The sequence below is a fragment of the Curtobacterium sp. L3-7 genome (assembly GCF_048756585.1).
Taxonomy (GTDB): Bacteria; Actinomycetota; Actinomycetes; order Actinomycetales; family Microbacteriaceae; genus Curtobacterium.
This window is the reverse complement of sequence record NZ_CP151474.1, coordinates 671,407-780,881: the sequence shown is the minus strand read 5'-3', so window position 1 is coordinate 780,881 and position 109,475 is coordinate 671,407. Positions and strand designations below refer to the sequence as shown.

Annotated in this window: 124 protein-coding genes and 3 tRNA genes (2 of these 127 only partly in view); 65 read left to right on the top strand and 62 right to left on the bottom strand. The window is 70.9% G+C overall.

The window, feature by feature from the left end; genetic code table 11:
• Positions 1-564 carry the 3' end of a DNA repair protein RadA gene (gene radA / locus AAEP80_RS04015; RefSeq protein ID WP_281266472.1) on the top strand. The gene continues 798 nt to the left of window position 1, outside the view, so 564 of the gene's 1,362 nt are visible here — the last part of the coding sequence; the start codon falls outside the window, past its left edge; it ends in the stop codon at positions 562-564.
• 157 nt (positions 565-721) lie between these two features.
• Here radA and AAEP80_RS04010 read toward each other — a convergent pair whose 3' ends face one another.
• Positions 722-1,105: an SseB family protein gene (locus AAEP80_RS04010; protein WP_281266471.1), complete on the bottom strand. Its 384-nt coding sequence runs from the start codon at positions 1,103-1,105 to the stop codon at positions 722-724.
• Between the two features lie 282 nt (positions 1,106-1,387).
• Between AAEP80_RS04010 and AAEP80_RS04005 the strand changes: the two genes are divergently transcribed.
• Both AAEP80_RS04005 and AAEP80_RS04000 read left to right on the top strand, forming a co-directional pair.
• Complete coding sequence (locus AAEP80_RS04005) at positions 1,388-1,594, top strand: cold-shock protein (protein ID WP_056126521.1); 207 nt, start codon at positions 1,388-1,390, stop codon at positions 1,592-1,594.
• Between the two features lie 116 nt (positions 1,595-1,710).
• A complete protein-coding gene (locus AAEP80_RS04000) occupies positions 1,711-2,139 on the top strand; it encodes a hypothetical protein (protein WP_420366033.1) in 429 nt (142 codons plus the stop codon).
• An 18-nt stretch (positions 2,140-2,157) separates the two neighbouring features.
• Here the strand turns inward: AAEP80_RS04000 and AAEP80_RS03995 are convergent, their stop codons facing one another.
• Positions 2,158-2,835 carry a hypothetical protein gene (locus AAEP80_RS03995; RefSeq protein ID WP_420366032.1) on the bottom strand — a complete coding sequence of 226 codons (678 nt, stop codon included), beginning with the start codon at positions 2,833-2,835 and terminating at the stop codon, positions 2,158-2,160.
• Positions 2,836-2,899: 64 nt separating this feature from the next.
• The gene (locus tag AAEP80_RS03990) at positions 2,900-3,442 is read right to left on the bottom strand and encodes an amino-acid N-acetyltransferase (protein WP_281266468.1); all 543 of its coding nucleotides are present in this window, start codon (positions 3,440-3,442) and stop codon (positions 2,900-2,902) included.
• Positions 3,443-3,516: 74 nt separating this feature from the next.
• Between AAEP80_RS03990 and AAEP80_RS03985 the strand changes: the two genes are divergently transcribed.
• Positions 3,517-3,969, top strand: a complete 453-nt coding sequence (locus AAEP80_RS03985; RefSeq protein ID WP_413600325.1) for an SRPBCC family protein — start codon at positions 3,517-3,519, stop codon at positions 3,967-3,969.
• A 68-nt stretch (positions 3,970-4,037) separates the two neighbouring features.
• The gene (locus AAEP80_RS03980; protein ID WP_402727705.1) at positions 4,038-4,220 is read left to right on the top strand and encodes a hypothetical protein; all 183 of its coding nucleotides are present in this window, start codon (positions 4,038-4,040) and stop codon (positions 4,218-4,220) included.
• A gap of 74 nt (positions 4,221-4,294) precedes the next feature.
• Here the strand turns inward: AAEP80_RS03980 and AAEP80_RS03975 are convergent, their stop codons facing one another.
• Together AAEP80_RS03975 and AAEP80_RS03970 are read right to left on the bottom strand one after the other, a co-directional pair.
• Entirely contained in the window at positions 4,295-6,817 is a 2,523-nt protein-coding gene (locus tag AAEP80_RS03975; RefSeq protein ID WP_402727704.1) for an ATP-dependent Clp protease ATP-binding subunit, read from the bottom strand.
• 165 nt (positions 6,818-6,982) lie between these two features.
• Positions 6,983-7,462: a Clp protease N-terminal domain-containing protein gene (locus tag AAEP80_RS03970; RefSeq protein ID WP_420366031.1), complete on the bottom strand. Its 480-nt coding sequence runs from the start codon at positions 7,460-7,462 to the stop codon at positions 6,983-6,985.
• A gap of 71 nt (positions 7,463-7,533) precedes the next feature.
• Between AAEP80_RS03970 and AAEP80_RS03965 the strand changes: the two genes are divergently transcribed.
• Entirely contained in the window at positions 7,534-8,466 is a 933-nt protein-coding gene (locus AAEP80_RS03965; RefSeq protein WP_281266464.1) for an NAD(+)/NADH kinase, read from the top strand.
• A 142-nt stretch (positions 8,467-8,608) separates the two neighbouring features.
• Here AAEP80_RS03965 and AAEP80_RS03960 read toward each other — a convergent pair whose 3' ends face one another.
• The 15 genes from AAEP80_RS03960 to tilS all read right to left on the bottom strand — a co-directional run bounded on the left by AAEP80_RS03960 (position 8,609) and on the right by tilS (position 21,620).
• A complete protein-coding gene (locus tag AAEP80_RS03960) occupies positions 8,609-9,670 on the bottom strand; it encodes a sigma-70 family RNA polymerase sigma factor (RefSeq protein ID WP_420366030.1) in 1,062 nt (353 codons plus the stop codon).
• Between the two features lie 340 nt (positions 9,671-10,010).
• Complete coding sequence (locus AAEP80_RS03955; protein WP_281266462.1) at positions 10,011-10,142, bottom strand: hypothetical protein; 132 nt, start codon at positions 10,140-10,142, stop codon at positions 10,011-10,013.
• A gap of 79 nt (positions 10,143-10,221) precedes the next feature.
• Complete coding sequence (locus tag AAEP80_RS03950) at positions 10,222-10,425, bottom strand: hypothetical protein (protein ID WP_281266461.1); 204 nt, start codon at positions 10,423-10,425, stop codon at positions 10,222-10,224.
• Positions 10,426-10,465: 40 nt separating this feature from the next.
• The gene (gene lysS / locus AAEP80_RS03945; protein ID WP_420366029.1) at positions 10,466-12,016 is read right to left on the bottom strand and encodes a lysine--tRNA ligase; all 1,551 of its coding nucleotides are present in this window, start codon (positions 12,014-12,016) and stop codon (positions 10,466-10,468) included.
• 40 nt (positions 12,017-12,056) lie between these two features.
• Positions 12,057-12,521: a hypothetical protein gene (locus AAEP80_RS03940; RefSeq protein ID WP_420366028.1), complete on the bottom strand. Its 465-nt coding sequence runs from the start codon at positions 12,519-12,521 to the stop codon at positions 12,057-12,059.
• Between the two features lie 2 nt (positions 12,522-12,523).
• Positions 12,524-13,216 carry a Rossmann-like and DUF2520 domain-containing protein gene (locus AAEP80_RS03935; RefSeq protein WP_420366027.1) on the bottom strand — a complete coding sequence of 231 codons (693 nt, stop codon included), beginning with the start codon at positions 13,214-13,216 and terminating at the stop codon, positions 12,524-12,526.
• The gene (locus AAEP80_RS03930) at positions 13,213-14,967 is read right to left on the bottom strand and encodes a PH domain-containing protein (RefSeq protein ID WP_420366026.1); all 1,755 of its coding nucleotides are present in this window, start codon (positions 14,965-14,967) and stop codon (positions 13,213-13,215) included. The genes AAEP80_RS03935 and AAEP80_RS03930 overlap by 4 nt, the downstream gene beginning before the upstream one ends.
• Before the next feature lie 8 nt (positions 14,968-14,975).
• Positions 14,976-15,497 (bottom strand): PH domain-containing protein, encoded by a 522-nt coding sequence (locus AAEP80_RS03925; protein ID WP_281266456.1) that lies wholly within the window; start codon positions 15,495-15,497, stop codon positions 14,976-14,978.
• A gap of 19 nt (positions 15,498-15,516) precedes the next feature.
• The gene (locus tag AAEP80_RS03920) at positions 15,517-15,993 is read right to left on the bottom strand and encodes a DUF3180 domain-containing protein (RefSeq protein WP_413600332.1); all 477 of its coding nucleotides are present in this window, start codon (positions 15,991-15,993) and stop codon (positions 15,517-15,519) included.
• Positions 15,990-16,598, bottom strand: a complete 609-nt coding sequence (gene folK, locus AAEP80_RS03915) for a 2-amino-4-hydroxy-6-hydroxymethyldihydropteridine diphosphokinase (protein WP_420366025.1) — start codon at positions 16,596-16,598, stop codon at positions 15,990-15,992. The genes AAEP80_RS03920 and folK overlap by 4 nt, the downstream gene beginning before the upstream one ends.
• Positions 16,595-17,002 carry a dihydroneopterin aldolase gene (folB, locus tag AAEP80_RS03910; protein ID WP_420366024.1) on the bottom strand — a complete coding sequence of 136 codons (408 nt, stop codon included), beginning with the start codon at positions 17,000-17,002 and terminating at the stop codon, positions 16,595-16,597. Before folB ends, folK begins: the two co-directional genes overlap by 4 nt.
• The gene (folP, locus tag AAEP80_RS03905; protein WP_281266452.1) at positions 16,999-17,922 is read right to left on the bottom strand and encodes a dihydropteroate synthase; all 924 of its coding nucleotides are present in this window, start codon (positions 17,920-17,922) and stop codon (positions 16,999-17,001) included. Before folP ends, folB begins: the two co-directional genes overlap by 4 nt.
• Positions 17,923-17,927: 5 nt before the next feature.
• On the bottom strand, positions 17,928-19,913 hold the full coding sequence (ftsH, locus tag AAEP80_RS03900; protein ID WP_420366023.1) for an ATP-dependent zinc metalloprotease FtsH: 1,986 nt from the start codon (positions 19,911-19,913) through the stop codon (positions 17,928-17,930).
• A 126-nt stretch (positions 19,914-20,039) separates the two neighbouring features.
• Positions 20,040-20,591 carry a hypoxanthine phosphoribosyltransferase gene (hpt, locus tag AAEP80_RS03895; RefSeq protein WP_144765016.1) on the bottom strand — a complete coding sequence of 184 codons (552 nt, stop codon included), beginning with the start codon at positions 20,589-20,591 and terminating at the stop codon, positions 20,040-20,042.
• A gap of 9 nt (positions 20,592-20,600) precedes the next feature.
• Positions 20,601-21,620 carry a tRNA lysidine(34) synthetase TilS gene (gene tilS / locus AAEP80_RS03890; protein WP_420366022.1) on the bottom strand — a complete coding sequence of 340 codons (1,020 nt, stop codon included), beginning with the start codon at positions 21,618-21,620 and terminating at the stop codon, positions 20,601-20,603.
• Positions 21,621-21,684: 64 nt separating this feature from the next.
• On the opposite strand from tilS, the gene AAEP80_RS03885 reads away from it, so the two are divergent.
• Positions 21,685-22,176, top strand: a complete 492-nt coding sequence (locus tag AAEP80_RS03885; RefSeq protein ID WP_133519645.1) for an inorganic diphosphatase — start codon at positions 21,685-21,687, stop codon at positions 22,174-22,176.
• Between the two features lie 109 nt (positions 22,177-22,285).
• Here the strand turns inward: AAEP80_RS03885 and AAEP80_RS03880 are convergent, their stop codons facing one another.
• Positions 22,286-23,689 carry an NlpC/P60 family protein gene (locus AAEP80_RS03880; RefSeq protein ID WP_420366021.1) on the bottom strand — a complete coding sequence of 468 codons (1,404 nt, stop codon included), beginning with the start codon at positions 23,687-23,689 and terminating at the stop codon, positions 22,286-22,288.
• Positions 23,690-23,721: 32 nt separating this feature from the next.
• Positions 23,722-25,008 (bottom strand): M23 family metallopeptidase, encoded by a 1,287-nt coding sequence (locus AAEP80_RS03875; RefSeq protein WP_413600338.1) that lies wholly within the window; start codon positions 25,006-25,008, stop codon positions 23,722-23,724.
• A 323-nt stretch (positions 25,009-25,331) separates the two neighbouring features.
• On the opposite strand from AAEP80_RS03875, the gene AAEP80_RS03870 reads away from it, so the two are divergent.
• The 3 genes from AAEP80_RS03870 to AAEP80_RS03860 all read left to right on the top strand — a co-directional run bounded on the left by AAEP80_RS03870 (position 25,332) and on the right by AAEP80_RS03860 (position 25,623).
• Positions 25,332-25,404 (top strand) — tRNA-Glu (locus AAEP80_RS03870).
• A 68-nt stretch (positions 25,405-25,472) separates the two neighbouring features.
• Positions 25,473-25,549, top strand: a tRNA-Asp gene (locus AAEP80_RS03865).
• Between the two features lies 1 nt (position 25,550).
• Positions 25,551-25,623: transfer RNA gene (locus tag AAEP80_RS03860), tRNA-Phe, on the top strand.
• 59 nt (positions 25,624-25,682) lie between these two features.
• On the opposite strand, the gene AAEP80_RS03855 is transcribed toward AAEP80_RS03860, so the two are convergent.
• Complete coding sequence (locus AAEP80_RS03855; RefSeq protein ID WP_413603054.1) at positions 25,683-26,693, bottom strand: aldo/keto reductase family protein; 1,011 nt, start codon at positions 26,691-26,693, stop codon at positions 25,683-25,685.
• A gap of 265 nt (positions 26,694-26,958) precedes the next feature.
• Here AAEP80_RS03855 and AAEP80_RS03850 point away from each other — a divergent pair, with 265 nt between their 5' ends.
• Positions 26,959-27,957, top strand: a complete 999-nt coding sequence (locus AAEP80_RS03850) for an SDR family oxidoreductase (RefSeq protein WP_420366020.1) — start codon at positions 26,959-26,961, stop codon at positions 27,955-27,957.
• Between the two features lie 45 nt (positions 27,958-28,002).
• Here AAEP80_RS03850 and rocD read toward each other — a convergent pair whose 3' ends face one another.
• Together rocD and ddaH are read right to left on the bottom strand one after the other, a co-directional pair.
• Positions 28,003-29,235: an ornithine--oxo-acid transaminase gene (gene rocD / locus AAEP80_RS03845; protein WP_420366019.1), complete on the bottom strand. Its 1,233-nt coding sequence runs from the start codon at positions 29,233-29,235 to the stop codon at positions 28,003-28,005.
• Complete coding sequence (ddaH, locus tag AAEP80_RS03840) at positions 29,235-30,128, bottom strand: dimethylargininase (RefSeq protein ID WP_348639036.1); 894 nt, start codon at positions 30,126-30,128, stop codon at positions 29,235-29,237. The genes rocD and ddaH overlap by 1 nt, the downstream gene beginning before the upstream one ends.
• Positions 30,129-30,346: 218 nt before the next feature.
• On the opposite strand from ddaH, the gene AAEP80_RS03835 reads away from it, so the two are divergent.
• From AAEP80_RS03835 to AAEP80_RS03820, 4 genes are all read left to right on the top strand, one after another.
• Positions 30,347-30,784: an Lrp/AsnC family transcriptional regulator gene (locus AAEP80_RS03835; protein WP_420366018.1), complete on the top strand. Its 438-nt coding sequence runs from the start codon at positions 30,347-30,349 to the stop codon at positions 30,782-30,784.
• Between the two features lie 81 nt (positions 30,785-30,865).
• Positions 30,866-31,255 carry a hypothetical protein gene (locus AAEP80_RS03830; protein WP_420366017.1) on the top strand — a complete coding sequence of 130 codons (390 nt, stop codon included), beginning with the start codon at positions 30,866-30,868 and terminating at the stop codon, positions 31,253-31,255.
• The gene (locus AAEP80_RS03825) at positions 31,252-32,103 is read left to right on the top strand and encodes a nitroreductase family protein (protein WP_420366016.1); all 852 of its coding nucleotides are present in this window, start codon (positions 31,252-31,254) and stop codon (positions 32,101-32,103) included. Before AAEP80_RS03830 ends, AAEP80_RS03825 begins: the two co-directional genes overlap by 4 nt.
• Positions 32,100-32,864, top strand: a complete 765-nt coding sequence (locus AAEP80_RS03820; RefSeq protein WP_420366015.1) for a YqjF family protein — start codon at positions 32,100-32,102, stop codon at positions 32,862-32,864. Before AAEP80_RS03825 ends, AAEP80_RS03820 begins: the two co-directional genes overlap by 4 nt.
• A gap of 110 nt (positions 32,865-32,974) precedes the next feature.
• Here the strand turns inward: AAEP80_RS03820 and AAEP80_RS03815 are convergent, their stop codons facing one another.
• A complete protein-coding gene (locus AAEP80_RS03815) occupies positions 32,975-33,781 on the bottom strand; it encodes an alpha/beta hydrolase (RefSeq protein WP_420366014.1) in 807 nt (268 codons plus the stop codon).
• Between the two features lie 28 nt (positions 33,782-33,809).
• Here AAEP80_RS03815 and AAEP80_RS03810 point away from each other — a divergent pair, with 28 nt between their 5' ends.
• From AAEP80_RS03810 to AAEP80_RS03795, 4 genes are all read left to right on the top strand, one after another.
• Positions 33,810-34,121, top strand: coding sequence for a hypothetical protein (locus AAEP80_RS03810; RefSeq protein ID WP_420366013.1), 312 nt, complete (start codon positions 33,810-33,812; stop codon positions 34,119-34,121).
• 86 nt (positions 34,122-34,207) lie between these two features.
• A complete protein-coding gene (locus AAEP80_RS03805; RefSeq protein ID WP_402727678.1) occupies positions 34,208-35,203 on the top strand; it encodes an SDR family oxidoreductase in 996 nt (331 codons plus the stop codon).
• A complete protein-coding gene (locus AAEP80_RS03800; protein WP_420366012.1) occupies positions 35,200-35,547 on the top strand; it encodes a hypothetical protein in 348 nt (115 codons plus the stop codon). Before AAEP80_RS03805 ends, AAEP80_RS03800 begins: the two co-directional genes overlap by 4 nt.
• Before the next feature lie 218 nt (positions 35,548-35,765).
• Positions 35,766-35,963, top strand: coding sequence for a hypothetical protein (locus tag AAEP80_RS03795; RefSeq protein WP_420366011.1), 198 nt, complete (start codon positions 35,766-35,768; stop codon positions 35,961-35,963).
• Between the two features lie 3 nt (positions 35,964-35,966).
• Here AAEP80_RS03795 and AAEP80_RS03790 read toward each other — a convergent pair whose 3' ends face one another.
• Positions 35,967-36,788 carry an ornithine carbamoyltransferase gene (locus AAEP80_RS03790; protein ID WP_420366010.1) on the bottom strand — a complete coding sequence of 274 codons (822 nt, stop codon included), beginning with the start codon at positions 36,786-36,788 and terminating at the stop codon, positions 35,967-35,969.
• Positions 36,789-36,833: 45 nt separating this feature from the next.
• Complete coding sequence (locus AAEP80_RS03785) at positions 36,834-37,562, bottom strand: tyrosine-protein phosphatase (protein ID WP_420366009.1); 729 nt, start codon at positions 37,560-37,562, stop codon at positions 36,834-36,836.
• A 30-nt stretch (positions 37,563-37,592) separates the two neighbouring features.
• Between AAEP80_RS03785 and AAEP80_RS03780 the strand changes: the two genes are divergently transcribed.
• Positions 37,593-38,225, top strand: a complete 633-nt coding sequence (locus AAEP80_RS03780) for a nucleotidyltransferase domain-containing protein (protein WP_420366008.1) — start codon at positions 37,593-37,595, stop codon at positions 38,223-38,225.
• A 3-nt stretch (positions 38,226-38,228) separates the two neighbouring features.
• Here AAEP80_RS03780 and AAEP80_RS03775 read toward each other — a convergent pair whose 3' ends face one another.
• A complete protein-coding gene (locus AAEP80_RS03775) occupies positions 38,229-41,786 on the bottom strand; it encodes a bifunctional proline dehydrogenase/L-glutamate gamma-semialdehyde dehydrogenase (RefSeq protein WP_420366007.1) in 3,558 nt (1,185 codons plus the stop codon).
• A gap of 94 nt (positions 41,787-41,880) precedes the next feature.
• On the opposite strand from AAEP80_RS03775, the gene AAEP80_RS03770 reads away from it, so the two are divergent.
• The gene (locus tag AAEP80_RS03770; RefSeq protein WP_402727672.1) at positions 41,881-42,348 is read left to right on the top strand and encodes a MarR family winged helix-turn-helix transcriptional regulator; all 468 of its coding nucleotides are present in this window, start codon (positions 41,881-41,883) and stop codon (positions 42,346-42,348) included.
• Positions 42,349-42,360: 12 nt separating this feature from the next.
• Here AAEP80_RS03770 and AAEP80_RS03765 read toward each other — a convergent pair whose 3' ends face one another.
• Genes AAEP80_RS03765 through AAEP80_RS03755 form a run of 3 tightly spaced genes read right to left on the bottom strand, consistent with a single transcriptional unit; the run spans position 42,361 to position 44,251 of the window.
• Positions 42,361-43,059 (bottom strand): anti-sigma factor family protein, encoded by a 699-nt coding sequence (locus AAEP80_RS03765; RefSeq protein ID WP_420366006.1) that lies wholly within the window; start codon positions 43,057-43,059, stop codon positions 42,361-42,363.
• Positions 43,056-43,571 (bottom strand): sigma-70 family RNA polymerase sigma factor, encoded by a 516-nt coding sequence (locus AAEP80_RS03760; RefSeq protein WP_420366005.1) that lies wholly within the window; start codon positions 43,569-43,571, stop codon positions 43,056-43,058. Before AAEP80_RS03760 ends, AAEP80_RS03765 begins: the two co-directional genes overlap by 4 nt.
• Positions 43,568-44,251: a YceI family protein gene (locus AAEP80_RS03755; protein WP_420366004.1), complete on the bottom strand. Its 684-nt coding sequence runs from the start codon at positions 44,249-44,251 to the stop codon at positions 43,568-43,570. The genes AAEP80_RS03760 and AAEP80_RS03755 overlap by 4 nt, the downstream gene beginning before the upstream one ends.
• Positions 44,252-44,390: 139 nt before the next feature.
• On the opposite strand from AAEP80_RS03755, the gene AAEP80_RS03750 reads away from it, so the two are divergent.
• Positions 44,391-45,005: a hypothetical protein gene (locus AAEP80_RS03750; RefSeq protein WP_420366003.1), complete on the top strand. Its 615-nt coding sequence runs from the start codon at positions 44,391-44,393 to the stop codon at positions 45,003-45,005.
• Positions 45,006-45,065: 60 nt separating this feature from the next.
• Here AAEP80_RS03750 and AAEP80_RS03745 read toward each other — a convergent pair whose 3' ends face one another.
• Complete coding sequence (locus AAEP80_RS03745) at positions 45,066-45,251, bottom strand: hypothetical protein (RefSeq protein ID WP_413600354.1); 186 nt, start codon at positions 45,249-45,251, stop codon at positions 45,066-45,068.
• 111 nt (positions 45,252-45,362) lie between these two features.
• On the bottom strand, positions 45,363-46,316 hold the full coding sequence (locus AAEP80_RS03740) for a DNA-3-methyladenine glycosylase family protein (protein ID WP_420366002.1): 954 nt from the start codon (positions 46,314-46,316) through the stop codon (positions 45,363-45,365).
• Between the two features lie 74 nt (positions 46,317-46,390).
• Here AAEP80_RS03740 and AAEP80_RS03735 point away from each other — a divergent pair, with 74 nt between their 5' ends.
• The 5 genes from AAEP80_RS03735 to AAEP80_RS03715 all read left to right on the top strand — a co-directional run bounded on the left by AAEP80_RS03735 (position 46,391) and on the right by AAEP80_RS03715 (position 51,366).
• The gene (locus AAEP80_RS03735; RefSeq protein ID WP_402727667.1) at positions 46,391-47,419 is read left to right on the top strand and encodes a 6-phosphofructokinase; all 1,029 of its coding nucleotides are present in this window, start codon (positions 46,391-46,393) and stop codon (positions 47,417-47,419) included.
• Positions 47,420-47,482: 63 nt separating this feature from the next.
• Positions 47,483-48,460 carry an acryloyl-CoA reductase gene (locus tag AAEP80_RS03730; RefSeq protein ID WP_420366001.1) on the top strand — a complete coding sequence of 326 codons (978 nt, stop codon included), beginning with the start codon at positions 47,483-47,485 and terminating at the stop codon, positions 48,458-48,460.
• A gap of 88 nt (positions 48,461-48,548) precedes the next feature.
• Positions 48,549-49,217 carry a GntR family transcriptional regulator gene (locus AAEP80_RS03725; protein ID WP_413600357.1) on the top strand — a complete coding sequence of 223 codons (669 nt, stop codon included), beginning with the start codon at positions 48,549-48,551 and terminating at the stop codon, positions 49,215-49,217.
• 38 nt (positions 49,218-49,255) lie between these two features.
• The gene (locus tag AAEP80_RS03720; protein WP_420366000.1) at positions 49,256-50,584 is read left to right on the top strand and encodes a hypothetical protein; all 1,329 of its coding nucleotides are present in this window, start codon (positions 49,256-49,258) and stop codon (positions 50,582-50,584) included.
• Entirely contained in the window at positions 50,581-51,366 is a 786-nt protein-coding gene (locus AAEP80_RS03715) for an ABC transporter ATP-binding protein (RefSeq protein WP_281266419.1), read from the top strand. Before AAEP80_RS03720 ends, AAEP80_RS03715 begins: the two co-directional genes overlap by 4 nt.
• A 223-nt stretch (positions 51,367-51,589) precedes the next feature.
• On the opposite strand, the gene AAEP80_RS03710 is transcribed toward AAEP80_RS03715, so the two are convergent.
• From AAEP80_RS03710 to hemE, 12 genes are all read right to left on the bottom strand, one after another.
• A complete protein-coding gene (locus AAEP80_RS03710) occupies positions 51,590-52,051 on the bottom strand; it encodes a DIP1984 family protein (RefSeq protein WP_420365999.1) in 462 nt (153 codons plus the stop codon).
• Between the two features lie 19 nt (positions 52,052-52,070).
• On the bottom strand, positions 52,071-53,423 hold the full coding sequence (gene hemL, locus AAEP80_RS03705) for a glutamate-1-semialdehyde 2,1-aminomutase (RefSeq protein WP_420365998.1): 1,353 nt from the start codon (positions 53,421-53,423) through the stop codon (positions 52,071-52,073).
• On the bottom strand, positions 53,423-54,415 hold the full coding sequence (gene hemB, locus AAEP80_RS03700; protein ID WP_281267650.1) for a porphobilinogen synthase: 993 nt from the start codon (positions 54,413-54,415) through the stop codon (positions 53,423-53,425). The genes hemL and hemB overlap by 1 nt, the downstream gene beginning before the upstream one ends.
• The gene (locus tag AAEP80_RS03695; RefSeq protein WP_420366841.1) at positions 54,412-55,164 is read right to left on the bottom strand and encodes a uroporphyrinogen-III synthase; all 753 of its coding nucleotides are present in this window, start codon (positions 55,162-55,164) and stop codon (positions 54,412-54,414) included. Before AAEP80_RS03695 ends, hemB begins: the two co-directional genes overlap by 4 nt.
• Positions 55,165-55,193: 29 nt before the next feature.
• A complete protein-coding gene (hemC, locus tag AAEP80_RS03690; protein ID WP_420365997.1) occupies positions 55,194-56,153 on the bottom strand; it encodes a hydroxymethylbilane synthase in 960 nt (319 codons plus the stop codon).
• Positions 56,150-57,385: a ferrochelatase gene (locus AAEP80_RS03685; protein WP_420365996.1), complete on the bottom strand. Its 1,236-nt coding sequence runs from the start codon at positions 57,383-57,385 to the stop codon at positions 56,150-56,152. The genes hemC and AAEP80_RS03685 overlap by 4 nt, the downstream gene beginning before the upstream one ends.
• Positions 57,382-58,101, bottom strand: coding sequence for a hydrogen peroxide-dependent heme synthase (gene hemQ / locus AAEP80_RS03680; protein WP_420365995.1), 720 nt, complete (start codon positions 58,099-58,101; stop codon positions 57,382-57,384). The genes AAEP80_RS03685 and hemQ overlap by 4 nt, the downstream gene beginning before the upstream one ends.
• Positions 58,102-58,159: 58 nt before the next feature.
• Entirely contained in the window at positions 58,160-58,396 is a 237-nt protein-coding gene (locus AAEP80_RS03675; protein ID WP_281266414.1) for a DUF3618 domain-containing protein, read from the bottom strand.
• 26 nt (positions 58,397-58,422) lie between these two features.
• Positions 58,423-58,881 (bottom strand): phage holin family protein, encoded by a 459-nt coding sequence (locus AAEP80_RS03670; RefSeq protein ID WP_420365994.1) that lies wholly within the window; start codon positions 58,879-58,881, stop codon positions 58,423-58,425.
• Positions 58,878-59,132, bottom strand: coding sequence for a hypothetical protein (locus tag AAEP80_RS03665; RefSeq protein ID WP_281266412.1), 255 nt, complete (start codon positions 59,130-59,132; stop codon positions 58,878-58,880). The genes AAEP80_RS03670 and AAEP80_RS03665 overlap by 4 nt, the downstream gene beginning before the upstream one ends.
• 95 nt (positions 59,133-59,227) lie before the next feature.
• Positions 59,228-60,544: a protoporphyrinogen/coproporphyrinogen oxidase gene (locus tag AAEP80_RS03660; protein ID WP_420365993.1), complete on the bottom strand. Its 1,317-nt coding sequence runs from the start codon at positions 60,542-60,544 to the stop codon at positions 59,228-59,230.
• The gene (hemE, locus tag AAEP80_RS03655; RefSeq protein WP_420365992.1) at positions 60,541-61,662 is read right to left on the bottom strand and encodes a uroporphyrinogen decarboxylase; all 1,122 of its coding nucleotides are present in this window, start codon (positions 61,660-61,662) and stop codon (positions 60,541-60,543) included. Before hemE ends, AAEP80_RS03660 begins: the two co-directional genes overlap by 4 nt.
• Positions 61,663-61,700: 38 nt before the next feature.
• Here hemE and AAEP80_RS03650 point away from each other — a divergent pair, with 38 nt between their 5' ends.
• Together AAEP80_RS03650 and AAEP80_RS03645 are read left to right on the top strand one after the other, a co-directional pair.
• Positions 61,701-63,011 carry a glutamyl-tRNA reductase gene (locus AAEP80_RS03650; RefSeq protein WP_413600369.1) on the top strand — a complete coding sequence of 437 codons (1,311 nt, stop codon included), beginning with the start codon at positions 61,701-61,703 and terminating at the stop codon, positions 63,009-63,011.
• Positions 63,008-63,439, top strand: coding sequence for an NUDIX hydrolase (locus AAEP80_RS03645; protein ID WP_420366840.1), 432 nt, complete (start codon positions 63,008-63,010; stop codon positions 63,437-63,439). Before AAEP80_RS03650 ends, AAEP80_RS03645 begins: the two co-directional genes overlap by 4 nt.
• A gap of 48 nt (positions 63,440-63,487) precedes the next feature.
• On the opposite strand, the gene AAEP80_RS03640 is transcribed toward AAEP80_RS03645, so the two are convergent.
• On the bottom strand, positions 63,488-63,784 hold the full coding sequence (locus tag AAEP80_RS03640) for a hypothetical protein (RefSeq protein WP_420365991.1): 297 nt from the start codon (positions 63,782-63,784) through the stop codon (positions 63,488-63,490).
• Positions 63,785-63,896: 112 nt separating this feature from the next.
• On the opposite strand from AAEP80_RS03640, the gene AAEP80_RS03635 reads away from it, so the two are divergent.
• The 11 genes from AAEP80_RS03635 to AAEP80_RS03585 all read left to right on the top strand — a co-directional run bounded on the left by AAEP80_RS03635 (position 63,897) and on the right by AAEP80_RS03585 (position 69,948).
• Positions 63,897-64,568, top strand: coding sequence for a DUF4232 domain-containing protein (locus tag AAEP80_RS03635; RefSeq protein ID WP_420365990.1), 672 nt, complete (start codon positions 63,897-63,899; stop codon positions 64,566-64,568).
• A gap of 22 nt (positions 64,569-64,590) precedes the next feature.
• Positions 64,591-65,799, top strand: a complete 1,209-nt coding sequence (locus AAEP80_RS03630) for a helix-turn-helix domain-containing protein (RefSeq protein ID WP_420365989.1) — start codon at positions 64,591-64,593, stop codon at positions 65,797-65,799.
• 162 nt (positions 65,800-65,961) lie between these two features.
• Positions 65,962-66,423, top strand: a complete 462-nt coding sequence (locus AAEP80_RS03625; protein WP_413600373.1) for an Asp23/Gls24 family envelope stress response protein — start codon at positions 65,962-65,964, stop codon at positions 66,421-66,423.
• Positions 66,420-66,611: a hypothetical protein gene (locus AAEP80_RS03620; protein WP_402727650.1), complete on the top strand. Its 192-nt coding sequence runs from the start codon at positions 66,420-66,422 to the stop codon at positions 66,609-66,611. Before AAEP80_RS03625 ends, AAEP80_RS03620 begins: the two co-directional genes overlap by 4 nt.
• The gene (locus AAEP80_RS03615) at positions 66,608-66,922 is read left to right on the top strand and encodes a hypothetical protein (protein WP_281266403.1); all 315 of its coding nucleotides are present in this window, start codon (positions 66,608-66,610) and stop codon (positions 66,920-66,922) included. The genes AAEP80_RS03620 and AAEP80_RS03615 overlap by 4 nt, the downstream gene beginning before the upstream one ends.
• A gap of 9 nt (positions 66,923-66,931) precedes the next feature.
• Complete coding sequence (locus tag AAEP80_RS03610; protein WP_420365988.1) at positions 66,932-67,522, top strand: DUF6286 domain-containing protein; 591 nt, start codon at positions 66,932-66,934, stop codon at positions 67,520-67,522.
• Positions 67,519-68,085 carry a hypothetical protein gene (locus AAEP80_RS03605; protein ID WP_420365987.1) on the top strand — a complete coding sequence of 189 codons (567 nt, stop codon included), beginning with the start codon at positions 67,519-67,521 and terminating at the stop codon, positions 68,083-68,085. Before AAEP80_RS03610 ends, AAEP80_RS03605 begins: the two co-directional genes overlap by 4 nt.
• An 86-nt stretch (positions 68,086-68,171) precedes the next feature.
• Entirely contained in the window at positions 68,172-68,345 is a 174-nt protein-coding gene (locus tag AAEP80_RS03600) for a CsbD family protein (protein ID WP_281266400.1), read from the top strand.
• A 75-nt stretch (positions 68,346-68,420) separates the two neighbouring features.
• The gene (locus AAEP80_RS03595; RefSeq protein ID WP_420365986.1) at positions 68,421-69,305 is read left to right on the top strand and encodes an Asp23/Gls24 family envelope stress response protein; all 885 of its coding nucleotides are present in this window, start codon (positions 68,421-68,423) and stop codon (positions 69,303-69,305) included.
• Positions 69,302-69,724 carry an MFS transporter permease gene (locus AAEP80_RS03590; protein WP_420365985.1) on the top strand — a complete coding sequence of 141 codons (423 nt, stop codon included), beginning with the start codon at positions 69,302-69,304 and terminating at the stop codon, positions 69,722-69,724. Before AAEP80_RS03595 ends, AAEP80_RS03590 begins: the two co-directional genes overlap by 4 nt.
• A gap of 32 nt (positions 69,725-69,756) precedes the next feature.
• Entirely contained in the window at positions 69,757-69,948 is a 192-nt protein-coding gene (locus AAEP80_RS03585; protein WP_420365984.1) for a hypothetical protein, read from the top strand.
• Between the two features lie 75 nt (positions 69,949-70,023).
• On the opposite strand, the gene AAEP80_RS03580 is transcribed toward AAEP80_RS03585, so the two are convergent.
• The gene (locus AAEP80_RS03580) at positions 70,024-70,980 is read right to left on the bottom strand and encodes a serine hydrolase (RefSeq protein ID WP_420365983.1); all 957 of its coding nucleotides are present in this window, start codon (positions 70,978-70,980) and stop codon (positions 70,024-70,026) included.
• Positions 70,980-72,944, bottom strand: coding sequence for a M13 family metallopeptidase (locus AAEP80_RS03575; protein ID WP_420365982.1), 1,965 nt, complete (start codon positions 72,942-72,944; stop codon positions 70,980-70,982). Before AAEP80_RS03575 ends, AAEP80_RS03580 begins: the two co-directional genes overlap by 1 nt.
• A gap of 105 nt (positions 72,945-73,049) precedes the next feature.
• Here AAEP80_RS03575 and AAEP80_RS03570 point away from each other — a divergent pair, with 105 nt between their 5' ends.
• Positions 73,050-74,387 (top strand): uracil-xanthine permease family protein, encoded by a 1,338-nt coding sequence (locus AAEP80_RS03570; protein ID WP_420365981.1) that lies wholly within the window; start codon positions 73,050-73,052, stop codon positions 74,385-74,387.
• Positions 74,388-74,493: 106 nt separating this feature from the next.
• Positions 74,494-75,804, top strand: coding sequence for an MATE family efflux transporter (locus tag AAEP80_RS03565; protein WP_420365980.1), 1,311 nt, complete (start codon positions 74,494-74,496; stop codon positions 75,802-75,804).
• A 130-nt stretch (positions 75,805-75,934) separates the two neighbouring features.
• On the opposite strand, the gene AAEP80_RS03560 is transcribed toward AAEP80_RS03565, so the two are convergent.
• Positions 75,935-77,044 carry a substrate-binding domain-containing protein gene (locus AAEP80_RS03560; protein WP_420365979.1) on the bottom strand — a complete coding sequence of 370 codons (1,110 nt, stop codon included), beginning with the start codon at positions 77,042-77,044 and terminating at the stop codon, positions 75,935-75,937.
• Between the two features lie 55 nt (positions 77,045-77,099).
• Here AAEP80_RS03560 and AAEP80_RS03555 point away from each other — a divergent pair, with 55 nt between their 5' ends.
• The 4 genes from AAEP80_RS03555 (at position 77,100) to AAEP80_RS03540 (ending at position 81,096) form a co-directional block, all read left to right on the top strand.
• Entirely contained in the window at positions 77,100-78,353 is a 1,254-nt protein-coding gene (locus tag AAEP80_RS03555; RefSeq protein ID WP_420365978.1) for an MFS transporter, read from the top strand.
• 9 nt (positions 78,354-78,362) lie between these two features.
• A complete protein-coding gene (gene nucS, locus AAEP80_RS03550; RefSeq protein ID WP_402727637.1) occupies positions 78,363-79,058 on the top strand; it encodes an endonuclease NucS in 696 nt (231 codons plus the stop codon).
• Between the two features lie 95 nt (positions 79,059-79,153).
• On the top strand, positions 79,154-79,858 hold the full coding sequence (locus AAEP80_RS03545) for an HAD hydrolase-like protein (RefSeq protein ID WP_281266388.1): 705 nt from the start codon (positions 79,154-79,156) through the stop codon (positions 79,856-79,858).
• Entirely contained in the window at positions 79,855-81,096 is a 1,242-nt protein-coding gene (locus AAEP80_RS03540) for a CynX/NimT family MFS transporter (protein WP_413600387.1), read from the top strand. The genes AAEP80_RS03545 and AAEP80_RS03540 overlap by 4 nt, the downstream gene beginning before the upstream one ends.
• Positions 81,097-81,109: 13 nt before the next feature.
• Here the strand turns inward: AAEP80_RS03540 and AAEP80_RS03535 are convergent, their stop codons facing one another.
• Entirely contained in the window at positions 81,110-81,943 is an 834-nt protein-coding gene (locus AAEP80_RS03535) for an SDR family oxidoreductase (protein ID WP_420365977.1), read from the bottom strand.
• Between the two features lie 22 nt (positions 81,944-81,965).
• Entirely contained in the window at positions 81,966-82,604 is a 639-nt protein-coding gene (locus AAEP80_RS03530) for a nucleoside/nucleotide kinase family protein (protein ID WP_420365976.1), read from the bottom strand.
• Between the two features lie 33 nt (positions 82,605-82,637).
• Here AAEP80_RS03530 and AAEP80_RS03525 point away from each other — a divergent pair, with 33 nt between their 5' ends.
• Complete coding sequence (locus AAEP80_RS03525; RefSeq protein WP_420365975.1) at positions 82,638-83,009, top strand: VOC family protein; 372 nt, start codon at positions 82,638-82,640, stop codon at positions 83,007-83,009.
• Between the two features lie 8 nt (positions 83,010-83,017).
• On the opposite strand, the gene AAEP80_RS03520 is transcribed toward AAEP80_RS03525, so the two are convergent.
• Positions 83,018-83,458 carry an NUDIX hydrolase gene (locus AAEP80_RS03520; protein WP_402727631.1) on the bottom strand — a complete coding sequence of 147 codons (441 nt, stop codon included), beginning with the start codon at positions 83,456-83,458 and terminating at the stop codon, positions 83,018-83,020.
• Positions 83,459-83,598: 140 nt separating this feature from the next.
• Here AAEP80_RS03520 and AAEP80_RS03515 point away from each other — a divergent pair, with 140 nt between their 5' ends.
• Positions 83,599-84,216 (top strand): GNAT family N-acetyltransferase, encoded by a 618-nt coding sequence (locus AAEP80_RS03515; RefSeq protein ID WP_420365974.1) that lies wholly within the window; start codon positions 83,599-83,601, stop codon positions 84,214-84,216.
• A gap of 60 nt (positions 84,217-84,276) precedes the next feature.
• A complete protein-coding gene (locus AAEP80_RS03510; protein WP_420365973.1) occupies positions 84,277-85,791 on the top strand; it encodes a M16 family metallopeptidase in 1,515 nt (504 codons plus the stop codon).
• Here AAEP80_RS03510 and AAEP80_RS03505 read toward each other — a convergent pair.
• Positions 85,781-86,428 carry a TetR family transcriptional regulator C-terminal domain-containing protein gene (locus AAEP80_RS03505; RefSeq protein ID WP_420365972.1) on the bottom strand — a complete coding sequence of 216 codons (648 nt, stop codon included), beginning with the start codon at positions 86,426-86,428 and terminating at the stop codon, positions 85,781-85,783. The two genes, AAEP80_RS03510 and AAEP80_RS03505, sit on opposite strands and share 11 nt — an antisense overlap.
• A gap of 761 nt (positions 86,429-87,189) precedes the next feature.
• Between AAEP80_RS03505 and AAEP80_RS03500 the strand changes: the two genes are divergently transcribed.
• The 4 genes from AAEP80_RS03500 to AAEP80_RS03485 are packed head-to-tail and all read left to right on the top strand — an operon-like array spanning position 87,190 to position 90,132.
• Complete coding sequence (locus AAEP80_RS03500) at positions 87,190-88,056, top strand: conjugal transfer protein (protein WP_420365971.1); 867 nt, start codon at positions 87,190-87,192, stop codon at positions 88,054-88,056.
• Between the two features lie 26 nt (positions 88,057-88,082).
• Positions 88,083-89,120, top strand: coding sequence for an FHA domain-containing protein (locus tag AAEP80_RS03495; RefSeq protein ID WP_420365970.1), 1,038 nt, complete (start codon positions 88,083-88,085; stop codon positions 89,118-89,120).
• Entirely contained in the window at positions 89,117-89,959 is an 843-nt protein-coding gene (locus tag AAEP80_RS03490; RefSeq protein ID WP_420365969.1) for a class E sortase, read from the top strand. Before AAEP80_RS03495 ends, AAEP80_RS03490 begins: the two co-directional genes overlap by 4 nt.
• Complete coding sequence (locus AAEP80_RS03485; protein ID WP_420365968.1) at positions 89,956-90,132, top strand: hypothetical protein; 177 nt, start codon at positions 89,956-89,958, stop codon at positions 90,130-90,132. Before AAEP80_RS03490 ends, AAEP80_RS03485 begins: the two co-directional genes overlap by 4 nt.
• A gap of 4 nt (positions 90,133-90,136) precedes the next feature.
• Here AAEP80_RS03485 and AAEP80_RS03480 read toward each other — a convergent pair whose 3' ends face one another.
• From AAEP80_RS03480 to AAEP80_RS03470, 3 genes are read right to left on the bottom strand one after another with little or no spacing between them, the layout of a single operon-like run.
• Positions 90,137-91,456, bottom strand: a complete 1,320-nt coding sequence (locus AAEP80_RS03480) for a carboxylesterase family protein (RefSeq protein ID WP_420365967.1) — start codon at positions 91,454-91,456, stop codon at positions 90,137-90,139.
• The gene (locus AAEP80_RS03475) at positions 91,456-92,709 is read right to left on the bottom strand and encodes an MFS transporter (protein ID WP_420365966.1); all 1,254 of its coding nucleotides are present in this window, start codon (positions 92,707-92,709) and stop codon (positions 91,456-91,458) included. The genes AAEP80_RS03480 and AAEP80_RS03475 overlap by 1 nt, the downstream gene beginning before the upstream one ends.
• Before the next feature lie 14 nt (positions 92,710-92,723).
• Positions 92,724-94,025, bottom strand: coding sequence for an MFS transporter (locus AAEP80_RS03470; RefSeq protein WP_420365965.1), 1,302 nt, complete (start codon positions 94,023-94,025; stop codon positions 92,724-92,726).
• Between the two features lie 217 nt (positions 94,026-94,242).
• Here AAEP80_RS03470 and AAEP80_RS03465 point away from each other — a divergent pair, with 217 nt between their 5' ends.
• Together AAEP80_RS03465 and AAEP80_RS03460 are read left to right on the top strand one after the other, a co-directional pair.
• On the top strand, positions 94,243-95,058 hold the full coding sequence (locus tag AAEP80_RS03465) for a sugar phosphate isomerase/epimerase family protein (protein ID WP_420365964.1): 816 nt from the start codon (positions 94,243-94,245) through the stop codon (positions 95,056-95,058).
• Positions 95,055-96,170, top strand: coding sequence for a Gfo/Idh/MocA family protein (locus tag AAEP80_RS03460; RefSeq protein ID WP_420365963.1), 1,116 nt, complete (start codon positions 95,055-95,057; stop codon positions 96,168-96,170). Before AAEP80_RS03465 ends, AAEP80_RS03460 begins: the two co-directional genes overlap by 4 nt.
• Positions 96,171-96,231: 61 nt before the next feature.
• Here the strand turns inward: AAEP80_RS03460 and AAEP80_RS03455 are convergent, their stop codons facing one another.
• From AAEP80_RS03455 to AAEP80_RS03445, 3 genes are read right to left on the bottom strand one after another with little or no spacing between them, the layout of a single operon-like run.
• Positions 96,232-96,837 (bottom strand): TetR/AcrR family transcriptional regulator, encoded by a 606-nt coding sequence (locus AAEP80_RS03455; RefSeq protein WP_420365962.1) that lies wholly within the window; start codon positions 96,835-96,837, stop codon positions 96,232-96,234.
• Positions 96,838-96,862: 25 nt separating this feature from the next.
• Entirely contained in the window at positions 96,863-97,402 is a 540-nt protein-coding gene (locus tag AAEP80_RS03450) for a MarR family winged helix-turn-helix transcriptional regulator (RefSeq protein ID WP_420365961.1), read from the bottom strand.
• 21 nt (positions 97,403-97,423) lie between these two features.
• Positions 97,424-97,606: a hypothetical protein gene (locus AAEP80_RS03445; RefSeq protein ID WP_413600410.1), complete on the bottom strand. Its 183-nt coding sequence runs from the start codon at positions 97,604-97,606 to the stop codon at positions 97,424-97,426.
• Between the two features lie 167 nt (positions 97,607-97,773).
• On the opposite strand from AAEP80_RS03445, the gene AAEP80_RS03440 reads away from it, so the two are divergent.
• Both AAEP80_RS03440 and AAEP80_RS03435 read left to right on the top strand, forming a co-directional pair.
• Positions 97,774-98,457, top strand: coding sequence for an SDR family NAD(P)-dependent oxidoreductase (locus AAEP80_RS03440; RefSeq protein ID WP_420365960.1), 684 nt, complete (start codon positions 97,774-97,776; stop codon positions 98,455-98,457).
• Positions 98,458-98,497: 40 nt separating this feature from the next.
• Positions 98,498-99,331 carry an aldo/keto reductase gene (locus tag AAEP80_RS03435; protein WP_420365959.1) on the top strand — a complete coding sequence of 278 codons (834 nt, stop codon included), beginning with the start codon at positions 98,498-98,500 and terminating at the stop codon, positions 99,329-99,331.
• A 1-nt stretch (position 99,332) separates the two neighbouring features.
• Here the strand turns inward: AAEP80_RS03435 and AAEP80_RS03430 are convergent, their stop codons facing one another.
• Positions 99,333-101,006, bottom strand: coding sequence for a hypothetical protein (locus AAEP80_RS03430; RefSeq protein WP_420365958.1), 1,674 nt, complete (start codon positions 101,004-101,006; stop codon positions 99,333-99,335).
• A 212-nt stretch (positions 101,007-101,218) separates the two neighbouring features.
• Here AAEP80_RS03430 and AAEP80_RS03425 point away from each other — a divergent pair, with 212 nt between their 5' ends.
• From AAEP80_RS03425 to AAEP80_RS03390, 8 genes are all read left to right on the top strand, one after another.
• Positions 101,219-101,377 carry a hypothetical protein gene (locus tag AAEP80_RS03425; protein ID WP_420365957.1) on the top strand — a complete coding sequence of 53 codons (159 nt, stop codon included), beginning with the start codon at positions 101,219-101,221 and terminating at the stop codon, positions 101,375-101,377.
• 83 nt (positions 101,378-101,460) lie between these two features.
• Positions 101,461-102,432 (top strand): arginase family protein, encoded by a 972-nt coding sequence (locus AAEP80_RS03420; protein WP_420365956.1) that lies wholly within the window; start codon positions 101,461-101,463, stop codon positions 102,430-102,432.
• Complete coding sequence (locus tag AAEP80_RS03415; protein ID WP_420365955.1) at positions 102,410-103,669, top strand: hypothetical protein; 1,260 nt, start codon at positions 102,410-102,412, stop codon at positions 103,667-103,669. Before AAEP80_RS03420 ends, AAEP80_RS03415 begins: the two co-directional genes overlap by 23 nt.
• Positions 103,666-105,093: an MATE family efflux transporter gene (locus AAEP80_RS03410; RefSeq protein ID WP_420365954.1), complete on the top strand. Its 1,428-nt coding sequence runs from the start codon at positions 103,666-103,668 to the stop codon at positions 105,091-105,093. The genes AAEP80_RS03415 and AAEP80_RS03410 overlap by 4 nt, the downstream gene beginning before the upstream one ends.
• Before the next feature lie 133 nt (positions 105,094-105,226).
• Positions 105,227-106,267, top strand: a complete 1,041-nt coding sequence (locus tag AAEP80_RS03405; protein WP_420365953.1) for a PQQ-binding-like beta-propeller repeat protein — start codon at positions 105,227-105,229, stop codon at positions 106,265-106,267.
• Positions 106,268-106,866: 599 nt separating this feature from the next.
• Positions 106,867-107,829: a hypothetical protein gene (locus AAEP80_RS03400; RefSeq protein WP_420365952.1), complete on the top strand. Its 963-nt coding sequence runs from the start codon at positions 106,867-106,869 to the stop codon at positions 107,827-107,829.
• Entirely contained in the window at positions 107,826-108,476 is a 651-nt protein-coding gene (locus AAEP80_RS03395; RefSeq protein WP_420365951.1) for an O-methyltransferase, read from the top strand. The genes AAEP80_RS03400 and AAEP80_RS03395 overlap by 4 nt, the downstream gene beginning before the upstream one ends.
• On the top strand, positions 108,473-109,222 hold the full coding sequence (locus AAEP80_RS03390; RefSeq protein ID WP_420365950.1) for an SDR family NAD(P)-dependent oxidoreductase: 750 nt from the start codon (positions 108,473-108,475) through the stop codon (positions 109,220-109,222). The genes AAEP80_RS03395 and AAEP80_RS03390 overlap by 4 nt, the downstream gene beginning before the upstream one ends.
• On the opposite strand, the gene AAEP80_RS03385 is transcribed toward AAEP80_RS03390, so the two are convergent.
• Positions 109,215-109,475: the 3' portion of a triose-phosphate isomerase family protein gene (locus tag AAEP80_RS03385; protein ID WP_420365949.1), read on the bottom strand. 495 nt of this gene lie beyond the right edge of the window; only the last 261 of its 756 coding nucleotides appear in the window; the start codon falls outside the window, past its right edge; its stop codon occupies positions 109,215-109,217. The two genes, AAEP80_RS03390 and AAEP80_RS03385, sit on opposite strands and share 8 nt — an antisense overlap.

The window sequence follows — 109,475 nt, the reverse complement described above, 5'->3', positions numbered from 1 at the left end:
ATGGCGGGCGACGGCATCCACGAGGTCCCCGATCCCAGCGGACTGTTCATGTCCCGCAACGGCGCCCCCGTCTCCGGCACGTGCATCACCGTCGCGATGGAAGGCCGCCGCGCCCTCCCGGTCGAGGTCCAGGCGCTGGTCGTACCGAGTTCCGCTCCGCAGCCCAGGCGCGTCGTGAACGGCGTCGACTCCTCACGCGTGGCGATGCTGCTCGCGGTGCTCGAACGCCGTGCGGGCATCAAGCTCTCCGATGCCGACGTCTACGTCTCCACCGTCGGTGGGATGAAGCTCACCGAGCCCGGCGCCGACCTGGCGATCGTCCTCGCCCTGGCCAGTGCCGCTCGTGATCGTCCGTACCCGCACACGCTCGCGGCCATCGGCGAGATCAGCCTCGCTGGCGAGATCCGACCGGCGACCGGAGCCAAGCAGCGCGCGAACGAAGCGAAGCGTCTCGGCTTCACGACCGTCCTCGGCGCGGACGCAGAGCACCTGCGCGAAGCCCTGCGCGTCGCGTTCTCCCTGACGAAGTCGGTGCGCGAACGCGAGCTCGACGCAGCGTTCTGAACCACGGCCTTGGAGCGTCACCGCGCTGACCGGACCAGCGCACCCGGGGTGAGCCGAGCCTCCTGTGTGGAGTAGGCGCAACGCGTCTTCAGCACCCGGCCCCGCGGGGCTGTCCACTGAGCGCACTCGGTCCGGAGCAAGGACGGCCAGCGGACGGTCAGGCGCGAAGGGCATCCAACAGATCAGCGGGGTCAGCCTGCATGGTGTTCGGGCCGGCGATGTCGAAGAAGACGCCCTCGAGCGAGTCGAGGTGCGCGGCGAGGAACTCCTCCAGCCGAGCCGCGTCGTAGACCATGACCTGCCGGATCTTCTCGTCCGGCACCATCGCCGTGTACGCGTCGGCCGACGAGAACAGCAGCAGGATGCGCTTCTCCGACCCCTCACGCCCGAAGACGCGGACCTGCATGTCCTTCTTGCCCGTGACGAGCCGGGGCACGATCACGATGTCGTTCCGCAGCGCGAACGCCACCGCCGCCACGTCCTGCTTCGCGAGGGCTTCCTCGAGCTGTTCGCTCCGGAAGCGCTGTTCCTTGTCTGCCATCACCATCAAGTTCATCAGATTTCGCCCCGAGGAGGCGAACTGTCTGGTCGTGGGGCCAAAGACCCTGTAGGTTGAGGGAACCGCTTCTGCGGCGCCCAACGTCCGGGCGGGGTGGTGACACTCCCTCGACCGGACTGCACAGGGTCACTGGCTCAGGCCTGACCCCGAACCCGTCCCGCCGGCACCTGCCCGCGTGGCGCATCATCCTCGTCGACATACGACGAGGCTCCGTCTGCGTGTCATACCGCGATGGAAAGCAAGAACAGTTAAGGAAACGCCATCATGGCAACTGGAACCGTCAAGTGGTTTAACAACGAAAAGGGCTTCGGGTTCATCGCCCCGGACGACAACAGCGCGGACGTCTTCGCGCACTTCTCGGCGATCTCGGGCAGCGGCTACCGCGGTCTCGAAGAGAACCAGAAGGTGGAGTTCGAGATCACTGAGGGCCGCAAGGGCCCGCAGGCGGAGAACATCACCGTCATCGGCTGAACCCCAGGGGAACGCTGACCGTCATCCGGTCGGCTGACCCCGAACACGACCGCGGTCGGACTCGATCGAACCTTCGTCATGACGAAGTTCGATCGGCCGGCCGCGATTGTGTTTGTATGACGAAAACCCGGACAACAGCAGCCCTCTCCGCCGCCGCCCTCGTCGCGATCGCCATGACGGGGTGTGCGCAGATCCAGCGGCAGGTCGGCGATGCATGGTCCGTCACGTACGAGGTCACCGTCGACTCTCCGGACGCGACCCCGCTCCACGACGTCAGCTACGTGGGCGCCGAGCGCCGTGGGGATGCCCCCGAGACCCACACCGCCGGGTCGACGACGACCAAGGCGACCGAGGGCGAGAACACCAGCTGGACGCACGACTCGATCGTGCTCGCTGAGGACGACGCATCCGTGCGGGCCACTCCCCCGGCCGACCGGACGGCGAGCTGCCGGATCCTGCTCGACGGCAAGAAGGTCATCGCCGAGGCGCACGGCGGCGTCGGTCAGATCGTGCGCTGCAAGGCGACGACCCCGAAGTTCGACTGACGCCCGGGCCGGTCCGCCTCAGTTCAGGATGAACTGCGCCGAGTCCTTCGCCGTGATGTTCCCCACCGCGACCTGCAGGTGGTAGCTCGCTCCCCCACCGGTCACCGACGGGCGAGAGGCATCACACGTCGAGGTCGACGACCGGGTCCGGTCCCACGCGATCGCCGGCGTGGTGAGGGTCTGCCCGGCCTTGATCGTGACGTCCTGGTTCGTCCCACCGGTCTGGCAGTCCTTCGACGACCAGTACTGCTCCTCGCCGGAGCTGATCGTGAGGACCTGCTGCGACGACCCGAGGTCCATGTGGCAGGAGTTCGAACCGGTGTTCTCGATCGACATCGCGATCTTGGGGTCCTCGGTGGGCCCGTACGCGCTCTTGTCGAGGACGGGCTTGAGCGTGATCTGGTCCTTCGAGCACGTCGACCCGTCGGCGGCGGAAGCAGGCGCCGAAGCGGACGCGGACGCTGACGGCGACGACGCACTGGCAGACGACGAAGACGACGAAGACGACGACGACGCGGCAGGAGACGAAGACGGCGACGCCGACGGGGCAGCGGCGGACGACGCCCCGTTCCCGCGCCCCACGACGATGAGCACGATGACGACCACGATGAGCAGGATCACTCCGGCCACGGTCGCACGGCGGCGCCAGTAGACGCCCGGCTTCTGCGGGCCGACGGGGTGACGGAACGAGGACATGCGCACAGGGTAGACAACGCCTGGCACGGCACGACGGAACCCCGCCGAGGAGGACCCGAAAGGGTCAGAGGATCTTCAGCATGCGGGTGTTGCCGAGGGTGTTCGGCTTGACCCTGGCGAGGTCGAGGAACTCCGCCACGCCCTCGTCCGACGACCGCACGAGTTCGGCGTAGACATCCGGGGACACGACGCTCTCGCCGATCTCGAGGTACCCGTGCTTCGTGAAGAAGTCGACCTCGAACGTCAGGCAGAAGATCCGCGCGACACCGAGCTCGCGGGCGTCGTGCTCGAGTGCTTCGAGCATCCGGTGTCCGACGCGCTTGTGGATCCAGTCCGCGTCGAGGGCGAGCGTGCGCACCTCGGCGATGTCGTCCCAGAACACCGCGAGCGCTCCGCAGCCGATCGGCACACCGTCGGGACCCTCGGCGATCCGGAACTGCTGGATCGAGCCGTAGAGCGCGACGTTCTCCTTGCCGAGCAGGATGCGCCGGTCGACGTAGGGGGCGATGAGGCGCTGGATGTGCGGCACGTCCGACGCCAGCGCCGGTCGCACGAGGATGCCGTGGTCGTCCCGTTCGTGGAACGCGTGCTTCCCGTGCTCAGTCATCTCCCCAACCATAGTGCTCACGGGGTACGGGCTCCCTGGGCCGTGCACATGCGCCGCCGCCTACCGTCCAGGACATGCCCCAGATCATCGAGACCATCGACGTCAACGTCCCCGTCAGCGCTGCCTACGGGCAGTGGACCCGCTTCGAGGAGTTCCCCGAGTTCCTCAGCGAGGTGGAGAAGATCGTCCAGGTCGACGACACCACCACCGACTGGACCGTGAAGGTCGCGGGCCAGGAGCGCGAGTTCCGCGCGAAGATCACCGAGCAGCACCCCGACGAGCGGGTCGCCTGGGCGGTCAAGGACGGCGAGACCGACCACGCCGGCGTCGTCACGTTCCACAAGCTGTCCGACACCGAGACGCGCGTGACCGCGCAGATCGACTGGCAGCCCTCCGGCTTCCTGGAGAAGCTCGGCTCCGCGGTCGGCGTCGGCGGTCACGCCGTCAAGAAAGACCTCGAGAACTACAAGGAGCGCGTCGAGTCCGCGCCGACCGACGCCGGATGGCGCGGTGACGTCCAGGCCTGAGCCTGACCACGATCGACGGAGCCCCCGTGCTGGGAACGGCACGGGGGCTCCGGCGTACCGTCCGGCTCATGGACAAGGAAACCAACCCGGAACAGCACGAGGGCAACGGCTCCCTCGCGGACCTCAACGACGAGTCCATCGGGCGCCCCTTCGACCAGACCAACGGTCTGGCCGACGGGCTGGCCGGTGACTCCGACGGCACCGCCGACAGCGACGTCGCAAGCGACGCCGAACGAGGCGACCAGCTCTGACCCACCCGACACAGGACAGACGGGAGGCCCGGTGCCAGCTGGCACCGGGCCTCCCGTCTGTCTGTGGCTGGGTTCTAGGACTCGATCTCGCCCTGCGGAGCGGCTTCCGTTCCGGACTCCACTGCGGCTGCGCCGGCGAGGACCTCTTCGCGGCCCGGCTGACGCCCGGTCTCGAACTCGAACTTGCCGTCGATGAAGTCGACCTTGACGTGGTCGCCAGCGGTGAGCTCACCCTGCAGGATGTGCTCGGACAGCTGGTCCTCGACCTCGTGCTGCATCGCGCGGCGGAGCGGGCGGGCACCGAGGGCGGGGTCGAACCCGACCTTGATGAGCTGCTCCTTGGCCGGCAGCGTGAGCTCGACGGTCATGTCGCGGTCGAGCATGCGGTCGGACAGACGCTTCACGAACAGGTCCACGATCTGCAGCAGCTCGGACTGCGAGAGCTGCGGGAACACGATCGTGTCGTCGACGCGGTTGAGGAACTCGGGCTTGAAGTGCTTCTTGAGCTCCTCGTTCACCTTCGAGCGCATGCGGTCGTAGCCGACGCCCGAGTCACCCTCGACCTGGAAGCCCACCGGGCCACCGGCGATGCCCTGCGAACCGAGGTTCGTGGTCATGATGATGACGGTGTTCTTGAAGTCGACCACGCGGCCCTGACCATCGGTCAGTCGACCCTCCTCGAGGACCTGCAGCAGCGAGTTGAAGATGTCCGGGTGGGCCTTCTCGATCTCGTCGAAGAGGACCACGGAGAACGGCTTGCGGCGCACCTTCTCGGTGAGCTGGCCGCCCTCTTCGAACCCGACGAACCCGGGAGGGGCACCGAACAGGCGCGAGACGGTGTGCTTCTCGCCGAACTCCGACATGTCGAGGGAGATCAGTGCGCCCTCGTCGTCGAACAGGAACTCCGCGAGCGCCTTGGCGAGCTCGGTCTTCCCGACACCGGTGGGGCCGGCGAAGATGAACGAGCCGGAGGGGCGGTTCGGGTCCTTGAGGCCGGCGCGGGTGCGGCGGATCGTCTTGGACAGGGCCGAGATGGCCTCTTCCTGACCGATGACGCGCTGGTGCAGGGCCTTCTCCATGAAGACGAGGCGCGAGGTCTCCTCTTCGGTGAGCTTGAACACCGGGATACCGGTGGCCTGCGCCAGCACCTCGGCGATGATGCCCTCGTCGACGGTGCCGGACGCCGCGACGTCACCGGCACGCCACTGCTTCTCGAGGCGGAGCCGCTCGCCGAGGAGCTTCTTCTCCTCGTCACGCAGGCTCGCTGCCTTCTCGAAGTCCTGCTCCTCGATGGCGGCTTCCTTCGACCCGCGGACCGTCGAGATCTTCTCGTCGAACTCTCGGAGCTCCGGCGGCGCCGACAGGATCGACAGACGCAGGCGAGCGCCGGCCTCGTCGATCAGGTCGATGGCCTTGTCGGGCAGGAAGCGGTCCTGCACGTAACGGTCCGCGAGGTTCGCCGCGGCGACGATGGCGCCGTCGGTGATGGACACCTTGTGGAACGCCTCGTACTTGTCGCGGAGGCCCTTGAGGATGTTGATCGCGTGCGGGAGCGACGGCTCGTTGACCTGCACCGGCTGGAAGCGACGCTCGAGTGCTGCGTCCTTCTCGAAGTGCTTGCGGTACTCGTCGAGCGTGGTGGCACCGATGGTCTGGAGCTCACCGCGGGCGAGGAGCGGCTTGAGGATCGACGCGGCGTCGATCGCGCCCTCGGCTGCACCGGCACCGACGAGGGTGTGGATCTCGTCGATGAAGACGATGATGTCGCCGCGGGTGCGGATCTCCTTCGTGACCTTCTTGAGGCGCTCCTCGAAGTCACCGCGGTAGCGGGACCCGGCGATGAGCGAGCCGAGGTCGAGCGAGTAGAGCTGCTTGTCCTTGAGCGTCTCGGGCACGTCGCCCTTGACGATCGCCTGGGCGAGGCCCTCGACGACGGCGGTCTTGCCGACGCCGGGCTCACCGATCAGGACGGGGTTGTTCTTGGAGCGGCGGGAGAGGATCTGCATGACCCGCTCCATCTCCTTCTCGCGCCCGATGACCGGGTCGAGCTTGCCGTCGCGCGCGGCCTGGGTGAGGTTCCGACCGAACTGGTCGAGGACCTGCGAACCTTGCTGGGCGTTCTGCTGCTGCTCGCCGCCGACGGCGACCGCTTCCTTGCCCTGGTAGCCGGACAGGAGCTGGATGACCTGCTGGCGGACGCGGTTGAGGTCGGCCCCGAGCTTGACGAGCACCTGGGCTGCGACACCCTCGCCCTCGCGGATGAGACCGAGGAGGATGTGCTCGGTGCCGATGTAGTTGTGGCCGAGCTGCAGCGCCTCGCGCAGGGACAGCTCGAGCACCTTCTTGGCGCGCGGCGTGAACGGGATGTGCCCGGTCGGCTGCTGCTGGCCCTGCCCGATGATGTCCTGGACCTGCTCGCGGACGGCATCGAGCGAGATGCCGAGCGACTCCAGCGCCTTGGCGGCGACGCCCTCGCCCTCGTGAATGAGGCCGAGGAGGATGTGCTCGGTGCCGATGTAGTTGTGGTTGAGCATCTTCGCTTCTTCTTGAGCGAGGACGACAACACGACGGGCTCGGTCGGTGAATCTCTCGAACATGTGCTCTCCCTTGGCCCCTGATGACGGAGCCGACAGCTGCACCGGTCTCGTGTGAGTCCGGTCAAGTACTTCGAGAGTAACGAGCACATCGGGGCTGGTCTGCCCCTGTTCGCCGTGGGCGTGACCTTGCTGTCCTGGGTGCGCCCAGCGGCTGGGCCGGCGTCGTCAGCTGCGGCGGGCAGCGCGGCGGAGGGCACGCCGGAAGCGACGGGGGTCGACGCCGACCTGGTCGAGGACGTCGTGTGCAGCACCCATGAACGGGTCGTCGATGCCGTCGAGCACGGCGAGCAGCACGTGATGAGGACGGACGCGCTCGTGCGGGCCGGCGATCTGCGACGCATGCGCCAGGAGCCGCGCTCCGGCGGGGGTGCACGTGATGCGGTCGGTCTCGGACGGGTACGGCTCGGTCCCGGCACCGACGAACACGCGGATGGCGTCGCGGAGGACATCGGCCGTGACGCCGTGACGCCGCAGGACGTCGCTGAACCGCGGCATGCCCGAGCAGAGCACGACCGAGGCGACGAGCAGGTGCTCGGCGTCGACGAAGCCGAAGCCGGACTGGCGGGACTCGTGCTCGGCGAGCAGGACGATCTCGCGACCGTGACGGAGGTCGGCGACGGCGACGGAGAGCGCGGCGGACTGCATGTATGCAGAATATCTCATTGGGGTTGTCTTGAGAAGACCTCGAACCAGGTCCGCCCGGTACGATCCGGCACATGGAGCAGCCCGTCGTCGGCCTCGTCGTCCACCCGACCAAGAACGTGCAGGAGTCCGTCACGACCCTGCAGCGCTGGAACTCCTCCGGCGCCGGCCGCCTCGTCGCGCGGCGCATCGACGCAGCCCGCATCGGCGGCACGATCGACGTGGTGGAGGACGACGACTTCACCGCCACGGTCGACCTCGTGGTCGCACTCGGCGGGGACGGCACGATGCTCGGCGCCATGCGGCTCGTCGCGAAGCGCCCGGTGCCGGTGCTCGGCGTGAACTACGGCAACGTCGGGTTCCTCGTGGAGATCGAGCCGCCGGAGCTCGAAGCGGCGCTCGAACGGCTGTCGAACGGCGACTACCAGCTGGAGCCGCACCACGCGCTCGAGGCCCGGCTGTCGTGGAGCGGCGCTCGGACCGAGTACCTGGCGTTCAACGACCTCACCATCGTGCGGCGTCCGGGAGCCGGGCAGGTGTCCGCGGACCTCAGTGTCGGCGGGCTCGGGTACGGGTACTACCGAGCGGACGCGATCGTGGCAGCGACGCCGGCCGGGTCCACCGCCTACAACTACGCGGCCGGCGGACCCGTCCTCTCCCCAGCGCTCTCCGGCTCCGTCGTGACCCCGGTCGCGCCCATGGCGGGCATCGACCGCGCGGTGGTCCTCGCCGCGCGGGAGCGCTACCGGTTCGAGATCGCGGAGGGCACCAGGAGCGCGGCGCTCGAGGTCGACGGGCTCGTCGTCGGGGAGGTCGCCACCGGGGCGCAGATCGACATGCGCCTCCGGAAGGACGCCGGGAGCGTCGTCCGGCTCGACGCCGAGCGACACGGGCGCACCGGGCGCCTGAAGCTCAGCCTGCTCGATCTGCCCGTCCGCCCCGACCAGCTCGTCGAGCTGATCCCGAGCGACCTCCGGCAGAAGCTGCGTCGCGAGGCCGAGGACTGAGCACACCCGCTGACATGAGTGTGGCCCGTCCGAGCAGTGCTCGAACGGGCCGTCCCATCACCCCACCGGATCGCTTTCCCACAGAACGACCCGGTTTCCCCGAGCCGACGCCGTTGCGGGCGTCGGCCGAAGTGCTGCTGACCTACTCGGTCAGGTAGAGCTGCATGTCCTGCGAGACCGCCTTGGCGAACAGGCGCAGCTTGGCCCGCGACTCCACGCGGCTGACCGCCTGGCGCGTCGTGTGCACGATCTTCGAGATCTCGTCGAGCGTCATCGGCTTGTCGTCGTCCAGGCCGTAGCGCATGCGGATCACGTTCGCCTCGTCGCTCGGGAGCTCCGCGACGATCGAGCGGATGTCGCGGTGCAGGAGCGTCGTCTCGGTGAGCTCGTTCGGGGACGCGGCGTCCTCGTCCTCGATGAAGTCGCCGAGTTCGCTGTCGTCGGAGTCGCCGACGACGGTGTGGATCGAGACCGGCTCGTGCGAGCGACCCTTGAGGTCCACGAGTTCCTCGACGGACATGCTGAGCTCGGCTGCGACCTCTTCCGGCGTCGGCGCGCGGCCGAGGTCGACGGTGAGGTCACGCTCGGTGCGCGAGATCTTGTTGATCAGCTCGACGGTGTGCACCGGGATGCGGATCGTGCGGGCCTTGTCGGCGAGGCCACGCGAGATGGCCTGACGGATCCACCAGGTGGCGTACGTCGAGAACTTGTAGCCCTGCGTGAAGTCGAACTTCTCGACGGCGCGGACGAGGCCGAGGTTGCCTTCCTGGATCACGTCCATGAAGGGCAGGCCACGCTGCGAGTAGCGCTTCGCGATGCTCACGACGAGGCGGAGGTTCGAGGTGATCATGCGCTCCTTGGCGCGCTCACCGTCGCGGACCAGCCACTTGAGCTCACGCTGCAGGGACTTCGCGAGGCCCTGCTCCGTGGCGAGCTTCTCGCCGGCGAACAGACCGACCTCGATCCGGCGGGCGATCTGTGCTTCTTCCTCGGCCGTGAGGAGCGCGAGACGCCCGATGTGGCGGAGGTAGTCGCCGACCTGGTCGACCGATGCGCCGCGGACGCCAGCGAGCTGCTCGTCCGCCTCGACCTCTGCCGCGGCGGCGTCGAGCGTGGTGCTCTCGACCTTGGCCGACTCGGTCTTCGCGGTTGCCTTCTTCGTCCGGCGCGAGGTGGTGCTCGGTGCTGCCGTTGCGATCGTCATCTGACTCTCCCTGCATTCGACGGTGATGGCCTTCGTGGGGTGATCACGAGTAAAGCGGGCGGGAGGTGTACCCCACAAACCAAACGGAATGATTCCCAGGGTTCTCCGTGCTTCACCATCGGAACCGCACCCCACGGGGTACAGCGCACGACCAGTCTCGTCCCCCGACTGCCCGGATGGCAAGGGGTCGACCCCGTGGTTCCGGCGTTGCAGGGGTGTTTCTGGCGCATTGCAGAGGATGCACCTCGCCAGCGGAACTCTGCCGGGCATGCGAAAGGGGTACGTCGTCACGGATCGATGCGATCCGGACTCCGTACCCCGAAAAACGAACGGATGGGGGTCACCAGGAGGGTTCGAGCCAGCCCTCTCGGCGCTTGGAGACCTCGATGTCGGCGTCGCGGTCGTACTCGTCGTACTCGCTCTCGATGTCGCCGACCAGGCTACGAGTGCGGAACAGCTGCGTGATGGACATGCGGACGATGCTCACACCGTGCGGCAACGCCCACGTGAACGAACGGTGACGCCGGGCGTCGAAGGGGTGAACGCTGCTGCTACTCCGCGGATGCCGGCGCGGACGCGGGGACGCCGTGCTCGCGCTCGAAGCGGGCGCGCTCTTCGGCCTCGACCTTGGCGTAGGCGGCGCGCTCGGTGCGGTCGGCCCGCATGATGGCGCGCATGACGAACCAGAACACGAGGCCGACGACGACGGTCGGCGTCAGGGCGAAGATGATCCCGGTCACGACTCCATGCGGCACCCGAGCATCCTAACCCGCCCGCTCGTGAGCAACCGACGGGCTACTTGACCAGCGGGAAGAGGATCGTCTCGCGGATGCCGAGGCCTGTGATCGCCATGAGCAGGCGGTCGACGCCCATGCCCATGCCGCCCGACGGGGGCATCGCGTGCTCGAGCGCACGCAGGAACTCCTCGTCGACGCGCATCGCCTCGGGGTCGCCGCCCGCCGCGAGCTTCGCCTGCTCGACGAAGCGCTCGCGCTGCACGACCGGGTCGACCAGCTCCGAGTACGCCGTTGCGAGCTCGAACCCGCGCACGTACAGGTCCCACTTCTCGACGATGCCGGGGCGGGTGCGGTGCTCACGCGTCAGCGGTGAGGTGTCCACCGGGAAGTTCATGACGAACGTCGGGCGGTCGAGCGAGTCGATCACGAAGTGCTCCCAGAGCTCCTCGACGTACTTGCCGTGGGTGGCGTGTGCGACCTCGACGCCCTCGGCCGCGGCGAGCGCCTGCAGCTCTCCGAGCGGGGTCGACGGCGTGATCTCACGCCCGGCTGCCGACGAGAGCGAGCCGTACATGTCGATGCGCGGCCACTCGCCGCCGAGGTCGTACGTCGTCCCGTCGGGCAGCGTGACCTCGAGGGAGCCGCCGGTGACGGCGCGCGTCGCGTTCTGCACGAGCTCCTGCGTGAGGTCGGCCATCTGCTCGTAGTTGCCGTACGCCTGGTAGGCCTCGACCATCGCGAACTCGGGCGAGTGCGACGAGTCGGCGCCCTCGTTCCGGAAGTTCCGGTTGATCTCGAAGACCCGGTCGATGCCGCCGACGACGGCGCGCTTCAGGAAGAGCTCCGGTGCGATGCGCAGGAACAGCTCGGTGTCGAACGCGTTCGAGTGCGTGACGAAGGGACGGGCCGAGGCGCCACCGTGCTGGGTCTGCAGCATCGGCGTCTCGACCTCGAGGTACTCGTGGCCGGTGAAGGTCTGGCGGAGCGACGCCATCACGGCGGCACGGGCACGGACGGTCTCGCGGGCCTGGTCACGGACGATGAGGTCGAGGTACCGCTGGCGGACCCGGGTCTCCTCGTTCAGCTCGTTGTGCAGGTTCGGGAGCGGCAGGATCGCCTTGGCCGCGATCGCCCACTCGTCGACCATGATCGACAGTTCGCCACGACGGGACGAGATCACCCGACCGTGCACGAACACGTGGTCGCCCAGGTCCACGAACTCCTTCCAGCGCGCCAGCGACTCGTCGCCCACCTCGGCGAGCGACACCATCGCCTGGATGCGGGCGCCGTCGCCGGACTGCAGCGTCGCGAAGCAGAGCTTGCCGGTGTTGCGGGAGAACACGATGCGACCGGCGACACCGACGACGTCATCCGTCTCGACCCCGGTCTCCAGCTCGCCGTACTGCGCACGCACCGCGGGGATCGTCGTCGTGATCGGGAGCTCGGCTGGGTACGCCTCGATCCCGGACTCCAGCAGACGTGCCCGCTTGTCCAGCCGGACCTGTCGCTGCTCGCTCGTCTCCTGCTCGGCGAGCGCGACAGCGTCGGCGAGCGCGTCGGCGTCGGCGGGTGCAGCGGCGGTCTCGGGGGTGACGGTCTCGTCGGTCATACGGGTGCGGCTCCGGAGGTCGTGGGGGTGCAGGGGAATGCTACCCGCGGGGCGCGGCATCCCCGGAATCGACGGACCCGTGGCCCGCCCCGGGCGCGAACGCACCGACGGGCGGCCGCCCCTGCGCGCGCAACACGAGCATCGTCACCGACGACCCGACGTACGCAGCGGCCACGAGCAGCATCACCGCGGTGCCGAGGACGTCGAACGCCGCCCGTGCGAACAGCGCGTCCGCGACGAAGTACGCGGCCAGCAGGAACCCGGCGAACGGCCGACCGGTCATGCGCCACCACGCACGAGGCGGTTCGACGGGCTCGCCCTCGTTCCGGAACAACCGGACGCCGACGACGACCAGCGCCACGAGTCCGAGAGCCGACAGGAACGGCACGGCACCGTCCGGCAGCCCGATCGCCCAGAGCAGGAGCGCGAGCATCACCTCGACGATCACGGCGCCGACGACGTACCCGACCTTGGCCTGGGCGGTGGTGATGCGGATGGTCCCCATGGTCACAGTCTGGACTGCCCGTTGGCCGCGGCGAGCGCGTTGTCGACGGCGGACCGGACGAGCGCTCCGAGCACGCGCCCGGGGTGGTCGACGCCGATGCCGGACAGCGTGCCGGCCGACTGGTCCACGATCGCGGTCGAGAAGCTCACGGCGGCGCGCACGGCATCGGCGTACGCGGGCCGGTCCTGTTCGGTCACGACGAACGGCTCGGCCCCCATCTCGACGACGAGCGCCTGGGCGATGGGGAGCACCGGCGCGGGCGCCGTGACGGCACAGTACGCGTCGCGGAGTCGCGCGAGGTCCACGCTCGTACCGGTGAACGCCATGGCCGGGTGGATCGCGAGCGGGATCGCCCCGGCGGCGAGGGCTGGACCGAGGACCCCGACGCCGTGGTCGGGGCTGGTGTGCACGACGAGCTGCCCCGCCTGCCAGATACCCGCGTCGGCGAGGCCCTGCACGAGTCCGGCGAGCTGGTCGTCCGGCACCGCGAGGATCACGAGTTCGCTGCGCTCGACGAGGTCGGGCGTCTCGAGCAGCGGCACACCTGGGAGCAGTGCCTCCGCGCGGTCCACGCTCTCCGCGGACACCGCGGTGATGCCGACGATCGCGTGCTCCGCGTTCGCCAGGGCGGCGCCGAGCACCGGCCCGACACGGCCGGCGCCGACGACGCCGACTCCCAGCCGTCCCGCCCTCATCGTGCGGCTCCTGCTGGTGGGACCTCGCCCCAGCCGACGGGAGGCTCGTGGGGCCATGGTGCCGCCGCCTGCGGTTCCGCAGGGGGCGGGGCGGGCGCGTGGCGAGCCTCCAGACCGGATGGGCCGGACGTGCCGGACGCGCTGGATCGCCAGCGGTGCGACGTGTCGGTGACCGCCGCCTCGACGGCCAGCCGCGCGGTCTCGGCCCACAGGCCCTGCGCGTCCTCCGCGTCGATCGCACCGACCGTCGCGTTCACCGGACCGGACACGGTCTGCACGTGCACCGTCGCGAGCCGCAGTGCCCGCTCGAGCGGCCCCTGTGACACCTTCACGCTCTGCACCCGCGGCAGCGGGACGACGACGAGCGACCGCCACACCGCACCGAGCCGGAGCAGCACGGCCCCCTGCACGAACCGGTACCCGTTGCGGCGGGCCGAGAACGGTCGGAGCCACCGGCCGCGGCGCGGCGAGTGCGTGAACCCGCCCTGGTCGCCGGTCGTGGTGAGGCTGTCGTCGACGACGCTGACGGCTTCGGCTGACCCCTCGCGGAGCCGGTCCATCGAGGCGGCGGGACCGACGACCGCGGAGCCGACGAGTGTCGGCAGGATGATCTCGAGCACCTGCCGGACGTCGGCCGCGTCGCCGACGGGCAGCACGATCGAGGACACCTGCTGGTTGTTCGAGGCACCGTTGCCGGCGTTCGTCGCCCGGTTGATGCGGACGTCCCACCAGCCGAACGGCCGCCAGAGGAGCGGTTGCGCGACGCTCACGGCGTGGATGCGACCCGGGGGCAGGGTCTCGTTCGTCGTGGACACCAGGCCGAAGCCGATCCGGATGCCGTCCCGGGTGTCGGCGATCGTGTACTGCAGCGACCGCGAGAACTTCCGGATGTAGTACCCACCGGCACCGATCACCGCGGGGAACAGCGACACGAGCAGGAAGTACCGGCCGGTGACGGTGATGCTGACGATGATCGCGACGACGACGAGCACGAGGAACACCGTCGTGCCCGAGAGCACCATCGACGCGATGAGCCGCCCCGGCTTGACCTTGACGATGCGCGTGGCATGCACGGCGGACGGGTCGAGCTCGGGCGACAGGAACTCGTTCACGCGGTCCTGCACCACGCCGTTGCTGTGGCGCTCGCCCGACTCCGCTTCCTCTTCCTGCGCACCGGAGGCGAGCACGAGGATGCGCTGCCGGAGATCGTCCGCTGCCGTCGCCCCGAGGTACGCGAGCTGCACGTTGGCGTCGTTGCCGGCCTGCGCGATCTCGAGCTTCGCGGTCCCGAAGATCCGCGGGACGAGCGGCCGGGTGATGTTGATGCCCTGGATCCGGTCGAGCCTGGCCTTGCGGTGGTTCCGGAAGAGGACACCGGAGCGCACCTCGACGATCTCGCCGGTGACGCGGAACTCGTGCATCCGCCAGGACAGGTAGAACAGGCCGATCAGCACGACCAGGAAGCCCGCGATGCCGAGGAGCACCCAGCCGACGGCGCCGTGTTCGTAGACGTAGCGGACGGGGTCGCCCTCTTCCTGGGGCCCGTCGGCACCCGGGATGAACATGTTCACGAGGGTGTCGCGGAGGTTGTTCACCACGATGCCGAGCACCACGATGAGGAAGATCCCACCGCGCAGCAGCGGGGTCAGCGGGTGCAGGCGGTGCCACTCGCCGTCGGTCAGCGGAGCGGCCGCTGCGGCGTTCCCGCTGCGTGGCGGTGCCGGCGGGGGCGGACCTGGTCGGAACGTCACGGGTCCCCCTACAGCCCGGCGCGACGAGTCTCGGCGAGCTCCACGAGCCGGTCGCGGAGCTCGTCAGCGTCCTCGGCGGGGATCCCCGGCACGCGCACGTTGGTCGACGCTGCGGCCGTCACGAACTTCAGCTCGCTCATGCCGAGCGCGCGATCGAGTGGGCCGCGGGCGACGTCGACGAGCTGCAGCCGGCCGTACGGCACCGCCGTGAAGCGCTGCCACATCAGCCCGCGACGCAGGACGAAGTCATCCTCGCGCAGGGCGTAGCCGATCGCACGGACCCGACGAGGGGTCAGCGCCGCGGTGACCAGGGTAACGACCGCGACCACGATGCCGATCAGGATCCAGACGACGCCGGCGGTGCGTTCGAACCCGCCGCTGACGACGCCGATGATCACGCACCCGGCGGTCACGACGACGCCGGCCAGCACCGTCTGCACGAGTTCCGTCCAGAGGAGCTTCGGCGACACCCTGGTCCAGGTGATGCCGGTCAGCCCGAGTCCCGGCTCGTCGAGTCGTTCGCGCGGCATCTGGGCCCCTCCTGGTGTCTCAGTTCGCCGTGGTGCCGCCATGCTGGTCGTCACGATCGTCGTCCGGCGGGACGATGCACATGCGCTCGGCGACGAGCGCGCACACGGTGAGCACGATTCCGCCACCGACCGCCACGGCGTTCGGCAGGGTCGAGCCTAGCGAAGGTGTCACCGAACGGGTCAGGAGGTACGCGATGAGCCCGAGCGCGAACGCGCCGAGCAGGGCCCCGATGATGCTCGAGGCCTTGGCGAGCACCACCACCCTGGTCGCGTAGAGCGGGTCCACGCGGCGCTCCGCCCTGCCCTTCACGTGCCGCCGGACGGGGACGGCCATGATCACGAGGGCGATGCCGATGAACGCGAGCGTCAGCCCGAGGGGCGACAACAGGATGAGCGTGGGGGCCTGCCGGGACGCCAGTGCGGCGTCGAGGGCGAAGCCGGCGATCACCGCGACGACGGCGACGCTGATCAGGGTGGAGGCGCGGGTGGGCTTCACGGGGTCCTCTCGCTCGTGGTCGCTGGCGCGTTCGGCGCGTTCGGCGCAGTCGGCCGGGAGGCTCGGGTCGGCTCCGCGAACAGGCGCGGCTCGTCGACACGGTCGGTGTCGTCGCCGAGTGCGGCGAGCAGGTCGGCGACCGGCACGGCACCCGGCCCGATGCCGGGCAGCACGGCGTCCGGGTCCGCGTCGAGCCACGGCGCGAGCACGAACGCACGCTCGTGCGCTCGGGGGTGCGGCACCGTGAGGGTCTCGGTGTCGATGTGCTGGTGCACACCGGCGTCGTCCGTGATCGCGACGACGTCGAGGTCGAGGGTGCGATCACCCCAGCGGACCTCTCGGGTCCGGCCGTGGGTGTCCTCGACGACGTGCAGGGCGTCGAGGAGCTCATGGGACGTCAGCGTCGTGTCGACGACCACGACCGCGTTCCGGTACCGGGGCTTCGTCCGGTCGAGTCCGTCGAGCGTCAGGGCGACCGACTCGACCTCGTGGCTGGAGGACACCGGTGCGACACCGGGGATCGCCGCGATCTCGGCGGCGGCAGCGCGCAGCGTGCTCCCCCGGTCGCCGAGGTTCGCGCCGAGGGCGATGACGGCGCGGATCACGCGGCGCCCGTCCGTTCGTCTGCCGGCTCCGTGGCCGGCTCGGCGGCTCGCTCGCGGCGGATGGTGATCGAGACGTCGGTGAACGGCACCGTGATGGGCGCCTGCGGCTTGTGCACGGTGACCTCGGTCGCCAGGGCAGCCCGGTGCGTCAGCACGGCGGCGGCGATCCGCTCCGCCAGGGTCTCGATGAGGTCGACCGGGTCGCGCTCGATCTCGGCGACGACCTGCTCGGCCAGCACGCCGTAGTGCACGGTCCGGTCGAGGTCGTCGGAGCCGGCGGCAGCGCGGGCATCGACCTCCACCGCGACGTCGACGACGAAGTCCTGTCCGTCGGCGCGCTCGTGGTCGAAGACGCCGTGGTGGCCGCGGGCGCGGACCCCGACGAGGCGGATGGTGTCGTTCACGATCGAGCTGCCCTCCAGGCTTCCCAGACGTCGAGCACCGCGCGGGTCGGTGCGGGGTCGTGCACGCGGACGCCCCATGCCCCGCGTTCGGCGGAGAGGAGGCTGATGGCGGCTGTTGCGAGGTCGCGGTCCTTCGGCGGGGCGCCCGCCGGGCTGCCGACGCCGTCCAGGAAGCGCTTGCGTGACGCGGCGACGAGCACGGGGAGCCCGATCGACGCGAAGCGCTCGTACCCGGCCAGGATCTCCCAGTTCTGCACGCCCTGCTTCGCGAACCCGAGCCCCGGGTCGATGACGACCTGCTCCTGCCGGACTCCGAGCACGATGAGCTCGGCGACGCGCATCTCGACCTCGCGACGAACCTCGTCCACCGCGTGCTCGTACACGGCGTCGCGGTACATCCGGTCGCTGTGGCCACGCCAGTGCATCACCACGAAGCCCGTCCCCGTGGATGCGACGACGCGCGCCATGTCCGGGTCCGCCAGGCCGCCGGAGACGTCGTTGACGATGGCGGCACCGAGCTCCACCGAACGCTCGGCGGTGTCGGCGTTCATGGTGTCCACGCTCACCACGATCCCCTCGGCGACGAGCTGGCGGACGACGGGCAGCACGCGCTCCTGCTCGACGGCCAGTGGGACCCGGTCGGCGCCGGGGCGGGTGGACTCCCCGCCGACGTCGATGATGTCGGCCCCGGCTGCGACGAGCTCGCGCGCGTGCGCCAGGGCGGCGTCGATCCCGAGGTGCAGGCCGCCGTCGGAGAACGAGTCCGGCGTCACGTTGAGGATGCCCATGACCCGGGTGCGCTCGGGCGTCGGGGCACCGCGGTCACGGCGACGGCGCACGACGACCTCCGGCACCGGTTCCGGTGCTCGGAGGTCGATCGCAGCGAGTCGGCGCGAACGTCGCGTCGGCAGGTCGGACATCCGGCTTACGCGGGGGCGATACCCGGGTTGCCGAACGGACGGTGACGACGGGTCTTCGACGGCTCGTCGGTCGTCTCGGCCGCGGTGTTCGCCGCCTTGCCGGGGACCTCGATCGCGGGCAGGTCGCTGACCGGGCGCTTGTCGCTCGACAGCCACTGCGGGCGCTCCGGCAGCTTCCTGACGTCCTTGAAGATCTCGACGAGCTCCGGCGCGTCCAGCGTCTCCTTCTCGAGGAGCTCGCCGGCCAGACGGTCGAGGATGTCGCGGTTGTCGTTGAGCACCTGGTAGGCCTCGTCGTGCGCGGACTCGAGCAGGGCACGCGTCTCGGCGTCGACCATCTCGGCGATGTTCTCCGAGTAGTCGCGACCGGTGCCGCCGCTCATGTCACGGCCGACGAACGGCTCGCTCGACCCGGAGCCGAGCTTGACGGAACCGACGGCCTGGCTCATGCCGTACTCGGTGACCATCTTGCGTGCGGTACCGGTGGCCTTCTCGATGTCGTTCGACGCACCCGTGGTCGGGTCGTGGAACACGATCTCCTCGGCGACGCGACCACCCATGGCGTAGGTGAGCTGGTCGAGGAGCTCGTTGCGGGTGACGGAGTACTTGTCCTCGAGCGGGAGCACCATCGTGTAGCCGAGGGCGCGGCCGCGCGGCAGGATCGTGATCTTCGTGACCGGGTCCGTGTGGCGCATCGCCGCTGCCGCCAGGGCGTGGCCGCCCTCGTGGTACGCGGTGATGAGGCGTTCCTGGTCGGACATGATCCGGGTGCGGCGCTGCGGGCCGGCCATCACGCGGTCGACCGCCTCGTCGAGGGCACGGTTGTCGATGAGCTGCGCGTTCGAGCGGGCGGTGAGGAGTGCGGCCTCGTTGAGCACGTTCGCCAGGTCGGCACCGGTGAACCCGGGCGTCTTGCGGGCGAGGAGCTCGAGGTCGACGCTCGCGGCGAGCGGCTTGCCCTTCGCGTGCACCTCGAGGATCTGCTTGCGGCCCTGCAGGCTCGGCGCGTCGACGCCGATCTGGCGGTCGAAGCGGCCGGGGCGGAGGAGCGCGGGGTCGAGGACGTCCGGACGGTTGGTCGCGGCGATGAGGATGACGTTCGTCTTGCCGTCGAAGCCGTCCATCTCGACGAGGAGCTGGTTGAGCGTCTGCTCGCGCTCGTCGTTGCCACCGCCGATGCCGGCACCGCGGTGACGACCGACGGCGTCGATCTCGTCGATGAAGACGATGGCCGGCGAGTTCGCCTTGGCCTGCTCGAAGAGGTCACGGACACGGCTCGCACCGACACCGACGAACATCTCGACGAAGTCCGAACCGGAGATCGAGTAGAACGGCACACCCGCTTCGCCGGCGACGGCTCGTGCGAGCAGCGTCTTGCCGGTTCCGGGAGGGCCGTACAGCAGCACGCCCTTCGGGATCTTCGCGCCGACGGCCTGGAACTTCGCCGGCTCCTTGAGGAACTCCTTGATCTCGTGGAGTTCCTCGATCGCCTCGTCGGAGCCCGCGACGTCGGCGAACGACACCTGCGGGTTCTCCTTGTTGTTCATCTTCGCCCGGGACTTGCCGAACTGCATGACCTTCGAACCGCCGCCCTGGGCGCTCGAGAGCAGGAACCAGAACAGGGCTCCGATGAGCAGGAACGGCAGCAGCGTCAGGATGAGCGTGAAGAACCAGTTCGACTGCTGGACGGTGTCGTTGTAGCCCTTCGGCAGGTCGGCCTTGGCGACCGCCTCGACGACCTCGGTGCCGCGCGGCGTCGAGTAGTAGAACTGCTCGGTGGCGCCGCCGTCCTTGAGGACGAGGTCGACGCGCTGGTCGGTCGAGTTCACGACCGCTGAGGAGACCTTGCCGTCGGCGAGCTGTTCGAGGCCCTTCTGGGTGTCGATCTGCTGGGTGCCGGACTGGGAGATGAACGCCCAGCCGATCCAGATCCCCACGAGTGCGATGAGCACGTAGAGGTACGGCCCGCGGAGGATGCGCTTGAAGTCCATGTGATCCGGGCGCCAGGGCCCGAGCCTTTCTCTGCCGAAGTTGCGTGCTGATCAGCATACGGCCGCGATTCTGTGGCGAGAATGGGTGTCCTCTGCGGGCGAACTCCCCGTTCGCCGACGACCCGCCTAGGAGTAGACGTGCGGGGCGAGGACCCCGATGCCGCGCAGGTTGCGGTACCGCTCGTCGTAGTCCAGGCCGAACCCCACCACGAAGGCATCGGGGATGTCGAAGCCGACGTACTTGACGTCCACCTCGACCTTCGCCGCCTCTGGCTTGCGGAGGAGCGCGACGATCTCGACGCTCGCGGCTCCACGGGACGCGAGGTTCTGCTTGAGCCAGGACAGCGTCAGACCGGAGTCGATGATGTCCTCGACGATGATGACGTCGCGACCGTGCAGGTCGGTGTCGAGGTCCTTGAGGATCCGCACCACACCGGACGACTTCGTGCCGGAGCCGTAGGACGACACGGCCATCCAGTCCATCTTCGCCTGGAGCGTCAGGTGGCGGGAGAAGTCGGCCATGACCATGACCGCGCCCTTCAGCACGCCGACGAGCAGCGGGTCCTTGTCCCCGTAGTCACGGTCCACCGCCGCGGCGAGCTCGGCGATCTTGTCGTCGATCTGCTCGGGGGTGAAGAGCACTTCGGAGAGGTCGTCCTGCACGTCGGAGAGTTCCACCGGGACAGCCTAACTCGCTGCGAACAACAGACGATCCCCGCTCCGCGACACCTGGACGCCGGGGAGGTCGATCGGCCCCTGCCCGCTCCATTCGGTGACGAGTCGGCAGACCTCGAGCGTCTGCACCCTGGACAGCGTCACGCCGAACTCGCTCTCCACCGCGAGCCGGACGAGCCGCTGCCGGAGGGCGGGCGGGTTCGCGTGCAGCTGCCGCACGGACAGCGAGATGCCGGCCTCGGAGTGCTCGGCGAGGTCCTCGGCCATCTCCTCCGCGAAGTGGTCGAGCGCCGCGGAGTCCTCCCGCAACTGGTCGGCCGTGCGGGCCAGTGCCTCGTGCACGTCGGCGCCGAGTTCGCGCTCGAGCACCGGCATCAGGGTGTTCCGGACGCGCACCCTGGTGAACGCCGGGTCGTCGTTCTGCGGGTCGTGCCACGGCGCGAGCCCGGCAGCGGCGCACGCCTGCCTGGTGGTGTGCCGCCGCACCGTCAGCAGCGGCCGGCCGTAGGCCGGCCCGGCGTCGCGGACCGCCAGCGGGCGCATGCCGGACAGGCTGTCCGGCCCGCTGCCGCGCAGCAGGCCGAGCAGCACCGTCTCGGCCTGGTCGTCCAGGGTGTGGCCCAGCAGCACGAGCGGTGACCCGGTGGCGGACGCGACGTCCGCGATCGACGCGTGCCGAGCCTCCCGTGCGGCGCCCTCCGGACCACCTGCGGTGCCGACCGCGACCCTGCGGACCTCCACCGGGTCCAGGCCCAGCTCGGATGCCTGCCTGGAGGCTCGGCTCGCCACCGCCTCGGAGCCCGCCTGGAGCGCGTGGTCGACGACGACCGCGCCGGCCAGGAGTCCCTGCTTGGGTGCCTCGAACGCGGTGGCCGCGGCGAGTGCGAGCGAGTCGGGTCCGCCGCTCAGCGCGACGAGGACCAGGTCGCCGGGGTGGACGAGGTCCTGGTCGATCGCCCGCGCGAGGAGGTCGCGGACCGCGCGACGGGTGTCGGCGACTGCGGGATCCAGCCGGGGACGCGGAGAGTTCACCCGGTAACGTTAGCCGCGCTTTCGGAACCTCCGACAGACCCATCGACAAACCAGGAGTGCACACATGGCCGCGTACGACGTCGTCGTCGAGATCCCCAAGGGCAGCCGCAACAAGTACGAGGTGGACCACGAGACCGGTCGCGTGTACCTCGACCGCGTGCTGTTCACGTCGTTCGTCTACCCGACGGACTACGGCTTCTTCGAGAAGACGCTCGCGGACGACGGTGACCCCGTGGACGCGCTGCTGCTGCTCGAGTACCCGACCTTCCCCGGCGTCGGCGTGAAGGTCCGCCCGGTCGGCGTCTTCAAGATGAGCGACGAGGCCGGCAACGACGCGAAGGTCCTCGTGGTCCCCGCCAAGGACCCGCGCTGGGCGCACATCCAGGACATCTCGGACGTCGACGAGCAGACGAAGGCCGAGATCGCGCACTTCTTCGAGCGCTACAAGGACCTCGAGCCGAACAAGTGGGTCAAGGCCGAGGGCTGGGGCGACGCCGCCGAGGCCGAGGCGATCGTGACGGCCGGCCAGGCCGCGTACGTGCCCGGTTCGCACTGACGGTCCGTCCCGACTCGCGCAGCTTGCCGGTCACGGGATCGCACCCCCGTACGAACATCGCGCCCTGTCCTGACGGGGCGCGATGTTCGTACGGGGGTGCGTTGCGTTGCTACAGGGAACCGCTCGGGCGTGCGACGTACGGCAGCAGCTGGCTCGGGGTCCAGATCGCGCGCTCGACGACGCCGACACCGGGGCGCGCGGCCTCGACCATCATCCCGCCGCCGGTGTAGATCGAGTCGTGGTACCCACCGGATGCGGTGCCGTTCGACGAGTAGAAGAGGATGTCGCCCGGCTGCCGCTGCGAGAGCGGCACGAGGCGACCGATCGACGCGAAGTGGTTGTACTGCCAGACCACGTTGTGGCCGCCCGTGGTGATGCCCTGCGAGTTGTAGGCCATCATCACCAGGCCGGAGCAGTCCCATGTGTTGGGGCCGGCGCCGCCGAGGACGTACGGCTTGCCGAGCTGTCCGCGGGCGTAGGCGATCGCTCCGGCGGCCTTCGACGGCGACGGTGCTGGGTTGCTCGGGGCGGGGGTGCTGGGCGCCGGGTTGCTCGGTGCCGGGTTGCTCGGCTTCGACGGCGCGGGGTTGTTCGGCTGCGACGGCGCGGGGTTCGACGGGCGGCTCGGCGTCACGGGGTTCGAGGTGCCGGGGTTCGTCGTGCCTGGGTTCGAGCCGGTGCCGGTGTTCGAGCTCGGCTTCGTCGCGCTCTTCGACGGGGTGGTGGTGGTCGTGGTCTGCGACGCCAGCTGCGCCTCGGCCTGCTTCGCGCGCTGCTCGGTGTAGTACGCGCTCTCGGTCGCGACGGTCGTGCCCTTGAGGAACGCGAGCTGCTCGAGCACCTCGTTCTGCTGACTCTGCGCCTCGTCGAGCTTCGCGTTCGCGGACGCCGCCGTGTCGTTGGCCGCGTCGAGCGCGGACTTCGTGGCGTCGGTCGCCTTCGCGAGCGCCTTCGTCGCCTGGGACTTCTGCGCGGCGAGGGAGTCGACCGTCCGCTGGTCGGCCTTCGCCTGCGCGAGCACCGTCGCCGAGCGCTCGGACAGGTGCGACATCGTGCCGACCTGGTAGAGCAGGTCCTTCGCGTCCGATGCGTCGACGAGCATGCTCGTGGACAGGTCACCGCCGCCGGTGCGCGAGAGCTCGACCACGAGTGCTGCGACCTGCGACGCGGAGTCGTCCGCCTTCGTCTTCGCCCGCTTGGCCTGCGCGCTGAGGTCGTCGAGCGTCGACTGCGCCTCCTGCTGCTCCGACGCCGCGAGCGCGTACGTCTGGCCCGCCTGCTGCACCACGATCCCGGCCTGGTCCGCCGAGTCCTGCAGCGAGGACAGGCGCGAGGCGAGCTCGTCGACCGTCTGCTGCGTCTCGGCCTGGTCGGCCTTCGCCGCCTGCACGTCCGCCCACGACGGGGCCTTGGGTGCTGCCTCAGCTGGTCCGGCGATCGTGACCGAGAGCCCGATGCCGAGCAACGAGACGGTCGCGATCCCGCAGGCGAGGGAACGTGCAGGCTTCTTCATGTGGTGTCAGGGCCTCTCGGGCGCGCACACGGTCATACCGAGATCCCCCGCGCTGCCATGAAGGGGACCGGGTCGACGGCGGCGCCGTTCACCCGGGTCTCGAAGTGGAGGTGGCACCCGGTCGACCAGCCGGTCGAACCGACCTGGGCGATCTGCTGCCCGGCGGAGACGTGCTGGCCGCTCGCGACCATGATCCCGCCGTTGACGATGTGCCCGTAGGCGGTGGAGATGCCGCCGCCGTTGTCGAGCACGACCTCGTTGCCGTAGCCGCCGCCGTTGCCCGCGAAGGTCACGGTGCCGTCGTGGGCCGCGTAGATCGGGGAGTAGCAGGCGGGGGCCAGGTCGACGCCGGCGTGCAGCGCGTGCGCTCCGGTGTACGGGTCGATGCGGTAGCCGTACGGGCTCGTCTGGTACCCGGCGCTCGGGCGGACCCAGCCGGACGCGTTCGCTGCGCCGCCGCCGGTCCCACCGCTCGCCGCAGGCGCCTGGGCAGCCGCCTTCGCCGCGGCCTCCGCGCGAGCCTTCGCCAGTGCCGCCTGACGGGCCTTCTCGGCGGCGACGCCCTTGTTGTACTTCGCCTCGACGTCGGACGCGTTCGAGGTCAGCAGGGTGAGCTGCGCCTCGAGCCGTGCCTGGTTGCTGTTCTGTGCGTCGACGGCCTTCTCGGCCGCATCCGCTGCGGTCTGTGCGGCCTGCATCTTCTGCTGCGCGGCGTCGGCGAGGTCACCGAGCGCCTTCTTCGCGACGTCGGACTTGTCCGCGAGGGCCTGTGCGGTCCCCCGGTCCTGCGTTGCCTGCGAGTAGATGCCGTCGGCCTGCTCGCTGAGCTTCGACATGGCGCCGAGCTCGTAGAGGTAGTCCTTCGAGTCGGTCGGGTGCGTCAGGAGGTCCGTCGTGACGTCGTTCGCGCTGGCCCGGCCGAGCTGCGCCGCGAGCTGACCCGCTTGCTGCTCCGACTGGGCCGCGGTCTTCTCGGCCTCGTCCGCCTGGGTCTGCAGCTTCTGCTGCTGGAGCGTGGCCTCGTCGTACTTCGTCTGCGCCGTCTGGTACGCCGTCCCGGCAGCGTCCGCCGACTTCTGCTTCGCCGCGGCGTCCGCCTTGAGGTTCGAGATCAGGCCCTTGATCTCGGTGACCTTCTCCTGCTGTGCGGCCTGCGACGCCTTGGCCGCCTGCACGTCGTTCCAGCTCGGGTAGCTCGCCGCCGAGGCCTGCTCGACCGGGGCGATCGCGGCGATGGTCCCGGCGGTGAGCACGACGGCGACCGCTGCCGCGATGAGGCGGCGACGGTAGCTGAGGGACTGCGAAGGTGAGGTCGACATGTATCTCGATTTCGTAACAGCGCGGCAAGGCTCACGCACGTAACACTGTTAACAAACGCAACAGTAACAACAGGTGCCGGCCCGCTCCAGCCCCTCGGATGAGGGGCACGGGCCGACGACGATGGCCGCACTCGGCCATCGACGGCACAGGATCGCCAGGAGTCTCTCCCACGATCGGAGCAGTTTGCTCCACGGTGAGTGAAGCTGCGGCATGTGTACGGAGACCCGCGACACGCCGGAAGGACGCACCTCCGGGGCCCCGATTTGTCATCGGGGCGGGGCATCCGTATGCTTGTCCATCGGTAGCGCGATGCACTGCTTGCGGCCCTATCGTTTAGTGGCCTAGGACACCGCCCTTTCACGGCGGCAGCACGGGTTCGAATCCCGTTGGGGTCACTCTCCGGAGTGAGCAAGTAACGTAGTGCAGAGCAACACCAGAACGACAGCAAGACACAACACAACATGGCCCTGTAGCGCAGCTGGTTAGCGTGCCGCCCTGTCACGGCGGAGGTCGCGGGTTCAAGTCCCGTCAGGGTCGCCACGGCTGGATAGCTCAGTTGGTAGAGCGTTCGACTGAAAATCGAAAGGTCCACGGATCGATGCCGTGTCCAGCCACGGTGAAAGGCCCCTCACGCGAGTGAGGGGCCTTTCGCCGTTCAGGCCTCTCGGGTCCTTCAGGCCTCTCGGGTCTTCGGCGAGCTGTCGTTCGTCTTCGCCGGGTCCCGCTCGACGACGCCGCCCAGGACATCGTCGATCCGCGAGAGCAGCTCTGCCGGGATCGTGACCCCCGCGGCGCCGGCGTTGTCCTGCACCTGCTCCGGACGCGATGCGCCGATGATCGCCGACGCGACGTTCTCGTTCTGCAGCACCCACGCGACCGCGAGCTGCGCCATGGACAGGTCGAGCTCCTTCGCGATGGGCTCGAGCTCCTGCACGGACGACAGCACGTCGTCGCGCATGAACCGCTTGATCATGTCCGCGCCGCCCTTGTCGTCGGTGGCACGCGAGCCCTCGGGCAGCGGCTGGCCCGGCTTGTACTTGCCCGTGAGCACGCCCTGCGCGATCGGCGACCAGACGATCTGCGAGATGCCGAGTTCCTTCGAGGTCGGGACGACCTCGCCCTCGATGACCCGCCAGAGCGCCGAGTACTGCGGCTGGTTCGAGATGAGCTGGAAGCCGAGCTCCTTCGCCAGCGCCGCACCCGCGCGCAGCTGCTCGGCGGTCCACTCGGAGACACCGACGTAGAGCACCTTGCCCTGCCGGACGACGTCGGCGAAGGCCTGCATCGTCTCCTCGAGCGGGGTCTCGTAGTCGAAGCGGTGCGCCTGGTACAGGTCGACGTAGTCCGTCTGCAGGCGACCGAGCGAGCCGTCGATCGACTCGAGGATGTGCTTCCGCGACAGCCCCGTGTCGTTGTGCTGCTTGGGTCCGGTCGGCCCGAAGACCTTCGTGGCGATCTCGAGCGACTGCCGGCGTTCGCCCTTGAGTGCCTCGCCGAGGACGGTCTCGGCACCGGTGTTGGCGTACACGTCGGCGGTGTCGAACGTCGAGATGCCGACGTCGAGCGCTGCCCGGACGCAGGCGATGGCGGCGTCGTTCTCGACCTGGGACGCGTGGGTCAGCCAGTTGCCGTAGGTGATCTCGGAGACCTTGAGGCCCGAGTTGCCGAGGTAGCGGTACTCCATGTGCGTGTCACTCCTGTCGTGGCCGCGTCGGTGCGGCTCGGTCGTGACGCTAGTCCCCCGGTCTCGTGCGCTCTTGGATGCGCCGCCAAGCGACGAGTGACAAGACGAAACCCCGGCGATGTGGCCTGAGCCAGTGATCGTTCCGGGGTCTTCACGTCGACGATGGCAACGCAGTTTCGTCCCGGCCACACCTCCGCAGCGAGGACGAGGCGCTCCGCAGCCGAAACTGCGCGACCCCGTCCGCACGACGTGGTTTCGTGGACCCATGACCAGCAACGGAGCGAGTGTCCTGTTCATCGGCGGAAGCGGCGTCATCAGCGCGGCGTGCGTGCACGAGGCGGTGTCGCAGGGCATCGACGTCACGGTGCTGAACCGCGGCACCACCGACGCGCGGCAACTGCCCGACGCCGTCACCCGGCTCCGGGCCGACGTCTCCGACCGGGCGGCGCTGGCGGACGCCCTCGGCGATCGACACTTCGACGCCGTCGTCAACTGGATCGCCTTCACGCCGGACCAGGTGCAGGCCGACATCGACTTCTTCGCCGGCCGGACGAACCAGTACGTCTTCATCAGCTCGGCCTCGGCGTACCAGACCCCCGCGACGCACCTGCCGATCACCGAGTCGACCCCGCTGAAGAACCCCTACTGGCAGTACTCCCGCGACAAGATCGCCTGCGAGGAACTGCTCGTGCAGGCGTACCGCGAGCAGGACTTCCCGGTGACGATCGTCCGCCCGTCCCACACCTACGACGAGACGAAGCTCCCGCTCACCGGCGGGTGGACCGCCGTCGCCCGGATGCGCGCCGGCAAGCCGATCATCATCACGGGCGACGGCAGCTCACTCTGGACCCTGACGCACAGCCGCGACTTCGCGGTCGGGTTCACCGGCCTGCTCGACCGCGACGAGGCGATCGGCGAGGCGTTCACGATCACGAGCGACGAGGCACCGACGTGGAACGCCATCGCGCGGACGATCGCCGACGCGGCCGGGGTCGACGACCTGCAGATCGTGCACGTGCCGGCCGACGCGATCGCCGCGGCTGACGCCGAGTGGGGCGCAGCGCTCCTCGGCGACAAGGCCAACAGCTCGGTGTTCGACAACAGCAAGATCCGCGGGCTCGTGCCCTGGTACCGCCCGCGCACGACGTACCGGCAGGGCGCTCGCGAGGTCATCGCCTGGTTCGAGGCACACCCGGAAGCCCAGGTCGTCGACGAGCGACTCGACGCGCTGATGGACGAGCTCGCGGAGCGCTGGGCGGTCTGACCGCGGGCCCGCACCGGCCGGGAGGCTCGGTGCGGGTCCGGCAGGTCAGCTGCGGTCGCGCAGGACCGACTCCAGGGCCCCGATGGCGGTGGCGATCTCGTCGTCGGTCACGACGAGCGGCGGCGCGAAGCGGATCGTCGACCCGTGGGTGTCCTTGACGAGGACACCACGCGCGGCCATCGCCGTCGCGATCTCCTTGCCGGTGCCGAGTGCCGGGTCGATGTCGATGCCCGCCCAGAGCCCGGCGACGCGGTGCGTCACGACGCCCTTGCCGACCAGGTCGTCGAGCAGCCCACGGAGGACCGGCTCGCCGGCGAGTGCCCGCTGCTGGAAGGTGCCCTCACCGAGCATCGCGACGACCTCGGAGCCGACCGCCGCCGCGAGGGGGTTCCCGCCGAACGTGGAGCCGTGCTCCCCCGGGCGCAGGACGCCGAGCACGTCGCGGGAGCCGACCACCGCGGACACGGGGACGATCCCGCCACCGAGTGCCTTGCCGAGGGTGATGAGGTCGGGACGGACGTCGACGCGCGACACCGCGAGGGTGTGCCCGGTCCGCCCGAGCCCCGACTGGATCTCGTCGGCGACGAACAGCGCGCCGAACTCGTCGCAGATCGCCCGGACCGACGGCAGGTAGTCCGCTGGTGGGATGACCACGCCGCCCTCGCCCTGGATCGGCTCGACGAGCACGGCGACGACGGTGTCGTCCATCGCGTCCCGCAGCGCCGACGCGTCGCCGTACGGCACCGTGCGGAACCCCGGCGTGTACGGCCCGAAGTCGTCGTGCGCGACGGGGTCGTCCGAGAACGAGATGATCGTCGTCGTCCGGCCGTGGAAGTTCCCCGACGCGACGATGATCGTGGCCTTGCCCTGCGGCACGCCCTTCACCCGGTAGCCCCAGGCCCGCGACACCTTGATCGCGGACTCGACGGCCTCGGCCCCGGTGTTCATCGGGAGCACCATGTCGGTGCCCGTCAGCTCGGCGAGCCCCGCGGCGAACGGCCCGAGCTGGTCGTTCACGAACGCGCGGCTGGTCAGCGTGACGCGGTCGAGCTGCGCGCGGGCGGCATCGAGCAGCCTGGCGTTGCCGTGCCCGAAGTTCACGGCGGAGTACGCCGCGAGACCGTCCAGGTACCGCTTGCCGTCGACGTCCGTCACCCACGCGCCGTCGCCCGACGCGATGACGACGGGCAGCGGGCTGTAGTTGTGCGCGAGGGCGCGGTCCTCGACGGCGAGCGCCGCGACCGTCTTCGTGCCGAGCGCGGTGCTGGACCCGATCATCAGACGGACCGAGCCACGGACGTGCCGGTGCCGACGGGGTGCAGGTCGAGCGTGCAGCACTTCACGCCGCCGCCGCCGAGCAGCAGCTCGGACAGGTCGACGCCGATGGGGTTGTAGCCCTTCTCGCGCAGCTGCGACGCGAAGGTCGTCGCACGCGAGGCGATCACGACGTTGTACCCGTCGGAGTACGAGTTCAGGCCGAGGATCGCGGCGTCCTCCTCGGTCGCGATGATCGCGTCCGGGAAGCGCTCGCGGAGGATCGCCAGCGACGGCTCGTCGAACGCGCTCTCGAGGTACGCGATGTTCGACTTGCCCTCGGCGTCGGGCTCCGGGTCGAGCACGGCGATGGCGGTGTCGAGGTGGTAGAAGCTCGGGTTGATGAGCTTGAGGGTGATGACGTCGCGGCCGTAGACCTTCGCGATCTCGTCGTGCGAGGTGCTGTCCGACCGGAACCCGGTGCCGGCGAGGATGACGTCGCCGACGAGCAGGAAGTCGCCCTCGCCCTCGTTCGTCTCGACGGGCTCGGCGACCCGGAGGCCCGCCTGGCGGAACCAGTCCATGTACGCGGGGCCCTCGGGCTGGCGCTCCGGGTACTGGAACTTGGCGCCGTACGCGACACCGTCGAGGACGAAGCCGCCGTTCGCCGCGTAGACCATGTCGGGCAGGCCGTCGATCGGGTCGATGAGGTGGATCTCGAAGCCGAGGCCCTGGTACACGTCGTACAGGTCCTGCCACTGCGCGACGGCCTTCGAGGTGTCGGTCGGGTCCTCGGGGTGCATCCACGGGTTGATCCGGTAGCTCACCGTGTAGAAGTCCGGCTTGCACATCAGGATCGTGCGCTTCGTGGCGGTTCGGAACGGTGCCGTGGTGGTGGCGGGTGCTTGCGTCGACACTGGAGTCCTCCTGAGACTTCGGGCCCGAGCCTGCCAGGAACCACCTCGAGAGATCTCGGTGAGATGCAGGCTCACTCACCGTGTGTTCCGCGGGCGGACCAGGTCGACGCCGAGGCCCAGTCTAGGGAAGCCGCGCCGGAGAACGAAGCAGGTCGGCGCGCACGTTTCGTGCGTTCAGCCCGGCGTTCTCGCAAGAACTCCGCGTACGATGGGAGTTGATGGATTCGCTCGACCACCGCATCCTGGATCAACTCCGGGACAACGCACGCGCCGGCTACGGCGACATCGGATCGATCGTCGGGCTCTCCGCATCGGCCGTGAAGCGCCGCGTCGACCGGCTCGTCGCCGACGGCGTCATCCGTGGGTTCACGATCAAGGTCGACCCCGCGATCGAGGACCGTGGCACCGAGGCGTGGGTCGAGCTCTACTGCCGCGGCACGGTCTCCCCCGACGAGCTGCGCTCGCTGCTCGACTCCGTGCCAGAGGTCGTCGACGCCGGCACGGTCACGGGCAGCGCCGACGCAGTGGTGCACATGCGCTCGAAGGACCTCCCCGCGCTCGAGGAAGCGCTCGATCGGGTCCGGCTCGCCCCGCAGGTGGACCACACCCGCAGCGCGATCGTGCTGTCCCGGCTCGTCTCGCGCGAATCCGCCTGAACCGCAGGTCGACACTGCGCCGCCACAGGGCCGCAGCGCGATCACAGGTCGTCTCGCGCGAATCCGCGTAGGTTCGCGTCCATGGGACGCAGGACGACGACCGGGAGGCTCCCCCAGCCTCCCGTCGGATCGGCCAGCGCTCTCCGGATGACCTGGGCCCGCCGGATGGTCACCGCTGCCACCGCCGCCTACGTCGCCAACTGCCTCTGGGGCACCGCCGTGGCGGTGCGCCTGATCCGGACGAAGAAGCTGCGGGTCGTGCACCACGGTCTGTTCGTCGTGACCGCGACCGTCACGGGTGTCGCGGCGACCACGCCGTTCTGGACGCGCTCCCGGTCGGCGCTGTTCCTGCTGCCGGCACTGGTGCCGCTCGCGATGGCGCCGCGCACCAACCCCCGCACCGGAGCACACTGGAGAGTCGCGGTCGCCGCCGCGCCGTCCTATCTCGGGGCGATGCTGTTCCGGCGATGACCGCTGGGAGGACAGCAGTGGAGCTCTTCGAGGCCATCCGGCGCCGGCGCACGACGAACGGGGCGTTCCTGCCCGACCCGGTTTCCGAGGAGCACCAGCGGCTCCTCGTCGAGCTCGCCGGGCGAGCACCGTCGCAGCTGAACAGCCAGCCGTGGCGGTTCGTGCTCGTCGAGGAACGGCCGACCATCGAACGCGTCGCGGAGATCAGCGGGCACTCGATGACCCGCACGATGGCCGAGGGGACGTTCTTCCAGCGCTACAAGCCGTACTTCCGCTTCAGCCAGGCCGAGATGGACGAACGGCGCGACGGGATGCTGTTCGACAAGCTCCCCGGGCCGCTCAAGCCCTTCACGAAGCAGGTGTTCACGAAGCGCGGGCAGCTCCTCATGAACACGCTCCGGGTGCCGCAGACGCTCGGTGAGGAGAACCGGAAGCTCGTCGCCGGGTCGCCGCTGCTGCTCGGGGTGATGCTCGACCGGCACGAGTACCGGAAGGAGGAGCTCTCCGGCTTCTACTCGGTGTTCAGCATGGGCGCGGCGATGGAGAACATCTGGCTGTCGACGACCGAGCTCGGCCTCGGCATCCAGTTCGTGTCGTTCCCGATGGAGACCCCCGGCGCGTGGGAGGAGATCGAGGGGCTGCTGCGGGTGCCGCCGGAGCTCGAGCTGATGGCCGTGTACCGGATCGGGTACCTGCCGCCGGAGCGTCGGCGGCCCGCGATCGACTGGACCTCGAGTGAGCGCAAGCGGCCGTCGCAGTACGTGTTCCGCGGGACCTGCGACACCCCGCAGCAGGGGTGGGACGACGCGCCGGTGGCGACCCACATCGACGACGCGAGCGTCTCGTGACCGCCGGCCGGTCTGCCGGGTTCGAGCCCAGCCTCCAGGCGGCCGCCCCTGCGCTGCCGGGGCGACCGTGGATCGAGCAGGCGTGGCGCGACGTCGTCTTCGTGCACTGGCGGGTGGACATCTCGGCGGTGGCGCCGCTCCTGCCGGCGGGGACCCGACCCGACACGATGGCCGCGGACGGCACGGACGACGGGACGACCACGTGGGTGGGGCTCATCGGTTTCCGGTTCGAGGACACCCGGTTCCCGCCGATCGCCGTGCCGGACGGACTCGGGACCTTCGTCGAGGTGAACGTCCGCGTGTACACGGTCGACGAGCACGGACAGCACGGGGTCGTCTTCCTGTCGCTCGATGCCGGGCGCCTCGCTCCGACCATCGGCGCTCGGACGCTCACCGGGTTGCCGTACCACTGGGCGCGTGCCGAGTGCCGGGTCGGCTCTGGTCGGGTCGGGTACGCGATGCGTCGACACGGGACGCAGCTGCGGTCGGTGGTAGACGTTTCGATCGGCGATGCGATCGACGAGCCCTCGGCGCTCGACACGTTCCTGACGGCACGGTGGGGCATGCACGTCCGTCGAGCCGGGGTCACCCGGTTCTGGCCGAACGAGCACGAGCCCTGGCCGCTGCACCGGGCGTCGGTGCGGGTGCTGCGGGACGACCTGCTGGGGGCCGCCGGGCTGCCGTTCTCGCTCGCGGAGCTGCCGCCGGACTCGGTGCTGTACTCGCCGGGGGTGACGACGCGATTCGGTGTCGGTCGCTGAGGCTCGCTTCGGCGGGCGTCCTCATGCTGACGCGCGCGTGCGCTGCCGGGTGCCGGCGCTCCCGACTCGTCACTTGCACATGCAACGACCGCTCTCGAGGCCTCCGCCCATCACGGGCGCCACAACCAGCGCAGGGCATCAGGCAGGATCACTCCCCCGTGGTTCGGGCTGTGACCGCCGTCGCCGAGCACCAGGCGGTGGTCGTACCCGCGCTCCGCGAGAGCAGCGTCGACGAGGAGGTTGTTGCTGTACCAGTTCAGCTCGGCCTCGTCGTGGTTGAGGTCGAACCGGTTCGCCTGCAGGAAGACCCGCAGCGGCTTCGCGGGCGTCGAGCGGATCAATGACGGGTACGGGTTGCCACCGGGGATCTGCGCGAAGCTCGCGACGAAGGCCAACACCCGACGGAAGGCGTCGGGGTGCTCCCACGCGACCGTGAACGCGCAGTTGCCGCCGCTGCTGCCGCCGCAGATCGCGCGCTGGTCTGGGTCGTCCGTGATCGCCAGTCCGAACCGCTCGCGCACGGCCGGCAGGATCTCGTGCAGCAGGAACTCGCCGTACCGGCTGTCGGCGGGGTCGTACTCGGCGTTGCGGTTCCCGGGCTGCCCGGGATCGACGAACACCCCGATCGTGACGGGCATCGCCCCCTCGGCGATGAGATTGTCGAAGACCGTCCCCGCGCGCATGTCGAGTCCTGGGTCGAGGTAGAGCCCTCCATCCTGGAACACCATGAGCGCTGCCGGCTCCGCAGGGTCGTACTGCGCTGGGACGAACACCTGGACCGTGCGGGTCGTGCCGGGGTAGATGCCGCTGGCATCCCACGTGAACCGCTCGATGCGACCGCGTGGGATCCCGTCGTGCGGGACCGAGTCCGGCCCGTGCTGGTACGTCCTCGGCTGGGTCTCGACATCGCGACTCACACGAGTGACGCTAGCCGACGACCGTTCCATGCCGTTTGATGAACCGATGCACTACCGGCTGATGAACGAGTACGGCGTCCTCTGGCCGTTCTGGGCCGACGACGGGAAGTGCGGCCCAGGGCAGCCCGACCTGCCGCCACGAGTCGAGGCGGCAGTCCGTGCGTGGGCCGCGAACTTCAACGACCGGTACTCGTGGGAGTCGGGCTGGCCGACCGAGGGCGAGGCACGCGAACACGCCTCGCAGGCGCAGCGCCTGGTCGAGATCCTCGCCGGGTTGTTGCCGGAGGGCGACTCGATCGAGCTCGACCTGTGGGAGACCGACCGCCGCAAGGGTCTCTGACGATCCAGGAGAACACTCTCATCGACGAGCGCGTCCGGGGGACAGCACCTGAGCCCGACGCGGACTCGCCCCGGTACAAGGGGCACATGACACGAGTAGCAGTGGTGACGGGTGGTTCGGCGGGCCTCGGACGAGCAACGGTTCGGGAGCTTGCCGCCCGCGGGTGGGACGTCGCGGTGCTCGCCCGCGGACTGGACGGCACGGAAGCCGCGGCAGCAGAGGTCCGCGCCACCGGGCGACGCGGACTGGCCGTGCAGGTCGACGTCGCGGACCGGGACGCCGTGCAGGCCGCCGCGGATCGGGTCGAGGCGGAACTCGGCCCGATCGACCTGTGGGTCAACGGGGTCATGGTCGGGGTGTTCGGCCGCTTCCTCGACACGGATCCGGACGACTTCGAGCGCGCGCTCCGGGTCACGTACCTCGGCTTCGTGAACGGGACCCGCGCCGCCCTCGACCGCATGGTGCCGAGGAACCGCGGCCACGTGATCCAGGTCGGGTCGGCGCTCGGCTTCCGGGGCATCCCGTTGCAGGCCGCGTACTGCGGCGCGAAGCACGCGATCGTCGGCTTCACCGAGTCCGTGGTGTCGGAGCTCATCGAACAGGGCAGCGCCGTGAAGGTGTCTCGCGTCGACATGCCGGCGCTCAACACCATCCAGTTCAACTGGGTCAAGTCGCAGCTGCCGCACCACCCCCAGCCGGTCGCGCCGATCTACCAGCCAGAGGTCGGCGCGCGCGCGATCGCCGTCACCGCCGAGCACCCCCGCCGGCGCACGTGGGTCGGCGAGTCGACGGTGTACACGATCATCGGGAACCGCGTCAGTGCCTGGTTCGCCGACTGGTACGCCGCGAAGACACTGGTGTCGGGGCAGCAGACCGAGGCGAAGGACGGACAGAGCCTGCCCGCGAACCTCTACGAGCCCGTACCGGGTGACCACGGCGCGCACGGCGTGTTCGACGACGTCGCGCACGCATGGTCACCGCAGACGTGGTGGGTCGAGCACCGCCGGCTCGGCACCGGGCTGCTGAGTGCTGCGCTCGGCGTCGCCGGGGCCGCGGCGGTCGCAGCGGGGCGACGTCGGTGAGCCGGGTCAGGGTCTCCCGCGCTCGGGGCGCATCGGTCGTCGAGGGCGTCAGGGCCACGCTCGGGGTCGTGCACCTACTCGGCGCGGGGCGGCAGCCGCGGACCGCCGTCTTCAACCGGGTCCTCGGAGCGCGACAGCTCGCGCAGGCGACGCTGCTGCTGCGCTCAGGATCGGGGAACGCCCACACACTCGGAGCAGCCGTCGACGCCGTCCACGCGGTCACCATGCTGCCCCTGCTGTTCGTCGGCGGCCCATGGCGGCGGGTCGCGACCAGCCAGCTCGCAATCGCCAGCACACTCGCGGTGGCCGAGGCGGCCCTGGTCGGGGCAGGCCGCAGGCGCTGACACGAGCAAGGATGCTCCGGCCCGAGCACAGGGGACGCTCAAGGGCCGGAGCATCGTTGCTCTCGGCGAACCTTCGGTGGTCGGGGATACCGCCGATCGAATGCGGTTCGCTGAAGACGACATTAGCGGGTCCGCACAAAGGGGGACAGACAGTTCGGTCCCCCAGTTCGGGTGTCCCTTTCGCGTGGCTCACGGGGCCCGCGCGTAGCGTCCCGCACATGAGCGACAACGAACAGACCGAGCCCGTCATGGACGGCGCCACCGAGGCCACGAACCACGAGAAGCTCTCGGGCCTCATCGAACAGGTCGACCAGGACCACGGGCACGAGGGCGCGGCCGTGATGGCCGACCACCTCCGCGACCGGATGGACGAGACCGGCGTCGTGGATGAAGATCGCGGCGACGAAGAGGACTGACCGCTACCCGAGTCCGAGGCAGTACGCCAGCACGGCCTGCTGCACGGGCAACAGGGACCGCTTGAACCCGTACCCGACGAAGGCATCCCCCGCGAGCGCCTCGGCGGTCGCCTCCCGCCCGCGGACGAAGGGTGGACACGGAGCGAACCGCACGCCGGACGGTGCGGTCGCCAGCAGCTCCGTGGTGATCCGGAAGCGCTCCAGTGCCGCAGCGTGTCGACCCGGTCCGTCGGTCAGCACGACGTCCGCCGAACGGATCGCGGTGGCGAGGTCGTCCGTCCACACCGCTCCCGGCGTCGCGAGGGGGTCGGGGCAGCACTGGACGAGGTCGAGGTCGAAGAGCGCGGCGGCCTCCTGCCACGCCCGCGCGATGTTGCCGTCCGCGCCGACGAACAGGAAGCGCAGCGCGCGGACGTCGCTCTGCCGTGACAGCGCGTACACGTCGGAGAGCACCTCGCAGGGGTGGTTCTCGTCGGTCATCGCGTTCACCACGGGGAGCGCGTCCGCACCTGCCAGGTCCTCGAGCACCGCGATCGACGGGTGCCGGGCGACGACGACGTCGGCCCACTGCGCCAGGTACCCCGCGACGTCGCCGAGCGCCTCGGGCTTGTCGAGCGTCTCCGGCGGGAAGACGATCGGCTGCAGGCCCATCAGCTGCGCGCCCCGCTCGAACGAGACCCGCGTGCGCAGACTCGACGGCGGGAAGAACATCACCGACGCACCGTCCGTCACCGGCCCCGTGCCACCGAGGTAGGCGTCGGCGAGGGCGAACACGGCCGCCGCGTCGGCGGCCGTCCAGTCGTCGAGTCGGATCAGGTGCCGCATCGCTCCACGATAGGGGCGACCGCGGCCCTGGACGGGAGGCACGACTCACGTGACGCGCGCGCGGAACGTGCGCAGGGCCTCCAGTTCGGATGCGTCCAGACCGGACCGCGCGACGAACGCGTCCACGTCGAAGCCGTCGACGACGGCGCGGATCGCGTCGGCGACCGTGGTGCCGTGCTCGGCGCAGAGCGCCTCGATCTGGTCCTCGTGCACCGGGACACCGATCGAGGCGAACAACGCGGGTGCGGTCTCCACCGTGACGAGGTAGTCGTCCACGATGTCGTCAGCCGCGACCCCGGCGATCGACAGCAGCGCGAGGGACACGATCCCGGTCCGGTCCCGACCACCGGCGCAGTGGAACAGCACACCCCCTGGTTCGGCGCGGACCATCGCACGGAGCACCTCGACGGTCCGATCGGGCTTCCGGTCGAGGTGTGGACCGTAGTACAGCGGCGTGCCGACCAACCCGTTGTCCCAGAAGTCCGCCCAGAACTCCTGGTCGTCGAGGTCGTCGTGGTCGATGACGACCGTCGTCAGCCATGGCGGGCGGACTCCCGTGTCCTTCTCGCGCTCGGACGGCGCCCGGAGGTCGACGACCGTCCGGATGCCGGCGTCGCGGACCGACGCCCACCCGTCCGTCGTGACCCGGTCGACCGACTCGGACCGGAAGAAGCGACCGGCCGGCGTGGTCCCGCCGTCCCGCGTCGGCAGGCCCCCGAGGTCACGGGCGTTGACCAGACCCTCGGCGGCGAGCGTGCGTGCTGTCGGTGCCATCCCGACACCGTATTCCGGCATGCTGGAGCGATGGCGACGTGGCAGGCGGAACTGTTCGAGCGGCTGCGCGCTGCGCTGCCGGACGGGAGCGTGCGGGCGTACGGTTCGCTCGTCGACGGGGACCTGGACGAGTGGAGCGACCTCGACGTCGAGGTCTCGACGTCCGAGCACATCGACATCGAGCGGCTGCTCGACACCCGGCTGTGGGCCTGGCAGCAGTCCGTCGCGGAGGACGGGCAGGTGCTCCGCCTGGTCACTCGTGACGGCCGTCGGCTGGACCTCACGATCACGGGTCCTGCGGTCGTCCTGCCGGAGCCTCCCATCGACAACGCCGTGCGGTTCGACGCGGCCCTCGCCGCCACGCGGCTCGGTCGCGGCAACCTGCTCATCGGCCTGCACCTGGTCCTGGGGATCGGACGGGAGGCACTGGTCGAGTCGATGCGCGCCGCCGACCTGGCAGCGGGGACCGTCCACCACCGGGTCGCCACTCCCTTCGACGCGCGCGCGGCCGAGGTGGCGGCGCTCACGTCGGATCGGCTGGAGCCGGAGACGGCGCTCCGCGCCTACGAGCTCTACGGCGCACGGCGGTCGGAGCGCGACTCCGGGTACGCACCGGATCCCGCCGGCCTCGTCGCGCTGATCGACCTCTCGGGCGGCGGCTGACGCTCAGACGCGGAGCTCGGCGAACTCGCGGTCGACGTCGCCGAAGCGGTGCGTGGTGATCGACACCGACTGCTCGCGGAGGTAGGGCAGCATCTCGATCAGCCCCGACTCGACGACGGGAGCGTGGTGGATCGCGACGTCGATGCTGGCGCCGAGCGCTTCCTCGAGCGCGAGGGCGTCCCCGCCGAGCAGGCGGATGCGCGCGCCCGGTCCGCCGAAGGCCGTGTGCTTCGGGCGCTCGCGACCCTGTGACAGGACGACGTCGAGGGCGTCTTCCGGTTCGTCGGACGGGCTCGACCAGCTGTCGCGGAAGACGTCGCCCGATGCCGCGCGACGGTGGAACTCCTCGTCCGACTCGACCAGGTGGTCGACCACGTCGAGCGGGGATCTGCTCGACGCGAACAGCTGGGTGAGGGGACCGGGCAACGGCCGCGCCGTGCTCAGGAGGATGTGTGCGCGCGCGGCGGTGGCGGCGACGAGCGCGCGGACGAGGTCCCCGCTCGACGCATCCTCGGACTGGCGCACGATGATCGACTGCGGGCGGTAGCGCAAGACGTTCCGCTCCACGACGAGCGCCGAGGGGTCGTGCGAGACGCCGTACTGCTCCGTGCGGGCCTGCACGTCGCTGATGGCACCGGCCCGGACCTGGTCGAACTCCTCGAAGGTCAACCCGCTGCGTGCTGCCTCGATCACGGCGGTGACCCGCGGCGGGAGACCGTGCAGCTGGATGCTCTTGTGGACCTTGCGCGGTGTCGGCTCCCAGCGGCCGAGGGTCGCGACGTACATCGGACCACCCGCCTTGGTACCCGTGCCGACGGAGGACTGCTTCCACCCGCCGAAGGGTTGGCGTCGGACGATCGCCCCGGTGATGCCGCGGTTCACGTACAGGTTGCCCGCCTGGACGCGGTGCATCCAGTCGGCCACCTCGTCGACGTCGAGGGAGTGGATCCCCGCGGTGAGGCCGAAGTCGGTGCCGTTCTGGATCGCGATCGCGTCGTCGAGGGTCTCGGCGTGCATGATCCCGAGCACCGGCCCGAAGTACTCGGTCTGGTGGAAGTCGCTCCCGGGACGGACGCCGTCGCGGATGCCGGGCGACCAGAGCCGACCGGAGTCGTCGAGCGGGACCGGCTGCACGAGCCAGGACTCCCCCGGGCCGAGCTCGGTCAGACCCGTGCGGAGCTTGCCCTTCGGCTCGGCGATGAGCGGACCCATCTGCGCCGTGGGGTCGTCGGGCCAGGCGACCCGGAGCGTCCTGGTGGCGTCCACGAGCTGCCGACGGAACCGCTCGCTCTCGGCGACGGACCCGACGAGGATGACGAGCGACGCCGCGGAGCACTTCTGGCCGGCGTGCCCGAACGCCGATCGGACGACGTCCTGCACGGCGAGGTCGAGGTCGGCCGACGGCGTCACGACGATGGCGTTCTTCCCGCTGGTCTCGGCGGTGAGGGGCAGCCCGGCACGCCACCACGTGAAGGACCTGGCGGTCTCGGCGGCCCCGGTGAGGATGATGCGGTCGACGGCCGGGTGCGCGATCAGCTGTCGGCCGAGGATGTCCTCGTCGAGGTCGACGAGCTGCAGCAGCGAGTGCGGGACTCCCGCGTCCCAGAGCACGTCGGCGAGGACGGCACCGCAGCGCTTCGCTTCCGGGGCGGGCTTCAGGACGACCCCGCTGCCGGCGGCGAGCGCGGCGAGCACCCCACCGGCGGCGATCGCGACGGGGAAGTTCCACGGCGGCACGACGACGGTCAGTCGCGGTGGCACGTACCGCGCACCGGTGACGGACGCGAGCCCGCGAGCCTGGTCGGCGTAGTAGTGGGCGGAGTCGATCGCCTCACTGACCTCTGCGTCGGCCTCGGTGATGGTCTTGCCGGTCTCGGCCGCCATCACCTCGATGAGGTCGCCGCGCCGGACCTCGAGCTCGTGCCCGATCAGGTCGAGCAGCTCGGCGCGGTCACCTGGGTCCTGACGGCCCCAGTTCACGCCGGCCTGGGCGGTGCTGCCGACGATCCGTTCGAGCTTGGTGCGGTCGAGGACCCGTGCGCCGCGGATGGTCTGGATGCCGAGCTGCGACCGGGGCACGCGGCGGAGGACGTCCGCCGCCCACGCTCGGTTCGCGGGGATCGCCGGGTCGGTGTCCGGGACGTTGGCGAAGTGGTCGCGCGGGCCGGGTTCGGCCGGGCGGCGTCGTCGGTCCTGCGTGCGGTTCGTCGCCGGGACCGGGTCGTCGAGCGCCGCGACGGACGCGGTCCAACGGGCGAGTTCCCGGTCGAACACGGCCTGGTCGTGGTCGATGTCGAACGCCCCCGACATGAAGTTCTCGGGGCTGGCGTTCTCCTGCAGGCGCCGAGCCAGGTACGCGATCGCGGAGTCGAACTCGTCCGGCTGGACGACGGGTGTGTAGAGGAGGATCTGTCCGACGTCGGCGCGGACGGCGTCGGCGTGCGTGGCGGCCATGCCGAGGAGCATCTCCACGTCCACGGCGTCGGTCACCCCGCGGCGCTGGGCGAGCACCCACGCGGTCGCGAGGTCGAAGAGGTTGTGCCCGGCGACGCCGATGCGGACGGCGTCGGTGCGCTCGGGCGTCAGGGCGGTGTCGAGCATCCGGAGGTACGCTGTGTCGGTCTCCCGCTTGCTGCCCCACGTCGCGAGCGGCCAGTCGTGCACGATCGACTCGACGCGCTCCATCGCGAGGTTGGCACCCTTGACCAGCCGGACCTTCACGGGGGCACCACCGCGTGCCCGGCGGGCGATCGCCCAGGACGTCAGCGACTCGAGCGCTCCCGCGGCGTCCGGCAGGTACGCCTGCAGCACGATGCCGGCGTGCAGGCCGAGGAACTCCTCGCGCCCCAGCAGCTCCTGGAAGACCGCGAGCGTGACGTCGAGGTCGCGGTACTCCTCCATGTCGAGGTTGATGAACTTCGGCGTGGGGCTCGACGCCGCCAGCCGGTAGAGCGGCACGAGGCGGTCGACGACGCGGTCGACGGTCTCGTCGAACGCCCACATCGACATCTGCGGGACCACGGCACTGACCTTGATCGAGACGTAGTCGACGTCGTCCCGCGCGAGGAGGTCCATCGTGCCCTGGAGCCGACGGTCGCTCTCGGCGCTGCCGAGGACGGCTTCGCCGAGCAGGTTCACGTTGAGCCGGGTGCCGTCGCCGCCGATCTTGGCGAGCGCCGGACCGAGCTTCGCCGGGGTCGCGTCGACGACGAGGTGGCCGGTCATCCGGCGCAGGATCTTCCGCGCGGTGGGGATGACGGCCCACGGCGCCATCGTCGCGAAGCCGCCACCGAAGGTGACCGCGCCGCGGAGGTACCAGGCGAGGAAGTCGGGGACGTCCTGGCTGACCTTCTCGAGGTTCCGTGCGGCGACGCGAGGGTCTTCCGGGCGGATCACCTTGTCGACGAAGCCGAACGTGAAGTCGAGGCCCTGTTCGTCGCGGAGCACGCCAGCCAGCCGGGCCGCACCGGGATCGGGCTTGACCCCCGCGGATGCGGCGAGCCAGCGTCGCACGAGCGCCACGGCGTCGTCGGTGCAGTCCTGGAGGCGAGCGCTCGGCATGGTCTGATCGTATGCCGCAGCACCAACCTCACCTCGGAGCGCGCCGAGTGCTGGCCAACAGTCAGCGATGTGTCAGCGGGATACGCTTGCTCGCATGTCGAAGCAGGGCGATGGCGGCCACGACTGGGCCACCTGGGACGCGTACCACGACGTGTGGAGACGTCTCGACCGCGCCCTCGACCACGCCGTCCAGCACGGCGCGGGCATCTCGATCCCGGAGTTCGAGATCCTGATCGGGTTGCACCGGCAACCGGACCACCGACTGCGGGTGCGGGACGTCGCGGCCGGCATCGGCTGGGAGAAGTCCCGTGTCAGCCACCAGGTCACGCGCATGGTGTCCCGCGGCCTGGTCGAGCGTGCGGACTGCCCGACGGACGGCCGCGGCAGCTGGGTCGTGATGACGCCGGACGGCCGCCGCGCGGTGCTCGCCGGGATCCGCGCGCACACCGCCGCACTCGAGCAGCTGTTCTGGAAACCCGTGGGCGACGACGCGGACACGCTGCGGTCGGTCAGCGCCCGGGTCCAGGACGCGCTCGGCCCGGTCGACCCCGTACACGACTGACCAGGACGACCCTCAGATCCGGACGGTCGCCAAGGTCGTCGTGTCGCCGTGCAACCGGACCTCGACCGACGCGATCGAGCCGATCGGCACGTCCGTCGCCGCCGCGAGGCCAGCAGCCGAGCGCCCGGACGCCGTCCACGACGCCACGGTCTCGTCGGTGCCGTCCTTCCGCACCACGACGAGGTCGTACATGACGCTGCTGCCGTTCCCCCAGTCGCGGCCGCCGTAGGTGCAGCCCCAGTCGAACCGGGTCCCCCAGGCCTTCCGGGTCACGTCGAGGTCCACCCGCAACCCGGCGGCCGCGACGGGCGACATCGCGTAGCGCTCGGACCCCGCGGAGACGGACGTCGGAGCCGGGCCGACCCGTGCTGCGCCGATCGCGACCCCGCCGAGCACGGCGGCCACGACGGCGAGCCCCACGGTGACCGTGACCAGCACCCGGCGGCGGCGACGGCGGGTCCTGACCCGGTGCGCGACCGTGGCGAGCGGGCGTGCCGGAGCCGGGTCGGGCCTCCCGTCCGGGTCCGCGATCGCGACGGCGTCCTCGGCAGGCAACCGACCGAGCAGCCCCGGCATGCCGGCCAGCTCCGCGACGGCGGCGCGGCACGCGGCGCACGTCTCCAGGTGCCGTTCGTACTCGAGCCGCTCGTCGCTCGGCAGCGAGCCGAGTACGTACGCGGCGTCCCAGTCCCGGTAGCGGTCCTCGGTCATCGGGTCACCCCTCGTTCCTGCAGTGCGAGTCGGAGTGCGCGGAGGCCGTAGTGCAGGCGGGACTTCGCGGTGCCCTCGGGGATGCCGTGGCGGCGGGCGATCTCGGGGACGGTGTGGCCGAGCCAGTACGCGTCGACGACGACCCGCCGGTGCTCGGGTGAGAGTACTGCGAGTGCGTCGGCGACGACGATGCCGTCGAGCACCGCGTCCGTCCGGTCGGGTTGCACCTTGTCGACGGGTTCGTCACTGCCGAACTCGCGTCGGTGCCGGGCGGAGCGGGCGTCGTCGACGACGAGGTTCCGCGCGACTGTGAACAGCCAGGCCCGAGCAGCATCGGGCTCGCGCTCGAGCACCGCCGGTCGCTGCCACGCCCGCACCAGGGTCTCCTGCACCACGTCATCGGCGAGCGCTCGGTCCGCGGTGAGGTGCCGCACGTACCGCAGCAGCGCGTCCCCGTGCTCGGCGTGCAGCGCCAGGAGCAGTTCGTCGGCCGGACGCTCCCCCACGGTCACCGCGTCAGCTCGAGGGAGAACTCGACGGCGCCGGAGCCGTCGACCTTGACGAAGCCGAGGTCGGGCGCCTGGACGCCGTAGTCGGCGAACGTGACCGGGATCGAGCCGGCGACCTGGACGCGCCCGTCGCCGTCCACCCCGAGCTGCGCATCAGCGGAGACCGCCTTCGTCACACCGTGCATCGTCAGGTCCCCTCGGAGGGTCACGTCCCGGTCGGTGCCGGCGAGCGCCGCCCGCACGTCGACGGGCTCGGTCACCCGGAAGGTCGCGGTCGGGAAGCGGTCGGTCTGCAGGGCCTGGGACCGGAAGTACTCGTCGCGGGCGGACTCGGGCGTGGCGATCGAGGCGACCTGCACGGTGACCGTCGCACGCTCGAGCGACCCGTCGGCCACGGTGGCGGTGGCGTCGACGTCCTTCGTGCGTCCGGTCACGGTCACATCCTGGCCCCGCAGGACCTCGTGCACCCGGTACCCGGCGAAGGAGTCGTTCCCCGCCTGCCACGTGCCGTCGGCATCGGCCGGGTCGAGCGTCGCACCGCCGGTCGGGGCGAGCGTCGGTTCGGCCTCCGCCGAGCCGTTCACGAGGTTCGCGTACACGATCGGTCCGCCGATCACACCGGCCGCGCCGATGACGACCACGCCTGCGGCGATCCCGAGCAGCACCTTGGTCCGAGTCCTCATGCCCGGGAAACGACGCAGGGAACCGGATCGTTCAATCCGGGTCGGGATCGAACGATCCGGCCCGCCGACCCGTGTCACCGGTGAGCGGGACCGCTCATGCCGGGAGGCCCGGCTCGGCTCCGCAGGACAGGGGTCACCCATGCGCACCACACGTTCCACCCGTTCCACCCGTTCCGTGCTGATGGTCGCGGGCGTCGCGTTCGCGGCGCTGGCGCTCGCGGGCTGTTCGGCCGGGTCGTCGGCGTCGTCGGGCGGGTCGTCCGCCCCGTCCGCGTCGGCGTCGGCGTCGTCTTCGTCGTCTGCGTCGCCTGCGTCGTCGTCTCCGTCGTCGTCCCCGTCGTCCGGCGCCGGCGCGTACGGCACCGACGACAAGGGCGGCGACAGCGGCGGCGGGCACGGTGCCGACGACGGCATCGCGACCGCGCCCACCTCGCTCGGCACCGTCGTGGTCGACGGCAAGGGCATGACCGCCTACTTCTACGACGAAGACGTCAAGGGCTCCGGGAAGAGCACCTGCTCAGGTGGGTGCGCCGCGGCCTGGCCGGCGATCGAGTCCGACACGGCGAAGCCCGCCGTGTCCGGGGTGACGGGCGACGTCGGCACGATCACGGGCGTCGACGGGAAGCTCCAGGTCACGGTCGACGGTCGCCCGATCTACACCTACGCGGCGGACGCGAAGCCGGGCGACGTCACCGGGCAGGGCGTCGGCGGGGTCTGGTACGTCGTGAACCCCGACGGCACCGAGCAGAAGTAGCCCCGGGCGCCCGGGCGCCCCGCACCATCAGGGTGAGGGCGCTCACCGGTTCCCGAGCTGTCAGCGGTGGTGGTAGAAGTTCGCCTGGTCCTGACCGCGCTGTGCCTCGCGCAACGCGTCGGCGAGCTCCTGGTCACTCTGCTCGAAGGCCCGCGAGCGAGCACCCAGGTCGGTGAACTTCGCCATCCACACCCAGAACACGACGAGACCGACGAACACGACCGCGGCTCCGATCCACCACCCCATACTCGGACCCTATCCCCGCGAGCGAAGTCCTGCCGCGCCCCAGAACGAACATCGCGCCCCGTCGTGTCGGGGCGCGATGTTCGTGGCGGAGTGCGAAGCGGGCAGGCGGGGTCAGTGGTGGCGGTGGTCCTGGATCGTCATGCGGGGGCCGAACGCGGGCTTCCGGAAACCGCTGCCGCCGATGAGCCGCACGACCCGCTCGCGGTGCCCCCGCCAGGGTTCGAGGAGCTCGAGCATGCCGTCGTCGTCCACCGGGCCTCCCGTCAGCGCCCACCCGACGAGCGCCGGCACGTGGAAGTCCCCGACGCTCGGGGAGTCGGGGTCGCCGTGGGAGCGCTGCGCCGTCTCGGCAGCGGTCCACTTCCCGATGCCGGGGATCGACTGCAGCCGGGCGGCGACGACGGTGCCCCCGCGGCCGAGCGACAGCGTCCGTTCGAGGGCCGGGGCGACCTTCACGGCACGCATGACCGTTGCCGAGCGCCCGGGTTCGATGCCGGCTCGGTGCCACTCCCAGCTCGGCACCTTCGCCCACTCGGCGGCGGACGGCGGCACGATCATCCCGACGGGGGCGGGCCCGGGTGCGGGCGTGCCGTACTTGCGCAACAGGTACCGCCATGCACCCCATGCCTGCCGTGAGGTGACCTTCTGCTCCATGATCGCCGGCACGAGCATCGCGACGACCGTGTTCGTCCGGCACAACCGCAGCCCCGGCTGCCGGTGTCGGGCGTCGGCGAGGAACGCGTGCGAGGACACGTCGAGGTCGGACCAGTCATCCCCACGCCCGACCAGGTCCGGTCCGTGCTCGACCGCCCACTCCGCACCGTCCCCCCACGCAGAGATCCCGATCGTGTCGCCGGCCTGCCGGATCGCCACCGAGGCCGCCCCCTCTGGCGTCCGCAACGCGAGCCACACGTCCGAGCCGACCACCCGGAAGGCGGGGTCGCCGGAGCCGCGCTGCAGGGGCCGGAGCGTCGCGGCCACGTGCACAGGGCCTCCTGGCCGGTAGACCGTGTCGAACCGTCGCACGCCGCCGGTCGGAGCCGGGTCGAGACGGGCGAGGCGCATGACAGGGATGGTAAGCGAAACCACCGTCGGCCAAGATGGGACCAGATCCACACACCCGACATCGGAGTCCCACCATGCGCATCGGCATCCTCACCTCCGGCGGCGACTGCCCCGGCCTCAACGCGGTCATCCGTGCGGCGGTCCTCAAGGGCATCGCCATCCACGGCCACGAGTTCGTGGGCTTCCGCGACGGTTGGCGCGGCGTCGTGGAGGGCGACATCGTGCCGCTCGGCCGCAAGGACATCCAGGGCATCGCGAAGCAGGGCGGCACGATCCTCGGGACGAGCCGGACGAACCCGTTCGAGGGCGAGAAGGGCGGCGTGGAGAACATCGAGCGCATGCTCGAGCGCCACGGCATCGACGCCATCATCGCGATCGGCGGCGAGGGCACCCTGGCGGCGGCGAAGCGGCTCACCGATGCCGGGCTGAAGATCGTCGGCGTCCCGAAGACCGTCGACAACGACCTCGGCGCCACCGACTACACGTTCGGGTTCGACACCGCGGTCGAGATCGCGACCGAGGCGATGGACCGCCTGCGCACCACCGGCGAGTCGCACTCGCGCTGCATGGTCGCCGAGGTGATGGGCCGGCACGTCGGCTGGATCGCACTGCAGTCCGGCATGGCGGCCGGTGCGCACGCGATCCTCATCCCGGAGCAGAAGACCTCGCTCGAACAGATCGCGTCCTGGGTCCGGTCCGCGTACGACCGCGGCCGCGCGCCGCTCGTCGTCGTCGCCGAGGGGTTCGTCCCCGACCACGAGGACAACGCGCACTCCGAGCGCGGGCTCGACGCCTTCGGCCGTCCGCGGCTCGGGGGCATCGGCGAGCGCCTGGCACCGCTCATCGAGGAGATGACGGGCATCGAGACACGTGCGACGACGCTCGGCCACATCCAGCGCGGCGGCACCCCGACGGCGTACGACCGGGTGCTCTCGACGCGCCTGGGCCTGGCGGCGATCGACTCCGTCGTCGAGGAACGCTGGGGGCGGATGGTGGCGCTCCGTGGCACGGACATCGTGCACGTGTCGTTCGAGGACGCGCTGGGCGAGCTGAAGACCGTGCCGCAGTCCCGGTTCGACGAGGCCGCCATCCTGTTCGGGTGACCTCCGGTCCGGTCCGGCCTTCCGGTCGAGCCCTGACTGGAGGCTCGGGGTAGCGTTCGGCGCGTGACCCGCGCCGTCCTCGTCTCCAGTTCCAGTGCCCCCGCCGTCACGTCCGTCGACGTGGCGGACCCCGGCGAGGGCGAAGCCCTCGTCGACGTCTCGTACTCCAGCGTCAACTACAAGGACGGGCTCGCGCTGGCCGGTGGCCCCGGCGTCGCCCGGATCGACCCGCTGGTACCGGGGATCGACGTGGTCGGCACGGTCTCGGCGCTCGGTCCGGGCGTGCACGACGTCGCGATCGGCGACCACGTGGTCCTGAACGGCGCCGGCGCCGGTGAGACGCGGCACGGCGGGTGGGCGACCCGGGCGGTCGTGCCGTCGGCGTCGCTCGTGGTGCTGCCCGACTCGGTGCCGGAGGACTTCGCCGCCGCGATCGGCACCGCCGGGTTCACGGCGGCGCTCAGCGTGCTGGCGCTCGCCCGTTTCGTCGACCCGTCGGACGGCCCGGTCCTCGTGACGGGGTCCTCCGGCGGCGTCGGTTCGGTCGCCATCCCCCTCCTCGCCGGGCGCGGGTACCGTGTGACCGCCTCGACCGGCCGTCCGGGCAACGCGGAGTCGCTCCGGGCACTGGGTGCGACGGACGTCGTCGACCGTGGACCGCTCGGGGAGCGCGGCAAGCCGATGCAAAAGGCGGTGTGGGCCGGCGCGGTGGACAGCGTGGGCGGCGCTACGCTCGCGAACCTGCTCGCCTCGACCCGCTGGGGCGGCGCGGTGACGGCCTGCGGGCTCGCCCAGGACGTCCAGCTCCAGACCACGGTGCTGCCGTTCATCCTGCGCGGGGTGTCGCTGCTCGGCATCAACTCGGTGGACGCTCCGCCTGCGCTCCGGCGCGGGGCATGGAACCTGCTCGCCACCGAACTCGACCCGACCCTGCTCGCGTCCGTCACCCGCACGGTCGGACTCACCGAGGCGATCGCGCTCGGGCCGTCGATCGTCGCCGGGCAGGTGCACGGTCGAACCATCGTCGATACATCGTACTGACGTACTGCAATACTGTCATTCTACAAACGCTTGCATATTGACACGTTAGGATTGCAAATCCGAACGCCGCAATGTGAGGAGCACCCGGATGCCGGTCCCGAAGTCCACCGTCGAGAACTCGCCCCGGAAGCTCCTGCGGGACGTCGTCTACGACAAGATGCTCGCGGCGCTCCGCGACGGCACGCTCCAGCACGGCGAACGCCTCAACGACGACGAGTTGGTGCAGTGGCTCGGGGTGAGTCGCACCCCGATCCGCGAGGCGATCGCGAAGCTCGTCGACATCGGGCTCGTGGAGATGGAAGCGAACCGGTACACCCGTGTCGCGACGCCGACGATCGACGACTGGGTGATCGCCACGCGCGCCATGGCCGGGTTCTTCGAACTCAGCCTGCGCTGGGGCGTTCCCGAGTACACCGACGCCGATGCCTCCGCGCTCGAGAAGCTCCTCGACCGTGCCGACGGGCTCCGGAGGGTCCGCGACTACGGGTTCAGCGGCGCCGTCACCGAGATCATCGAGTTCGCGATCGCGCACGGCGGCAACCCGCTCGTGCAGGTCGCTGCCGACGGCGCCCTGGAGCGCGTGCGCTTCACCCTCAACCCGACGCCGGCGTTCGAGCAGTACGAGTCCGAGGCCTTCTTCTCGATCCTGCGCTCCGCGCTCGAGGACCGCGACGGCGAGACCGCGGCCGAGGCAGGGCGTGCACTCACGCGCAACTTCGAGCAGCACATCGAGTCGGTCCGCGCCGCGCGCGGCTGACCATGGAGGACGCGCGCTCGGACAGGGACCGTCGTCCCGTGTTCGACGAGGCGTTCACCACCGTGCTCGCCGGCATCCGGGACGGCTCGCTCCGCGACGACACCGACTACGACGTGCTCGCGCTCTGCGATCGGTTCGCCGTGCACCCAGCGGTGCTCGAGGGCGCCCTGCAGCGGCTCGCAGACATCGGCCTGGCCCGCATGCTGCCCGGGGACGTGGTGCGGTTCCCGCCGCTCGACCCGGTGGCATGGGCCGAGGGCACCTGGTTGCTCGTCGGTGTCGTCGAGGTGGCGATGCGCGCCCTGGTGCCCGTCGCGACGGACGACGACGTCGAGCGGTACGCCGCCCTCGTGGCCGCCACGCGTCGTGCGGCTGCCGACCGTGGCGACGAGCTCGACACGACGGTGCTCGCGACGCTCGACTTCTGGGCGGGCACGGGCCAGGAGTCCTTCACGGCACGGCTCCTCGTGCGGTCGATGCAGCAGACCCGCTACGGCCTGGCCACCAGACCCCCGTGGCGGAACCCGGACGTCGAGGCCTGGCTGGCCTCCTCGTCGCAGGCGCTCCGCCTCCGGGACGTCCGGAGCGCCGAACGCGCCGCGCACGTGTTGGCGCGGCTGTGGAGCCGCTACCTGGCGGAGAGCGCCCGAGAACTCGGCCGGGAGCCGGACACGCTGGCCCACCCGGCTGGAGGAGCGTCGGAGACCCTCTACTGGGCCGACTGGCGCGCGGACGACGACTGGTTCGAACTCCTCGGATCCGTGCGCGACGGGTCGCTCGAACCGGGTCGCTCGTACGCGTTCCGGGACCTCACCGCACGGTTCCGGGTCCCCATGCAGCGCCTGTTGCCGATGATCCGACGGCTCGAGGTGATGGGGCTCGTCGCCGCCGGTCCCGACCGCGACGACAGCGTCCTGGTGACGACGCCGACGGTCGACGACTGGGCGCAGACGATCGGGCTGCTGCTCGGACTGCAGGAGATGTGCGCACGGACCTGCATCGCGGACCTGACCGACGCGGACGTCGCCGAGCTGGGCGACCTGGTCGCTCGGACCCGGCGTGAGGCCAGGGTCCGGGACTTCGCCTACACGAGCACGCTGCTCGAGATTGCCAGGTTCTTCGCGCTCCGCAGCCCGAACCGCGCCATGCGACAGACGACGAGCGTCGTGATCTCCCGGTTGGCGTACATCCTGCCGGAGCCGCCGCCGTTCCGGCAGTGGGCCGTCGAGGACTCCCTCCAGCTGCTCGACCAGGCGGCCCACTCCCGCGACGCCGACACCGTGTCGGAGGCGTTCCACGCGCTCGGCACCCACTTCGACGCGCACATCGTCGACGTCCGCGCGCGGTACGGAACGATGGAGTCGTGAACGACGTCCTCATCAGTGCCGCCGGCGTCCGCGTGACCCGGTCCGGCCGAGATCTCCTGCACGACATCGACCTGACCGTCCGGCGCGGCGAGCACTGGGCCCTGCTCGGACCGAACGGCGCCGGCAAGTCGACCTTGCTCGCCGTTCTCGGGGCGACCGGGCACCCCACCGCCGGCACCGTCGAGGTCCTCGGATCGCGGCTCGGCCGGGTCGACGTCCGAGCACTCCGCGAGCACATCGGGCACGTCGACCCCCGGCACCGCATGCTCTCCCCGCTGACGGTGTTCGAGACCGTCCTGACCGGGCTGACCGGGACGACGGACCTCATGATGCGGTGGGAGCCGACGGCGGACGAGGTCGCACGCGCCGAGGAGCACATCGCCTCGGTGGGACTCACGGCACGTCGCGACTCACGGTGGCCGGTCCTGTCCCAGGGTGAACGCGGCCGTGCGCTCATCGCCCGAGCACTGATGTCGGAGCCGGAGCTCCTGCTCCTCGACGAGCCGGCGACGGGGCTCGACGTCGCCGCCCGCGAGCACCTCCTGGAGACGATCGACGCCCTCCGCGGACGGCACCCGGACCTCGGCAGCGTGATGGTCACGCACCACCTCGAGGACCTGCCGGCGTCCACGTCCCACGCGATGCTGCTCCGGGACGGTGCCGCCGTCGCGCAGGGCGACGCGGACGAGGTGATCACGTCGTCCGCCGTGTCGCACGCGTTCGACTTCCCGCTCGCCATCGTGCGCGCAGAAGGGCGCTGGCACGCTCGACGCTCGGCCTAGCCGGGAAGCGGTGCTGTCCCCTGTCCCACCCTCGGTGGTCCGGTCGGTACGCGGTTCTGCGATGTGCCCTGTACGCCGTCACCGGTGCTCGGTGCTGGGCTGCGATGTGCACGGCTTGCGCCTGGCGCTGCCCACGGCGCCGACAGAGGACCGGATCACCCGCCGGTCCATCGGGTCCGTACCCGCCCCGGTCCGCCTACCGACGCACCGCGTGCTCGTCGTGTCAGTCCGCCAGGGCGACCTCCCAGTTCGTGCGCTGGATCGTCGCGTCGAGCTCGCGGAGCTCCTTCGCGAGCGCGTCGGCACGTGACCGGAGCTCCGCCGTCGGCAGCGCGGCGAACGTGCGGAGCTCACTGCGCATCTGCCGGTACGAGCCGCCACCGGTCGTCGCGTCCGCTGCGCCGGTGACCAGCGCGTGCCGGAGCCGGAGGGCGTCACGGCGGGCCAGGAGCGTGGTCACGGTCGTGCCGTCGGGGAGCACGGTCGCGGAGTTCGTCGCGTTGATGCGGGCGACGAGCGACTCCAGCGCATCGATCGCCGACTCGGCTTCGACCAGGAGCGCAGCGGCGTCCTCGTCCGGCTCCTCGCCCTCCTGGTAGCGGGCGTTCCCCGCGATCCGGGCGCGGAGCTGCTCGATGCGCTTCTGCAGGTCGGCCCGCTCGATGAGGGCTTCGGCGAGTTGCATGCCGCCATCCAACCAGCGGTCAGGGGGCCGTGGCCGCTGCAGCCGCCTTCGCCGCAGCCGGCAGCGCGTCGAGCACCCGCCCGACGGCACGGTCGTCGTGGGCGGCCGTGACGAACCACGCCTCGAACACGCTCGGCGGCAGCGTCACACCGGCATCGAGCATCGCGTGGAAGAACGGCGCGTACCGCCAGGTGTCCTGCGCCCGCACGTCGTCGTAGTCGCGCGGTGCCTGCTCCGAGAACGCGAACGAGAACAAGTTCCCGGCGCGCTGGACGGTGTGCGCGACCCCCTCGGCCGACAGCGCCTCCGACGTCGCCGCGGAGATCACCGACGCCGTCCGGTTCAGCGACTCGTAGACCGATGCCGTCGCCGCACGGAGCGTGGCGATCCCGGCGGCCACCGCCAGCGGGTTCCCGGAGAGCGTCCCCGCCTGGTACACGGGGCCGAGCGGGGCGAGGAAGTCCATGACCTCGCGACGACCACCGAGCGCGGCGAGGGGCATGCCGCCACCGATGACCTTGCCGAACGTGATCAGGTCGGGCTTCCACCCGGCACCGTCCGGGACGACCTTCGACGCTTCGAGCCCCCACCACCCGGCAGCCCCGACGCGGAACCCGGTGAGCACCTCGTCGACGATGAGCAGCGCGCCGTGCGACTGCACGATCTGCGCGAGCGCCCGGTTGAAGCCACGTTCCGGCGCGAGCACACCCATGTTCGCGGCGGCGGCCTCGACGATGACGCCGGCGATGCGCTCGGAGTGCTCGTCGAACGCGCGGCGGACGGCGTCGAGGTCGTTGTACGGCAGAACGAGGGTCTGCGCCGCCGTCTCCGCGGTGATGCCGGCGCTCCCCGGGAGCGCGAGCGTCGCGACGCCGGAGCCGGCCTCGGCCAGCAGGGAGTCGGAGTGGCCGTGGTAGTGCCCGGCGAACTTCACGAGGAGGTCCCGACCGGTGTACCCGCGCGCGAGCCGGATCGCCGTCATCGTGGCCTCGGTCCCGGTGGACACGAGGCGGAGCTTCTCGATGGGGCCGTCGCCGTCGACCGACACCCGCTGCTTCACGAGTTCGGCGAGCTCGGTCTCCCCTGGGGTCGATGCACCGAACGACAGCCCGCGTGCGGCGGCCTGCTGGACGGCCTCGACCGTGCCCGGGTGCGCGTGCCCCAGGATCGCGGGCCCCCACGACGCGACCATGTCGACGTACTCGCGCCCCTCGGCATCGGTGACGTACGGCCCCTTCGCGGACACCAGGAACCGCGGGGTGCCGCCGACGGAACCGTAGGCGCGGACCGGCGAGTTCACGCCGCCGGGGATGCTGTTCTTCGCGCGGCCGAAGAGCTGGCCGTTCGTCATGGGAGAAGCTGCGGTCGTCATCAGATGCCTTCCTGGCGGAGCGTGCGGGCGATGTCGACCGCGAAGTAGGTCAGGATCGCGTCGGCGCCGGCGCGCTTGATGCCGACGAGCGACTCCATCGCGGCGGCATCGCGGTCGATCCAGCCGTTCTGCGCCGCCGCGGTGATCATCGCGTACTCGCCGGAGATCTGGTACGCCCAGACCGGGACCGGCGACGTCGCAGCGGTCGACGCGAGGACGTCGAGGTAGCTCATCGCGGGCTTCACCATCACGATGTCGGCGCCCTCGTCCACGTCCAGAGCCACCTCGCGGAGACCCTGGCGACCGTTCGCGGCATCGATCTGGTAGGTCCGCCGGTCGCCGACGAGCGACGACGACACGGCCTCGCGGAAGGGGCCGTAGAACGCCGACGCGTACTTCGCCGCGTACGCGAGGAGTGCGGTGCCGGTGAACCCCGCGGCATCGAGCGCGTCACGTGCGGCGGCGATCTGGCCGTCCATCATGCCGCTCATGCAGACGAGCTCGGCGCCGGCCTCGGCCTGGGCGACCGCCATGTCGCGGTAGCGCAACAGGGTCGCGTCGTTGTCGACGCTGCCGTCCGCTGCCAGGACACCGCAGTGCCCGTGGTCGGTGAACTCGTCGAGGCAGAGGTCGGACTGCACGACGAGCGCGTCACCCACCTCTTCACGCGCGATGCGGATCGCCACGTTGAGGATGCCGTCGGGGTCGGTCGCACCCGAACCGGTCGCGTCCTTCGAGACGGGCACGCCGAACAGGTTCACCCCGCCGATCCCTGCGTCGGCGGCGTCGACGAGCGCGCGCCGGAACGAGTCGAGCGAGTGCTGCTGCACCCCGGGCATGCTCGAGATGTCCACCGCGGACGTGGCTCCCTCGCGGATGAACATCGGCAGCACGAGCTCGGAGGGGTGGAGACGTGTCTCGGCCACCAGACGACGCATCGCCGGGGTGGCGCGGAGTCGGCGGGGGCGGACCTGGGGGAAGCGGCCGGTCACTGAGGTGCCTTCCTGTTGGGGGCGTTCTGGTTCAGGATCTCGACGACGGCGTCGAGGAGGGATTCTGCGGAGCGGGTCGGCGCGACGACGTGCACGGGCAGTCCAGCGACGCGGGCGTCGGCGGCGGTTCCTGGGCCGATGCACGCCACGAGCGTGCGGGGGTCGAGCGGGGTCATCCGGCGGGCGATCTCGCGGGCGACGCTGCCGCTCGTCACGAGGACCGCATCCGGCACCGTGTCGAGGCAGACCGGCTCGTCGCCGGTCCCCACGGTACGGTACGCGACCACGTCGTCCACGTCGATGCCGCGGGCGCGCAGGCCGTCGACGACGGTGGGAGCGGCGATGTCCGACCGCGGGAAGAGCACCGCGCCGGACACGTCCGGGAACGCGTCGACGAGCCCGCGCGCCGACGCGTCCTCCGGGACGAGGTGGACGGCCCAGCCCGCATCGCGGGCGGCCTGGGCGGTGCGGTCGCCGACCGCCGCCACGCGGACACCCGACGGGAGGGCCGCCACGCGTCCGGCGAGGACGCGCACGGCCGTCGCACTGGTCACCACGATCCATTCGTAACCAGCCACGCGGGTTACGTCACCGGCGGCTGAGAGCGATCCGAGCCTCCAGGCCGCCGTCGCCAACGGGACCGGATCCACGGGGGGCGCAGACGAGATCAACGGGACGATCCGTGGGTCCAGCCCGCGCTCGCGCGCGGCCGCGGCGACACGGTCGCCCCAGCCGCCACCCCGCGGGATGACGACGACGGACGCCCGGGTGTCCGTGGCTACTCCGACGACGTCGCGATGTCCGCCAGGTCGGCGGCACCGTTCTCGAGGAGCTCGGCCGCCACGCGGTCACCGACCTCGAGCGCGTCGGCGAGACGCTCCTGCGCCGAGCCGTCGAGGACGGCGGCGTGCGACGCGGTGCGGTACTCGGAGCCGTCCGGTCGGTAGACCGTGGCCGAGACGAGCAGCATCTCGGCGTCGACGATGGCCGTGGCGCCGATCGGTGCGGAGCAGCCCGCCTCGAGCTTCTCGAGTACCCGACGCTCGGCCGACACGGTCAGTCGCGTCGCCGCGTGCTCGATCTTCCGGAGCGCAGCCAAGAGGTTCCGGTCGACTTCGTCCGAACGGATCTCGACCGCGAGCGCGCCCTGCCCGGGAGCACTCGGCCAGAACCCGAGGTCGAGGAGCTCGGTCGCCTCGTTCAGTCGCTCGATGCGGCCGAGGCCGGCGGCGGCGAGCACCACGGCGTCGAGGTCGTCCCCCACGCGGCCCATGCGGGTGTCGATGTTGCCGCGGATGTCCACGACCTCGAGGTCCGGGCGCTTCGCCTTGAGCTGAGCGACGCGGCGGGGCGACCCCGTGCCGACCTTCGCGCCCTCCGGCAGGGAGTCGAGCGTGGCGGCGTTCCTGGCCACCAGGACGTCACGGGCGTCGGCACGCTTCGGCACCGCGCCGATCGTGAGCCCCGGGTACGGCGCCGTCGGCAGGTCCTTGAGCGAGTGCACGAGGACGTCGACCTCGTTCGCGACGAGGGCCTCGCGCAGGGCGCTGGCGAAGACGCCGGTGCCGCCGAGCGATGCGAGCGACGCACGGTTCGTGTCGCCCTCGCTCGTCACCGTGACGAGTTCGACCGGACGACCGGCCGCCTTCGACAGGCGGTCGGCGATGTCCTGCGACTGCGCGACCGCGAGCCGGCTGGCGCGGGTCCCGAGCCGGATGGGCGCGGGCGCGTCGGTCACGGTGCGAGCCCGGCAGCCGCCGGCTTGAACCCGGCACGCTCGTTCTCGCAGCACCCAGGACGGCAGACGTCGTACCAGGGGCCGATGTCCGTCATGTGCGGACGCTCCGCGGTCGGGATGCCGTTGACGCGCTCGAGCACCAGGTCGACGAGACCGGTGACGTACGCCGGGTCGACGCCGGGCGTCTGCGTGCGGATCGACCAGAAGCCGAGCTCCTCGGCGGTCTCGGTCGCCTCCTCGTCGAGGTCCCACATGACCTCCATGTGGTCGCTCACGAAGCCGAGCGGCACGATGAGCACCGCGCGGGTCGGGCCGCCCTTGAGCTCCTCGTTCATGTAGTCGTTGATGTCGGGCTCGAGCCACGGCTGCGTCGGCGGGCCGGAGCGCGACTGGTAGACGAGCTTCCACGCCGGCTTCGTCGTGCCCTGCAGGTGCGCGTGCTCCGGCTGCTCGAGGAGCTCCGCCCACGCCTGGTCGAGGACGACCTGTGCGACGGCCTCGTGCTGGGCGGCGTACGCGCCGCCGTCGCCGAAGCCGCGGAAGTCCGGACCGGACTTGGCGGCGTCGGTCGACGGGATCGAGTGCGTCGAGAACAGGATCTGCAGCTCGTTCGCGACGTCGAGTCCGTCGTTCTCGGCGATCGCCTGTGCGATGCCGTCCCGCACACCGTCGACGAACGGACGGACGAAGCCCGGGTGGTCGAAGAACTGCCGGACCTTGTCGACCTGGATCGTGTCGATCAAGCCGGTGGCGTCGAGCACGCGGGCGTAGTCCTCGCGGTACTGCCGGCAGCTCGAGAAGGACGAGTAGGCGCTCGTGGCGATGGCGATGAGCTTGGTGTGACCCTTCTCGGCCGCCTCGGTGAAGGCGTCCTCGAGGTAGGGCTCCCAGTTGCGGTTGCCCCACAGGACCGGCATGTCGATCCCGCGCGCGGCGAGCTCGGCCTCGAGCGCGGCCTTCAGCGCACGGTTCTGGGCGTTGATCGGGCTGACGCCGCCGAAGTGGCGGTAGTGGTGCGCGACCTCTTCGAGCCGCTCGTCCGGGATGCCACGGCCACGCGTGACGTTGCGGAGGAACGGGATGACGTCGTCCTGGCCCTCTGGTCCGCCGAACCCGGCGAGCAGGATGGCGTCGTACGCCACCGGGGTCTCGACGTGCTCGGGGCCGTCCGCAGCAGCGGGGGTCGCGGCGATCACCAGCTGGCCGTTCGTGATCTTGGACGTGTCGGTCATGACAGGACCTCCGGCAGCTCGGCGGTCGTCACCCGACGACCGGTGAAGAAGGGGACCTCTTCGCGCACGTGCATGCGCGCCTCGGTGTAGCGCAGGTCGCGCATCAGGTCGACGAGGTCCACCAGGTCGGGGCTCTCGAGCGGCAGGATCCACTCGTAGTCGCTCAGGGCGAAGGTGGCGATGGTGTTCGTCAGCACGCGGCGGTACTTCGCGCCGGCGATCCCGTGGTCGCGGAGCATCGTGCTGCGCTCTTCCTCCGGCAGGAGGTACCACTCGTAGGAGCGGACGAACGGGTACACCGTGATCCAGGCTTCCGGGTCCTTGCCACGGAGGAACGCGGGGGTGTGCCGCTTGTTGAACTCGGCCTCGCGGTGCATCGCCATCGCGTGCCACACCGGTTCGGCGTCCTGGAACAACCCGGTCCGGCGGATCTCGCGCAGCACGGCCTGGATCGCCTGCGCGTCGTCGCCGTGCAGCCAGACCATGACGTCGGCGTCGGCACGGAAGCCGGAGACGTCGTAGAACCCGCGGATGGTCACGCCGCGGTCGGCGGCGGCGCTCACGACGGAGTCGAGCTCGGCCACGGCGTCGTCACCGACGGTGTGGATCGGGCCGAGGGGCCGGCGGAACACGGCCCACAGCGCGTACGCCGTGAGGAGGTTCGGGTCGATCCCGGAGTCAGGGGACGGCTCGTGCGTGGGCACGGTGGAACTCATGCGTCCATTGTCCTATCGGTTGCAAGGGGGAACGCCGCTCCCCGTCCGGCGGCGAGCGCTACCGCCGTCGGAGCACCGATACGACGATACCCCCGACCACTGCCACGCCCGCTGCGAGCCCGGCCAGGTACGGCACCGGGTTCTCCTGCGCGCCGCGCTTCACCTTCGACGCAGCGATGCCGATCTGCTTCGGCACGTTGAGCTTGTCCTCGATCGCGTCGAGGGTGTCGAAGAGCTGGGCACGGGTCGCGGCGACGTCGTCGGCGAGCTGGTCGTGGGGGTGCTGGTCGGTCACGGGTTCCTCCGGGGATGGTACGGGTGTCAGAACCGGCCGCCGACGTCCGGCTTGCGGTACGCGTGCTGGGTCTCGGGCGTGGGCTTCTTCCCCATGCCCTTCACCGCGTTGATGTCGTTCTTCACGCTGTCGATCGTGCGCTTCGGCGTGATCGGCAGCCCCTTCTTGAAGCGCTTCCAGCCGACGAGCCCGAGGATCGCGGCGACGATGAGCATCACGAAGGCGACGACCAGCGCCGCCAACCACGCGGGCATGACGGTCGCGAGGCCCATCACGGCAGCCGTCAGCAGCACGCCGATCGCGTACAGCACGATCACGAGCGCCGCGATGAGCAGCCCCGCGGCGATCGCGAAGACCTTCGCCTTGCCGACCAGCTCGGCCTTGAGGAGCGCGATCTCACCCTTGACGAGGTTCTTGACGAGCTGTGGGACGTCCCCGACGAGACCGAACAGCGATCGCGGTTTCCGGTCACGGGTGTCGGTCATGAGGCCTGGGCGTCCTTCTTCTGGCCGACCTTGCGGACGACCTTCTTGGTCTGCTCACCGACGAACTCGGCCACGTCGGGCGTCTTGTCCGCGACGAACTCCTCGACGGTATGGACGCCCTGCTGGACGCCGTTGCTGTTCCAGATCTTGCCGGTGACGGTCTTGATCTGCTCGTACCGCGCCCGTCCGGCTCGCGATCCCAGGACGTACCCGAGTGCTGCGCCGGCGACGAACAGGAGCCTGCCTCGCATGGTTCCTCCGTTTGAGTCAGTGTGCGGTGGTCATGCGCCGAACGGAATGTGTCGGCGTTCCACCAACAGTAGCCCTCGGGGGGTCGGCGGTCCGCTCAGGAACCGAGCAGACCCCGCACGGCGGACCTGGTTCCGTCGACGATCCCGGCGAGCCCCCGACCGCGGGACCCCTCCCCGATCCCGACGACGCCGTCGGCGAGGCCGGCGGCGCCGCCGTCCGGACCGTTCCAGAGGACGCGGGCTGCCCCGACGACGTCCTCCGGGGCGATCGGCGTCCCGAGCAGGGTGGTCGCGTCCGTCGTCGCCCGCACACCGGTCTCGCTCCGCGGGTCGATCGGGAGGCTCGTCCCCACGTCCGCCGCGTCGGCTGCGGACGTCGCGTAGCTGAGTCGCAGGACGTGGCGCCCGTCGGCGGCATCGGCCAGCCACGGCCACTTCGCGGTGGCGTGCGTGAGCGCCTTCGCCCGCACACCGGTGGCATCCGGGTGCACGAGCATCCCGGTGCCGCGCGGCGCGGCGTCGAGGGCGGGCTGGTCGACCACCAGGGTGACGAGCTCGATGCCGGTGCGGGTCGGCGCCGCCGGTCGGTGCGGGTCGGGCACCGCCGACATGACGTGGTCGGCGACGAGTCGCTCGGTGGTGCCGTCCGCTCCCCGCACCTCGACCGCAGCGCGCTCGATCGCGGTCGCACGGGTGTGCAGCCGGACGTCCACCCGGTACGTCTCCATGTCACGGACGAGCTCGTCGACGATCCGGACGATCCCGCCCCGGATGCCCTGCACCGCGGAACCGGCCGTCGCACGTTCGCGGAGCGCGAGCACGGCGCGGGCGAGGGACCCCTCGCGCTGCAGGGCGGCACGGAGTCCCGGTGCGACACGGTCGGGGTCGAGGTCGTCCGGGTGCGTGGAGTGGACACCGGCGACGATCGGGACGACGAGGTCGTCGAGGACCCTCGCGCCCATCCGCTTCCGGACGAGCTCGCCGAGCGACCGGGCCCTTGCACCGACCGGCGACGGGATGAGGGAGTCGAGTTGCGCCCGGAACGCGGCGCCCTGACCGACGACGGCGAGCACGTCGGCGGCCATGGGGCTGCCGGGGATGCCGAGGAGCCCGGTCGCGGGGATCGGGGCGACCCTGCCGGTGCGCGTCATGAGCCACGCGCCCCCGGGGTCGGGCGCGACGACGTCGTTGCCGAGGCCGAGTTCGATCGCGAGCGTCGACACGGCGTCGGTCCTCGTCGCGAACGAGTCCGCCGCCATGTCGAGGTCGATGCCGGCGACGGTGTGCCGGCGGACCATGCCGCCGAGCGTGCCGGAGGCCTCGACGAGCACCACGTGCACCCCGGCCTTGGCGAGGTCACGAGCGGCGACGAGCCCGGCGACCCCGCCCCCGACGACGATCGCCTCCGTCACGCGGGGCTCCCGGCGACGTCGGTCCCGTCCCCGAGCGCGTGCACGAGCTCGACCAGGCGGGTCAGCACGGTCGGGTCGGTCTCCGGCGGGACACCGTGCCCGAGGTTCACGACGTGTGCGCGTGCAGCGCCACCGCGACGGACCACGTCACGCACGTGCGCCTCGAGCACCTCCCACGGCGCGGAGAGCATCGCCGGGTCGACGTTGCCCTGCACGGTGACGCCGGTGCCGACGCGGGCGACGGCCTCGTCCAGCGGGAGCCGCCAGTCGACGCCGACCGCGTCCACCTGGACCCCGTCGGTGCCGAGGGTCGTCATGTCCCGCAGGACCTCGCCGCTGCCGACGCCGAAGTGGATGCGCGGGACGCCGAGGTCGGCCACGTGCGCGAGCGCCGCGGCGGAGTGCGGTGCGACGTGCTCGAGGTAGTCGGCGCGGGAGAGCGACCCGACCCACGAGTCGAAGAGCTGTGCGGCCGATGCCCCGGCGAGCACCTGGGCGCGGAGGAACGTCCCCGACACCTCGGCCGCCCAGGCGAGCAGGCGCGACCAGGTCTCCGGCTCGGCGTGCATGAGCGTGCGGGCGCGGATGTGGTCCTTCGACGGGCCGCCCTCGACCAGGTAGGCCGCGAGGGTGAACGGGGCACCGGCGAACCCGATGAGCGGGGTGCTCCCGAGTTCGGCGACGGTGCGCTGGACGGCCTCGGCGATCGGTGCGAGCGCGGCCGGGTCGAGCGACTCGAGCGCGTCGACGTCGGCTGCCGTGCGGATCGGGGAGCCGAGGACCGGGCCCCGACCGGGGACGATCTCGACGTCCACACCCGCGAGCTTGATCGGGACGACGATGTCGCTGAAGAAGATGCCGGCGTCCACCCCGTGCCGGCGGACGGGCTGCAGCGTGATCTCGGACGCCATCGCCGGGTCGAGGCACGCGTCGAGCATCGCGGTGCCGACGCGGAGCTCGCGGTACTCGGGGAGCGACCGTCCGGCCTGGCGCATGAACCACACCGGCAGCGTCTCGGGGCGGTCCCCGCGAAGGGCCCTGACCAGCGGGGATCGGGCGGTGCGACCGTCGGCGAGCGGGTGCGTTGCGGGCAGTGCGGCTGTGGATGCGTCGGTCACCGCACGATTCTCCCATCGAGCGCGGTACCATGGAGTACGTGCTCATCTGTCTCACGGCGTCGCATCGCAACGCCAGCTTCGACCTCCTGGAGCGACTGAGCATCGGCGCCCCCGCGGCCGCCTCCCGACTGGTCACCGAGTCGGACGTCCTCGACGGTGCCGTGGTCCTCGCGACCTGCAACCGCTTCGAGGCCTACCTCGACATCGCCGGCGACAGCGACTCCGCCGTGTCCGCCACGGTCGAGGCCGTCGCCAGCGCCAGCGGACTGACCGGCACCGAGGTCCTCGACTCCGTCTCCGTGCTCGGCGGCAAGGACGTCGTCCAGCACCTCTTCGCCGTCTCCAGCGGCCTGGAGTCCGTGGTCATCGGCGAGACCGAGATCTCCGGACAGGTCCGCCGCTCGCTCGAGGACGCGCGCGCCAACGGCACCACCACCTCTGACCTCGAGCGGCTCTTCCAGGAAGCCGCGCACACCTCCCGCGGCGTCAAGACCCGCACCCGCATCGGGGCGGCCGGTCGCTCGCTCGTGCGCCTCGGCCTCGAACTCGCGTCGTCCCGCGTGACGGACTGGGCGCAGACGAACGTGCTCCTCGTCGGGACGGGCAGCTACGCGGCCACGACGATCGCCGCACTGCGCGACCGCGGAGCCGAGCGAATCCAGGTGTACTCGCCGTCCGGCCGCGCCCCGTGGTTCGCCGCGAAGCACGACCTCGTCGCCGCCCACGACCTGCGCCGGGCGATCGCCACGAGCGACGTCGTCATCACCTGCACCTCGAGCGAGGTCCCGGTGATCGAGCCGGCCGACCTCGACGACGGGGTCCGACGCATCGTCATCGACCTCGGGCTCCCCCGCAACGTCGACCCCGACGCCACGCACGTCGACGGCGTCGAGCTGCTCGACCTCGAGACCATCAGCATCCACGCGCCCATCTCCGAACTGAACGCCGAGTCGGAAGCCAGGGCGATGGTCGACGACGCCGTGTCCCGCTTCCGTGCGCAGGCGCTCGAGCAGTCGACGACCCCGGCGCTCGTGGCGTTCCGGAAGCACGTCTTCGACATCCTCGACGACGAGATCGACCGCGCCAACCGACGCGGGGACAGCACGCCGGAGTCGGCGGAGCACACCGAGCGGGCGCTCCGGCACCTCGTCGGCGTCCTGCTGCACCGTCCGTCGGTCCGCGCACGCGAGCTGGGTCGCGCCGGGCGCGGCGAGGAGTTCGTCGGCGCGCTCGAGGCCCTCTACGGTGTGCGCCCGGAACCCGAGGCGGAACTGGACGTCCCAACCCCCGTCGTGCCGCTGGCGGACCGGACCGCCCCGGTGCGCGACGACGAGGCGGACGCGAGCTGAGCCTCCCGGCCGACGCTCCCACGCTGCGCGTCAGCGCGCTGCTGCTGGTCCGTGACCGGCGCGTGCTCATGGTGCGAGCGCGACAGCGCGACGTGCTCTACCTGCCTGGCGGCAAGGCCGAGGCACACGAGACCGACGTCGAGGCCGTGGTGCGGGAGGCGTTCGAGGAGACCGGTCTGCAGCTCACCGCCGCCGACGTCGACCAGTTCGCCGTCGTCACCGAGCCGGCACACGGGCAGGCTCCGGGGACGATGGTCGCGATGACCCTCTTCCTGGTCCGGCCAGGAGGCCCGCTGGACTCCGCCACGCCCGTCGCCTCCGCAGAGGTGGACGAGGTCGAGTGGGTCACCTCCGCGGACCGGGACCGGTGCCCGCCGGCTGGTGTCGAGACGATCCGCCTGCTGACGCAGGCGGATCTCATCGACTAGCCCGCAGCCGTCCGCGGCTCAGCCGTTCACTGCTCAGCCGTTCGCTGCTCAGCCGTTCTCTGTGTCGTCGGTGCCGCTGCCGGTGTCGACGTAGTGCCCGACCTCGCCGGACGGACGCGGCTCGTCCTCGCCGGGGATGTCCGACTCGACGTACTCGCCGTCGGTGCCCGTCGTCGTGGGGACGTCCTCGCCGGGGATGTCGCTCGCGACGAACTCGCCGACCGGCTCGTTCGACCTGGGCTGTTCCTCGCCGGGGATGTCGCTGTCGACGAACGCCCCCGCGACCGGCTCGACGCCGTCCGCGCGGTCTCCGTCGCCTCGGATCTGTTCGTGCTTGCCTGCCATGGTCCGTCCTCCGGGTCCTGTGCACGGCAACTGTGCCGTACGGCGCGAGTGTGCTCGCGGTCCCTGAGTGGATACCGGGACGCATCGTCTCCCGCGGTGGTTACCTGCCGTCATGCAGTCCAGCAAGGGAACCGTGATCATGCTCGGGGCGGTGGGCATCCTGGCGATCGGGGCCCTCGCCGGGTGCGCGTCCGGCGGTAGCGACACCGCGACGGCCACCGCCACCGCGACGAAGACCGTCACCGCGACGCCGACCCCGTCGACCTCGCCTGCGCCGTCGGCCGCTGCGTCGGCCGGCGGTGACAGCGGATCGTCGAGCGGTGGCTCGTCGGCCGGCGGTTCCGGGCAGTGCGCAGCCGGCGACCTCGCCGCGTCGATCCAGCCCGGGAGCGGGGGTGCAGCCGGGAGCGTCGTCGTGCACCTCGCCCTGCAGAACACCGGATCCGCGAGCTGCACGCTCCAGGGGTGGCCGGGCGTCTCCTTCGTCGGCGGGGGCAACGGCACCCAGATCGGCGCCGCCGCCGAGCAGGACAAGGGATCCCCGCACCCGACGGTCACCCTCGCGCCCGGACAGACCGCCGTCGCACCGCTGAAGATCGGGCAGGCGGGCAACTACTCCGACGCGGCGTGCTCCCCACGGACGCCGGACGGGTTCCGCGTCTACCCGCCGGGGTCGAAGGCGTCGCTCTTCGTCGCGGACACCGACTACACCGCCTGCGACGACGCACAGGCGCAGCTCCTGTCCGTCCAGGCACTCGTGCCGGAAGGACAGGCGTCTTCCTGACCGCTGATGTGATGATGTCCTCGTGAGCACGACGTCGTCCAGGGGGTTCCGCCGCGAGCGGTTCACGGACGTCGACGGCAGCGGCTACACGGCGATCTTCACCTCCGAGTACGGCGGGTCCGGGTTCGCCTCGGACACCGAGGTGGCGCCGGGGACCCGGTACGAGTACTCGGTCATCGGCGACGACGACCTCTCCCTGCGCACCATGGACGCGTCCGGCGGGCGTCGCAGCGGGGTGATCGGTCCGCGGGACGACCACGTCGTGTTCTGGCTGACGCGCGGGCACCTCGAGATGCACTTCGCGGACCGCACCCGTGTCGTGCTCCCCGGTGCGCCCTACATCGCCTCGGCGTCGGAGGCGTACCGCTTCGAGTCGGAGGACACGCTCTACAACGGCGTCCACATCGCCGACCGGTTCCTCCGCTCGGTCGGCCGTGAGCTCGGGTTCCTGCTGCCGGACGGCCCGCTGCTCTTCGATCAACAGGACGACATCGTCGCACGCCGGGAACCCCTCCGTCGCCTGATCCGCGAGCTCGGGCCGGCGCTCCTCGACGACCGGGTCTGGGGACCGATGCGCACCGCGCTCAACCGGCGGCTCGCCGTCGTCGTCCTCGACACGTTCCCGCTCCGTGACCGCGGCGACGACGTGCCCCTGGCGAGCCGACTGCGTGACGCGATCCGGTTCATCGAGGAGCACGCCCGCGAACGGCCGGCCGTCGGGACGATCGCCGACGCCGTGGGCCTCCGCGAACGCGGGCTCCAGGACGTCTTCCTGCGGACGCTGGGGAAGACACCGAGTCGCTTCCTCCGAGACCAGCGCCTCGACGGGGTGCGGAGCGAACTCCTGCGGACCGCCGACCCTGGTCGCGTCACCGAGATCGCGCAGGCATGGGGTTTCACGAACGGCGGGCGGTTCGCTGCTGCCTACCGGGACCGGTTCGAGGAGTCCCCCGGTGCCACCGTCCGAGCGGTCCACGCCGCCGCTCCCGGCTCGGAGACACCGTCCCCGCGACTGCGGCGCGCGCTCGCCTTCATCGACGCCCACGCCGCCGAACCGCTCACGGTCGCGGGCATCTCCCGCGCGGTGGGACTCCAGCCGCGGCGGCTGCAACAGCTGTTCGAACGCGAGCTCGGGACGACGCCGATGGCCCGCGTCCGTGCGGTCCGAGCCGGGTCGGACCGGAGCATCCGGAAGCGCACGCAGCCGGACGGAATCCGCGTCGATCCCTGAGCGCTCCGTGCTGCGGGGGACAAGCCCGTCCCCCGATCGATCGTTGTCTGGCACTTCTCTGAGAAGCAGTGATCCCGTGTGACTTCTGTCTGGGTCAGCCCGTCTCATCCGTGAACAGCAACCGCTGGGATCACCTGGCGGGACTCACGGAAGGAAGCAACCATGGCAGACACGACCACCACCCCGGGCACCGCAGCAGCGACGACGGCCGCACGGACCGCTCCGGCCACGTCGGGCACCACGACGGGCAAGACCGTCATCGACGACACCGTCGTCTCGAAGGTCGCCGGCATCGCCGCCCGTGAGGTCAACGGCGTCCACTCCCTCGGCAGCGGCGCAGCCCGTGCCATCGGCGCCATCCGCGACGCCATCGGCCAGCGTGACCTCGGACAGGGCGTCAAGGTCGAGGTCGGCGAGAAGCAGGTCGCGGCCGACATCGTGATCGTCGCCGAGTACCCGGTGCCGCTGCAGCAGGTCGCCGAGGGCGTCCGCTCGTCGGTCAGCCGTGCGCTCGAGCAGATCGTCGGCATGGAGGTCACCGAGATCAACGTGACCGTGCAGGACGTCTTCATCCCGGGTGACGACGACGACGATGACGAGAAGAAGGAAGCGCGAGTCGCATGAGCACCACCATCACCGGCGCCCTGATCGGCGCCATCCTGGCAGTCGTCGCACTGCAGTTCGGCTTCTGGGGCTTCGTCCTCGTCGTCGTGTTCGCCCTCGTCGGTGCCCTCGTGGCCGCCCTCGTGTCCGGACGCATCGACCGCGGTGCCCTGACCGACGTGCTGACCGGGCGCCGGAGCTCCCGGTGACCGGCGGCCCGGAGGTCGCGGGCCGCGTCGAGATCACGGCGCGGGCCCTGACCTCGTGCGCGCGCGCCGTCGCAGCCGAGCACCTCGGTGCCCCGGCGAAACGGGTCCACGTCGGACTCGGAGACCACCAAGGGTCGCTCGCCCTCGACATCACGGGACCGATCGCGGCGGCCGACGACCTCGTCGGCCGCGCGACGGCCGCCGCGGCCGAGGTCCGTGACCGGGTCAGCGCCCTCACCGGGCGCCGAGTCGGCAGTGCCCACATCGAACTGACCGGGATCGTGCGCGAGCGCGAGACCCGCGTCGCCTAGGAGATCGTCATGAGCAGCAGTCCCGTCGGCGGCAACGCCGTCGAACGACGCATCCGTCGCCGGAGCGTGCACCGCTCACGGTCGACCGCCGTGTCGGTCGCGCTCGTGGTGCTCGTCCTCGTCGCGGCCTGGATCGGCACCGAGTCGGTCCTCCGCGCGGTCGGCGCGGCCCCCCTCCTCGCCGACCCGCAGACGGTCGTCGACACGGCACTCCGCCCCGATGCGGCGTTCGTCACGATCGCCGAGGCGATCGCGGTCGTCCTCGTCGTGCTCGGTGTCGTGCTCGTCGTCCTGGCACTCAAGCCCGGTCGGCAGCACCGTTCGCCGGTGCCCCACGACCGTGGAGCCGTCGTCATCGACACCCGCATCATCGCCGCCACTGCGGCGAACGCCGCCGGATCGGCAGCAGGGGTCCCCGAGGGCAACGCCTCGGCGAGTTCCCGCGGCAACCGCACCGACGTCAGGGTCGTCCCGGTCTCGGGCGTGCCGGTCGACGAGGCCGCCGTCCGCGCAGCGGTCACCGAACGGCTCGGCCGACTCGACGAACGCTTCGGCCGACGCGTGAAGGTCACGCTCGCAGAACGAGGGACGCTGTCATGACGAAGAGCAACCGCACCCTGAACCGCATCATCCTGTTCGTCCTCGGACTGGTCGCCATCGTCGTCGGCATCACCATCGGCGCCGGTGTCCTGCCGGCCGTCCGCGATGCCGTCGACCCGTACGTCACGATCCCCCGCAGCCTCGACGTCCCCGCGGCGTCGCTGTGGATCGTCGCCGTGGCCTGCGCCGTCGTCATCGTCCTCGCCCTCGTGTGGGTGTTCACCCGTGGTGGCGGCGGAACGTCCGTCGCCGTCCGCGAACGCTCCGGCGACGACGCCGTCACCATCAACGTGGCGCTCGTCCGCGACGTCGTGGACCACGAGCTCACGGGCGTCCGTGACGTCGTCGGCTCGAAGGTCGACGTCTTCCAGGTGCGCCGGCAGCGCGCGGCCCGGATCCGTGTCGCCGTGCGACGCGGCGGCGACGCCGTCGCCGTGCTCGACGCCGTCGACCGTGCTCTCGAGGTCCTCGACCGCACACTCGGCCGCTCCGTCCCGGTGCTCGTGCACCTGACCGGCGGCACCCGTTCGGCACTCGCGAAGGCGACCACCAGGGTCAGCTGAGGCCGACCGCCGGACGCACCACGGGCCTCCCGGCCCACGCTCACCACTGCAACGGGCGCTCCCGCCCACCGAAGGAAGGAACCCTGATGGGTCTCGACGACAAGATCAAGAACGCCGCCCAGGACATCGCCGGCAAGGCGAAGGAAGCCCTCGGCAACGCGACCAACGACGACTCCAAGGTCGCCGAGGGCAAGAAGGACCAGGCCGCCGCCAACGTCAAGCAGACGGGCGAGGACGTCAAGGACGTCTTCAAGAACTAGGCAGCTGCAGTGACGACGACGGGGCATCCGCCAGCGGGTGCCCCGTCGTCTCCTGTCCGGACCGAGGAGGACATCATGGAGAACGAGACACACGCCCGCACCCACGTCACCGATGTGGCCCTGCCCGCATCGCTGACCGAGCCGCTGCCGGAGGACGCCAGCGTCCTCACCGTCGCCGCGCGCACCGCAGCGGTCACCGCGATCGGCGTCGACGGCGTGCACCACCTGGGTGGCGTGCTCGAACGCGCGGCCGACCAGGTCCGCTCCCGCCTCGGCCGGACCGCCAGCGCCCTCGGCGTGCGGGTGGACGACGCCGACGGAACGCTCGACGTGCAGGTGTCGCTCGTCGTCACCTACCCCGAACGCGTGACCACGGTCGCCGAGGAGGTCCGCGCGCAGGTCGCCCACGCCGTCGCCCAGGTCGCGGGACGGCCCGCGACGGTCGACGTCCGGGTCACCGACGTGCACGGCCCGTTCGACGACGAGCCGTCGAAGATCTCCGAAGCGGTCGACGCCGTCCGGGAGAAGGCGGCGGAGGCGACCGAGCGGGTCAGGGACGCCGCGACCGACGCGGCTGCGAAGGCGCAGGAGGTCGGAGCCGACGCGGCTTCGAGGGCGCGCGAGGTCGGGGCCGACGTCGCCGACCGGACTCGCGTCGCCACCGACCAGACCCGAGCGGCCGCCGCCGTGGCGCTCGACCAGGTGCGGGACACCGCGTCCGAGACCGCGGACCGGGCGCGCGACGCCGCAGCTGAGGTGCGCGAGTCGACCGCTGACACCGTCGACCGGGCCAGTGTGGCCGGCTCCGACGCCGTCGACCGGGCCCGTGTGGCCGGCTCGGGCGCCGTCGATGACGCGGTGGACGCGACCAAGCGCACCGCGGACGACTTGGCCGACGCGGCCGCCCACGCCGCGGAGGCCACCGAAGCCGCAGCGACCGAGCCGGACACCCGAGCATGACCGTCTGGTCCGGCCGCTCCGGTCGTCGCTTCGGCCGAGAACGTCCGCCGCGCGCCCGCGGCGTCTGGATCGCCACCGTGGTCGGCGTGGTCCTCGTCCTCCTGCTCTTCTTCGGGGCGTTCCTGCCGCTGACGGGCTTCCTGGCTGGTGTCACGGCCACCACCGCCGGTCTCGTGCCGTTCCCGGTCATCCGGGTCACGCTCGTGACGGTCCTCGGCGGTGTCGTCGTCCTCGCGTTGCTGATCCTCGCCGTGACCCGGCGTCGTAGCGTGGCGGCGTGGGTGCCGGTGGTCCTCGCGGTCATCGTCACCCTCGCCGTGACGGCCTACCCGCTCGTCACCGTCGCGATCGGCTCGGCCGACCGCGCCAGTGACGTCTGGCCGATCATCACCGACCTCGTACGACGGATCACCGGCTGACCGGCCGGGATCCGACACTGAAGGGACAGACCATGCGCAACCGACTCCTCGTCATCGCCGCCATCGTGCTCATCGGCTTCTGGTTCGGCGCTCGTGCCAACCGGACCGTCGTCAAGCAGTCGAAGGGCGAGACCGTCCGCAAGATGTGGAACGACCCGCACGCCCGCAAGTCACGGAAGAAGCTCCGCAAGAAGTTGGAGAAGGCCGCCAAGAAGCGCCGCTGACCGGCCCGGAGGCCCGACCCGGCTCCGCACAGCACGCCCCGACCGATCCGGCCGGGGCGTCCGTGCGTGGTCGGCTCAGCGGGTGGCGGTGACGTGCACCGCGTCGAGCACCTCGGTACCCATGGTGCGCAGTGCCTCGACGACCGCCAGGCGCCGGTCGAGCGTGTCGTCCTCGAACGTCACCGTGACCGCGTAGCTCACGCTCGAACCGGGGCCGCGGAGCACTCCGGCCTCAGCACGGATGCCCGGGCCGGAACCCGTCACGGCGACCGACTGCAGCCCGTGGTCGAGTGCGCGGTGCGCCAGTGGGTCGAGGCCGAAGGACCCCGCGACGAGCGAGAGGTCGGCTGCGAGGGAGAGCCACCCGAGCACCCGGTTCGAGACGCCCTCGTCGACGACCTCGCCGAGAGCCAGACCACGCATCACCCAGCTGAGCTCCCCCGACGCAGCGACCGCGATGTCCGGCGCGTCGTCAGGGCCACGGCGGTCCCGGACGCGGTCGATGAACGCCGATCGCTCGACCCCGAGCGACTCGGCACGCTCGCGCACGGCATCGATGCCGACGGTGGAGAGCAGTGCGTTCGTGGCCCACGCGTCGGCGGTCGCCGCGACGAGGGTGGCGAGGTCCGAGACCTGCATGGTCGGCTCCTGCAGGAACTGCCAGAGCCCCGGTCCGGTCGCGGTGTCGCGAGCCATCCGTTGCAGCCGGTCGCCGTGCAGCCGGCCGTCCTCGAGCCGTGCCGCGACCTCGATCAGCAGCAGCACACGGCCGAGGCCCCCGACGGGTTGCACGAGCCGGTCGTCGATCGCGAGCAGGGCGCGGCCCGTCGACGTGTCGATCACGGACGCGCTGACCCCGGCACCGTCGTAGGCGAGCGCTCCGAGGGCCTCGACCGTCGCCGAGAACCGCTCCTCGCCACCCCCGCGGTGGCGCCCGCGAGCACGGCCGCCCGCACCGGCACGGTTCCCCGCACCGGCCGCGCCGTCGTGGCGTCGCCGCCGCGAGGACGGTGCCGCGTCGGGCTCGACCATCACCAGATCGAGACGCGCTCGGCGGGGTCGAGGTACATCGCGTCGCGTTCGGTCACGCCGAACGTGTCGTAGAAGACGTCGATGTTCTTCACGACCTGGTTGCAGCGGAACTCGGTCGGCGAGTGCGGGTCGATCTGGAGCAGGCGTGCGGCCTCTTCCGGGCGGATCGCCATCCGCCACGCCTGCGCCCAGCTCAGGAAGAACCGCTCGGCGCCGGTGAGTCCGTCGATGACCGGCGGTTCCTGTCCGTCGAGCGACAGCAGGTACGCCTTCCACGCGATCGACAGCCCACCCAGGTCGCCGATGTTCTCGCCGATCGTCAGGGCACCGTTGACGTGCCCGTCCGGGACCTCGGTCGGGACCAGCGCGTCGTACTGCGCGATGAGGGCCTTCGTGCGCTCCTCGAACGCCTGCCGGTCGGCCTCGGTCCACCAGTTCTCGAGTCGGCCGTCGCCGTCGTACTGGGAGCCCTGGTCGTCGAAGCCGTGCCCGATCTCGTGGCCGATCACCGCACCGATCGCGCCGTAGTTCGCCGCGGCGTCACGGGCAGCGTCGAAGAACGGGAACTGCAGGATCGCGGCGGGGAACACGATCTCGTTGAAGCCCGGGTTGTAGTACGCGTTGATCGTCTGCGGCGTCATGAACCACTCGTCGCGGTCGATCGGCTTCCCGATCTTGCCGAGTTCGCGGTCCACCTGGAAGGCGGCGACGGCCCGGACGTTGCCGATCAGGTCGTCGGCGGAGATCGGCAGCTTCGAATAGTCGCGCCACTTCACCGGGTACCCGATCTTCGGCGTGAACTTGTCGAGCTTCTCCAGCGCGCGCGTCCGGGTCTCGTCGGTCATCCATTCGAGGGCCGTGATGCTCTGCCGGTACGCCTCGACCAGGTGCGCGACGAGGTCGTCCATGGTGACCTTCGACGTCTCGTCGAAGTGCTCGTCGACGTAGATCCGGCCGACGGCCTCGCCCATCGCGCCCTCGACCAGGGAGACGCCGCGCTTCCAGCGCTCACGCTGCTTCGGGGCGCCGGTGAGTGCCGTGCCGTAGAACGAGAAGCTGGTGGCGGAGAACGCGCTCGTCAGGTACGGGGCCGACGCCCGGATGACCTGCCAGCGGAGCCAGTCCTTCCACGCCTCGAGCGACTCGGCTCCGAGCAGCTCCGCCAGACCCGTCAGGAACGAGGGCTCACGGACGACGACGGTCGAGAACGCGCCGGCAGGAGCGTCGATCGACTCCCACCAGAGCTGCAGGTCCGCCCCGGGTGCGAGTGCGTCCACCTCGGCCCACGGCAGCTTGTTGTAGGTCTTCTGGCTGTCGCGCGTGGCGACGTTGTCCCAGTGCTTCCCGGCCAGGGCGGTCTCGAGCGCGATGACGTGCTCGGTGCGCTCGGCACCGTCGTCGAACCCGGCGAGCGGGAACATCGCGGCGACGAACTCGCGGTACTTCTCACGGATGTCACCGAACCGCTCTTCGCGGTAGTAGGACTCGTCGGGCAGGCCCAGACCGGATTGCTCGAGGAACACGACGTACGACTCCGGGTCACCCGGGTCGTTGTCGACGAACAGCTGGATGAAGCTCGGCAGCCCGAGTCGCTCGAACCGGCCGACCATGCGGAGCACGTCGTCCTTCGTCCCGAGCGCGGCGATCTCGGCGAGCAGGGGCTCGATCGGTGCCGTCCCCAGCGCCTCGAGCTTCGACTCGTCGGTGAAGGAGGTGTAGAGGTCGCCGACCTTGCGCTCCTCGGACCCCGCCGGAGCCTGCTGGGAGCGCTCGACGATCGTGCGGACGGCCTTCTCGGCCTCTTCCGCGAGCACCGTGAACGAGCCGTAGCGCGCCTTGTCGTCGGGGATCGGCGTCGCGTCGATCCACTGCCCGTTGACGTGGCGGTACAGGTCGTCCTTCGGCTGCACCTTCGCGTCGAGTTCGTCGGTCTGGATTCCGGTGGTGCCTGCGACGTCGGTCATGCGCTCCACGATAGCCACCGATCCCCTGCCGTCCACCCGGTGATCCCGACGCAACCGTCCTGCGGCCGTCGGCGCAGGTGGGCGGCTGCCACTACGGTCATGGACATGGGACTCCCGTGGAAGCTGCACGGAGACGGCGCGACCGTCTCGGCGACGACGATCGTGGCACCGGACGAACGGCTCACCTGGCCGCGCACCATCGGTCTCGGCGTGCAGCACGTCGTGGCGATGTTCGGCGCGACGTTCCTCGTCCCGCTGCTGACCGGCTTCCCGCCGTCGACGACCCTGCTCTTCAGCGGCATCGGGACGATCCTGTTCCTCCTCATCACCGGCAACCGCCTGCCGAGCTACCTCGGCAGCTCCTTCGCCTTCATCGCGCCGATCGGTGCGGCGACGAAGATCGGCGGGATCCCGCTCGCACTCTCCGGGATCATCGTCGTCGGCGCGCTGCTGGCGGTCATCGGGCTCGTGGTGCACCTCGCGGGGGCCGGCTGGATCGACCGCCTGATGCCCCCGGTCGTCTCGGGAGCGATCGTCGCGCTCATCGGGTTCAACCTCGCCCCGGCGGCCCGCGACAACTTCACGAAGGCGCCGCTCGTCGCCGTCATCACCCTCGCCGCCATCATCCTGGTGACCGTCCTGTTCAAGGGGCTCATCGGTCGGCTGTCGATCGTCATCGGCGTCGTCGTCGGGTACGTCGCAGCACTCATCGCGGGCCAGGTCGACTTCTCCGCCGTCGGCGACGCCGCCTGGATCGGCCTGCCCGAGTTCACCGCACCGGCCTTCGACCCGGGACAGCTCGCGATCTACCTGGCGTTCGTGCCGGTCGTCCTCGCGCTCATCGCCGAGAACGTCGGCCACGTGAAGGGCGTCGGACAGCTCACCGGCCGCGACCTCACGCCGCTGACCGGGCGCGCCCTCTTCGCCGACGGCGTCTCGACGGTCCTCGCGGGCATCGGCGGCGGCTCCGCCACCACGACGTACGGCGAGAACATCGGCGTGATGGCCGCCACCCGGGTCTTCTCCACGGCCGCGTACTGGGTCGCGGCGATCGTGGCGGTCCTGCTCGGCCTCTCCCCCAAGATCGGCGCGGTCATCTCCTCGGTCCCGGCCGGGGTCCTCGGCGGGGCGACCACCGCGCTCTACGGTCTGATCGGGGTCATCGGCATCCGCATCTGGGTCGAGAACCGCGTCGACTTCGCCAAGCCGAAGAACCAGCTCACCGCCGGCATCGCACTCATCATCGGCATCGCGGACTTCACGTTCTCGTTCGGTCAGGCGTCCTTCGGCGGCATCATCCTCGGCACCGTCGCCGCGATCGTCGTCTACCACGTGATGGACCTGATCGGCCGGGCGCGCGGCACGGAGCCGCCGACGCCGGAAGCGTCGGAGTCGGCGCACGCCGCCACCGGCGGCGTCCCGACGGAACCGCGCGCGGACTGACGCGGACCCGCCGTCGGACGGGAGGCCCTGGTCCGCTCCGCCACGCACCGCACGGTGCGCGCACGGCGCGACCAGGGCCTCCCGTCCGGTCCGGCATGATGTCCTGATGCCCACGTCCCGCCGCGCCGTCGACCGCGACATCGTCCGGCTGGCGCTGCCCGCTCTCGGCGCACTCGTGGTCGAGCCGCTCTTCCTGATGACGGACACGGCGCTCGTCGGGCACCTCGGGGCGACACCGCTCGCCGCGGTCGGACTCGCGAGTGCCGTGCTGCAGACCGTGACGGGGCTGCTCGTCTTCCTGGCCTACTCGACGACACCTGCCGTCGCACGCGCGCTCGGCGGAGGCGACCGGCGCGGGGCGGTGCACGCCGGCATCGACGGGATGTGGCTCGCGCTCGGGCTCGGCGTCGTGCTGGCGCTCGTCGGGTGGCCGCTCGCGGAACCGCTCATCGGGCTGTTCGGCGCATCGACCCGGGTCTCCGACGCTGCGACCGCCTACCTGCTCGTGTCGCTGATCGGCCTCCCGGGGATCCTCGTCGTCACCGCGTCGACGGGGCTGCTGCGGGGGCTGCAGGACACCAGGACCCCGCTCGTCGTGGCGTCGATCGGCTTCGTTGCGAACGGTCTCCTCAACGCGGTGCTCATCTACGGGTTCGGGTGGGGTGTGGAGGGATCGGCCGCCGGCACCGTACTCGTGCAGTGGGCGATGGCCGCCGTGTACGTGGTGATCGCCGTGCGTGCGGCACGGCGTGTGGGCGCTCCGCTTCGGCCGGGTGCCTCTGGCGTGGCGCGGGCACTGCGATCGGGCGCGTGGCTGTTCCTGCGGACCGCATCGCTGCGCGTGGCGATGCTCGCGACCGTCGGGGTGGCCGCCGGGCTGGGGACGGTCGGGCTCGCGACGACCCAGGTCGGCCTGACGGTGTTCAGCACGCTCGCATTCGCGCTCGACGCACTGGCGATCGCAGGACAGGCGCTCGTCGGGCACGCGCTCGGTGCCGGTGACGCCGACCGGGTGCGGCTCGTGACGACGCGGCTCGTGGTGCTCGGCATCGGTGGTGGCGTGCTGCTCGGGCTGCTGACCCTGGCGGTGAGCGGGGTGCTGGGCCCGGTGTTCTCGGACTCCGAGGCGGTGCGGTCGTCGTTGCCCGTCGTGCTCGTGCTCATCGCGGCGGGGATGCCGGTCGCCGGGTACGTGTTCGTGCTCGACGGGGTGCTGATCGGCGCGGGGGACGCCAGGTACCTCGCGATCGCCGGCGGCGTGAATCTCGTCGTGTACCTGCCGCTGCTCTGGGTCTTCGGGAACGGGCTCGCGGCGCTGTGGGCGGTGTTCTCGTTCGGGTACATCGGCGTGCGCGCGGTGACGCTCGGCGTGCGGGCGCACCGCCCGGGGTGGATCGCCGTCGCGATGGCGCGCTGAGCGGGGGGGCGGGCAGCACGCGCGAGACTCGGGCTGGGCGACAGTCCTCGGGCTCCGGAGCGCGAGGATCGTCGCTGAGCGCGAGACTCGGGGCAGCACGCCCGAGACTCGGGCAGCGCGAGCGCCGCGGCTACGCGCGCGGGGGCGCCGTCGTGTCGCCGACGCGGAGCTCGGAGCGGAACGACGCACCACTCGGCGCATCGCCCTCGAGCATCGCCAGCGCTGCCCGCGCCGCCGCCTGGCCCTTCTGCACGAACGGCTGCACGAGCGTGGTCAGCTGCCGGATCGGCGAACGGTGCAGCAGGCTGTCGTCCACGTGGATGCCGTCGAAGCCCACCACGCTGACGTCCTCCGGCACCCGGAGCCCGTGCTCGAGCGCCGACGAGATCACCCCGACGGCGAGCAGGTCGCTCTGCGCGACGACCGCGGTGGGGCGGGTGCCGCCGGGGCCGAACAGCGACTCCCCGGCGACGCGCCCGGCCTCGACCGAGCTGCCGCCTGCCTCGATCGCGACGCACGACGGGAACACGCCCCGGACGCCGCGGAGCCGCTCGATCGTCGTGAACGCCGCACCGGCCGCGAAGCGCGCATCGGAGATCGGCCCGAGCTGGTGTGTGGCGTCGAGGGGCAGCGTGACCACGGTGACGTCGGTGTGGCCGAGGTCGCGGAGGAACGCGGCCGCGCGGCGCGAGCCCTCGCGGTTGTCGAGCTGGATCGGGACGGCGCCCTCGATGTCGTCCGCTTCGATCGCGACGACCGGGATCCCGCGGCGTCGGAGCACGGCGACGGCGGGATCGACCCGCACGTTGCAGCCGACCAGGACGACCGCGTCCATCGGCGCGTCGACCAGCGGGCCCATGCCGCGCTCGTCGTCGAGGGGGCTGCGGACGAGGAGCAGTGACGCCCCCGCCTCCCCGGCGACCTCGGCGATGCCGTCGAGCGTCAGGACGTTCACCGGGTCGCGGAACGCGTCGCTCAGGCGTTCGTCCATCACGACGCCGATCACGCCGGATCGGCCACGGCGGAGGGAGCGCGCACGCGGGTCGGGACCGTCGTACCCCATCGACGCGGCGACGGCGAGCACGCGGGCGCGGGTCTCCTCGGACACCGGGCCGCTGCCGCTGAACGCGAGCGACGCCGTCGACGCAGCGACCCCCGCCGCACGCGCGACCGCGGCCAGCGTCGGTCGTGCGGGCGCAGTGTGCCCCGACGCGCCACGGGGTGTTGCCGAGTCGTCCATCGCCGGTTAGCGTATCCGAGAACCACACTCGAATCGATTCGATCGGAACAGCACCATGACGACGGCGTCAGTCACCAGGACGACCCAGGCCCCCACGACCCGCGCGTGGATCACCGCGGTGTTCGTGGTCTTCACCCTGTCGGGGCTCGGCATCGCGACCTGGCTCGGCCGGATCCCGAGCGTGCGCGACGAGCTCGATGCCAGCACCTTCGAGATGGGGCTGCTCGTCGTCGGGATGAGCGTCGGGTCGATCGCCGGACTGACCTTCGCCGGACACATCGTCGCGAAGCTCGGTGCGAAGCACGGTGTGCAGATCGCCGCCGTCTGCCTGGTCGTCGGCATGGTGATGGCCGGCATCGCGGTGACCACGGGTTGGGGCTTCGCCGCCATCTGGGTCTGCCTCATCGCGTTCGGTTTCGGCAACGGCCTCGCCGACGTGTCGATGAACGTCTCCGGTGCCACCGCCGAACGACTCGGTGGCCGCACGATCATGCCGATGTTCCACGCCGCTTTCAGCCTCGGCACGCTCGCCGGGGCCGGGCTCGGCGCACTGGCCGAACGCCTCGAGGTCCCCGTGGCGCTGCACTTCGTCGTGCTCGGCGTCCTCATCGGCGTCGCGATGCTCGTCGCCGTCCGCTGGTTCGGCGACGAGCGGGTCACCGAACCGGAGCCCACCGACACCACCCCCGTGCCGCTCCCGGTCTCGCGCTGGGCCGTCTGGAAGCAGCCGTCCACGCTCCTCATCGGTGTCATCGTGCTCGGCATGGCCCTCGCCGAGGGGTCCGCCAACGACTGGCTGCCACTCGCGATGATCGACGGGCACGGGCTCGACAACGCCTCGGGCTCCGCGGTGCTCACGGTGTTCCTCGCCGCGATGACCGTCGGCCGCGTCGCCGGCAGCCCGCTCATCGACCGCTTCGGGCGCGTGCCGGTCCTCCGCATCAGCGCAGCGGTCGCCGTGGTCGGACTCGGGATGCTGATCTTCGTCCCGAACGTCCCGCTCGCGATCGTCGGCGTGGTGCTCTGGGGACTCGGCGCGAGCCTCGGCTTCCCGATGGGCATGTCCGCCGCCGCGGACGACCCCCGCACCGCAGCCGCGAAGGTGAGCGCCGTGGCCACCATCGGGTACGTCGCGTTCCTCGCCGGGCCGCCGATCATCGGCTTCGCGGGTGAGCACTTCGGGCTGCTCCACGGTCTGCTCATCGTGTTCGTCTTCATCGTCGCCGCCGGTCTGGCATCGGGTGCGGCACGCGAGCGGACGCCGGACGCCGAACCGGCCAACGCGAACCGGCGGCCCGACGCCCGTTAGGCTTCCCGGGTGCGTCTCGTCATCGCCCGCTGCTCCGTCGACTACGCCGGTCGCCTGTCGGCCCACCTCCCCCTCGCGACCCGGCTCCTCATGCTGAAGGCCGACGGCTCGCTGCTCGTCCACTCGGACGGCGGCAGCTACAAGCCGCTCAACTGGATGAGCCCGCCGTGCTCGATCGAGATCGGCGAGCCGACGGACGAGCAGACCGAGGCCGGCATCCAGCAGGTCTGGACCGTCACGCAGAAGAAGACGCAGGACAAGCTCGTGGTCAGCCTGTACGAGGTGATCGCCGACGAGAACCACGACCTCGGCGTCGACCCGGGCCTCGTCAAGGACGGGGTCGAGGCGCACCTGCAGCAGCTCCTCGCCGAGCAGATCGAGCTCCTCGGGGACGGCCACACGCTCGTCCGACGCGAGTACATGACCGCGATCGGGCCGGTCGACATCCTGGCTCGTGACGACGCCGGAGCGAGCGTCGCCGTCGAGATGAAGCGGAATGCGGGCATCGACGCGGTCGAGCAGCTCACCCGCTACCTCGAACTGATGAACCGCGATCCGCTGCTCCGTCCGGTGCAGGGCGTGCTCGCGGCGCAGACCGTGGCACCGCAGGCCCGCACGCTGGCCGAGGACCGCGGCATCCGCGTGCTGGTCCTCGACTACGACGCGATGCGGGGCATCGAGGGCGGGCACACCCGGCTGTTCTGAGCGCGGACCGGACTGGAGGCTCGGCTCGCCCCCGTCCGACGCGTCACGACCCGCAGGTGGGCCCGGTCCACCGCCCCGGTTAGGCTGGGCAGGTCATGACAAGCCCGTTCAGCGCCATCCTCTTCGACCTCGACGGAACCATCAGCGACTCGGCGCCGGGCATCCTCGAGAGCCTGACGTACACGTTCCGCAAGGTCGGCGTGCCCGTCCCGGACCACGAGACGCTGATGTCGTTCGTCGGGCCGCCGATCCTCGACACCTTCCGCGACGCGATGGGCATGGACCAGGAGCTCGCGGACCGCACCCTCGCCGTCTACCGGGAGCACTACTTCTCGCACGGCGCCCTCGACTCCGCGATGTTCCCCGGCATCGACGTGGTCCTGCGCACCCTGCACGAGGCCGGACTGCCGATCTCGACGGCGACGAGCAAACCAGAGACCCCCGCGACGTACATCCTCGACCACTACGGACTGACCGGGGACATCGACATCATCACCGGCGCCAGTGACGACGAGGTCCGCTCCTCGAAGGCCGACGTGGTCGAGGAAGCGCTGAAGCGCCTCGACGCCCGCGGGTTCGACATCTCGCGTCCGGTGCTCGTCGGCGACCGGCTGCACGACGTCGAGGGAGCCCGGGTGCACGGCGTCCCCGTGGTCTTCGCCGAGTGGGGGTACGGCTCCCCCGCCGAGGCCGACGGCACCATCGCCCAGGCAGCCACCCCGCTCGACCTGCTGCCGATCCTGCTCCCGGACGCCGCTGCGCCGGACGCGCCCACCGCCGACGCCAGCGCCCGTTCGTGACCCGCGCAGCCGCACTGCGCCGCGCCGGCTGGGTGCTGCCGGCGGCCATCGTGCTCGTCGCGCTGAACCTGCGCGGCCCCATCGTCGCCCCGGCGCCGGTGATCGGCGACATCCGGCTCGACCTCGGTCTGACGACCACCGTCGCCGGGCTCCTCACGACCATCCCGGTGCTGTGCTTCGCCCTCGCCACGCCGCTCGCGAGCTGGGTGATCGCGAAGGCGACCCCGGAGCGGGCACTGTCCCTGTCGCTCGTGATCGTGCTCGCCGGAACCGTGCTCCGGTCGGTCCCGAGTGCCGCGGCACTGCTGATCGGCACCGCGGTGATCGGCATCGGCATCACCATCGGCAACGTGGTGATCCCGGTCGTCATCCGCCGGGACACCTCGCCGGAGCGCGTCGGGATCGTCACCGGCGTGTACACGTCAGCGCTCAACGTCGGGTCGATGCTGACGTCGCTCGCCACCGCACCGCTCGCATCCGTGTGGGGCTGGCCGGTCGCGATCGCGGTGTGGGGGCTTCTCGCCGTGGTCGCCGGGCTGGCCTGGACCTCCGCGGTCGGGGCACGCGCCGCGTGGATGCGCCCGGCGACCGGGACGCCGACCGAACCCGCGGTCGTGACCGGACCGATCGACCAGGTGCTCGGGACCGGCGCGATCCGCGTGCCCTCCGCTGCCGCTGCCCGCCCGGCCAGGTGGGTGACGATCGGGCTCACGCTGGCGTTCGGCGGTCAGGCGTTCTCGTACTACGCGCTCACGGCGTGGATCCCGACGCTGCTGCACGACGAGATCGGGTTCTCGAAGGCGTCGTCGGGTGCGAGCTCGTCGGTGTTCCAGATCCTCGCGGTCGTCGGGGCGCTCGGCGTGCCCGTGCTCGCCTCCCGCTGGCGCCCCAGGGCGATCCTGTCCCTGGTGGCGTTCCTCTGGCTCGCGATGCCACTCGGGCTGCTGTTCGCGCCGCAGCTCTGGTTGCTGTGGTCGGTCCTCGGCGGGGCGGCCCAGGGCGGCGGGATCACCGTCATCTTCATCATCATCGTGCGACTGGTGTCGACCGACGACGACGCCAGGAGGATGTCCGCGTTCGTGCAGGGCGGCGGCTACCTGATCGGGTCGGCTGGGCCGCTCGTCGCCGGGGCGCTGCACGACGCGACGAACGCCTGGACCGCGCCGCTGCTCGTCGTGCTCGTGGCCGTCCTGACCCTCGGCATCGTGGGGACCCTGTCCGCCCGCCGGGTGCCCTGACCGACATCCACCGTCAGCCGGCGCGCAGCACGTCCTGCAGCGTCATCGGCGCCCGCCCGGTGACCCGTTCGACGTCCCCGGAAACGTGTGCCAGCGCTCCCTCGGCGATCGCCGTGTAGGTGCTCACCCACGCATCGGCCTGCCACGGCTCCGGGTTCCACCGCGCGCGCGACGCGTAGGCCTCGTCGAGCGTCTCCGGGTGGTACGTCACCGTGCGGCCCCGCTCGGCACTCACCGTCGCGGCCGCCTGCTCCAGGGTGATCGCCACGGGACCGGTGAGTTCGTAGGTCCGGTCGAGGTGCGCCGTCGGGTGCTCGAGTACCGCCGTCGCGACCCGTGCGACGTCCGCGCGCGCGACGGCAGCCATCGCACCGTCGCCGGCCGGCCCACGGATCACCCCGTCCTCGCCCACCAGGTCCTCGACGAAGTCCAGGTAGAAGTTGTCCCGCAGGAACGTGTGCGCCATGCCCGTGGCCCGGATCGCCTGCTCCGTCGCCCAGTGGTCGCGGCCGAGTGTGAAGGTCGCATCCGCGGCCGCGCCCGAGAACGAGGTGTAGACGACGTGCCGGACACCGGCCGTCGCCGCCGCCCCGACGAAGGCGCGGTGCTGCGCCAAGCGGTCCTCGGCCTCTGCGGCGGAGACCATCAGCAGGACGTCGATGCCCTCGAGCGCGGTGCCCGCGGCGTCGACGTCGTCGAACGTCGCCACGGCGACGTCCGTCCCGGGCAGCGCAGGAGCTCGTGCGGCGTCGCGGACGATCATCCGGAACGGCACGCCGTCCGCGGCGAGCGCGCGGGCGACGGCACCGCCGATGTTGCCGGTCGCGCCGGTGATGGCGATGGTCATGTCGGTTCCTTCGTTCAGGTGGTCAGGTCCGGACGATCCGGGAGGCTCGGCTCACCGTGGGAGCGACGCGTGCGGCGTTCACGCCGTCGACGTCGATCGCCCACCGAACGGCCGCCTCGTGGTCGCGGCCGTGCCGCATGTGCCGGCCGACCAGACGGTCGACGCGGACCCCGTCGTCCACGACGCAGGACCACGTCTCGGTGAAGAGGTCGCGGAGCGCCGCCCACGGCTCGGTGTCGTCGAGCAGGTAGTTGCCCTCGGAGACCACGAGCGTGGCCGCCCGCGGCACGGCGATGCTGCCCGCAACGGGTTCGTCGACGCGGCGGTCGAAGTCCGGCGCCCAGACGACCGGTTCGTCAGCAGCCACGAGCCGCCGCACGAGCGCGACGTACCCGTCGGCGTCGAAGGTGTCGACCGCGCCCTTGCGGTCGTGCCGCCCGAGCGCGTCGAGCGCGACGTTGGCCAGGTGGAAGCCGTCCATCGGGACCTGCACGGCCGTCCCGGGCCCGAACCGGTCGTCCACGGCGGCGACGACCCGTCTGGCCAGCGTGGACTTGCCCGCGCCTGGCGCTCCGGCGATGCCGAGCACCGCCCGACGACCGGAGGACGCCAGTTCGACCGCACGCTCGACGGCCTCGTCGACCGATCCCTCCACAGGCACGCCCTCATCCTCGCAGAGTGGTTCACTGTCGGCATGGTCATCGATGCGACGAAGGCGTTCAGCGGGTTCTCTTTGCGGGACCCGGCGGAGGCGAAGGCGTTCTACACGGACGTCCTCGGCCTCGACGTCACCGAGGACCACGGCATGCTCTCGATCCAGCTCGGCGGCGGACGCTGGGTGCTGGCGTACCCGAAGGGTCCCGCCCACGAACCCGCGGCATTCACGGTGCTGAACTTCCCCGTGCCGGACGTCGACGCCGCGGTCGACGAGCTGGCCGCGAAGGGCGTCGAGTTCCTGCACTACGAGGGCATGACCGATGAGAAGGGCATCAACCGCAAGGGCGGCCCGCTCATCGCGTGGTTCACGGACCCGTCCGGCAACGTCTTCAGCGTCATCGCGGAGTAGCGCAGCCCTCAGGCGGTGAGGGCTCCGGCCCAGCCGAGCGCGATGGGGACGACCAGGCCGTGCCGGTGGTGCGGGAGCTCGGCGATCGGGATCCAGTCCGCCCGCTCCGTCGACCCGTCGGCCTCGTCCCGGAGCTCGCCGCCGGTGATGGTCACCCGGAACACGACCTGCACGGCCTTCATCGGCCGGCCGTTCTCGTGCATCCGGCGTTCCGCGGGGACCAGGTGGTGTCGCACCCCGAGCAGGCCGCCGACCGAGACCTCGTACCCGGTCTCCTCCATGAACTCACGGACGACCGCCTGCTCGACGCTCTCGTCGTACTCGACCCCGCCACCGGGCAGCGCCCACGTCCCCGCCTCCGGGAACCGCTGCATGGCGAGCAGGACCCGACCCTCGTGCGTGACCACGCCGTACGCAGCGAGCCGGGTGTCGTAGTCCGTGTACTCCATGACCCGACCATCCCAGCATGCCGAGCCGGCGCACGCATGCCGCGCCGAGCCTCCCGGCCGTCCCGGCGACCACGCAGCCGACGCGACGTCCGGGGTGACGCCTATCGTGATCGCCATCCGGACCGGAGGGACGGCGTGCGATGACGACGGACACGACCCGTGGGCAGATCACGTTCCGACCGGGGAACGAGGTGCCCTGGAGCGACCTCGACCTGGTCTTCGGCGAGCGAGGCGATCCGGGGACGTGCCACTGCCAGTGGCTGAAGCTGCTCGACCGCGCGTTCACGGACATGCCGAACGACGAGCGCACCAGGCGCTTCCGGGCCGAGGTCGGCTGCGACGACCCGAGCGCGCGCGACACGACGGGCATCGTGGCCTACCGTGACGGCGAGCCCGTCGGGTGGGCAGCCGTCGAGCCACGACCCGCGTTCGTGCGGCTCCGGAAGACCCGGGTGCCGTGGTCCGGTCGTGACGAGGACCGCGACGACGACGGTGTGTGGGCGATCGCCTGCTTCGTGGTCCGCAAGGGGTTCCGACGGCAGGGCGTGAGCCGCGCGCTCGTCGTCGGCGCCGTGGAGCACGCCAGACGGAGCGGGGCGAGAGCGGTCGAGGGGTACCCGATGCAGTTCGCCGAAGGCAAGGACGACATCTGGGGCGAGCTCTTCGTGGGCGCGCGGTCGGCCTTCGTCGATGCCGGTTTCCGTGAGGTCACGCACCCGACCGTGCGGCGGTACGTGATGCGGCTCGAGCTGGACTGACCGTCCCACGCCCTCGTACTGGGGCGATGCCGAGGTCGATGATCCGGGCGATACTCCGGTGTGCTCCACACGAACGCGACGGTCCCCGTGCTCCATGCCCCCGCCGACGGTCCCGTCGAGGCGATGCTGTTCTTCGGCGTCGGGTCCTCGGACGAGCCGGTCCGACTGGCCGGCATCACCCACCTGGTCGAACACCTCGCCGTCCGCCGCGCACTGCCGATCGCGGCTCCCCACAACGCGACCACCGACGACTGGGCGACGATCTTCTCCGTGACCGCGAGCACGGCCGAGGAGGCCCTCGTCGGCATCGTGCGCATGGCGGACGCTGTCGGGTCGCTGGTCGACGTCACACCGGCCGAGGTCGAGCACGAGCGGAAGATCCTCGCGGGCGAGGACCGCCTGCGGTACAGCGAGCAGGTCCCGTCGATCCACACGGTCCGCTTCGGGCCGACGGGTCCTGGTCGTGCCGGTGCCGGGTGGGCAGCGACCCACGGCATCAGCGCCGAGGAGGTCCGGGCGTGGGTGCAGCGCTGGTTCGTGGCGGAGAACGCGGTCGTCACCGTCGCCGGAGGCGCGGTGCCGGCTGATGCCCTGACGGTCCAGCTGCCGTCCGGTCGCGCAGCAGGTCCCGTGCCCTCGTGGTCCGGTCAGGTCAGGGGCGGCGTCGTGGTGGAGTCCGGGCTCAGCGGCGCCGCGCTCTCGGTGCTCGTCCCGGCGGAGCACGCGCAGCTGCTCGACGCGGTGCTGGAGCACGAGGTCTTCCGGGCACTCCGACTCGACGCAGGGCTCACCTACTCGGTCGACGGCTCGTTCGTCGAGGTCGACACCGCTTCGAGCACCGTCGTCGTCACCATCGACCCTGCCGTCGAGGACCTCGCCGCAGCGGTCGACCTGCTCGTGGCGACGGTCCACCGGGTCGCCGAGCTCGGACCGAGCGAGGAGTCCATCGCCACGATCGATGCTGCGCGCGCCCTCAACCACCTCGACAGCGGGACCCGTGCAGATCAGCGACTGACCGATGCCGCGCTGCACCGCCTCCGTGGACTCCGCCGTGCGACGCCGATCGACCACCCGGTGTCCGCCGACGAGATCGCCGGGCTCCGGACGGCGCTCCGAGCCGCCCTGCCTGGGCTCATCGTGTGCGTCGACGAGGATGCGGAGCTCCTGGACGACGAGCCCGAGGCTCCGGAGGCCGGCCTCCGCGCGGTCGCCGCCCGGCACGGTCTCGTGGTCGACGAGCGAGCTCCGGGGCGTCCGGTCCAGGACGCCCGCCACCTCACGAGGTCGTCGTCGAGCAGCACCTACCGGGACGCCTTCTTGCCGGGGTGGGCGAGCATGCGGGTCCGGTTGGACGGAACCGACCTGGTCCTGCTCCCCCGCGGCGGCGACGCCCGGGTCATCGATCTGTCCGGCGTGTCCGTCGTCGGGACCCGGGGTGACGACGGCCTCACGATCGTGGACGCCGACGGGTCCGTGTTCCAGATCCGACGCGACGAGTGGTGGCAGGGACGACGGCTGATCGCGGCGGTCCGTTCGGCGACGCCCGCAGAGCTCGTCCGACCGTTCACCACGTGATCCCCCTTCGGCTCCTGCGGCTCTGGTGGGCACCCGTCGACGACCGCTCGACCTGCTGGACCGCTCCCCAGCCGACGCGCATCCGTGCGACTGCGCGGTCGAAGCCGGGCAGCAGGTCGACGTCGTCCCGGAGGAGCGCCTGCAGCTGCAGCCCTTCGTACAGCGCGAGGAGCTGTTCAGCGCCGTGCCGAGCAGAGGAACCACTCGACTCGCGGCCGGCGATGACGTCGCGGGCGAGGGCGAACGTGAGGTCCTCGAAGGACGTCGTGTACTGCTTCCGGAACCACCCCGCCGCTGCGTGCGAGGGGTTCGACGCCGCACTCAGTAGGGCGAGGCGGAGACGGACGAGTGCAGGGTCGCCGAGCCCCGTCTCGAGTCGGGCTCGGACGTACGCGACGGCACCGTCCTGCTCCGCGATGGACCGGAGCGCTGCACGCTGGGCGTTGTTCCAGCGGTCGATCACCGCGACGACGAACAGCTCCCACACCGGGTACACCCGACGGAACTCCTCGACCGTGATGTCGGCGTGGACGGCGACCTCGGCCGGCCCGACCTCGTGGAAGTCGGCCGCACGGTAGGCGAAGATCCCCGCCGCGACGATGTGCGCGCGGAGGTCGGGGTCGTCGGTCGCGGGCATGAGGTCGATTGTCCGGCTCGGCGATGTGCCGCGCGACCGCCAGTTCTGGGGACGCGCATCCCGTGTCGCAAAATACTACTGGTATATGTGATATTTGTAGTATCCTTGGGATACCCGACCGAGGAGCTTGCATGTCAGAGGCACTTCTCTCGCGCAGAGAGCTGCGCGAGCGCCGCGCCCGCGCCGAGTCTGCGCAGCCCACCCGCACGGTCGACGCGTGGGCTCGCTCGGCGACGGCGGCATCGGTCGTCGAGCCGAGGCCCGCGGGAGGGACCGGCTGGACGAGAGCCGCTCCCGCATCCACCGCGGACGTGCCCGCCTCGGCAGCACTCCCGTCACCGTCGACGCAGCCCTCGATCCCTCCCGTGCCGGTGTCCACGGCGCAGCCGGTGCCGACCGTCGTGACTTCGCCGACGCCGGTCCCCGCCTCCACGACGCCGCCAGCCCCCCTCGTCCCGGTCCCCGTCCCGACGACCCCGCCCGCCACCCTCGTCCCGGTCGACGCGCCGCTCCCCCTAGTGCAGGAGGCGCCGGCCGGCACGACGACCGAACCGCCGACCGCGTCACCTCCGCCCCCGACTCCGCTCCCGCACCCGGACCCCGAGTCGGCGCCGGCAGCTCGCACGGCGTCAGCCACGGCCCCGACGCCGGCCGTCGAGTCCGCGGTGTCCGATGCGCCGCCTCGGCGCGCCGGCACACGCCCGCGAGCAGCCGACTCCCGGCGCGACACCGACGGTGGGACCGGGACGTTGCGCAGCTCGGTGACCGAGGTCGTCCGCGACGTGGTCGGGCTCGGCTCCCGCGGTGGCCGCCAGTCCTGGGTGCGGACCATCCAGATCCTCGTCGCTTCGGCGACCGTGCTCACCCTCGCCCTCGGCCTCCGATCGATGTTCGCACCGGTGAGTGCGAGCAGCGCCCCCGCGTCGGCCACCTTCCCGCAGGCCGTGGCGGCTTCGACTGCCGAGCGTTTCGCCGAGGTGTACTTCACGTGGGACGAGTCGGACCGACAGGCGCGGACAGAGGCCCTCTCGCAGCTGATGGTCGGCGGCACGCCCGGTCAGGCCGGGTGGGACGGGAAGGGAACCTCCACCGCCGGCGCGGCCCGTGCCGCTGGCTTCACCTACGTGGACGCCTCGCACGCGATCGTGACGGTCGTCGTGCCGGTGACGACGCCGGATGCCGACGGAACCGACGCGACCTCGACGATGTCGCTCCAGGTCCCCGTCACGGTCGTCGGCGCCCGCGTGTGGGTCTCCGGGCTCCCAGCGTCGGTGGGTGTCCCAGCCGCGGCGCCGACCGGCACAGCATCGTCCTTCCGCCTCGATGCACAGACGAGCACGCGCTCACGCCCAGCTGTCACGCAGTACTTCGCAGCGCTCAGTCGTGGCGACGTCGCGCTCTCCGAGACCGGGAACGCCTCCACCGGCCTCGACGGCACGCTCCAGTACACCGAGCTGCTCGACTGGCGGGTCGAGCGTGGCGGCGACGACCAGCGAGTCGGGTTCGCCGAGGTCCGGTGGGCGACCCCGGGCGGCGCCGTTCTCGACCAGGAGTACCGACTCGTCATCTCGAGGAACGGGTCCGGCTGGCAGGTCCGCGCAGCGACCGCCGCCGTCCCGACCGATTGACCATGACCACACTCGAAGGATCTGCGATGCTCTCCACGCACACAGGCGAACCGCCTGCAATCACCGTCCACATCTCCCCGTCCGGGCTGCTGACGATGGGCGGGTACGACCACACCGAGACGTCGTCGCACGCCTCCTCCGAAGCCGCACGGGAAGCAGCGCTCGACATCGTGACGGAGTTCGCCCGGCAGTCCGGGCACCCCGTTCGCCTGCACACCACCGGCGCCGAAGGGAACTGGCACCTCGTCGTCGCATCGGACGGGTCGGTCGAGATCGACGAGATGCCCGCGGTCGTCGCTCCGACCACGATCGACACCACCGCATCGGTGGGCAGGACGGACACGATCGACCTGACCGCGACCGTGAGCGCCCCACCGTCCGCCCCGGTCGTCGAGACCATCGCGATGCCCGTCGCCCCCGAGCCAGACCCCCTGCCCGAGCCGGTCGACCTCCCCGATCCCGTCGGACCGCTCCTGCCTCCCATCCCGCCGTCCCCATCGATCCCCTCGGCTCCCGCGGCTGCACCAGAGGCCCTGGCAACACCCGAACCGTCGGCAGTACCGGAGCACCCGGCACCACCGGAGCCCCCGGCAGCGGCGGAGCACCCGGCACCACCGGAGCACCCGGCTGAGGCGACCGGCGTCGAGTCGACCGACACGGCGCCGGTCAACGCCGGATCGCCGTCCGAGACGGAACTCGACGAGATCGAGTCGCTCGAACGCACGATCGTGAGCACGCGACGCCGCACCGAACCGGTCAGTCGGGCCAAGCTCTTCACGAGCACCGGGACCATCCTCGACGTGTCCGGTTCTGGCGTCCTCGGCCGCCGACCGCTCGGGGTGGAGAACCCGGTACGGTTCGACGACCCCACGCGGAGCGTGTCGAACGCCCACCTGCGCTTCACCGTGGACGGAGCCGGACTGAACGTCGAGGACCTCGCTTCGGCGAACGGCACCACCGTGGTGCGAGAGGGCACCAGGCAGCGGTGCCACCCCGGCACGACCGTCCCGGCTCCCCGCGGTTCACGGGTCGACATCGGCGACCAGTTCTTCGTCGTCGCGTGACCGGCGGGCGGGACGGGGTGCTCGATGCGACGTCGGCGAACGGATGGGTCCGGTCGGCGCCGGATCCCTGGCAGGGGTCGCGCACTCCGCGACACCGCCCGAACGCCCGGCCGCGGCAGACGATCGGCGCTGCACTCGTCTCGCTCATCGCTGAATTGCTCATCATCGCGGGCGCGGCCACCGGGCTGTACGTGGTGTGGACCGGCTGGTGGACCGATGTCGTCGCCGTGAACGAACAGACCGCGCTCGTCAAGGACCTCGGGCAGACCACGACCAAGCCCACTGCGGGCACCGAGCACCGCGGCACCGCACCGGTCCTCGCCGAGCCGCCGAACGTCACGGACGTCTTCGGCACCATGCAGATCCCGCGCTTCGGAACGGACTACAACCGTCCCATCGGCGAGGGCACGAACCGCGAGAAGGTGCTCAACACCATCGGACTCGGCCACTACCAGGACACCGCGATGCCCGGCGCCGAAGGCAACTTCGCCGTCGCCGGCCACCGCGTCACCTACGGCAAGCCGCTCAACCAGATCGCCGAACTCACGACCGACGACGCGATCGTCGTCCGCGTCACCGACAAGGCCACGAACTTCGACGTCTGGTACGTCTACAAGGTCACCGACAGCCAGATCGTCACACCCGACCACATCGAGACCATCGCCCCGGTCCCGAACAAGCCCGGCGTCCAGCCCACCGCCGACGACCGCTGGCTGACACTCACCGCCTGCCACCCGATGTGGTCCGCCAAGGAGCGCTACATCACCCACGCCAAGCTCGACTACTGGATGCCCGCGTCCGAGGGGACGCCGAAGGAACTCTCGGAGACGCCCAAGTGATCTTCCCGCTCGTGTGGCGACTCCTGCCCGGCCCGACCGCCCTCAAGATCCTCGAACTGATCGTCCTGCTCACCGCACTCGTGTTCGTCCTGTTCACCTGGGTGTTCCCCTGGGTCGCAGCGGACATCCTGCCCCCACCCGACGGCACCGTCGACACCGGCGCGGGACCCTGACGGTTCAGCCGCGGTCGAACACCAGCGTCTCGTCGTCGCGAGCAGTGACGCGACCGGTCCGCGCGAACTCCGCCCAGATCGCCCGCACACCCGGGCCGCGACGCTCGACCTCCGGCCAGTCCCGCTCGGGCACGAACCGGCTGCCGGCCCACGCCTCCTTGCGTCCCAGCAGCAGCGGCAGGTCGCTCATGTGCACCGCCCCGGTCGGCTGCGCGGTCGCGCCGCGGAGCAGCCGGTAGACGGTCGCGCGCCCGCCGCCCGACCGGTGCCGCTCCGCGAACACCCTGGCGTCACGCCCGTAGATCACCTCGGTCAGCGGCCGGACGAGCCACCACCGCACGAGCGACCGCGCGACCCGGTTCCGAACGATGCGCTTGAGTCCAGGGAGCACGGGCACGTACATCCCGGCCTCGTCCGATCCCGACCCGATGAGCACGTCGACGTCTGGTGCGACCCGCCGCCAGGCCTCGGCGAGGTCACGTTCGGCCGGCAGCGGCGCGAACCCGTACTGGGTGCCGTACGGCATCCCGCCGCGGAGCCCGTACCGGCCGCCGACCCGCCTGCCGCGGGCCTGTCGCTCGTACAGCTCGTCGAGCGAGGTGTCCGCCGACATCGGCCCCACCGCCTCGACCATCGCACGGTTCATCCGCGCACGTCCGCGCGAGAGCCCGAGCGGTGCGCTCTGCACGATCGCCCTGCGGAAGAGCCCTGCGGTCCCCTCGCTGATCATCAGGTGCGCGATCGCGTCCCCTCCGGCGGACTGCCCGAAGAGCGTGACGAGATCGGGGTCGCCGCCGAACGCGGCGATGTTGTCGTGCACCCACCGGAGCGACGCGACGAGGTCGAGCAGCCCGAGGTTCGCCGGGATCCGTTCCCCGTCGCCGAGGAACCCGAGCACCCCGAGCCGGTACGTCACCGTCACGACGACGACGCGTTGCTCTCGGACCAGGTCGTACGGGTCGTTGATCGGGACGTCGCCGCCGCCGATGACGTACGAGCCGCCGTGGATCCACACCATGACCGGCAGTCGCTCGTCGGGGCCGATGTCAACCGGGATCGTGATCGAGAGCGCCTGGCAGCGTTCGTCGACCTCGGCATCGATCTCGTGGAGCAGTTGGTCGACGACCGTCGCGGAGGGTTGCGGGGCCACCGGTGCTGGGAAGTCCGCGTGGAACACGTCCTCGAAGACGGGCATCGGCTCCGGCGGCCGGAACCGCTCGGCCTGCGCGTACGGCACGCCGAGCACCCGGATGACGTCGCCGTCCCGCGATCCGCGGATGCGTCCTGCTGGGCTGTCGTAGGTCACGGTGGCGGCGTCGAGCATCAGTCCACGCTAGCCCTGGAGGCTCGGTGCGGCCCCGGCGCGTCGGTCCCGGCGCTCCGCGCCGGCCGGAGCGACTCGGACGCCGCGAAGGCCGCGACGAACAGCACCGCGACGAGCCACAGCGCCGACAGCGCGCCGAGGTGGACGGCGATGGCTCCGATGACGGGCGGTCCGGCGAAGTTCGCGAAGTACCCGATGGACGCCACGACACTCACGCGGGCGGCCGGGTTCGGGCCGCTCTGCGCCGCGGCCGACATCCCCAGCGGGAAGCCCATCGAGACGCCGACGGCCCACAGGACCACACCGATCAGGGTGAGCCACCACGCGCCGCCGACGATGAACAGGATCGCCCCGACGATGCCGAGCGCAGTCGTCCAGCGCACGGTCCGGACCCGACCGAGCCGATCGACCACGGGACCGGCGAACACACGGGTCGCCGCCTCGGACACCGCGAACACGGTGAAGAACAGCGCGCCGACGGTCGCGGACTGCCCGTGCCCGTCGGTGGTGGCGAGTGCGAGCCAGTTGTTGGCCGATCCCTCGCCCAGCTCGACGCCGAGCATGACGACACCGATCATCAGCAGGCGGACGTCCGCCCAGCCCCTGGCCCAGGCGCGGATGCGCTGCCCGGGTGTCAGCGTGTCGTCGTGCTCCTCCGCGCGGGTGCCGTCGGGCACCGCGCGCATGGCGACCACGCCGACCACGAGCAGGACCGCGGCCTCCACCACCAACTGGGTGGAGACCGTGATGCCGAGTGCCGAACAGAGTGCGGCGATCCCGGCACCGAGCGCCGCGCCTCCCGACCATGCGGCGTGCATCAACGGGAGCAGCGTGCGGCCCGCGAGGGCCTCGATGGCCGTGCCCTCGACGTTCGCCATCACGTCGAGGGAGCCGATCCCGGCACCGGCGACGACGAACGCGACAGCGGCGAGCGGCGCGGAGTGCAGCGCCGCCGCGATCCCGAGCACGGCGATCGCGACGGGGACGAGCACGACGACGGCCGTCAGGGCCCGCCGTCCGCCGAGTCGCCGCAGCAGCGGCGCGGCGGAGAGCAGGCCACCGATCGACCCGATCGTGACGCCGCCGAGCATGAGCCCGATGGTGCCGGTGTCGACGCCGAGCTCCGCACGGATCTCGGGGAGCCGGGGTCCCCATGCGGCGAGGCTGATGCCGCCGAGGCCGAACGCGACGATGATCGCGTTCCGCCACCGCGCGAGGTGCCTGCGGTCCACGTCGACCGTCGGGTTCGTCATGACGCCAGAAGCTATCAGCGCACGCGCTTGATCGGGATCACGACGAGCGCGCCGATGATCGCCACGATCCCGGCCGCCCAGCACATGAGCTCGTAGTTGTCCGGCGTGCCACCGGTGCCGAACTTCAGGAAGAACAGCGACGCAGCGGGGGCGAGCGACTGCGGGAGCGCGTTCGCGATGTTGATGACGCCGAGGTCCTTCCCTGGTCGGTCGGCGTTCGGCAGGACGTCGACGACGAGGGCGGTGTCGATCGCCGAGTAGATGCCGTAGGCGAAGCCCATGATGATCTCGGCGACGTAGAACCCGTGCACGGTGTCGGCGTGCGCGAGGACGACGAGCCCGACGGCGAACAGCGCGGTGGACCCGCCGACGAAGACCTTGCGGCGGCCGAGCCGGTCGGACAGCCAGCCGGAGAGCGCGGCACTGACGAGCAGGGCGATCGTGTACAGCAGCACACCGAACGCGACGGACGCGGTCGCCTCCTTGTCGCTCGTGATCCCGATGTGCTGCTTCATGTAGAGCAGGCGGTACGTCGTGAACATGAACGTCGCGAAGATGATCAGGAAGCGCGACCACCAGGCGAAGGCGAAGTCCGGGTTCTTGATCGGGTTCGTCCAGAACGACGAGATCAGGTTGACGAAGGTGAACTTCTTGAGCTTGTACGTGGGCAGGTCGTCGCGGGCGACGACGGCGTAGACCACCACGAGGACGATCGCGAGGATGCCGGGCGCGATGAACAGCACCGGCAGGTTCGCGACGAAGAACACCGACAGGTAGGTCCCGGCGAGGACGGCGATGTTCTGCGCGAGCGCGATGATGCTCGACGACTTCCCGCGCTGGAACTGCGGCACGTTGTCGGCGAAGCTCGCGGTCAGGGTCGCCAGCACGGTGTTCGCCGAGAGCTGCGCGAGCAGCCATCCGAGGGTGAGCTGCGTGGTGTCCGGGGCGAACGCGATCCACGCGAGGGCGAACGCGAACACGACGACGCCGGTGAGCATCCACGGGCGACGACGTCCCCAGCGGGTGCGGGTCCGGTCGGACAGCGCCCCGGCGAGCGGGTTCATGATGAGCGCACCGAACGCGCCGATCGGCAGCACCGAGCCGATGACGTTCGCCGCGTCGGAGCCGACCAGCGCCTCGGCCTTGAGCTGCATGCTCACGTACACGGGTGCCATGAGCGCGACGAAGAGGCCGAACTGCCCGAGGAACAGCGCGATCTGGTAGCCGATCCCGACCCGCATCGTGCTGACCGGCTGGGTGATGCCCTCTTCCGGGTGCAGCAGGACCGGTGTCTCCGCGGGTTCGGGTGTGCTCATGACGCCTCCTTGAGTCGATGAAAACCGTGCTTCGCAAGGTTTTTCCAGACGCGAGCATACATCGGAAGGTCAGGACATGAGGACAGGGGTGCAACAGACCGTCGCAAAAACTGCACACCGGATGGTTTTTCGGGTAGCGTCGTACCCGATCTCGCCGCGGAGCATCGCGTCCCGGCGGGTCGAGAACGCCCGAGCCAGGACCGAAGGAGCCTCTGCAATGCCCACCACCTCTGTGCAGCTGTACTCGCTGCGCGACGCCATCGCCGAAGACCTCGACAAGGCGATCGCCCGCGTCGCCGAGATCGGCTACGAGAACGTCGAGCCGTACGCATTCGTCGAGCGCGCCGCCGACCTCGAGCGCGCCTTCGCCGCCACCGGCCTGAAGGCCCCGTCCGGTCACGTCGCCGTCATCGACGCCGAGGACACCGCCCCGATCTGGGACGCGGCGGAGCGCCTCGGCATCACGACCGTCATCGACCCGTTCATCCCGACCGATCGCTGGCAGACCGCCGACGACGTCGCGAAGATCGCTGAGCGCGTCAACGTGCTCACCGCCGAGGCTGCCGCCCGCGGCCTGCAGTTCGGCTACCACAACCACCAGTGGGAGTTCACGAACAAGGTCGACGGCCGCACCGTCTACGACCTCTTCGTCTCGCAGATCAGCCCGGAGACGGTGCTCGAGGTCGACACCTTCTGGGCCACCGTCGGCGGCGCGGACGCCCCCGCGGTCCTGCAGTCCCTCGGTGACCGCGTCGTCGCGATCCACGTCAAGGACGGCAAGGTCGACGGCGACATCCGCACGGCACTGCCGTCGTCGGAGAGCGCGCTCATCGTCCCCGAGGCCCTGCAGCGTGCCTTCGAGAACCAGACCCCGGCCGGCCAGGGCGACGTCGACGTGCCGGCCATCCTCGCCGCGGCGCCGCAGGCCATCCGCGTCGTCGAGTTCGACGCCTACGCCGGCGACGTCTTCGAGGGCATCACCGAGTCCCTCGCCTGGCTCAAGGCGAACGACACCGCGGGGAGTGCCGCGTGAGCCGCGTCGGAGTCGGCATCATCGGTGCCGGGAACATCTCGGACCAGTACCTGACGAACCTCACCCAGTTCGCCGACGTCGAGGTCCTGATGGTCGCCGACCTCATCCTCGAGCGCGCGGCGTCCCAGGCCGAGAAGTACGGCGTCCCGGCGTCCGGCACGGTCGAGGAGCTCCTCGCCCGCGACGACATCCAGATCGTGGTGAACATCACGATCCCGGCCGAGCACGCCAAGGTCGGCCAGCAGATCATCGCCGCCGGCAAGCACACCTGGAGCGAGAAGCCCGTCGCCACCAACGCGGAGGACGCGCAGGCCCTGCTCGCCGCCGCTTCGGCAGCAGGCGTCCGCTACGCGACCGCACCGGACACCGTGCTCGGTGCCGGGATCCAGACCGCCATCCGGGCCATCGCGCGCGGCGGCATCGGCACGCCGCTCACCGCGACGACGATGTTCCACGTGCCGGGCCCGGACCAGTGGCACCCGGACCCCGAGTTCCTGTACGCACAGGGCGCCGGTCCGCTGTTCGACATCGGCCCGTACTACGTCACGACGCTCCTGCACGCCTTCGGTTCCGCCTCGCGCGTGCAGGCCGTGTCGTCGAAGTCCCGCGAGACCCGCGTGATCGGCTCCGGCCCCCGCGCCGGCACCGAGTTCGCCGTCGAGGTGCCCACGCACCACGCAGCGCTCATCTCGTTCGCGGGCGGACAGTCGGCGCAGACGACCCTGTCGTTCCAGCACGCACTGCCCCGCAACGGCTTCGTCGAGATCAACGGCTCCGAGGGCACCATCGTGCTGCCGGACCCGAACGTCTTCGACGGCGACAGCACCCTGTGGACGCTCGGCAAGGACGAACCGACCACCCTGGCACACAAGGGCTCCACCTGGGGCCGTGGCACGGGCGTCGTCGAGCTGGCCCGCGCGATCGCGGAGGGTCGGCCGGAGCGCGCGTCCGGCGCCGTGGCGTCGCACGCGCTGGACGTCATGCTCGGCATCCGCGACGCTGCCGAGTCGGGCCAGGCCGTCGAGATCACCTCGTCGATCGACCCGATCCAGCCGCTCCCCGAGGACTTCGACCCCGCTGCCGCGGTCCTCGCCGAGGGCGTGAACGCGTAGCCCTCCGCGAGGGAACGGCAGACGTCGGGTGCCCGTGCGGCACCCGACGTCTTCCAGCACGTCACCCGGCGGGCGGGACGATCTGCTCGAGCAGGTGCAGCACGCGTTCGCCGTCGACGGCCTCCGGGTCGAGCAGCCACTGGACCTGCAGGCCGTCCGACGCCGCGATGCTCAGTGACGCGAGGTCGACCGGATCGAGGTCGGCCCGGATGCGCCCGAGGTCCTGGTCACGACGGATCAGTTCCGCAAGTTCGCCCCGCAGACGCGCGAACCGCTCACGCATGAAGTCCCGCGTCGACGGGTGCCCCTCACCGACGGCGTCGGCCGCGAGCGTCGTGTAGAGCTGCACGAGCCCCGGGATCTCGCGGTTCCGGCGCGCACTCTCACGCATGTCGCCGATCGCGGACTGCAGACGGTCCGGGGCGCCCTGCTCGCGGACCTCGTGCTCCCGGTAGACGGCGAGCAGCAGTTCGTCCCGCGACGGGAAGTAGTGCCGGAGCGCCGCGTGCGTGATGCCGAGCGCGTCGGCCACCGACCGGAGCGACGATGCGTCGACCCCCTGCTCCGCCACCATCCTGATCATCTCGTCGAGGATCTGGACCCGCCGCTCCGCGCCCTTGCGGTACCCGCGCCGCGGCACGGTCCCGGCGTCGTCGGCAGAGGTCATGCAGACAACTTACCGCTGGAAGGTTTCAGGCGCTGGTGCCGTCCACGGTGTACTCGTCGGCCGGCTCCGGAACCGCCTCGGCGAGGGCGTCCACGATCCGTCCGAGGGCCTCGGCGACCACCTCGTTGTCGGCGGCCGGCAGCCCGTCGAGCACGCGCACGACGATCTCGTGGAACTGTGCGTACGAATCGTCGATCTTGGTCGCCACCTGGTCGGTCGGTTCGAGGAACTGCGCCCGACGATCGGTGGGGTGCGCGGTCCGGACGATGTCGCCCTTCTCCACGAGGCCGTCGACGATCTTCGTCACCGAGGCGTTGGACACCGCGAGCATCACCGCGAGGTCCTTCGGTCCCATCGCGCGGCCGTCCCGGTGCGCCTGCAGCAGGTACCGGACCGCGAGGAACTCGTTCTTCGACAGACCACTCTCGATGCGCGCGTGCTCGATCTGCTGATCCTCGGCGTGCTGCAGCCGGAGGATGGCGTCGACGGCTGAGCGGGCGGCCTTCGATCGGGGTGCTCGCGAGTAGAGGTGGACGTGTTCTCGGCGGACGACGGTCAACGGCATGTGGTCATGAACTCCGGGTTCTCAGGCCTGCGGGAGCGTGAAGAAGTCCGCGTAGGACGGCTCGGCCCGCTTGGAGAGGAGCGACGGGTCCTCGATCCGAGCGGTGACGTAGGCGGCGATGACCGCGGGGTCGGTGAGGCCCGCGCGAGGGTGGGTGCCGAGGAGACCGGTGCCCCACTGAGCCCCGTGGTACGTGCTGCGCATGCCTGGTTCCACCTTCCTGGTCGTCTTTCCGTCCGAGTTGGACGACGAAAGTGTTTCACAACGCGAACGGTTAGAGCAACTGACTATCCAGTTCCTGTACGTTTCGCGCACCGAACTGCACGGCACACTGAACGACCGGTTGTCCGACCGAGGGATAGCGTGGCGACGTGGATCTCCAACTCACGGACCGTGTCGCACTCGTCGTCGGGGGCAAGGGGTACATCGGCAGCGCCGTTGCCGATCGACTCCGGGCCGAGGGAGCGACGGTCGTCGTCGCCTCGCGGAGCGCGACGGACGACGACGGCGTCGCGATCGACACCGCGGACCAGGCCTCGGTCGACGCCGGTGTCGCCTCGGTCATCGCGCAGCACGGGCGCATCGACGTGCTCGTCGTCACCGCGGCGCCGAGTGCCGGGACCCTCGACCCGGCGAAGAAGTCCGACCCTGATCAGATCGCCCGGGCCGTCGACGGCAAGGCGCTCGGGTTCCTGCGGGCCGCGAACGCCGTGCTGCCCGGACAGCGCGAGGCGGGTTTCGGACGTGTCGTCGTCGTGAGCGGGCAGAACGCCTACCTCTCCGGCAACATCACCGCGTCCCTCCGGAACACCGCCGTCAGCGTCATCGCGAAGAACCTCGCGGACGAGGCAGCCGGCTCCGGCGTCACGGTCAACGTCGTGAACCCGGGCACCGTGACCGACGATCCGGCTGCCGAGGTGCAGCGTGGGTCCGGTGGCGAGTCCAGCCCCCAGCAGATCGCCGACCTGATCGCGTTCCTGTCGTCGCCGCTGTCCGTGGTGTCCGGCGAGTCGATCTCGATCGCGCACCGCGTCCTCGGTTCGGTGACGGTCTAGTCCGTTGACGCTGCGGCAGCACCGCGGGAGAGAAGACGACATGGCACATCCGGTGACGGTCCTCCGTGACGGCACGAGCATCCCGTCCATGGGCTTCGGTGTCGGCGAGCACGCGGACATCGCCGCGGAACGCTACGTCACCGCAGCGCTCGAGGCGGGTTTCCGGCTCGTCGACACCGCCAGGAGCTACGGCAACGAGCGCGGGGTCGGTGCGGCCCTCCGTCGGTCCGGGATCCCACGGGACGACGTGTTCCTACAGTCGAAGCTCCGGGGATCGGACCAGGGCGGCCAACCAGCGGTGCGGGCCGCTCTCGGCCGAACGCTCGAGGCTCTGGGGACGGACCACATCGATGGCTACCTCATCCACTGGCCGCTCCCGCGACTCGGCCGATTCGAGGAGTCGTGGGAAGCGATCCTCACGCTGGCAGAGGAAGGGCTTGTCCGGGCTCCTGGCGTCTCGAACTTCACCCTCGCGCACCTCGACAACCTCGAGCGCCGAACCAGCGTCCTGCCCCTCGTGAACCAGGTGCAGAGCTCCCCGTCGGTGTCCCGGTGTTACTCCGTCGAACGGATGCGGGCCCGCGGTGTCCAGGCTCAGGCATACTCGCCACTCGAGCACGCCTCCGGGCTGCACCGGACGGCAGCACTCCGCTCCATCGCCGACGAGGTGGGCGCGACGACGGCGCAGGTCGTCCTTCGATGGCACCTGGACGCCGGTCGCCCGTTCGTGGTGCACTCCACGTCTCCCGCGCGCCTCCGCGAGGACCTCGGCGCCGCCGACGTGACGCTGTCCCCACGACAGCGCGAGGTGATCGACCGTTTCGACCACGACGAGGCCCACGCGGTGGACCCGGATGAACACCACGAGATGTGAGTCAGACCCGCGGCAGCACGACCAGTTCTCGGTACCAGCGGAACAGCACAGAGGGATCCGGTTCCGGCAGGGCGTTCCCGGCCGCCGACCAGTCGCGTGCGCAGTCCAGCGCGTGGCGCTCCTCGGCGACCGCTGTGCACGCCTGCACTGCGCCCCACAGGTAGGCGAAGTGCGCTCCGGGTCGAGCGCGGAACATCGGCTCACCGAACGACGGTAGGACGTCGTCGAGGGTGATTCGTGCGCCGAAGTCATGCCGAGCGGCAATCGCCGCGAAGGCGTCCTCGATGCCGACCTCGTCGCCGGTGTGCACAGCGAGGTCCAAGGCGGCGATGACACCGCGCTCGAGGGCGGAGCGCCGGTACTCGACCGACTTCACCATCGCGATCCGGGCCCGGGCCTCGTCGTCGAGCAGCGCCCAGTCGGCGCGGAGGGGCCACTTCTCGAACCAGAGGGCGAAGGTCTCGGAGAGCTCGACCGGGAGGTTCTCGAGCCCAGAGAGGTTCGGGATACCCGGCCGCATGAACGCGTGGTTGAGCGCGTGACCGAACTCGTGCATCAGGCTCTGCACGTTCTGCGCCGTGAGGCCGGGCTCGGCCGGGAACCCGAGGCTGACACGGGACGCGGACGTCCGACGCGGTGAACCATCGTGCCGATTACGGGTCGGAACCGTGTGGTTGGCGTGCGCGACACCCCTGCCGTCGGTGAAGTCCACCGTGATGTGTCCGATGACGGTCCCGTCGCCTGTCAGGAGCTGGAATCGACGATCGTCCTCGGTGACCAGGTCGAGGGCGAAGCATTGACGGACGAGGGATCGGAGCGCATCGACCACGTCGGCGAGCTGCCACCTCCTGGCCCGATCGCCGTCGACGAGCGACCTCACTGCAAACTCCGCATGCTGGAGCACGATGTCCGCTGGGAGATCGATCCCTCGTCCCTGGAGCGCGGTCGCGAGTTCGTCGGCGAGGTCGTCGAGCGAGACGATCGCCTGCGCCAGGTAGGCGTCGAGGAACCGGCACACGGCGCGCTCGTCGATCGTGCTCCCGCGAAGCGACTCGGCAACCGGCGACCGTGCTCCGCGACGACGCGCGGCCCTGGACCGCTCGGCGGCGACGGCATCGACGGCCGCGACCAACTCCCCGTGCCGCCGAGCCCCGACGGCGTCCCAAGCCAGTCTTACCCGCTCTCGGGAGCGGGCCGACTCCGTGGTGGCGAGCAGATGAAACAGCCCCGCCGGCGCCTCTTCGACGGCGACCTCGACTCCGAGGCGTGCAAGGAGCGCTCGCTGATCGGCGCGGAGCGCCCGTACTGCCTCGACGAGCGACTGGACCGCGGTCTCGTCCGGCCCCGCACCGCGGAGGCGCTTCGCCCGGAGCTGATCGACGAGCCGTCGACGAGCTGACTCGATCAACGCGTCGTCGTACCGCGACCCATCGAGTGCCTCGATCGTGCGACGGTCGTCCTCGTCGGATTCGTAGAAGCGCATACGGACGCGTTCGAGGTCCGCCGGCAACGAGCCCCCGGCACCCAGTTCCTCCATCAGGAGCGCGTGCTCGACGTCGTCGTTGATGACGAGCGCTTGGCGGAGGTCATCGGCGGAGACCGGGGGAACGAGGAGCATCCCACGCCGGTCGTACTCACGGAGCAGCACGTCGGCGAGCTCGGTTGATCGCTGCACCACGACCTCCCCTCGCCGAGTTGTGCATGCAACCTAGCACCACGATCCCGGCGAGAAAAGCCCTTGACAGACCAGTCTGTGTAGGGAGTATGTTCACTTCGCAAGGCGGTCGATCCAGGGGGGATCGGGCGGGGGAACTGCTTTTGCGGTGATGTCGCGCTCCCTCTGGACGATCAGTCTCCATCAGAGAACAACGATCGCAAGGAGTCACCATGTCGAACATGTCCTACGAGAAGTCCCCTGCATTCTTCCGTGCCGCCGGGTTCGAGAAGTTCTTCGAAGCCGAGTCGCTCGACAGCGCCGCAGTTGCCGAGCGCATCGCGGTGGATGTCAACCTCGACGCCGAGCTCGACGCCATCCTCGCGAAGTGACCGGCCGTTCCTAGCGATACCCGCGGGGGTCGCCCGGTTCCGGCCGGGCGACCCCCGCACCTGAAGAATCAGACGGAGCCTCCATGGCCGGCACCACGAGCACGACTCTCCGCCCGTTCCCGCCGGGCGCCCGCTGTGACGACGACGTCATCGGCGCGGTCGTCGGGGTCCCGTCCTCGGCCGGCAGCCCGAACCCGGGAGCGGAAAACGGCCCCTACTTCATCCGGACCCTGATGCGTCAGTTCACGTGGTCCGCATCGGAACCGGCGATCCACCCGGTGACGGATGCCGCCGGAATTCTCGACGGTGTGGTGGACCTCGGCGACATCAACCCAGGCACCCTGGACGCGTCGGGCGTCGCCGACCTCGTCGCAAGCGTCGTCGAGCGGATGCCCGTCGATGCCGCACCCTGCATCATCGGCGGTGACCACAGCATCACCGCTGGTGCGATCCGGGCGCTCCGAGGCCGTGTCGGCGGCCCGCTGCGGGTCCTGCAGTTCGACCAGCACCTCGACGTCCAGACCTGGCCGTCCGCGAACGGCGGGCTCGACGACCTCTTCCACACCAATGTGATGAGCCATGTCGCGTCGATCATCGGTGACGGACAGGTCATCCAGGTCGGACTCGCTCCGTACTCGACGCGGGAGCGCAACGGCGCGATCTCCAGCCTCCCCGGACAGGCCACCGGACGGGTGCCCGTGCACGCATCTGCCATCGACGACGACGACGCCTTCGGGTCGCTCGTCGGGTCGGGCCACCCCCTCTACGTCACCGTCGACGTCGACGTCCTCAGCGCCTCGGAGATGAGCGCGACCGGGTACCCGGCTGTCATCGGTCTCCCGGCGCGACGACTCCTCCGGCTCCTGGAGGTGGCCGTCCGCGCCAACGTGCTCGTCGGGTTCGACGTCGTCGAGTTCGCAGCACACCGGGACGACCGAGATCCGAAGGTGCTCGCCGACGCAGCCCGTGCCGCAACCGTGTTCCTGCACCTCCTCAGCCTGTTGCGCGAGCAGCACACCGGAAGGAAGAACGATGACGACCAGCATCGAGACTGATTCCCCGGCCGCCCCGACGTGGCCCACGACCAACGCGTTCACCCAGACGCTGCTCGGGTTCACGTACGACGGCGAACCGGACACGTTCTCTGCGTCATGTGTCGCGGAGTTCGTCGCGCATGATCCGACGAGGTACGACTACGCCCTGTCGCAGATCTTCGAGCCGGCCGTCCTCGTCGAGGTCGCACTGGTTGCCGGATTCGAGCCGGACGCCGTGGAGTCCCTGCAACACGCGCCGACCGAACGCATGCGGTGGCTGGCGGACCGCGTCCGGAACGCATCATCGCTCAGCGGGACCGCCGCGGTCACCTCCGCCGCGGCACTCATCAGCGTGTCCCGTTTCGCGCTCGCGACGGCCTTGCTCGACACCTGGGAGGCGACTGGCCAGGCCGAGGTCCGGGATCGGTTCGAGATCGCCATGCTGCGGTTCATCATCGAGAACCGCACGAACGCGGGTGCCGGCTCTGCCGTCCACTTCGAGACCATGCGCGCCGCGGTCGTCTCCGGTGGGATCCCCATCGACCGACAACTCGATGCATGTAGCCAGGCCGTCGTCTGGTACCTCAAGCGGGGCGAACTCCCCGTCGATGAGTTCGGGTGGTTCGCACGTCACGGCAACCGCCTCGTGGTGGAACACCGTGACGAGCTCGCCCCCGGGACCGTCTCGTCCTGGTTCCGGGGCGTGGCGATGGTGCCGGCGGACCTCGGCGACACCGAACGCACACGCGCCGTCATGAAACTGGCGGACCACGCCGCGGACGAGGCCGTTGCCGACGGCGGCGGCGCGTTCGAGGTGCATTTCAAGAAGACGTACCTGGAGTCCTCCATCAAGGAGCACATGTACGTCGCGCGTGACGAGGCAAAGGCACGGGCATTCGGCGAGGAACTGGTCGCGCTCGATCCCGGATGGTCGGCGAGTCGCGGCGAGGTGGCTGAGGTCCGTCGCTCCTTCGGCGACCTCGAGGGTGCAGTCGCGGCGTTCGACGACGCCGTCACGATCGGGTCGCCCTACATCGGCTACCACCTCAAGAGCGCTGCCGATCTGCTCGTCCGCCTCGATCGCCTGGACGAGGCCCTCGCGCGCTACCGTGCTCTCGCAGCGCTCGGCCAGCCGACCGACGATCTCCTCCGGCGTATCGACGACCTCGAACGAGGAACCATGTCCGAGGAGACCGGCTCCGTCCGTCCGGTGTACGGGCGGCAGGGCGCTGGACGCGACGGCGGAGTGACCGCGTGACGGTTGCCGCCCACACGGCCCCCTCCGCACGCAACTTCGCGGGGCTGTCGACGACCATGCTCGCGCTCGGGCTCGTAGCCGTCGGGTTCGGCGTCGCCGACGTCGCGATGGTCTCGCCGGCCGGCGTAGGAGCGGTTGCCGCGGTCGGGCTCGGCGACACCGTGGTCGTGGCCGTGAGTGCGTTCTTCTTCGGTCTCATCGACACGTTCAGTGCCCGCCTCGCCGCGGCCGAAGGAGCCGGGTCGACAGCCACCCGCCTCCCGGAGCTCGCCGGGGCGTTCCTGCTCGGCACGATCCCGCTGGTCGCCATTGGTGTCGGCTGCGCGATCGCGGCCGGCCCGTTCCTCGGGCTCATCGGACAACCAGAGGAGATCGTGCCGGGCGCCTCCGGTTACATCGCGACCCGCATGCTGGGAGTCTTGCCCACCCTCCTCTACCTCGGAGGCATGGAGACGCTCAAGGTGTGCGGACTCCGGAGCTCCGCGATCGTGTTGCTCGTCGTCGGGCTGGTGCTCAACGTCGGCGGGAACGCCCTGTTCCTCTGGTCTCCGGCGTCGGCGTTGTTCGCCGGACCGGAGGTCGCCGTCGCCACGGCGACGGTGCTGGCACAATCGGTCATGTTCGTGGTCGCGGTCGTCCTGCTGCTGCGCGGGTTCCGCGGACAGCGGTTCCGGGCGCCGTCGGCCCGCGCGGTCTTCGGGGAGACCGCGGACGTGTGCCGCGTCGGGGCGGGGGTCGGAATACGCCAGGTGAACGACTACGCGGCATCCACTGTGCCGTTCCTCTTCCTCGGGCACCTCGGCGTGGGGGTCGTCGCCGCGGCCGCCGTCGCGGCCAAGATCTGGACGCTGTACTGCCGAGTCCCGCAGGCGTGCTTCGGTGGTGCGTTCGTCCTCTACGGCTACGCGTCCGGCCGGAGCCGATCGGATTCGCGCACAGTGCTGCGCCGTGTCACCGCCTACTCAGCGGTGCCCGTCCTGGTCGCGACGATCGCCGTGCCCCTCCTCGCACCGTGGCTCGTCCGGCTGATCGGCGGCGACGCGATCGACGCCGGCATGACGACCCTGTTCGTGCTCGCGTACATGATCACGGCCCTCCCGTACTTCTTCGAGAAGCTCGCAGGGGAGCTGCTCACGGTCGAGCGCGCGGGCGTCGTCCTGTCGGTCGCGTCGAGCGTCGTCACCTACGGGCTCACGATCCCCCTGGCTGCGCTCGCGGTGTACGTCATCGGCTCGCCGTTCCTCGCGATCGCCTCGGCTGCGATCGCGTCGGCGGTGCTCGCGGTGGTGTTCTGGCGCCGGTTGCTGCGTGCGGTCCGGACACCTGAGCAACAGGACACCGGTCGCTCTGGTGCCGGACCCGGAGCTCCCGCAGATGCCCCCGCCGGAACCGGAGCCGAGGGGGCTCACCTTGCCGGGTCGTGAGGCCGCACGGTCGCGTCACGACCCGGTGAAGTCGATCCTCAGGCCCGGTGCGACTGCCGCAGTGCGGTGGGCGGACGAACCCGCGGTCCTCGCACACCGCCGCCTCTCGTCCACCGACCTGAGGACCGGTCTCATGAGTGCCGTCCCGGTCAGCTCGACCCCCGCCGTCGTGCACGGTGTCGGGGTGGTCGTGGCGAGCGACGACGGACGGGTGCGATTCTTCGGCCAAGACCTCGAGCGAGTGTTCTGGGAGACACGGCTGGACCGGAGCGTGTACTCCTCGGTGGTCGTCGACACCGAACGGGACCGCTTCGTGGTCGCGACCACCGGTGGGCTCGTCGCCTGCATCGGTCTCCGGGGCGACGTGGCGTGGACCCGGGTCCTCCCCGAGCCGGTGTTCTCGACCCCCACGATCCTGCCGGAGCGGCGGACCCTCGTCATCGGGACCTTCGGGAGCCACTGCGTCTTCGTCGACCTCGATGACGGCGCGGTGATCGCGGACGTCTCCACCCCGCGCCCGTGGAGTGCGGCCCTCGGGGGTCTCGCCGCGCACCGGGACGTGTACGCGAGTCCGGTGGTGCGTGACGAGGACAGTGTCGTGGTCTGCAGCGGCGATCACGTCGTCGCCATCGGCCGGGACGGCACGGTCCTCTGGAGCGTCGACACCGGCGCCACGATCAAGGCGTCGCCGGTGGTGGTCGGCGACCGGGTGGTCGTCGCCGGAACGAACGGCGTGGTGCGTACGCTCGCACTGCTCGACGCACAGGAGATCTGCGCGACGACGGTCGGTGCGCGGATCGCCGCCAGCCCGGTCGTCGTCGATGGTGTGGCCGTCGTCGGGGACCAGACCGGTCGGGTACACGGCCTGGACACGGACCGCCTCGCCCCGCAGTGGCAGAACTCCACTGGCGCACCGAGGTCGTACACGTCTTTCTCGACCCTCCCCGATGGTGCGGTGATTGCAACGGGCTTCGACGGTGACGTCCGCTGCATCGATCCGCGGGACGGTGCCTTCCGGTGGCAATCCAGCCAGGTGCTCGGCCTTCCGGACCACGAGCCGGAAATGGACATCACCCCCGTCGCCGCACCCGACGGCTCCCTGTACTGTGCGTCCTACCGGGGAGACGTGTACCGGTTCGCGTTCCGCCCCGACGACGGAGGGGTGTCCTCGTGACCACGGAGAGCGGCAGTACCACCGCGCGACAGGACCATGACAACCGCGTTTACGACGCGCTGTTCCGGCGCGCCAATGACGATGTGACGGGCGCGCGTGACCCGTTCCCCCACGCGGCGCCGGAGACCCGCGCAGCCGAGGAGCGCTTCGTCCGGGTGGTGGCGGAACGCGATGCCGCGGTGACGGCGTTCCTCAATGCGATCGGTATCCGCAGCGAGGACGGCCGCGACCGAGCCGACCCCGAGACGGTCTTCCGTCGACTCCTCGCGGAGGAACCAGACCCCTCCCGCCGTGAACGGTTGGTCGCGGCTCGGGAGCGCATGCTCGGCCCGTGGGTCGCTCATGCACGGTGCGCGTTCGATGCACTCGTCGCGCGACACCGGAGGGACGCCACCGCGACGGGATGGCCCGAGGTCGCCACGCGCACCCTCGCGACGAGCGACTTGGACGAACCGACGATCGACCGGCTGCTCGAGCGCTGCGTGGAACTCGCGCACGACGATGCCCGCGCCTTCGATGCGGAGATCCGCTCGGCCGCGGGTGCCGAACCGACCGGCGCGCCCATGTACACGGCGATCGCGGCGCACCTGCCGAAGGTCGTGCGCGACGTCCTGGTTCGCGATCCGTTGCCCGACGTCGACGTCGACCGCGCACTCGATGCCACCCGTCGCGTGGTCGAGGCCGTACTCGGGCTCCTCGTCGAGCCGATGGGACGTGCTCACGGCGAGGACTGGACGATCCGCGACCGCACCGGGGCGGTCCGGGGAGTGGTCCGCGTGGACCGCTGGGCGGACCGCGCGGAGCGACTCAGCCGTACGGACCGGCCCGGCCATACCCCCTTGGCCGATCAGACGCCCTGGGCAGGTTCGAGCTCGGAGGCCCTTCCGGTCGCCACCGTGGCTATCCGCTGCCGTGTGGACGGGTCGGGGCGATCCCTCACGGGCCCGCACCAGCTCCAGGCGACCCTGCACGAGGTGGGTCATGCCCTCAACCACGTACTGCTCGGCGGACGAACCACACTCGTGACCGGCCTCGATTACCTCCCCGTGGAACGACTTGACCTGATGAGCATGTGGTTCGACAAGTGGGCGCTCCACCCAGGCTTCCTCCGGGCGGTGCTGACCGACCCGGGGGCCGATTCCGTTGCGCGCGTGATCTGGTCGCGGTGCATCGAGTTCCGTCGGACGCTGCCGACCCGGGTCGTCGTCGCCGCCGTGGACCATGCGCTGCACCGGTCCACGTCCGGCACCTTCGCAGAGACGTGGACGGCGCTCGACCACCGGTTCGGCATCGCGCAGTTGGCCGCAGAGGAGGACGTCCTCGAGCACCTCGCTTGGCCGATGCCGCTGGCGAACCCCGGCGGGGAGTTCAGCATGCTGTGGGCTTACGCCGCTACGAGCACGACCTTCGCCCCGTTTCTCGACCACGACTACGACCACGACCACCCCGATCACGCCGACGGTATCTTCTCGTCGTCGGTGGACCCGACGGCACCTTCCGTGCCGGTTGACCCGGTGGCCGCGTTCGCCTTCCACCGAACACGAGAGGACCACTCGAGATGACCGACCACTTCCCGTCCGGGTATGCGCGAGCCACGCTCGGCCCCCGCGAGCCGGACCTCGACGCGATCGTCCGGCGGTCGCTCATCGACGACCGGCTGCCGGACATCCAAGTGGACGACAACGCCGGTCGCCTCCTACAGCTCCTGACCGCGCTGCAACGGCCGGTCCGAGCGCTCGAGATCGGCACGCTCTTCGGTTTTTCAGCCGTGCACATCGCGAGGGGACTGCCGACGGGCGGCACTCTGACGACGCTCGAAGTCGATGCTGACGTCGCCGACGTCGCCCGACGCAACATCGAGTCCGCCGGTGCAGCCGACACGGTGGAGGTCGTGGTCGACGACGCGCTCCGGTACCTCTCGCTGCCGGACGTCGGCGTCTTCGACCTCGTGTTCATCGACGGCGAGAAGGCAGCGTACCCGCGCTACCTCGCCGCGGTGTACCCACTGCTCGCGGACGGTGCACTGCTCATCGCGGACGACGCCTTCGCGGACGGCGACTTCGCTGCGGAGTCCCCGTCTGACGACGGGCGCGCCGCGCGGGACGGGATCACCACGTACGTCCGCGCAGTCGGTCGGGCCCCGGGTTTGTTCTCTGCGTTCGCGGGCACCGAGACCGGCTTCCTCGTCAGCCGGAAGGTGGGCGCATGAGCCGCACGGCGCTCGTGACCGGGGCGGGGGCGGGGCTCGGCGCGTACGTCTGCCGACGGCTTGCCGAGGACGGCTGGCAGGTCGTCGGGTCTGTTCGACGACCTGCCGACGACCCGGCACCCGGAGTGGAGTACGTCCACGCTGACCTCGGCGACGAGCGTCAGGTCCGGGCACTCGCGGAGCACTTCGAGTTCGTCCCGGACATCGTGGTGCACAACGCCGTCGCGTACCCGGAATGGCAGGGGACGCCGGACTTCGCCGCGATGGAGACGGTGTACCGGGTGAACACCATCGCGCCGTTCCTCCTCACCCGCTGGCTGCTCGAGCTCCCGAGACGTGACAGGAACGATGATGTCGCGGTCGTGGTCATCAACTCCGAGTCGATCTACCATGCGGACGAGTCGTCAGGGCTCTACGCTTCGGGGAAGGCCGCCTTGCGTGTCCTGACCACCGCGCTCGCTGCCTCGACGCGCGGCACCGGTGTCGCAGTGTCCACGCTGCTGCTCGGCCCGCTGGCGACCGCGAAGCGGGACGTCGAACTCACCGCACTCGCGACGCGACTCGGCGTGACTCTCGCGGACCTCACGAGGAAGGCGCTCGAGCGCAGCAACCCCGATCTCGTCATCGATGAGTTCATCGACCTCGAGGCCTGCTACCGCTCGCTCCTGCACCTGCACGCCACGGGCCGGACGGCGAACGGGGCGCTGCTCCGACTCGACGGTGGTTCCGCCGGCTCGCTCATCTGATCCCCACTTCGAGCTCCAGCGCCTCGTCGAGGACCGTCTCGACCTCGGCGGGGTCGTGCGCGGACCGGCCGAGGAACAAACCCCCGATCTGTCCGATCCCACGCGTGAGCAGCCCCGGCCCGGCGGACCCTCCGTAGATCGCGACAGACCCGTCGAGTCCGGACCGGTGTCCGAGATGCGCCTCGATCCCGGTGAGGACCTCGACGATGTGGTCGGCGGGAGCCGGCTCCGGTGCGCCGATCGCCCAGACCGG

Bases quoted from the DNA above. Each gene is read 5' to 3' on its own strand.
- AAEP80_RS04010 (WP_281266471.1), bottom strand. From the start codon at position 1,105: ATGGCAGACAAGGAACAGCGCTTCCGGAGCGAACAGCTCGAGGAAGCC.
- AAEP80_RS04005 (WP_056126521.1), top strand. From the start codon at position 1,388: ATGGCAACTGGAACCGTCAAGTGGTTTAACAACGAAAAGGGCTTCGGG.
- AAEP80_RS04000 (WP_420366033.1), top strand. From the start codon at position 1,711: ATGACGAAAACCCGGACAACAGCAGCCCTCTCCGCCGCCGCCCTCGTC.
- AAEP80_RS03995 (WP_420366032.1), bottom strand. From the start codon at position 2,835: ATGTCCTCGTTCCGTCACCCCGTCGGCCCGCAGAAGCCGGGCGTCTAC.
- AAEP80_RS03990 (WP_281266468.1), bottom strand. From the start codon at position 3,442: ATGACTGAGCACGGGAAGCACGCGTTCCACGAACGGGACGACCACGGC.
- AAEP80_RS03985 (WP_413600325.1), top strand. From the start codon at position 3,517: ATGCCCCAGATCATCGAGACCATCGACGTCAACGTCCCCGTCAGCGCT.
- AAEP80_RS03980 (WP_402727705.1), top strand. From the start codon at position 4,038: ATGGACAAGGAAACCAACCCGGAACAGCACGAGGGCAACGGCTCCCTC.
- AAEP80_RS03975 (WP_402727704.1), bottom strand. From the start codon at position 6,817: ATGTTCGAGAGATTCACCGACCGAGCCCGTCGTGTTGTCGTCCTCGCT.
- AAEP80_RS03970 (WP_420366031.1), bottom strand. From the start codon at position 7,462: ATGCAGTCCGCCGCGCTCTCCGTCGCCGTCGCCGACCTCCGTCACGGT.
- AAEP80_RS03965 (WP_281266464.1), top strand. From the start codon at position 7,534: ATGGAGCAGCCCGTCGTCGGCCTCGTCGTCCACCCGACCAAGAACGTG.
- AAEP80_RS03960 (WP_420366030.1), bottom strand. From the start codon at position 9,670: ATGACGATCGCAACGGCAGCACCGAGCACCACCTCGCGCCGGACGAAG.
- AAEP80_RS03955 (WP_281266462.1), bottom strand. From the start codon at position 10,142: ATGTCCATCACGCAGCTGTTCCGCACTCGTAGCCTGGTCGGCGACATC.
- lysS (WP_420366029.1), bottom strand. From the start codon at position 12,016: ATGACCGACGAGACCGTCACCCCCGAGACCGCCGCTGCACCCGCCGAC.
- AAEP80_RS03940 (WP_420366028.1), bottom strand. From the start codon at position 12,521: ATGGGGACCATCCGCATCACCACCGCCCAGGCCAAGGTCGGGTACGTC.
- AAEP80_RS03935 (WP_420366027.1), bottom strand. From the start codon at position 13,216: ATGAGGGCGGGACGGCTGGGAGTCGGCGTCGTCGGCGCCGGCCGTGTC.
- AAEP80_RS03925 (WP_281266456.1), bottom strand. From the start codon at position 15,497: ATGCCGCGCGAACGACTCGACGAGCCGGGACTCGGGCTGACCGGCATC.
- folP (WP_281266452.1), bottom strand. From the start codon at position 17,922: ATGTCCGACCTGCCGACGCGACGTTCGCGCCGACTCGCTGCGATCGAC.
- ftsH (WP_420366023.1), bottom strand. From the start codon at position 19,913: ATGGACTTCAAGCGCATCCTCCGCGGGCCGTACCTCTACGTGCTCATC.
- AAEP80_RS03885 (WP_133519645.1), top strand. From the start codon at position 21,685: ATGGCCGCGTACGACGTCGTCGTCGAGATCCCCAAGGGCAGCCGCAAC.
- AAEP80_RS03880 (WP_420366021.1), bottom strand. From the start codon at position 23,689: ATGAAGAAGCCTGCACGTTCCCTCGCCTGCGGGATCGCGACCGTCTCG.
- AAEP80_RS03875 (WP_413600338.1), bottom strand. From the start codon at position 25,008: ATGTCGACCTCACCTTCGCAGTCCCTCAGCTACCGTCGCCGCCTCATC.
- AAEP80_RS03855 (WP_413603054.1), bottom strand. From the start codon at position 26,693: ATGGAGTACCGCTACCTCGGCAACTCGGGCCTCAAGGTCTCCGAGATC.
- AAEP80_RS03850 (WP_420366020.1), top strand. From the start codon at position 26,959: ATGACCAGCAACGGAGCGAGTGTCCTGTTCATCGGCGGAAGCGGCGTC.
- rocD (WP_420366019.1), bottom strand. From the start codon at position 29,235: ATGATCGGGTCCAGCACCGCGCTCGGCACGAAGACGGTCGCGGCGCTC.
- AAEP80_RS03835 (WP_420366018.1), top strand. From the start codon at position 30,347: ATGGATTCGCTCGACCACCGCATCCTGGATCAACTCCGGGACAACGCA.
- AAEP80_RS03830 (WP_420366017.1), top strand. From the start codon at position 30,866: ATGGGACGCAGGACGACGACCGGGAGGCTCCCCCAGCCTCCCGTCGGA.
- AAEP80_RS03825 (WP_420366016.1), top strand. From the start codon at position 31,252: ATGACCGCTGGGAGGACAGCAGTGGAGCTCTTCGAGGCCATCCGGCGC.
- AAEP80_RS03810 (WP_420366013.1), top strand. From the start codon at position 33,810: ATGCCGTTTGATGAACCGATGCACTACCGGCTGATGAACGAGTACGGC.
- AAEP80_RS03805 (WP_402727678.1), top strand. From the start codon at position 34,208: ATGACACGAGTAGCAGTGGTGACGGGTGGTTCGGCGGGCCTCGGACGA.
- AAEP80_RS03795 (WP_420366011.1), top strand. From the start codon at position 35,766: ATGAGCGACAACGAACAGACCGAGCCCGTCATGGACGGCGCCACCGAG.
- AAEP80_RS03790 (WP_420366010.1), bottom strand. From the start codon at position 36,788: ATGCGGCACCTGATCCGACTCGACGACTGGACGGCCGCCGACGCGGCG.
- AAEP80_RS03785 (WP_420366009.1), bottom strand. From the start codon at position 37,562: ATGGCACCGACAGCACGCACGCTCGCCGCCGAGGGTCTGGTCAACGCC.
- AAEP80_RS03780 (WP_420366008.1), top strand. From the start codon at position 37,593: ATGGCGACGTGGCAGGCGGAACTGTTCGAGCGGCTGCGCGCTGCGCTG.
- AAEP80_RS03775 (WP_420366007.1), bottom strand. From the start codon at position 41,786: ATGCCGAGCGCTCGCCTCCAGGACTGCACCGACGACGCCGTGGCGCTC.
- AAEP80_RS03770 (WP_402727672.1), top strand. From the start codon at position 41,881: ATGTCGAAGCAGGGCGATGGCGGCCACGACTGGGCCACCTGGGACGCG.
- AAEP80_RS03765 (WP_420366006.1), bottom strand. From the start codon at position 43,059: ATGACCGAGGACCGCTACCGGGACTGGGACGCCGCGTACGTACTCGGC.
- AAEP80_RS03755 (WP_420366004.1), bottom strand. From the start codon at position 44,251: ATGAGGACTCGGACCAAGGTGCTGCTCGGGATCGCCGCAGGCGTGGTC.
- AAEP80_RS03750 (WP_420366003.1), top strand. From the start codon at position 44,391: ATGCGCACCACACGTTCCACCCGTTCCACCCGTTCCGTGCTGATGGTC.
- AAEP80_RS03745 (WP_413600354.1), bottom strand. From the start codon at position 45,251: ATGGGGTGGTGGATCGGAGCCGCGGTCGTGTTCGTCGGTCTCGTCGTG.
- AAEP80_RS03740 (WP_420366002.1), bottom strand. From the start codon at position 46,316: ATGCGCCTCGCCCGTCTCGACCCGGCTCCGACCGGCGGCGTGCGACGG.
- AAEP80_RS03735 (WP_402727667.1), top strand. From the start codon at position 46,391: ATGCGCATCGGCATCCTCACCTCCGGCGGCGACTGCCCCGGCCTCAAC.
- AAEP80_RS03725 (WP_413600357.1), top strand. From the start codon at position 48,549: ATGCCGGTCCCGAAGTCCACCGTCGAGAACTCGCCCCGGAAGCTCCTG.
- AAEP80_RS03710 (WP_420365999.1), bottom strand. From the start codon at position 52,051: ATGCAACTCGCCGAAGCCCTCATCGAGCGGGCCGACCTGCAGAAGCGC.
- hemL (WP_420365998.1), bottom strand. From the start codon at position 53,423: ATGACGACCGCAGCTTCTCCCATGACGAACGGCCAGCTCTTCGGCCGC.
- AAEP80_RS03685 (WP_420365996.1), bottom strand. From the start codon at position 57,385: ATGACCGACACGTCCAAGATCACGAACGGCCAGCTGGTGATCGCCGCG.
- hemQ (WP_420365995.1), bottom strand. From the start codon at position 58,101: ATGAGTTCCACCGTGCCCACGCACGAGCCGTCCCCTGACTCCGGGATC.
- AAEP80_RS03670 (WP_420365994.1), bottom strand. From the start codon at position 58,881: ATGACCGACACCCGTGACCGGAAACCGCGATCGCTGTTCGGTCTCGTC.
- AAEP80_RS03665 (WP_281266412.1), bottom strand. From the start codon at position 59,132: ATGCGAGGCAGGCTCCTGTTCGTCGCCGGCGCAGCACTCGGGTACGTC.
- AAEP80_RS03640 (WP_420365991.1), bottom strand. From the start codon at position 63,784: ATGGCAGGCAAGCACGAACAGATCCGAGGCGACGGAGACCGCGCGGAC.
- AAEP80_RS03635 (WP_420365990.1), top strand. From the start codon at position 63,897: ATGCAGTCCAGCAAGGGAACCGTGATCATGCTCGGGGCGGTGGGCATC.
- AAEP80_RS03625 (WP_413600373.1), top strand. From the start codon at position 65,962: ATGGCAGACACGACCACCACCCCGGGCACCGCAGCAGCGACGACGGCC.
- AAEP80_RS03620 (WP_402727650.1), top strand. From the start codon at position 66,420: ATGAGCACCACCATCACCGGCGCCCTGATCGGCGCCATCCTGGCAGTC.
- AAEP80_RS03610 (WP_420365988.1), top strand. From the start codon at position 66,932: ATGAGCAGCAGTCCCGTCGGCGGCAACGCCGTCGAACGACGCATCCGT.
- AAEP80_RS03605 (WP_420365987.1), top strand. From the start codon at position 67,519: ATGACGAAGAGCAACCGCACCCTGAACCGCATCATCCTGTTCGTCCTC.
- AAEP80_RS03600 (WP_281266400.1), top strand. From the start codon at position 68,172: ATGGGTCTCGACGACAAGATCAAGAACGCCGCCCAGGACATCGCCGGC.
- AAEP80_RS03595 (WP_420365986.1), top strand. From the start codon at position 68,421: ATGGAGAACGAGACACACGCCCGCACCCACGTCACCGATGTGGCCCTG.
- AAEP80_RS03590 (WP_420365985.1), top strand. From the start codon at position 69,302: ATGACCGTCTGGTCCGGCCGCTCCGGTCGTCGCTTCGGCCGAGAACGT.
- AAEP80_RS03585 (WP_420365984.1), top strand. From the start codon at position 69,757: ATGCGCAACCGACTCCTCGTCATCGCCGCCATCGTGCTCATCGGCTTC.
- AAEP80_RS03580 (WP_420365983.1), bottom strand. From the start codon at position 70,980: ATGGTCGAGCCCGACGCGGCACCGTCCTCGCGGCGGCGACGCCACGAC.
- AAEP80_RS03575 (WP_420365982.1), bottom strand. From the start codon at position 72,944: ATGACCGACGTCGCAGGCACCACCGGAATCCAGACCGACGAACTCGAC.
- AAEP80_RS03570 (WP_420365981.1), top strand. From the start codon at position 73,050: ATGGGACTCCCGTGGAAGCTGCACGGAGACGGCGCGACCGTCTCGGCG.
- AAEP80_RS03565 (WP_420365980.1), top strand. From the start codon at position 74,494: ATGCCCACGTCCCGCCGCGCCGTCGACCGCGACATCGTCCGGCTGGCG.
- AAEP80_RS03560 (WP_420365979.1), bottom strand. From the start codon at position 77,044: ATGGACGACTCGGCAACACCCCGTGGCGCGTCGGGGCACACTGCGCCC.
- AAEP80_RS03555 (WP_420365978.1), top strand. From the start codon at position 77,100: ATGACGACGGCGTCAGTCACCAGGACGACCCAGGCCCCCACGACCCGC.
- AAEP80_RS03545 (WP_281266388.1), top strand. From the start codon at position 79,154: ATGACAAGCCCGTTCAGCGCCATCCTCTTCGACCTCGACGGAACCATC.
- AAEP80_RS03535 (WP_420365977.1), bottom strand. From the start codon at position 81,943: ATGACCATCGCCATCACCGGCGCGACCGGCAACATCGGCGGTGCCGTC.
- AAEP80_RS03525 (WP_420365975.1), top strand. From the start codon at position 82,638: ATGGTCATCGATGCGACGAAGGCGTTCAGCGGGTTCTCTTTGCGGGAC.
- AAEP80_RS03520 (WP_402727631.1), bottom strand. From the start codon at position 83,458: ATGGAGTACACGGACTACGACACCCGGCTCGCTGCGTACGGCGTGGTC.
- AAEP80_RS03515 (WP_420365974.1), top strand. From the start codon at position 83,599: ATGACGACGGACACGACCCGTGGGCAGATCACGTTCCGACCGGGGAAC.
- AAEP80_RS03505 (WP_420365972.1), bottom strand. From the start codon at position 86,428: ATGCCCGCGACCGACGACCCCGACCTCCGCGCGCACATCGTCGCGGCG.
- AAEP80_RS03495 (WP_420365970.1), top strand. From the start codon at position 88,083: ATGCTCTCCACGCACACAGGCGAACCGCCTGCAATCACCGTCCACATC.
- AAEP80_RS03480 (WP_420365967.1), bottom strand. From the start codon at position 91,456: ATGCTCGACGCCGCCACCGTGACCTACGACAGCCCAGCAGGACGCATC.
- AAEP80_RS03475 (WP_420365966.1), bottom strand. From the start codon at position 92,709: ATGACGAACCCGACGGTCGACGTGGACCGCAGGCACCTCGCGCGGTGG.
- AAEP80_RS03470 (WP_420365965.1), bottom strand. From the start codon at position 94,025: ATGAGCACACCCGAACCCGCGGAGACACCGGTCCTGCTGCACCCGGAA.
- AAEP80_RS03465 (WP_420365964.1), top strand. From the start codon at position 94,243: ATGCCCACCACCTCTGTGCAGCTGTACTCGCTGCGCGACGCCATCGCC.
- AAEP80_RS03455 (WP_420365962.1), bottom strand. From the start codon at position 96,837: ATGACCTCTGCCGACGACGCCGGGACCGTGCCGCGGCGCGGGTACCGC.
- AAEP80_RS03450 (WP_420365961.1), bottom strand. From the start codon at position 97,402: ATGCCGTTGACCGTCGTCCGCCGAGAACACGTCCACCTCTACTCGCGA.
- AAEP80_RS03445 (WP_413600410.1), bottom strand. From the start codon at position 97,606: ATGCGCAGCACGTACCACGGGGCTCAGTGGGGCACCGGTCTCCTCGGC.
- AAEP80_RS03435 (WP_420365959.1), top strand. From the start codon at position 98,498: ATGGCACATCCGGTGACGGTCCTCCGTGACGGCACGAGCATCCCGTCC.
- AAEP80_RS03425 (WP_420365957.1), top strand. From the start codon at position 101,219: ATGTCGAACATGTCCTACGAGAAGTCCCCTGCATTCTTCCGTGCCGCC.
- AAEP80_RS03420 (WP_420365956.1), top strand. From the start codon at position 101,461: ATGGCCGGCACCACGAGCACGACTCTCCGCCCGTTCCCGCCGGGCGCC.
- AAEP80_RS03415 (WP_420365955.1), top strand. From the start codon at position 102,410: ATGACGACCAGCATCGAGACTGATTCCCCGGCCGCCCCGACGTGGCCC.
- AAEP80_RS03405 (WP_420365953.1), top strand. From the start codon at position 105,227: ATGAGTGCCGTCCCGGTCAGCTCGACCCCCGCCGTCGTGCACGGTGTC.
- AAEP80_RS03395 (WP_420365951.1), top strand. From the start codon at position 107,826: ATGACCGACCACTTCCCGTCCGGGTATGCGCGAGCCACGCTCGGCCCC.
- AAEP80_RS03390 (WP_420365950.1), top strand. From the start codon at position 108,473: ATGAGCCGCACGGCGCTCGTGACCGGGGCGGGGGCGGGGCTCGGCGCG.